Raw genomic sequence first — 94,978 nt, 5'->3', positions numbered from 1 at the left:
CAGTTCACCACCCACGATGCACGCATCAAACTGCGTCACCTTTATCCCAAATATTAGCCGCGACAGTCTACTAGTGCCCCGGCAGGCAACGTTTGTCCGTCAAGGAGCGGCGTCCGGTGCGTGCTCTCGGCGTGCCGGCCGGAAGCCCTCGTACTGGACGTACTTGGGCTTTCGGCCGGTGCGGCGAGAGGGCGTGCCGGGCGTCGCGACGGGGCGAACGTTGCCTGCCGGGGCACTAGCCGAGCCTCGCAGGTCGGAGCGGTCCCCGCGCGGAGCCGATTCCTGCCGGGGGTGATCCCCGCCGGGATACAGTGCACCCCGTGTGGTCGGACAACCAACAGCGGGAGCCGCAGGACGGCGCGCCCGACGGCCCCCGGCGCAGGGCCACGATTCACGATGTCGCCCGGCTGGCCGGGGTGTCACGGCAGACGGTTTCGCGGGCGGTCAACGACAAGGGGGAGATCGACCCCGCGACGAAGGAACGGGTGCTGGAGGCGGCGCGGCTGCTGGACTACCGGCCGAGCCGGTTCGCGCGCGGGCTCGTCCGCAAGGGCACGGTGACGGTGGGCCTGGTGATCCCGGACCTGAAGAATCCGTTCTTCCCCGAGGTGGCCGCTGGTGTGCTGGAGGCGGCCGAGCAGCGCGGCTGGCAGGTGGTCGTGTGGGACTCACGGATAGACGAGGCCCGGGAGCGTGAGGCGCTCGACGTGCTCTCCCACCAGGCGGACGCGGTCGTGGGCTACTTCAAGGACCCGGACGACGTGCTCACCCAGCACCTCGGGGGCATGCCGCTGGTGCTGCTGGAGCGCGGCCCGCAGCAGACCGGGTTCGCCGCCGTGGGCATCGACGCCGCCGCCGGAGTCGCGCAGGGCATCGCCCATCTCCTCGACGCCGGGCACCGTCGGATCGGCATGCTGGACGGCGTGCACGGGCCCGGACCTCGCAGGCTGGCCTTCCTGGAGCAGGTCCGGCGGCACGGACTGCCCGTCGACGAGAGCTGGATCGCGATGTGCGCCGAGCACAGCGTGGCGGGCGGCGAGGCGGGCATGGATCAACTCCTCGACGCACAGCCCGAGATCACTGCGGTCTTCGCCTTCAACGACCTGATCGCGATCGGGGCGGTACGGGCCGCCCGCCGCCGGGGCAGACGCGTACCGGAGGACCTGGCCGTCCTGGGCTTCGACGGACTCGCGCTGGGCGAGCTGGTGGAGCCCGCACTGACCACCCTGCACATCGACAAACGGCAGCTCGGGCGGCTGGCCGTCGAGCAGGTGGCCCGGCTGCGGGCGGGGGAGGAGCCGATGAACGGCACCGAGGCGTCGGTGGTGCCCGAGCTGGTGGTGCGGGCCTCCGCCTGAGTCCGCCCGCGGAGCCGCAGCGCCTCAACACATCGGCTGTGCAGGTCCCTTGGCACTGGTTTTCGGACCCCCCGATACTCAACGCCAACGCCAACGCCAACGCCAACGCTCACGTGAACGCTCACGCCCCCCCAACTTCCCCCAGGAACGGGCGCCCGGCAAACCGTACCTGGTGAGCAACATCGGCAACGTCTTCCAACTGGCCATGCTGCAGAGCCCCAAACAGTTGGGCAAGCAACCCCCTGACCGCCCCAGGTCCAAGCCGGGAGACCCGCCCCGGCTTGGGCCGCTCCACGGACGGCGGCCGCTTGGCGTAGACCAAGGGCATTGGAAAGGGCGGCCGAAGACCGCCCTTCACCTCTATGGCCTGCCGTTCTCTACAACGCCTGGGCCGCCGGCTTCACCATGCCGCGGACCGTGCGGGACTTGACGAAGTCGCCCATCGCTGTCATGTCCCACTCGCCGGAGAACTGGCGGATCAGCTTGGCCATCATCACGCCCGTCTGCGCCTCGGCGTTGGTGAGGTCGAAGCGGACCAGTTCCTCGCCGGTCGTGGCGTCCAGGAGGCGGCAGTAGGCCTTGGCGACCTCGGTGAACTTCTGGCCGGAGAAGGAGTTGACCGTGAAGACCAGGCCCGTGACCTCCTGCGGGAGGCGGCCCAGGTCTACGGTGATCACCTCGTCGTCGCCGCCGCCCTCGCCGGTGAGGTTGTCGCCGGAGTGCCGGATCGCCCCGCCGACGATCTGGAGCTTGCCGAAGTAGCAGCTGTCGATGTGGTTGCGCTGCGGGCCGTAGGCGATGACCGAGGCGTCCAGGTCGATGTCCTTGCCGCGGTACGCCGGCTCCCAGCCGAGGCCCATCTTGACCGACGCGAGCAGCGGGCGGCCGCCCTTGACGAGGGAGACCGTCTGGTTCTTCTGGAGGCTGACCCGGCCCTTGTCGAGGTTGATCTTCCCGGTGCCCGGAGCGGCGGCGGGCGGCGCCGGGGGCGCGGCGGGGGCTGGGGGAGCCTGCGGGGTGGACAGGGGCGGGGCCGGCGGGGCGACCGGCGGCTGCATCGTGGCCGGCGGCGGGGTGGCAGCCGGCTGGGCCGGGGTCGCCGGTTCCTCCACCGTCACGCCGAAGTCGGTGGCGATGCCCGCCAGGCCGTTGGCGTACCCCTGGCCGACCGCGCGGGCCTTCCACTGGCCGCCCCGCAGGTAGATCTCGACGATCACCAGTGCCGTCTCGGCGCCGAGCTGCGGGGGCGTGAACGTGGCCAGGACGCTGCTGTCGTCGGCGTTGCGGATCGTGGCCGTCGGTTCGACGCCCTGGAAGGTCTGGCCCGCGGCGTCCGGGCTCGCGGTGACGATGATCTTCTCGATGCCCGGCGGGACGGCGGCCGTGTCGACCGTGATCGCGTCGGGGGCGGTGCCGCCGCCCGAGCGGTACGTCACGCCCGGGCCCGTCGGCTGGTTGTAGAAGATGAAGTCGTCGTCGGAGCGCACCTTGCCGTCGGCGGTGAGCAGCAGGCCCGATACGTCGAGCCGCACCGGGGCGGCGACGTCCACCGTCACGCGGGCGGCGGAGAGAGGGATGTTCGAGCCGGGGGTCATAGCTGTCATGCCGGGTGAACGATCGAGCCCGCTTTACCGTTCCCTTACTGAGGCCAATCGGCTCAGCGCCGGCTGCGTGGATGGGTGCGGGCCGTTCGTTCGTTGCCGCGCTTGTGGTTTCCGGTCCAGCGGGCCATGACGAGTTGGGGGTCGGAGGTCTCGACCTCTGTGAGGAACTGTGCCGCGCGGGGGCCGTGGAGAGTGGTTGCGGGTCGGCCGTGGTGGGTGATGCGGACGGTGCCGTTCCCGTGTTCCTCGTAGCTGAATCCTTGGGGCCGGGGCATGCGGGGATCGTATGGGTGCGGGGTGGCGCACCCAAGGGGTTTTCGCCCGCCGCCAAGGCACTGCAGGGGTGCCAGGAGCTACGTCTGCTGCTGGTGCGCCGACCGTCGACGTGCGCGTAGGACGAGCATGACTACGGTCGCCATGCCCAGGACGACGAATCCGAGCGCCCCGGCCACTCCGGCTTCGAACGGCGGGCCGGAGATCGGCACGACGAGGGTCTCACCGGAAGTCGTTGTCACTTCACAACCCCGCCCGGTGATCGTGGCGCCGTTGAAGTCCGGATGCAACTGTCCCTCCAGGCACTGTTTTGCCTTGAGGCCGGCCGCCACCCCCCAGACGAACAGACCGCCGCAGAGCAGCATCCCGACAGGCAGGACTCTGCCGATCGCCAGTTTCATGGCAAGAACCTTCCCGTCCGCAGGCACGACCGCAGCATACGGTTGCGGGGCTGCCGGCAGGCCAGGCCGATCTCGTCGAACCGGCCTGACCGGCCCTGACAGGCCGGCGAAAACCCCCTACGGCACCACCACGATCTTGCGGCCCACCCCCGCCGCGAACTGGTCCAGTGCCTGGGGGTAGCGGTCCAGTGGAATGCGGTCGCTGATGAAGATGTCGGGGTTCAGGACGCCGTTCGCGAAGAGCTCCGCCGCCCGTTCGAAGCTGTGCAGGACCGCCATCGAACCCGTGATGGTGATCTCCTGGTTGTAGATGCGGTACGGGTCGATCGTCACGCGCGTCGCGTAGTCGGCGACGCCGAACTGGAGGAACGTGCCCGCCTTCGCCACCCTCTCCAGGCCGTCCTGGATCGCCGCCGCGTTGCCCGTCGCGTCGATCACTAGGTCCCAGCCCTGGGGGCGGTCCAGTTCGTCCGGGTTGGCCGCCGATGCCGAGACGCCCAGGCGGCGGGCGGTTTCCAGGCGGGAGGGGTTGATGTCCACCACGTCCACGCTCGCGGCGCCCGTGCGCTTGGCCAGCTCCAGCATCATCAGGCCCATCGTCCCGGAGCCGTAGATCAGGACGTGGGCGCCGAGGCGGGACTGGAGGACGTCGTAGCCGCGTACCGCGCAGGACAGGGGTTCCACCAGGGCGGCGTCCTCGGTGCGGACGTGGTCCGGGAGCTTCACGCAGTTCGCCACGGGGGCCACCGCGTAGCGGGCGGCGCCGCCCGCCGTCGTCACGCCGATCGCCGCCCAGCGTTCGCAGAGGTTGTTGTGGCCGGTTCGGCAGTAGCGGCACTCGTAGCAGTACAGGGACGGGTCGACCGCCACCCGGTCACCGGCCGACAGCTCCATGACCCGGGTGCCGACGCCGACCACCTCGCCCGCGAACTCGTGCCCGGGGACGATCGGGAGCTTCGGCGCGAACTCGCCCTGGAGGATGTGCAGATCCGTGCCGCACAGGCCGCACGCTGCCACCTCGACGACGACCTCGCGGGGGCCCGGGGCCGGGTCCGGGACCTCGGACACGACAGCCTTGCCCACGGACTCGATGACGGCGGCCTTCATTTCACGGCTCCCAGCGACAGGCCCTGGACGAGTTTGTCCTGGGCGGCGAACCCCGCGGCGAGCACCGGCAGGGAGATGACGAGCGACGCGGCGCACACCTTCGCCAGGAACAGGCCCTGGCTGGTGATGAAGCCGGTCAGGAAGACGGGGGCGGTCTCCGCGACCACACCGGTGAGTACTCGGGCGAAGAGAAGTTCGTTCCAGCTGAAGATGAAGCAGATCAGGGCCGTTGCCGCGATGCCCGGGAGGGCCATGGGGGCCACGATGCGCGCGAGGACCGTGGGCAGCCTGGCCCCGTCCACGCGTGCCGCCTCGATCACCGCGACCGGGATCTCGGCCAGGAAGGACTGCATCATCCACACCGCGATCGGCAGGTTCATGGAGGTGTAGAGGATGACCAGCAGCCAGATGTTGTCCAGCATCCCGGTGTTCCTGGCGAAGAGGTAGATCGGCAGCAGGCCGGCCACCACCGGCAGCATCTTCGTCGACAGGAAGAAGAACAGGACGTCCGTCCATTTGCGGACCCGGTTGATCGACAGTGCGTACGCCGCCGGGAGGGCCAACAGCAGCACGAGCAGCGTCGACGCCACCGAGGCCACCATCGAGTTGATCAGGGACGGCCAGGGGCTCGCGCCGCCGCCCGCGCCGAAGAACTCGCGGTAGCCGTCCAGTGTCAGGGCGGCCCCGAAGGAGGGCGGGTTGGTCGCCGCGTCCGCCTCCGAGTGGAAGGAGGTCAGCGCCATCCATGCGATGGGCAGGAAGAACAGGATCCCGAGCAGCCAGGCCACCAGGCCCAGGCCCGCACCCTTGCGACGACCGCGGACTCGTACGGCGATGGTGCTCATGCGCGGGACACCTCCTCGCGGAACAGGGACGACACCACGCGCAGGGCGAAGATCGCGATGATGATCGAGCCGATGACGACCAGGACGCCCGCGGCCGAGGCGAGGCCGTTCTCGTGGGCCTGGTAGAAGCTCTGGTAGACGGTGTAGGGGAGGTTGGCGGTGCCGAGGCCGCCGGACGTGATCGTGAAGACCGCGTCGAAGTTCTGGACGATGTAGATCGAGCCGAGCAGGGCGCCGAGTTCGAGGTAGCGGCGCAGGTGCGGGAGCGTCAGGTAGCGGAAGACCTGCCAGTCGCCGGCGCCGTCGACGCGGGCCGCCTCGATCTGCTCGTGGTCCCGGCTCTGCAGGCCGGCGAGCAGGATCAGCATCATGAACGGCGTCCACTGCCAGACCAGTGCGGCCTCGACCGCGAGCAGCGGGGCGCCCGAGATCCAGTCCGGCTGCGGTCCGCCGATGTAGTGCAACAGGCCGTTGAACAGGCCGTATTCGGGGTTGTAGAGGACGTGCTTCCACAGCAGTGCCGCCGCCACCGGGACCACGAGGAAGGGGGCGATCAGCAGAGTGCGGACCAGGCCCCGGCCACGGAACTTGCGGTCCAGGAGCAGGGCCAGGAGCAGGCCGATGACCAGGCTGGCCAGGACCACCCCGACCGTCAGCAGGACGGTCGTCCACACCGACTGGCGCAGGTCCGCGTCGGTCAGCACCTCGCGGTAGTTGTCGATGCCCGTGAAGTGGCGGGCGTCGGGGTAGAGGGAGTTCCAGTCGAAGAAGGAGATCACCAGCGTGGCCACGAAGGGCAGCTGAGTGACGACGATCATGAAGATCAGGGCGGGGAGGAGCGGGGCCCGGGTGGCCCAGGCGCGCAGCCGGGCCGAGGGCTGGTGGGTCCTCCGCACGGGAGGTGCGGCCACGGGGGCCGTCGTTGTCGCGGTCATCGTCCCTCGTACTCCTCGGAGATCTTCTCGGCCAGCGCTTGCGACTTCCTCAGGGCCGAGTCGACGGACTGGCGTCCGGCGATGGCCGCGCTGATCTCCTGCGAGACCTTGGTGCCGAGGTCGGTGAACTCGGGGATGCCGACGAACTGGATGCCGGGCGCGGGGCGCGGCTGCACCCCCGGGTCGTTCGGCCGGGCGCCCTCGATGGCCTCCTTGGTCATCTCCTGGAAGGCGGCGGCCTCCTTGCGGTAGGCGGGGTTCGTGTACGTCGACGCGCGCTTGCCGGCCGGGACGTTGGACCAGCCGATCTGGTCGCCGACCAGTTGCTCGTACTGCTTGCTGGACGCCCAGGAGACGAACTTCCAGGCCTTGTCGGGGTTGCGGGAGGCGTCCTGGATGCCCCAGGCCCAGGTGTAGAGCCAGCCGGAGGACTTGGTCTTCTCGACAGGGGCGGGGGCGTAGCCGAGCTTGCCCCTGACCGGGGAGTCGGCCGCCTCCAGGGAGCCGGCCGCCGATGTGGCGTCGTACCACATGGCGACCTTGCCCTGGGTCATGTTGTTCAGGCACTCGGCGAAGCCGGACTGGGCGGCGCCGGACTCGCCGTGCTCGCGGACCAGGTCGACATAGAACTTCGTCGCCTTCTCGAACTCGGGGGAGTTGAGCCGTGCCTTCCAGTCCTTGTCGAACCAGGTGCCGCCGAAGGTGTTCACGACCGTGGTCAGCGGTGCCATCAGCTCCCCCCAGCCGGGCAGGCCGCGCAGGCAGATGCCCTTCATGCCGGGCTCGGCCCCGTCGACCTTGGCGGCCAGGTCGGCGACCTGCTGCCAGGTGGGGTGGGCGGGCATCGTCAGGCCTTCCTTGGCGAACACGTCCTTGCGGTACATGAGGAAGGACGACTCGCCGTAGAAGGGCTGGCCGTAGAGCTTGCCGTCCTCGGCGGTCAGCGACTCGCGCATCGGCTTGAGGATGTCCTGTTCGTCGTACGCCGGGTCCTTGGCGACGTAGGAGTTCATCTCGTGCAGCCAGCCGTTGCGGGCGTAGATCGGTATCTCGTAGTTGGACAGCGTGGCCACGTCGTACTGGCCGGCCTGGTTGGCGAAGTCCTGGCTGATCTTGTCGCGGACGTCGTTCTCGGGCAGGACGGTGAAGTTGACCTTGATGCCGGTCTCTTCGGTGAAGCGAGGGGCGAGCTTCTGCAGTTCGACCATCTGGGGGTTGTTGACCATGAGGACATTGATGGCGTTGCCGCCGGATCCTGCCCCGCCCGCCCCGACCCAGCAGCCGGAGAGCAGCGGGGCGAGCAGCGTCCCTGCGGCGGCCGCGGCGAGCGTGGCTCGCGGCGGTCGTCGTCGGCTCTGGGTTCGCATGGATCGCTCCTGGACGTGATGGGGGACGTATGAGGAAATACGGGGCGTCAAAGGGTGTGGGTGGGGCCTGGGGGTGAGTTTGTTTTTCAGACCGGGAGTTTGATCTTCAGACCCGGATGACCTGCGGCCCCAGCAATGAATAGCGGTGGGCTTCGGCCGCCGGGAGCAGGGTGCTCGTGACGATCGTCTCCAGCGCGCCGACCTCGGCGAACCGGCAGAAGCTGACCGCCCCGAACTTGTTGTGGGCGCCCGTGAACACCGCACGGCGCGCGGCCCGGACGGCCTGCGTCTTGACCTCGCTGACTGCCGGGTCGGGCGTGGTCAGGCCGTGTTCGCGGGAGATGCCGTTGGCACCGACGTAGGCCAGGTCGATGACGAAGCCGGCCAGCATCTTCGTCGTCCAGTGGTCGACGGTGGCGAGCGTGCCGGGGCGGACCCGGCCGCCGAGCAGCAGCACGGTGGTGTGCTCGGCCTCGGCGAGCGCGCCGGCCACCGGCAGGGACGCGGTGACCACGGTCAGCGTCCGGTCGCGGGGGAGTGCCTCGGCGATGAGCTGCGGGGTGAAGCCCTCGTCGACGAAGACCGTCTCGGCGTCCCCGAGCAACTCGGCCGCCGCTGCGGCGATCCGGCGCTTCTCGGGCACGTGGCTGGTGGCGCGGAAGGCGAGCGTGGTCTCGAAGGCGGCGCTCTCCACGGGGTAGGCGCCGCCGTGGGTGCGGCGGACCAGGCCGTGGTCCTCCAGGGCGCGCAGATCCCGCCGTACGGTCTCCTTGGCCACGCCCAGCCGGGCGGCGAGCGCGGTGACGTCGACCGCGCCGGTGGCGCGGGCGAGCTGCACGATCTCGCGCTGGCGTTCTTCCGCCGTCCTCGCGGTGTCCGACGCCATCGCCGACGCCTCCTTCCCGGCCTCGTTGCCCGTTCGGGCCCGGTGGGGCCCATGGAGGAAGTTCTACAGCGGGGGCGCGGCACTGACCAGGTCTGTTGCGGGATCGATGGTGCCCGCTTGTGCCCGTTCGACGGGGCGCGCGCCCGCTGCGGACCTGGGCGGTCGCAGGCCGGAGGCGTGCACCGGGCAGTGGCCGTGCCCGAATACGGGAGCGGGCGGGCCCGTTCGGTGCCCGCCCGCCCCCGCGGGAGTCGGTTTTCCGCCGCATCGGTGCGGCTGTTGTGGCGCCGTCGCGGTACGGCGACGGCCGTTTTCCTCCGTCGCGGTACGTCAGGGCGAGGTCAGTACGGCCAGATCGGCGGGTCGGTGACGAAGTGGCCGCCCACGTAGGCGTGCGCCTCGTTCTCCGGATCCAGCTCGCCCTGCTCGGCGATCAGCTTCTCGGCGTACGGCTCGGAGTCGTCCTGCGGCTCGTAGCCGAGGGATCGCGCGGTCGTGAGGTCCCACCACAGCCGGGTGTTGGCGGAGGAGCCGTAGACGACGGTGTGGCCGACGTGCTCGGCGGTCAGGGCAGCGTGGAAGAGGCGGGCGCCGTCGGCGGGGCTCATCCACACCGAGAGCATGCGCACGCTGGTGGGCTCGGGGAAGCAGGAGCCGATGCGCACGGAGACGGTCTCCAGACCGTACTTGTCCCAGTAGAGCTGGGCGAGGTCCTCACCGAAGGACTTGGACAGGCCGTAGAAGGTGTCCGGGCGGCGCGGGGTGTCGATGGGGATGAGCGGTTCGTCGCCCTGTGGGCGCGGGGTGTAGCCGACGGCGTGGTTGGAGGAGGCGAAGACGATGCGCTCGATGCCCTCCTCGCGGGCGGCCTCGTACAGGTTGTAGGTGCCCTCGATGTTCGCCTTGAGGATCTTCTCGAACGGGGCTTCCAGGGAGATGCCCGCGAGGTGGATGATCGCGTCGACGCCCCGCACGGCCTCGCGCACGGCGTCCTTGTCGGTGAGGTCCGCGGCGATCGCGTCCGGCTCTCCCTCGACCGGGCGCAGGTCGAGCAGCCGCAGCTCGTAGCCGTGGTCGGGGAGCAGGTCCCGCATCAGGGTGCCGAGCCCGCCGGCGGCGCCGGTGAGCAGAACGGTGCGGGGAGCGGGCATCCTCGGGTCTCCTTGAATCCAGCAACCGTGCAGGTGGGCGCACGGCATTCATATTCGTGGACACGCTATGGAGCCGGAGTGTGGTGCGTCAAGTGTGCCGCGGAAGCGGGAATCCGCTGGCGAGATGCGCCCCGGTGCGCTTGACCCGCCTTAATGCAGGCCTTTAGCGTGAGGGCGTTCAGAAATGTAGACGCAGATCATGAATATGGAACCGGGAGCGCCCGTGACGTCAGCCCCTCTCGCCGCTCGGCTCAGCATCCCCAGCGGGCCGCTGTTCTTCCCCGTCACGGCGTACGGCCCGGACGGCGCGGTCGACCTGGACGTGTACCGCACCCATGTGCGCCGCGGGGTCGAGGCGGGGGCCGCCGCCGTGTTCGCCTGCTGCGGCACCGGCGAGTTCCACGCGCTCGCGCCCGAGGAGTTCCAGGACTGCGTCCGGGTGGCCGTCGAGGAGACCGCCGGACGGGTGCCGGTGATCGCGGGCGCCGGATACGGCACCGCGCTCGCCGTGCGCTACGCGCGCCTCGCCGACGAGGCAGGCGCCGACGGGTTGCTCGCCATGCCGCCGTACCTCGTCGTCGCCGGGCAGGAGGGGCTGGTACGGCACTACCGGGAGGTGGCCGCCGCGACCGGCCTGCCCGTGATCGTCTACCAGCGCGACAACGCCGTGTTCACCCCCGAGACCGTGGCCGAGCTGGCCCGCACGGACGGGATCATCGGCCTCAAGGACGGGCTCGGCGACCTCGACCTCATGCAGCGCATCATCAGCGCCGTACGCACCGGGACCGACGGCGACTTCCTGTACTTCAACGGCCTGCCCACCGCCGAGCAGACCCAGCTCGCCTACCACGCCCTCGGCGTCACCCTCTACTCCTCCGCCGTGTTCTGCTTCGCCCCCGAGATCGCCCTCGCCTTCTACGAGGCCCTCAAGACCGGCGACGACACCACCACGCACCGCCTGCTGGACGGCTTCTACCGGCCGTTCGTCGAGCTGCGCGCGCAGGGCCGCGGCTACGCCGTCGCCCTCGTCAAGGCCGGCGTACGGCTGCGCGGGCTCGATGTGGGGGAGGTGCGCGCACCGCTGCACGAGCCGAGCGAGGATCATGTCAAGCAGCTCGCTCAGGTGATCGAGCGTGGGTATGCGCTGTTGGAGGAGGACAAGTGAAGGCGTCGACGTTCGTCTATCCCTGGGACGTCATCGGTGACCCGGAGGCACCCGCACGGATCGCCGCACTGGGCGTGGCACAGGTGACGCTGGCCGCCGCCTACCACTCCACGCGCGCGCTCACCCCCCGCCACCCGCGCCACCGCATCGTCACCGCCGAGCACGCCGCCGTGCTGTACCCCATGGACGACCGCTGGGCGGGCCGGGAACTGCGCCCCTACCCGGCCGGCGACTGGGCACCCGGCGACGCCTTCGGCGAGGCCGCCGCGGCCCTCGCGGACGCGGGCCTGGAGGTGCACACCTGGGTGGTGCTCGCGCACAACTCCCGCCTGGGCGGCGAGCACCCGGACACCTCGGTCGTCAACGCCTACGGCGACCGCTACCCGTGGGCGCCGTGCATCGCGCAGCCCGCCACGCGCGCGTACCTGACCGGCCTGGCGGCGGAGGCGGCCGTACGGCCCGGAGCGCGCGGCACCGAGCTGGAGTCCCTGGGTTGGTACGGCCTGACGCATCTGCACGCCCACGACAAGACCGGCGGGGTCGGTCTCGGGGACGCCGGGCAGTACCTGATGGCGCTGTGCTTCTGCCCCGCCTGCCGGGAGGGGTACGGCGCGCAGGGTCTCGACGCCGACGAGCTGGCCGCCGCCGTACGGGCCGCGCTGGAGCCGGTGTGGCAGGGGGCGCCCTCCGACGGGGGCTGGGCGGGCGTCGAGAAGCTCCTCGGGGAGCCGACGGCGGCCGCCACGCGCGCGTGGCGCGACGAAACGGCCCGTACGCTCCAGGAGGCGGCGGTCACGGCCGTGCGTGCCGCGGCACCCGACGGCTTCCAGGTGCTGCTGCACGCGGACCCGGTGTCGTACCACGTCGGCGCCAACCCCGGCGTCGACCCCGCGCACATCCTTTCCGTCGCGGACGGCGTGGTCGTGCCCTGCGCCGGTGGCCCGGGACTGCTGAAGCCCTTTGCGCAGGCACGGGAGGACGCCGTGATCGCCGCCAACTTCCCCGTCGTCTCCGGTATGGGCGGCAGCCCCGGAACGCTCGCCGCGGACGCCGTACGTGCGCGCGACCTCGGCGCCACGCAGCTGCGGCTGTACCACGCCGGGCTGGCGTCGGACGGCGATCTGGAAGCGGTGACGGAGGCTTTGCGCCGGGTGGGGTGAGCCCGGGGCCGCCGCCGTCGCCGGCAGTGCGATGAGTTTCGTTACGGCCGACGGTCCACCCCTTGACGCGAAAGGAGCCGAGCATGACTGACACGACACGTCCGACCGTCGACCTCGGACCGCAGACCAGGATCGTCGCGCGCCTCGCGGCGGGCGTGACCGACGAGCAGCTGGGCGGCGTGACGCCGTGCCCGGAGTACGCCGTGCATCATGTGCTCGGCCATCTGCTCGGGCTGGCCGTCGCCTTCCGGGACGCCGGGCGCAAGGAGCTGGGCGCGACCACCGACACCAGCCCGGACAGCGCCCTGCCGGACCTCGGCCCCGGCTGGCGCGAGGAACTGCCCAAGGTGCTCGACGAGCTCGCCGACGCGTGGCGCGACCCGAAGGCGTGGACCGGCATGACCCGCGCGGGCGGCGTGGACCTGCCCGGCGACGTCGCCGGTGCCGTCGCCGCCGACGAGCTGGTGATCCACGGCTGGGACCTGGCCCGCGCGACCGGCCAGGAGTACACGCCCGACCCGGCAGCGCTCCAGGCGTCGTACGGCCTGCTGTCGGCCGCCGCCGAGGAGGCCGAGCGCGACGCAGGCATGTTCGGCGCCGTCGTCCCGGTCCCGCCCGGCGCCCCGCTCCTGGAGCGCGCGGTCGGCCTCAGCGGTCGCGACCCCGGCTGGACGCCGTCCGCGTAATCGCAGGCAGAGGGCCGGCCCCGGACACCTTCGCCGCACGGCGGAGGCGTCCGGGGCCGGCCCGTGTCTGCGGGGCAACCACAAGTTCCTTTGTCAGAAGCATTGACGAAACACAGGGGCGCTCCTACCTTCAACGAGTCGTACTTCGTACGTCATATATGAGACGCGATACGCGAGATCCCATATCCGAGAGGCGCGCATGACCTCTGTGCCCACGCCGATCCCCTCCCGCACGCAGTTCGTGCTGGAGGAGATCAAACGACGCATCCTCACCGGGCAGTTGACTCCGGGTCAGGCCCTGGTCGAGACCGAGCTCGCCGCACAGTTCGGGGTGTCCAAGACCCCGGTGCGGGAGGCGCTCAAGACCCTGGCCGGCACCGGGCTGGTCATGATGAGCCAGTACAGGGGCGTCACGGTGCGCATGGTGGACGCGGACATGGCGCGCGAGGTCTACGACGTACGGCTGCTGATGGAGCCCGAGGCACTCAAGCGCGCCGTGCGCCGCGGAGCCTCCCTCGACGCCGCACGTGACGCGCTGACCCGCGCCGACGCCGCCACCGACACCGCCGAACGGTCGCTCGCCAACCGGGAGTTCCACCGCGCCCTGTACCTGCCGTGCGGCAACCCGCTGCTCGGCCGGATGCTCGACGAGGTCCGGGACCAGGCGGCCCTCGTCTCCGCCGTCGCCTGGGCCGCCAACCCCTCCTGGGAGCGGGAGGCCAGCGAGCACCGGGACATCCTGCGGCTCGCCCTGGAGGGCGATGCGGACGGCGCGGCGCGCGCCCTGCACGCCCACATCGCGTCGTTCGTCGAGCGGGCCTTCCCGGAAGCGGAGACCGAGGCCCAGGGAGAGGACGGTCAGGCATGACTACGACGTTCGAGACCCAGCGGGCGGCCCTGGCCGACGTGGTGGCGATCCCGGTGACCCCGTTCGCCGCGGGCGGCTCCGTCGACCAGGACACCTACCGGGCCCTGCTGCGTCGTCTGCTCGACGGTGGGATCACGACCCTGACCCCCAACGGCAACACCGGCGAGTTCTACGCCCTGACCCCCGAGGAGCGCCGGCTCGTCACCGAGCTGACCGTCGACGAGGTGGGGGAGCGGGCCGCGATCCTCGTCGGGGTCGGACACGACGTGCTCACCGCCGTCGCCTCCGCGCGGCACGCCCGCGCGCTGGGCGCGCAGATGGTGATGGTCCACCAGCCCGTCCACCCGTACGTCTCCCAGGGCGGCTGGGTCGACTACCACCGCGCCATCGCCGAGGCCGTGCCCGAACTGGGCGTCGTGCCGTACATCCGCAACCCGCGCCTGACCGGCGTCCGCCTCGCCGAACTCGCCGACTCCTGCCCGAACGTCATCGGCGTGAAGTACGCCGTCCCGGACGCCGCCCGGTTCGCCGCGTTCGCGCGGGACGCGGGCCTTGAGCGGTTCGTGTGGGTGGCCGGGCTCGCCGAGCCGTACGCCCCCTCCTACTTCTCCGCGGGCGCCACCGGCTTCACCTCGGGGCTCGTGAACGTCGCCCCGGCCGTCTCACTGAACATGATCGAAGCGCTCCGGTCGGGCGACTACCCGGCCGCCATGAAGGTCTGGGAGCAGATCCGCCGCTTCGAGGAGCTGCGTGCCGCGGACGGTTCCGCCAACAACGTCACCGTCGTCAAGGAGGCCCTCGCCTCGCTCGGGCTGTGCCTCCGCGAGGTGCGCCCGCCGAGCAAGCCGCTGCCCGAGAGCGAGCGCGCCGAGGTCGCCGCCATCGCCTCCGGGTGGTCCATATGAACGCGCCGGAAAAGCGCCCCGAAGAGCTCAGAAGCCACCAGTGGTACGGGACCGACGGGCTGCGCTCCTTCAGCCACCGCGCCCGCACCCGCCAGCTCGGCTATCTGCCCGAGGAACACCTGGGCAAGCCGGTCATCGCGATCCTCAACACCTGGTCCGACATCAACCCCTGCCACGTCCACCTGCGCGAGCGCGCGCAGGCCGTGAAGCGCGGAGTGTGGCAGGCCGGGGGCTTCCCGCTCGAGTTCCCGGTCTCCACGCTCAGCGAGACCTTCCAGAAGCCCACCCCGATGCTCTACCGCAACATGCTCGCGATGGAGACCGAGGAGCTGCTGCGCTCGTACCCGGTCGACGGGGCGGTGCTGATGGGCGGCTGCGACAAGTCCACGCCCGCCCTGCTCATGGGGGCCGCGTCCGTGAACCTGCCGGCCGTGTTCGTCCCGGCCGGGCCCATGCTGCCGGGCCACTGGCGGGGCGAGGTCCTCGGCTCCGGCACCGACATGTGGAAGTACTGGGACGACAAGCGGGCCGGCGCCATCGGCGACTGCGAGATGCAGGAACTGGAGAGCGGCCTGGCCCGTTCGCCCGGCCACTGCATGACGATGGGGACGGCCTCCACACTGACCGCCGCCGCCGAAGCCCTCGGCGTGACCGTGCCGGGCGCCTCCAGCATCCCGGCCGTCGACTCCGGGCACGACCGGATGGCCGCCAAGGCGGGCAGGACGAGCGTCGACCTGGTCCACCGGGACCGGAAGCTGAACGACATCCTCACCGCCGACGCCTTCGACGACGCGGTGACGACCGTCCTCGGCCTCGGCGGCTCCACCAACGCCGTCATCCACCTGATCGCCATGGCGGGCCGCGCGGGCGTCCGGCTCAGCCTGGACGACTTCGACCGCATCGCCCGCACGGTCCCGGTGCTGGCCAACGTCCGGCCCGGCGGCCAGACGTACCTGATGGAGGACTTCCACTTCGCGGGCGGCCTGCCCGGGTTCCTGTCCCGGATCTCGGACCTGCTGCACCTGGACCGGCCCACCGTCTCGTACGACACGCTGCGCGAGCAGATCGCCGGCGCGCAGGTGCACAACGACGACGTCATCCGGCCCCGGGACACCCCGGTCGCGAGCGAGGGCGGGGTCGCCGTCCTGCGCGGCAACCTCTGCCCGGACGGCGCCGTCATCAAGCACATCGCCGCCGAGCAGCGCCTGCTCAAGCACACCGGTCCCGCGGTCGTCTTCGACGACTACAGGACCATGCAGCGCACCATCAACGACCCGGAGCTGGGCATCACCCCCGACCACGTGCTCGTGCTGCGGGGCGCCGGTCCCAAGGGCGGTCCGGGCATGCCCGAGTACGGGATGCTGCCCCTGCCGGACTACCTGCTCAAGCAGGGCGTGCGGGACATGGTGCGGATCTCCGACGCCCGGATGAGCGGCACCAGTTACGGCGCGTGCGTCCTGCACGTGGCGCCCGAGTCGTACGTCGGCGGACCGCTCGCGCTGGTGCGCACGGGCGACTCGATCACCCTGGACGTCGGGTCGCGCACCCTTCGACTCAACGTGGACGACGAGGAGTTGGAGCGGCGCAGGGCGCAGTGGGCCCCGCCGCCCACGCAGTACGAGCGTGGCTACGGCGCGCTCTACAACGAGCAGATCACCCAGGCCGACACCGGCTGCGACTTCGAGTTCCTTGCCCGGCCGGGCAAGGTGCAGGACCCGTACGCGGGCTGACCCCCACGGCCGTAACTCTCCCTGGCCGTCGCACGACCGCACGGAAAGCGCTTCACCCCAGAGGGAGCACCGAGAGATCACCGAGAGAGCACCAAGCAAGCACGACGCACGCACGACGCACGAGAACGGAGAACAGGTCATGGCCCAAGCCGCAGCCGTGGCGAAACCGCCCGCGCCACCCCGGCGGCGCCGTGCCTCCGCCACACCGCGCAGGCTCCCGTACCTGCTGATCGCTCCGGCGGCCCTGCTGATGCTGGGCTTCATCGCGTACCCGGTCATCAGCGTCTTCTACTACAGCCTGCAGAACTACAACCCCACCAAACCGTGGCGCAACGGCTACGCGGGCTTCGACAACTTCGTCCAGATCTTCACCAAGGACGACCTCTTCTACGACACCCTCGTCTTCAGCGCCAAGTGGGTCGTCGTCGAGGTCGGACTCCAGTTGCTGTTCGGTCTCGCGCTGGCCCTCATCGTCAACCAGACCTTCGTGGGCCGCGGTCTGGGCCGCGCCATGGTCTTCTCGCCGTGGGCCGTCTCCGGCGTGCTGACCTCCGCGATCTGGGTGCTGCTGTACAACTCCCAGACGGGCATCACGCGTTACCTCGCCGACATGGGCATCGGCTCCTACGGCACCAGCTTGCTGTCGGACACCTCCACCGTGTTCTCGGCGGCGGTCGTCGCCGACCTGTGGCGCGGTGTGCCGTTCTTCGCGATCCTCATCCTCGCCGACCTCCAGTCCGTCTCGAAGGACCTGTACGAGGCCGCTGAGGTGGACGGGGCGAGCCGGATCAAGCAGTTCTGGCACATCACGCTGCCGCACCTGAAGGACGCGATCATCCTGTCCACGCTGCTGCGCGCGGTGTGGGAGTTCAACAACGTCGACCTGCTCTACACGCTGACCGGCGGCGGACCGGCGGGCGTGACCACGACCCTGCCGCTGTACATCGCCAACACCTCCGTCGACGCGCACGACTTCGGCTACGCGTCGGCCCTGACCACGGTCGCGTTCGTGATCCTGCTCTTCTGCTCGATGGTCTATCTGCGGCTGAGCAAGTTCGGAGGCGAGAAGTGAGCGTCAAGGAAGCCACACAGGTGGCGCCCGCCCCCGCGCGCGTCACTCCCGAACCGCCGCGGCCGGCGAAGCGGCGCCGCGCCTGGGACGAGGCCCCCCGCTGGCAGATCTACCTGCCGCTGTCCCTCTACCTCGTCTTCACCCTGATCCCGTTCTACTGGATCCTGCTGTTCTCGCTGCGCCCCTCCGGTTCGACCTCGCTCGTGCCCTGGCCGATCACCTTCGAGCACTTCGAGAAGGTGTGGACGGAGCGGAGCTTCGGCACCTACTTCCAGAACAGTGTGCTCGTCGGCGTCGCCACCCTGGTCATGACGACGCTGGTCGCGCTGGCCGGCGGCTACGCCCTCGCCCGGTTCAACTTCAAGGTCAAGAACGCGTTCATGCTGGCCCTGCTGTGCTCGCAGTTCGTGCCGGGCGCGCTGTTGCTGGTCCCGCTGTTCGAGATCTTCGCCGAGCTCCAGATGATCAACTCGCTGGGCAGCGTCATCATCGCCGAGACGGTCTTCCAGCTGCCGCTGTCGATGATCCTGATCAGCAACTTCATCAAGAACGTGCCGTACTCCCTGGAGGAGGCGGCCTGGGTGGACGGCTGCAACCGGATGAAGGCCTTCCGGGTCGTCGTCCTGCCGCTGCTGCGGCCGGGTCTGATCGCCGTCGGCTCCTTCGCCTTCGTGCACTCCTGGAACCACTTCCTGTTCGCCCTGATGTTCCTCAACAACCAGGACAAGCAGACGATCCCGGTCGGCCTCAACACCCTGATGGGCGCGGACAGCGTGGACCTGGGCGCGCTCGCCGCGGGCGGCATCATCGCGGCCGTCCCCGTGGTGATCGTGTTCGCCTTCATCCAGAAGTGGCTGATCACCGGCTTCAGCGCTGGGGCGGTGAAGGGGTGAGAGCGGGAATTCAACTCGCGGTTGTCGCAGGGCTGTTGGGGCTCGCGCTCAGCACTCCGGCCGGCGCCGAGGCACGCGACATCGGCCGGGAGACCCTGGCGCCGGACGACGGCTGGGCCGCGGCCGACGGTGGTACCACGGGGGGTTCCGCCGCCGACGACGCCCACGTGTTCACGGTGACCGACCGGGCCGGGCTGGTCCGCGCCCTCGACGGCGGCAGCGACACCCCGAAGATCATCAAGATCGCCGGGACGATCGACGCCAACACCGACGACGACGGCGACCGCCTGGACTGCGCCGACTACGCCACCGACGGCTACAGCCTGCAGAAGTACCTGGCCGCCTACGACCCCCGCACCTGGGGCTCTGCCAAGCCCAGCGGCCCGCAGGAGGAAGCCCGCCGGGCGTCGGCGGCCAGGCAGGCGGAGCGAGTCGTGCTGCCCGTCGGCTCCAACACCACGATCGTCGGCCTGGGTGACTCCACAAACACAGCCGTCCTCAAGGGCGCCAGCCTCCGGGTCAAGGACGCGGACAATGTCATCATCCGCAACCTCGACATCCGGGACGCCTACGACTGCTTCCCGGTCTGGCAGCCCAACTCCGGCGGCCTCGGCGACTTCAAGACGGCCTACGACAACATCTGGCTGAGCGGCGCCACCCACGTGTGGGTCGACCACGTCACGCTCTCCGACAAGGGCCACCCGGACGAGAAGGAGCCCACCTACTTCGGCCGCAACTACCTGCGCCACGACGGGCTGCTGGACATCACAAACGCCTCCGACCTGGTCACCGTCTCCTGGAGCCGGCTCTCCGGCCATGACAAGGCGATGCTGATCGGCAGCAGCGACTCGGCCACCGGCGATCGCGGCAAGCTCCGGGTCACCCTGCACCACAACGCGTTCGAGTCCCTCGTCCAGCGCGCCCCGCGGGTCCGCTTCGGCCAGGTGCACCTCTACAACAACCGGTACGTCGTCCCGGACGACGCCCACGACTACCGCTACTCGATCGGCGTCGGCACCGAGTCGGCGATCCACGCCGAGAACAACGCCTTCACCACACCCGGCCACGTCGAGGTCGCCGACCTGGTCAAGAGCTGGAACGGCAGCGCCCTGCACCAGTCCGGCAGCCTCTTCAACGGCTATCCGGTCGACCTGCTCGCCATCTACAACGCCTACAACTCGGGCAGCGAGCGCGACCTGACGGCCGACGTGGGCTGGACACCCACCCTCCACGGAACGATCGACAGCGCCGCACGGGCCGACAAAGAGGTCGCACGCGGCGCGGGCTCGGGGAGGATCCCATGAGCACACCACTGCCCGTCGTCCTCGCCGGCGCGCGGGGCCACGGCCGCTGGCATCTCGCCAACATCCGCCGCCTCCAGGACAGGGGCCTGGTCCGCCTGGTCGGCATCTGCGAGCTGACACCGCTGACAGAGGAGGAGCTGAAGGGCCTGGGCAGGCCCGAGCAGTCCGCCGACTTCGGCGCCCTGCTGGAGTCCACCGGCGCCCGGATCGCCGTCATCTGCACGCCGATCCCGACCCACACCGACCTGGCGCTCACCGCCGCGGCCAAAGGCGTCCACATCCTGCTGGAGAAGCCCCCGGCGCCGTCGTACGCCGAGTTCCGGCGGATGGCCGACGGGGTCGCCGCGGCCGGGGTCGCCTGCCAGATCGGGTTCCAGTCGCTGGGCTCGCACGCCCTGCCCGCGATCCGGGAGCTGGTCGCGCAGGGGGCGATCGGCGAGCTGGTCGGGCTCGGCGGAGCCGGGGCCTGGGTGCGCGACGAGGACTACTTCCGGCGCGCGCCCTGGGCGGGCAAGCGCCGCCTGAACGGCGTCGACGTGATCGACGGGGCGCTGACCAACCCGCTCGCCCACGCCGTCGCCACCGCCCTCGCCCTGGGCGGCACCAGCCGCGCCGAGGACGTCGCCGCCATCGAGACCGAGCTGCTGCGCGCCAACGCCATCGAGTCCGACGACACCTCCTGCGTCCGCATCACCACCGTGCCGGGCCACCCGGTCACCGTCGCCGCGACGCTGTGCGCGGAGCGGGCGGACGAGCCGTACGTCCTCCTGCACGGCAGCAGCGGCCGGATCACCCTCTGGTACAAGCAGGACCGGGTGCTGCTCCAGCGCGCCGGGCACGGCCCGGAGGAGTACGAGTACGGCCGCACAGACCTGCTGGAGAACCTCGTCGCGCACCTCACCACCGGGGCCGGCCTGCTGGTCACCCCGGACGCGACCGGCGCCTTCATGAAGGTCGTGGAGGCGATCCGGCGGGCCCCCGACCCGGCCCCGCTGCCGGCGGGCACCTGGCACCGGATCCCCGCCGAGAACCGCAGGGTCGTCCACGGCATCGACGGACTTGTGGCGGCCGCCGCCGACACCCTCTCCCTCTACGCCGAGCTGGGCGCCCCCTGGGCACTGCCCGCCGAGCACCGTCAGAAAGCGGTGAGCGCCCGATGACCAGCAACGACACCGCAGTGCTGCGCGTCGCGGGCCGCCCGGTCGGCCGGTACGTCAGCCGGCCCGAGCTGCCCGTGCGGCTGTCTCCGCGCCCGTATCTGCACCCCGTCACCACCCTGGCCGGCACGGCCGTCACCGAGCTGAGCCCGGCCGACCACCTGCACCACCTCGGCGTCGGTGTCGCCGTTCCCGACGTCGAGGGGTTCAACTTCTGGGGCGGGCGCACCTACGTCCGCGACCAGGGCCCGACCGAGCTGGACAACCACGGCTCCCAGCGGCACGTCGCCTTCCAGCTGCGCGACCCCGACGGCTTCGTCGAGGAGCTGCGCTGGGTGGTCGCGGGAGCCGAGCTGCTGCGCGAGCGCCGCACGGTCGGGGCCACCGAACTCACCGAAACCGCCTGGGCGCTGGACCTCACCTTCTCCCTCACCAACGTCACCTCCGGACCACTGTCGATCGGCAGCCCGGCAACCAACGGCCGCCCCGGCGCGGCCTACGGCGGCTTCTTCTGGCGCGCCCGCAAGGAGGCGGCTGCCCCGGACGTGGTCACCGCCGGCACCGAAGGTGAGGCAGAGATCCACGGCAGGACCGCCGACTGGCTCGCCCTCACCGGCGCGACCTGGACCCTGGTCTTCGCCGGGGCCACGGACGCCACCCGAAGGGACCCGTGGTTCGTGCGCACCGCCGAATACCCCGGCGTCGGCTCGTCGCTCGCGTACGACGCACGGCTGCCGATCCCGCCCGGCGAGACCGTCGTGCGCCGCGTCGTCACCGTCGTCGCCGACGGCCGCCTCGACCGGGACGCGGCAGCCTCCCTGGTCCGCAAGGCGGTGAGCCCGTGACCGTCCCCGTCACCGCGCGGACCTACCGCAACCCGATCCTCGACGCCGACTGGTCCGACCCGGACGTCGTCCGCGTGGGCGACGACTTCTACCTCACCGCCTCCAGCTTCGGCCGCGCCCCCGGCCTGCCGCTGCTGCACTCCCGCGACCTGGTCAACTGGACCCTGGTCGGCCACGCCCTGGACCGCCTGGAACCGGCCGCCGCGTTCGCCAGGCCCCGCCACGACTGCGGCGTGTGGGCACCGTCCCTGCGCCATCACGACGACCGGTTCTGGATCTTCTGGGGCGACCCCGACCAGGGCATCTTCCAGATCAACGCCCCCTCCGTCCGCGGCCCCTGGACCCGCCCGCACCTGCTGAAGGAGGGCCGGGGCCTGATCGACCCCTGCCCCCTGTGGGACGACGAGACCGGCGAGGCCTACCTGGTGCACGCCTGGGCCAAGTCCCGCTCCGGCGTCAAGAACCGCCTGACCGGCCACCGCATGCACCCCGACGGCACGGGACTGCTCGACGAGGGCAAGGTGATCGTCGACGGCGACCGGATCCCCGGCTGGTTCACCCTGGAGGGCCCGAAGCTCTACCGGCACGACGGCTGGTTCTGGATCCTCGCCCCTGCCGGGAGCGTGGAGACCGGCTGGCAGGGCGCGTTCCGCTCCCGTGGCTTCTTCGGGCCGTACGAGGAGCGCATCGTCCTGGAGCAGAAGGACACCGACGTCAACGGACCGCACCAGGGTGGCTGGGTGCGCACCGCGTCCGGAGAGGACTGGTTCGTGCACTTCCAGCAGCGCGGCGCCTACGGCAGGGTCGTCCACCTCCAGCCGATGCGCTGGGGTGCGGACGGCTGGCCCGTGCTGGGCGCAGACGGCGCCCCCGTCGCCGTACACCAGCGGCCCGACCTGCCGCCGCAGCCGCCCGCCGCGCCCGCCACCGACGACAACTTCCCGGGCGGACGCTTCGGCCGCCAGTGGCAGTGGACGGCCAACCCTCCCGCACTCTCGGCTTCTCCCCCACTCTCGGCTTCGCTCGAGCGGGGGGACCCCCATGAGCGGGGGGACCCCCATGACGGCTGGGCCACCCAACACTCCGGCGACGGGCTGCGGCTGACCTGCGTCCGCTCGGCCGACGCGCACGACCTGCGCAAGCTGCCGAACGTGCTCACCCAGCGACTGCCCGGCACCCCGTGCGTGGTCGAGGTCGAGCTGCGGCTGGACAGCGAGGAGCCGGAGGCCCGCGCCGGACTCGCGGTGCTCGGGGACGCGTTCAGCTGGATCGGGCTCCAGCGGGGCGCGGACGGGGCGGTGCACCTCGTGCACCGGTTCGCCGAGGCAGTAGCCGAGCGGGAGCGGGCCGCCGACCATCCCGGGCTCGCGCCCGAGGGGCGGGCCCGGCTGCGGATCGAGATCGGCACCGGGGCGCGCTGCCACTTCAGTTACGACGTGGGGGAGGGGCTGCGCTCCTCGGGCCCGGTGTTCGCCGCCACCCCCTGGCGCTGGGTCGGCGCCCTGCTCGGCCTGTTCGCCCTCGCACCGGACGGGACGGGGCACGCGGGCACGGCCAGCTTCACGCAGTTCCGGATCGGACCGCTCTAACTCACTCCACCTGTAAGCCTGTTGGGAGTCGCAATGACGCACCTCCATGACAAGTGCCTGCCGAGGCCGGGCCGCGGCAAGGTCGCTGCCGCCGTGCTCGGCCTCGTGGCCGCACTGGGTCTCGGAACGATCGGCGAGGTCCACGCCGCGCCCGCCGAACCGGCCGCCGCACCGCCGGCGGACCGCTGGACCGACCGGCCGCACGGCTTCGCCTCGCTCGCCGGCGGCACCACCGGCGGGGCCGGCGGCAAGGTCGTCACCGTCACCGACCGGGCCGCGCTGGCCAGATACGCGGCGGCCGAGGAGCCGTACGTGATCCGGGTCAAGGGCTCGATCGCCGTCGAACCCTTCGGCTCGGACATCGTCGTGGGGTCGAACAAGACCCTCATCGGTGTGGGCGACACCGGCGAGATCGTGCACGGGGAGCTGCACCTCAACCCGGGCACCAGCAACGTCATCATCCGCAACCTGACGATCCGCGACAGCTACGTCGAGGGCGACTGGGACGGCAAGACCACCGACTTCGACGCCATCCAGATGGACACCGTCGACCACGTCTGGATCGACCACAACCGCTTCACGCACATGGGCGACGGGCTGCTCGACATCCGCAAGGACAGCCAGTACATCACCGTCTCCAACAACCAGTTCAGCAACCACAACAAGGCGCTCGGGATCGGCTGGACGACCAACGTCCAGACGCAGATCACCATCGACCACAACTGGTTCACGGGGACGAAGCAGCGCAATCCGTCGGCCGACAACTGTGCCTACGCGCACCTCTACAACAACTACTTCTCGGACCAGGTCGACGACGGCGATCCGCAGTGGACGTACGCCAGCTGGTCGCGCGGCCGGACCAGGATGGTCATCGAGAACAGCTACTACGACGGCGTCCAGCACCCCTACCAGGCCGATGCCACGGCCGAGTTGGTGCAGCGCGGATCGATCCTGAAGAACACCAGCGGGCGGCACGACGAGTGGGGCGACGCCTTCGACCCGCGGGAGTTCTACGACTACCGCCTCGACCCGGCCAGTGCTGTTCCCGCGCTGGTCAAGGGCTTCTCCGGCCCGCAGAAGCGGATCGGTACGACGCTGCACGTCCCGGCCGACTACCCGACGGTGCAGGCCGCCGTGGACGCCGTACCGAGCGGGAACGCGAGCCCCGTGACCATCGCGGTCGCGCCGGGCACCTACCGGGCGAAGGTCCACATCCCCTCGAACAAGCCGAACATCGTGCTGCAGGGGACTGGACAAGATCGGTCCGACACCGTCATCGTCTACGACACGCCCGCCGAGTACGGCGGCTCCACCGGAAGCGCCACCGTGCGGATCGACGCGCACGATGTCACCGCGCGCAACCTCACCTTCAGCAACGACTTCGACGAGGCCGCGCACGAGCTGAACGGCGAGCAGGCGCTGGCGATGAAGACGAACGGCGACCGGATCGTCTTCGAGAACACCGCCTTCCTGGGCAACCAGGACACCCTGATGACCAACAGCCCCTCCCTGACCACCGTCAGCCGGGTCTACATCCGCGACTCCTACATCGAGGGCGACGTCGACTTCGTCTACGGACGCGCGACCACCGTCATCGAGCGCTCCGTGATCCGCGCCCTCAGCCGCGGCTCCGCCACCAACAACGGCTACATCACCGCCGCGTCGACCTGGAAGGACAACCCCTACGGATTCCTGATCACCGACTCCAGGATCGTGAGTGACGCACCGGCCGGGTCCTTCCACCTGGGGCGGCCGTGGCACCCGGGCGGCGAACCCGACGCGATCGCCCAGGTGCTGATCCGGAACACCGAGCTGCCCGCCGCGATCAAGGCCTCGCCCTGGACCGACATGAGCGGCTTCTCGTGGCGGGACGCGCGGTTCGCCGAGTACGGGAACCACGGGCTGGGCGCGGCCGTCACCGCGGACCGGCCGCAGATGAGCGACGAGGAGGCACGGACCCACACCGTCGCCGACTACCTCCAGGGCTCCGACGGCTGGAAGCCGTACGCCCGCCACTGAGCCCGAGGGCTCCCTTCCGCCCCCCACAACTTCATATCTCTGTTTGCGCCAGAAGAAGAGAGCCGACCAATGAAGATCAGCAGTCGCAGAAGCAGCACCGGCGGGCGCCGCACGTCGGCCGCCGTCGCCCTGGGTGCCGTGCTCGCCCTGACCGCCACCGCCTGCGGTGACGACGGCAGCAGCAGCGGGACCGGCGAGGAGGGCAGCGGCACGGGAAAGATCGTCTTCTGGGACAACAACGGCGGTGTCCGCACCGACATCTGGAAGGAGATCATCGCCGACTTCGAGAAGGCGAACCCCGACATCGACGTCCAGTACGTCCCGGTGGCCGCCACCGAGGTCCAGTCCAAGTACGACACCGCCATCCAGGGCGGCGGCCTGCCGGACGTCGGCGGCGTCGGCGCGGCGATGCTCGCCGGGATCGCCGCTCAGGACGCGCTGGAGCCGCTGGAGGACCGCCTCGCCAAGTCCTTTCTCAACGGCAAGCTCAACGAGGGCATGGTCGAGTCGGTGAAGGTCGCCGGCGGCTCCGACGAGCACATGTACACGGTCCCGACCTCCGCGAACAACGGCACGCTCTACTACCGCACGGACCTGTTCCAGAAGGCGGGCCTGGAGGAGCCGTCGACCTGGGACAGGTTCTACGAGGCCGCGGAGAAGCTCACCAACGTCAAGAAGAACGAGTTCGGTTACACCATCCGCGGCGGCGCCGGCTCCATCGCCCAGGCGCTGGACGCGATGTACGGGCAGTCCGGCATCACGTCCTTCTGGGACTCCAGCGGTGAGAAGACCACCCTCAACGACCCGAAGAACGTCCAGGCGCTGGAGAAGTACGCCGCCCTCTACAAGAGGGTCACTCCGGCGGCCGATCTGAACAACGACTTCACCAAGATGGTCGCCCAGTGGGACTCCGGCACGATCGGGATGCTGAACCACAACCTCGGGTCGTACCAGGACCACGTGAAGGCCCTGGGCACCGAGAAGTTCCGGGGCATCCCGCAGCCCACGGGGCCGGGCGGCAAGCGGGTCCAGGTCTCCAACCCGGTCGACGGACTGGGGCTGTTCAAGAGCTCCAAGAACAAGGAGGCCGGCTGGAAGTTCATCGAGTTCGCCGCCTCCCACGAGTCGAACTCCAAGTGGAACGAGTCGGCCGGCGCGATCCCGTCCCACACGGAGGCCGCGAAGGACGCGTGGATCTCCGAGGCCGAGCCGACCAAGCTCGCGGCCACGGCGCTGAACGACGGTTCCACCACCATCGTCCAGCTGCCGTACTACCTGCCCGACTGGAACACCATCTCCAAGGCCGACAACGAGCCCAACTTCCAGAAGGTCCTGCTCGGGGACATGAGCGCGAAGGACTTCCTGGACACGATGGCCGAGCAGCTCAACGAGGCTCAGGCCGAGTGGAATCAGCAGAAGGGCTGAGAGCTCGGTCGTTGTCCGGCGGCGGCCGGCCGCGGGATTCGTTTGGGACCGGCCGCGCAGTTCCCCGCGCCCCTTCGGGGGCGCGGGTACCCCCCACGTCGGAAGGCACCGCTATTCAGCAACACCCTTGAGAAAGGCTCCTTCTCGTGTCCCTCACCCGCAGACAGGCCACCTCCCTGGCGGCCCTCTCCGCCGTTCCCCTCGCCCTCGCGGCCACCGGTACCGCTCAGGCCACGAGTGACCGCCGCACCCGCACCCTCTACATCGCCGGTGACTCGACCGCCGCGCAGAAGTACGCCGACGCGGCTCCCGAGACCGGCTGGGGGATGGCTCTCCCCTTCTTCCTGCACAAGGACCGGTCCGTCGCCAACCACGCCGTGAACGGACGCAGTTCGAAGAGCTTCGTCGACGAAGGCCGGCTCGACGCGATCCTGGACGAGATCTGCTCCGGCGACTTCCTGATCATCCAGTTCGGCCACAACGACCAGAAGGAAAACGACCCCGCCCGGTACACCGAGCCGTGGTCGACGTACCAGGACTATCTGCGCCGGTACATCGAGGGCGCCCGCTCCCGCGGCGCGCGGCCGGTGCTGGCGACGTCCGTCGAGCGCCGCAGGTTCGACGCGGACGGCAACGCCCGGACGAGCCACGGCGACTATCCGGCGGCGATGCGCGCGCTCGCCCGGCAGGAGCGCGTGGCGCTGCTCGACATCCAGGCCCTGTCCCTCGCGCTGTGGCAGGAGCTCGGTGTCGAGGAGACGAAGAAGTACTTCAACTGGACCGAGACCGAGCAGGACAACACGCACTTCAACCCGCCGGGCGCGATCGCCGTGGCGCGCCTGGTGGCGCGCGAGCTGCTGCGGACGCGCGTGCTGGCCCCGCAGGACCTGCACCGGCTGGACGAGACGATCCCGGAGTCCTGGATCACCTGGCCGCAAGCCACCGCGTAACCACACCTCCGAACGCAGAGAAGAGAGCCGCACCATGGAACAAATGTGGCATGCGCATGCCATGAAGAGGATGGCAGTACTGGCCGGCTGCACCGCCCTCGTCCTGACCGTCACCGGCACCGGCGCCCAGGCGGGCTCCCGCGACCTCGGCCGAGAGGTCCTCGCCGCGCACGACGGCTGGGCCTCCGAGGGCGCGGGCACGACCGGCGGGTCGGCCGCCCACGCCGAGCACGTCTACACGGTCACCACCTGGGCCGAGTTCAGACAGGCGCTCGCCGATGGCGGTGACGCTCCGAAGATCATCAAGGTCAAGGGGATGATCGACGCCGTGTCAGAGGGCTGCGACGCCTTCGCCGCCGACGGCTACGACTTCCAGCAGTACCTCGCCGACTACGACCCGCAGGTGTGGGGGAACGACACCCCGCTCAGCGGTGAGCAGGAGGACCTGCGCGACGCGTCCGCGGACAACCAGGGCAAGGCCATCAAGGTGAGCGTCCCCGCCAACACCACCATCGTCGGCGTCGGGAAGAACTCCGGGATCCTCGGCGGCAGCCTCCAGATCAAGGGCGTGGACAACGTCATCCTCCGCAACCTCACCGTCGAGGCCCCGATCGACTGCTTCCCGCAGTGGGACCCGACCGACGACAACAAGACCGGCGCCTGGAACTCCGAGTACGACGGCGTCGTCGTCTACGGCTCCACCCATGTGTGGATCGACCACAACACGTTCACCGACGGCCGCTACCCCGACAGCTCTTTGCCGTCGTATCTCGGCAAGACCTACCAGCAGCACGACGGCCTGGTCGACATCGTGCGCGGCTCCAACTACGTGACCGTGTCCTGGAACTCGTTCGAGGACCACGACAAGACCATGCTGATCGGCAACAGCGACAGCGCCGCCGCCACCGATACCGGCAAGCTGAAGGTCACCCTCCACCACAACCGCTTCGAGGACATCGTCGAGCGCGCGCCGCGCGTGCGGTTCGGGCAGGTCGACTCGTACAACAACCACTTCGTGGTCACCGAGGACCAGTCGTACGGCTACACCTTCGGCATCGGCATCGAGTCGCGGCTGTACGCCACGCACAACGCGTTCTCGCTGCCGAAGGGCGTCAGCGCGGCCAGGACGCTGAAGAAGTGGAAGGAGGCCCCGCTGACCGCGGAGAACAACTACGTCAACGGGAAGCTCACCGACCTGATCGCCGTGCACAACGCGGAGATCCCCGAGGAGAGCCTCCAGTCGGGCGCGGGCTGGAAGCCGACCCTGCGCACCAGGGTCGACTCCCCGCGGGCGGTCCCGTGGCTCGTCGACCACCGCGCGGGCGCCGGCCGCGTGTGCTGACCGCAGCCGGCTGAACCGACGGGGCCGGGGCACGGCGCCCCGGCCCCACCCCCCGAACAGCACCATCGCGAAGGAGCTCCCGCATGGCCTCGCCCCGCCTCCGCCTTCCCCTGTCCAGAAGGGGTTTCCTGCTGGCGACCGCCGGTGCCGGCGCCGCACTCGGCGTCGCTTCGGCGCCCGCGCAAGCCGCCGCGCCAACCCGCCCGTTCGGCCGCTACGGCTCCCCGGCCGCCCGCCTGAACGCACAGACCCTGTACGTCGACCCGCACGGCCGGGGCGACTTCACCTCCGTCCAGGCCGCAGTGACCGCCGCGACCGGCAGCGGCTGGACCCTCGTCATCGCGCCGGGAACGTATCGCGAGACGGTCTCCGCCGACCGCTCCCGCACGGAGATGACCTGGCTCGGCGCCGGCGACGGCCCGCGTGACGTCGTCATCGTCTACGACAACGCGGCCGGCACCCCGAAGCCCGACGGCTCCGGCACCTACGGCACCACCGGCTCGGCCACCACCACCGTGCGGGGAGACGGCTTCACCGCCCACCGGATCACTTTCGCCAACGACTTCCTGCGCGCCGAGCACCCCGAGATCAGCGGCACCCAGGCCGTCGCCATCAAGGTGCAGGGCGACCGCTCGGCCTTCCACCACTGCCGCTTCCTCGGCCACCAGGACACCCTGTACGCCGACTCCAACTCCTCCGCCCTCTTCGCCCGCCAGTACTTCGCCCACTGCTACGTCGAGGGCGACGTCGACTTCGTCTTCGGCCGGGCCACGGCTGTCTACGAGCACTGCCACTTCCGCACCCTCAACCGCACCGACCTCTCCTCGGCCCCCTACGGCTTCGTCTTCGCCCCCTCCACGGAGGGCGCCAACCCGCACGGCTACCTGGTCCTGCGCGGCCGGGTGACGAGCGAGGCCCCCGACGCCCACTACAAGGTGGCCCGCCCCTGGGTGCCCAGCTCCAGCACCACCGCCCACCCGATGCTCACGGTCCGGGAGACCTGGCTGGGCCCCGGCATCGACGCGGTCGCGCCCTACGCCAACATGCGCGACGCCCACCCCTGGCAGGACCAGCGCTTCGCCGAGTACCGCAACACCGGGCCCGGCGCCGAGATCAGCGTTCCCCAGAACCGGCCTCAACTGACCTCTGCCGAGGCCGCGCTGCACACGAGAGAGGTGTACCTCGGCGACTGGCGGCCCCATGCGTAGGGTGGCCGTACTCCTCGCCTGCATGTGTCTGTGCTGGCCGGTTTCTGCCGCCTCTGCCGACTCCGCCGCCGAGCGGGAACCCGTCGGCTGGGCCTCCACCGGGCCCGGCACCACCGGCGGGGCGGGTGGCCGGACCTGGACGGTGGACACGCGCGCGGAGCTGAAGGAGGCCCTCGCGAACGGCGGTGACCCCAGCGCGCCCAAGTTGATCCGGGTCGTCGGCGACATCAACGGCTGGAGTCCGCGATCTTCTCCGAGCGCAATGTCTTCCGCTATCCAGGGGGCGAGCCGTCCGTCGTGCTCGCGGCCTGCGGAGGCGAGCACGTCCGTGACACCGGGTCCTGGTTCAACGGGCGGCCCGCCCGCCTGGGCGCGGTGGCGAGCGGCCTCGGCCTGACCGACGCGGTCGGCTGGCACCCGGCCGACGTGTACGGCTACCGCGCCTTCACGTCCCCGTCGGCCGTCGAGCGGTACGTGCTGCGGCACGCCGGTGCCGGGAGGCCGTAGGGGCATGGGTGAGGAGGTTCCCGGTCTCCCCGGCTTCCACCGGGCGCTCAACGACGAGCTCACCTTTCCGCTCGCCTGGGGCACCTCACCCGTGCGCGACTTCGCCGCCTGGCGCCGCGCCGCCCGCGCCAAGGTCGAGGAACTGCTGCTCGTCGAGCGGCAGGACGAAACGCCGTACGACCCGGAGTTCGGCGAGGTCTCCGAAGCCGACGGATACACACGGCAGTTGGTGACCGTCTCGCTCACCCGGTACGAACGCGTCCGCGGCGCCCTGCTCACCCCGCACGGCACCGGCCCCTTCCCGGCCGTCCTCCTCCTGCACGACCACGGGAGCAGGTTCGACATCGGCAAGGAGAAACTCGTCCGGCCCTGGTACGACGACGGCCGCCTCGGCTCCGCCCGGGAGTGGGCCGGGCAGCACTTCGGCGGGCGGTTCCCCGGCGACGAACTCGCCCGGCGCGGACACGTCGTGCTGTGCCTGGACGCCCTCGGCTGGGGCGACCGCGGGCCCCTCGTCCACGAGCAGCAGCAGGCCCTGGCCAGCACCCTCTACCACCTGGGCTCCTCGCTCGCCGGGCTCATGGCCCGCGAGGACCAGCGGGCCGCCGCGTTCCTCGCGGGCCTCGACCGGGTGGACGCCCGCCGGGTCGCAGCCCTCGGTTTCTCCATGGGTGCGTACCGGGCCTGGCAGACCGCCGCCCTGAGCGACGACATCGCGGCGGCGGCCTGCGTGTGCTGGATGACCGGGCTGAAAGACGTCCTCGTGCCCGGCAACAACATCCTGCGCGGCCAGTCCGCCTACTACATGCTCCACCCCGGACTGCCCCGCCACCTCGACTTCCCCGACGTGGCGAGCATCGCGGCACCCCGGCCGATGCTGTTCTTCGACGGCGGCCTCGACCGGCTGTTCCCGGCCGACGGCGTGCGGGCGGCGTACGACAGAATGCGGGCCGTGTGGCGCTCGCGCGGCGCGGAGGAGTGGTTACGCGTGAAGACGTGGCCCGAGGCGGGCCACGTCTTCAACGACCGTATGCAGGACGAGGTGTTCGCCTGGCTCGGCGAGATCCTGTGATCAGCGCCGGACCGGCTTGATCCCCTCCAGCGTCGGCACCACCGGCTTGATCGTGCCGTCCGCCGCGAACTCCATCCGGTCGATGGTGGTCTCGCGGTGCATGCCGTCACCGCCCGGCCTACCGGGGCCGTTCAGGGCGAACCGGTGGTAGACGATGTACCAGTCGTCGGTGCCGGGGGCGTTCACCACCGAGTGGTGGCCCGTGCCGAGGATGCCGTACTCGGGGCGCTTCTGCAGGATCGTCCCCTTCTTGGTCCACGGGCCCAGCGGGGACGGTCCCGTGGCGTACGCCACGTGGTAGTTCTCGCTGCGGGTGTCGTCCTCGGACCACATGTAGTAGTAGGTGCCCTGCCGCTTGATCACGAAGGCGCCCTCGCGGAAGTTCGCCGGGGTGATGTCCTTCACCTTCGATGCGTCGAACGACACCATGTCGTCGTTCAGCGGGACGACATAGCCGCGGCCGTTGCCCCAGTACAGATACGCCTGCCCGTCGTCGTCCGTGAACACGGACGGGTCGATCATCTGGCCCTGGAACGAACCGCCCTTGGCCACCAGCGGCTTGCCCAGCGCGTCCTTGAAGGGGCCCGCGGGGGAGTCGGCCACCGCCACGCCGATCTGCTGCTCGGCGCAGAAGTAGAAGTAGTACTTGCCGTTCCGTTCGGCGATCGCCGGTGCCCAGGCGTTCTTGTCGGCCCAGCTCACGTCCGGACCGAGGTCGACGATGACGCCGTGGTCCTTCCAGTGGACCAGGTCCTTCGACGAGTACGCCTTGAACTTCGTGCCGCTCCAGCCCTGGAAGCCGTCCGTCGTCGGGTAGATCCAGTACTCGCCGTTGAGGTAGTGCACGTCGGGGTCGGCGTTCAGGCCGGGCAGCATCGGACTGCGGGTGCGCACCGCCTCCACGGTCCAGGTGCGCTTGGCGCCGTCGGCCCCCGTCACCGTGTATGTCTGCGGCTTGCGGAAGTCGCGCCGGGTGCCGGAGCGCGGGCTGACCGTGGCGCCCTCACCGACCCACAGCTTCGGGGCGAGACCGCGCAGGTCGGCGCCCGGCTCCATCGGCAGGACGACCTTCGAGGCGCTCTCCGTGACGATCGAGTACCCCTTCTGGTCCCGCGCGGTGGCGTCCACGACCGACGTGGGGCTCTGCGGGTACGCGGCCAGCAGCCGGTCGTACTCCTCCTGCGTCACCGGCATGACGGTGCCGTGCCGGGGGCTCGCCGGCAGCTGGTAGTCGGTGGACGGGGTCCACTTGCCGGAGGACAGGTCGGTCGTCTCGAACGGGATGTAGCCGCGGCCGCCGTACTCGTCGATGAACAGGTACCACTTCTTCTCGGTGTTGGACTTGAAGATCGTGGGACCCTCACCCTGGTTCATCGCGCCCTTGCCGATGCAGTCCGCGACGAAGTCGTACTTCGTCGAGGTCAGCGACGTGGACTTCTCGGCGGTGATGAACTTCGAACAGGGGGAGCTGGACGACGGGTTGCGCTCGTCCTTGGTGTAGCGGTAGTAGGTGCCCTTGTCCTTCACCACCGTGGAGTCGATGACCGAGTAGCCGGGGTCGTTCCAGACCTTGGGCTCGCTGAAGGTGCGGAAGTCCTTCGTGGTCGCGTACAGCATCTTGTTGTACGTGTTGCCCTTGTGGTCCGGGTCGTCGGCCGCGTACAGCTTCGACGCCCAGAAGACCACGAACTCACCGAGCGAGTCGTCCCAGTAGGCCTCCGGCGCCCAGGTGTTGCCCGCGTTGTCCGGGGCGACCTTCACCAGGCGCTGGTCGGTCCAGTGGACCAGGTCCGTGGACTCCCACACCATGATCGACTTGCTGCCGTGCCGCTGGACCTCGTCCCAGCTGCCGCTGCTGCCCCGGTACATCCGCAGGTCGGTGGCGATCATGTAGAACTTGTCGCCCTCGGGGGCGCGGATCACGAACGGGTCGCGCAGCCCCTTCTCGCCGATGGTGGAGGACAGCACCGGCTTGCCGGCGTTCAGCTCACGCCAGTGCAGCGGGTCGTTGCCCCGGCTGAGGGCGTAGCGGATCTGCTCGCCGTCGGCGGTCCCCTCGCCGGTGAAGTAGGCGAAGAGATAGCCGGCGTACTTGGGCTGCTTCACGGGTGGTGCTCCGGAGTCTGCGGTACTGGGTGGCGCGGTCAGCAGGGACAGCAGGAGGGCGGGAAGGGCCAGGAGCGGGAGAAGAAGCGTGCGAACGGTGCGGGAGCGCATGACACTTCCTGTGGGAGTCTGGGGGATTCTGTTGAAGGGGCCTTGGGAGTCTCACCGGCCAGGGGCGGTGCGTCAATTGGTGTGCAGGTGAGCGAGAGGGATCGAAAGTTTCGGTGGCTTTCGGGGCTGTGCGGCAACCCTTTCCGGCCACGGCGGCGACCGGAGGGCAGACACGGGCCGGTGTGGCCCCGCCGGCCCGTGTCCTCCCCGGCTTTTGGAATGGTCTTCCGGAGCCGTGCGCCAGGACTGCCCCCTAGGAAAGGAACGCTCCGTGCGGCTCAGCTCCGGACGCCATCGCAGGACGCGCACCCTCTCCCTCGCCGCCGCGGTGGCCTGTGCCGCGGGGGCGGGCGGCTTCTACCTCGGACTGACCGACGGCGGCGCCCGGGCCGCGTCGGCCACGGTCACCGTGTCCACCACCGCGCAGCTGGAGTCGGCCGTGCGGGACGTGGCCGCGGGCGCCGTCATCGAGGTGCACGGCGGCACCTACCACCCGACGGCCACCCTGCGGTCGACGGCCAGCGGCACCGCGGCGCACCGGATCACGCTGCGCGCGTACGACGGGGAGCAGGTGCGCATCGACGGCTCCCGGCTGCCCGACGGCTCCTGGCTGGCCGCCATTCACGGCAGCCACTGGACGGTCGAGGACCTCACCTTCCGCAACTCCCCGGCCCAGGGCCTGGTCGTCACCTCCTCCACCGGCGGCCTCTTCCGGAACCTCGTCACGGCGGACAACGGCGACACCGGGTTCACGCTGCGCGGCGACAACACGGTGAACAACCTCGTGCAGAACCTGGACAGCCACGGCAACTACGACCCGGCGGGCCATGGCCGCAACGCCGACGGTATCGCCGTCAAGTTCGGCTCCGGCACCGGCAACCGGGTCACCGGGGCCCGGCTCTACGACAACTCCGACGACGGCCTCGACCTGTGGCAGTTCTCCTCGCCGGTCACCGTCGAGGACTCCCGCGCCTACGGCAACGGCCACAACCGCTGGCGGGACCCCGCCTTCGAGGGCAACGGCAACGGCTTCAAGCTGGGCGGCGGGGGCGCCTCCGTCGCGCACACCGTCACCGGCAACGCGGCCTGGGACAACACCGGCAACGGCTTCACCGAGAACACCAACACCGGCGCCGGCGCCGTCCGCCGCAACACCGCCCACGCCAACAGGGGGGCCGGTTTCTACTTCGCCACGGGTAAGGCGCGGCTCGAAGGGAACCGCGCCGTGGACAACAAGGGGGGCCCGGCGAAGCTGGGCTCGTCGACCGTGTCCGCCGGCAACTCCTGGGACTAGGGGACCACGCAATTGAGCATTCGCTCCCGCAAGAGCTTGAGACATCAATATCCTTTCAGCGCTGCCCCACTGCGGAGCGGTGGAAGGACGGTTCCCCCCACATGTTCCGAGCCCGTCGCACAGCCGCCGCAGCGTGTCTCGCGACCCCGCTTGCCGTGCTCACGCCTGCCTCCGTCTCCGCTGCCCCGCGGACCGGGTTGGACGAACCCCCGGTGATCCGGACCACCGCCGGTCCGGTCCGGGGCCAGACCACCGGGGAGTCCTCGGGCGGCCGTGCCGTGTGCACCCAGCTGGCCTCGCCGCCCGCACGCGGCCTGTTCCGGGCCGCGATCAGTCAGTCCGCCTCCTATCGCGACTGCGCGGCCATCCCCGTCAAGGACGCCGAGACCACCGGCCGTTCCTTCGCCGAGGCCCTGGGCTGCACGGACTCCGACTCCGGCGCCGTGCTGGACTGCCTGCGCACCTGGTCGTCGTTCGTCGCCCACGGAGTGCCCCGCGCCCCCGGCCTGCCCGACATGGCCGACCAGCGCGTCCGGCCGGGCGAGGTGACGGTGCTGCAGGCCGCGTCGGCCGGCGGGCCGCGCCCGGGCGGTGACTTCACCACCGCCCACCACTGCGCACTGTGGGACGCGGTCGCCGCCACCGGCTGACCGGGCTCCCGATGGAGGAACGCCCCCGCCGCTGGTGATCGGCGGGGGCGTTCTGCCGACCGGCCGAGGGGGGCGTCTTCAGGGATTCTTCACGAGTCGCCCTCGCCGTCGCCCCGGGCCGCGAAATCGCCGCCCACGGCGAGCTGTCCGGAGCCCGCGGTGCCCGTCGCGGTGTAGCGGTCGCCGCCGGCGTCCCGGCCGCCGCGCGCATGGTCGTACTGCCCGGCGAACACCCAGTCGCCCGGCGCGACCGTACGGCCCGCCTTGAGGGTCCAGGTGTAGACGAGGAAGCCGTCCTGCTCGCCGACGGTGAGGGTGAAGTCCTGCTCGGGCAGCGAACGCCAGGCACCCGCGTCGGAGACCCCGCCGGTCTGCGCGACCTTCAACTGCACGGTCAGCGCGGTCAGCCGCTCGCTGGTGCGGAGGGTGATGTTGCTCTGCGCCCAGAAGTCGTTGCTGTGCGGATCGACCGAGCCGTCCGACCACAGCGGTCCGTCCGCGGCGCCGGTGGCGGCGGGCGGCTGTGCGGGCGGGCGCGCGGTCGTGCGGGGCGCGGCGGGCGTGGACGGCTCGCGGGTCTCCTCGGGCGGTGCCGGGTCCACCGGCGGCTCGGCTGCGCGGTGGCTCCCCTCCGGCGTCGGCGTGAGTGTCGGCGAGACCGCAACCTGCTGCTGCGGGGGAGCGTCGTCCCGTACGGCGGACGCGACCGCGTACCCGCCGACCGCCAGCACGCCCGCGACCGCGGCCGTGGCGCTCACCACCCGCGCCCAGCCCCACACGGGCGGACGTGCCGCCCGGTGGCCGTCGCGCTCGGGGCCGGCCATGCCGCGCTCCACGCGGGCCAGGATGCGGGCCCGGTCCGGCTCGTGCGTCCCGGCCGCCTGGTGCAGCCGGGCGCGCAGCTCCTCGTGCACGTCCCGCCGCATGGTCATCGGTCCCATCCTCGGGCCTCGCCGGTACGATCCCCCGAGCTCATCGCCTCGTTCGAGCGGGGAGGTGCCCCCACCGCCGCATGAACCTTCTGCGGGACTTCTTGTGTGCCCAGCAACCGTTGCAGTTCGGCCATTCCCTTCGAGGTCTGGCTCTTCACCGTACCCACCGACACGCCGAGGGCGAGCGCGGTGTCCTTCTCCGAGAGGTCGAAGGCGTGCCGCAGCACCACGCAGGCCCGTTTCCGGAACGGCAGTCTGCGCAGCGCCCCCTGCACATCGACCACGCCCGCCACGTCCGGGTTCTCGGTGTTCTCCTCGCGCTGGGACCAGAACAGCGCGATGCGCCGCCGCTCCCGCACCGCACTGCGGATGCGGGTGCGGGCCAGGTTGGCGACCACTCCGCGCGCGTACGCCGCCGGGTGGTCGGCCGCGCGCACCCGGTCCCAGCGGTGCCACAGCGCCAGCAACGCGTCCGCCGCCAGGTCGTCGGCGGTGTCCCGCTCACCCGTCAACAGACAGGCGAGCCTGGACAGTTCCGCGTAGTGACGCTCGAAGAAGGCATGGAACTCCACGGAGGCTGCGTCGTCGACGACTGTGCCCACGGGCGTCTCTCCTCGAAGCGGCTTCCCCGGCGGCATCTCGGAAGTCGAGCAGTCGAACAGCCGTCCGCCAGGATGAGATCCGGAACTGTAGCAGCGTCCGTACGGGGATTCGAACAATGTATGGCCTGCCGAACCCGATTCCGTAACACGCAGAAAACCTGAAGCAGGTTCAACGCGGGAACAATCCAGCCAGCATCCGCAGACCGATCAACTCAGGCACCGAGGAGTACCGCCATGTCCGACCCGCAGAAGGTGGCCGACCGGCCCGGCGCCGCGCCGCCCGGCGTGAACAGCGTCGACCGGTTCTTCAAGATCTCCGCCCGGGGATCCACCTTCGCCCGTGAGATACGCGGCGGCTTCGCCACGTTCTTCACCATGGCCTACATACTTGTCCTGAATCCCATCATCCTCGGCAGCGCGAAGGACAAGTTCGGCGACCAGCTGGACGCCGTCCAACTCACCACCGCCACCGCCCTGGTGGCCGCGATCATGACGATCATCATGGGCGTCGGCGGCAACCTGCCGATCGCGCTCGCCGCCGGACTCGGCCTGAACGCCGTGGTGGCCTTCCAGATCGCCCCGCTGATGAGCTGGGACGACGCGATGGGCCTGGTCGTCCTCGAAGGACTGCTGATCTGCGTCCTCGTGGTCACCGGCCTGCGCGAGGCCGTGATGCACGCCATCCCGCAGCCGCTCAAGCAGGCGATCAGCGTGGGCATCGGCCTGTTCATCGCCCTGATCGGCTTTGTCGACGCCGGCTTCGTCACCCGCGTCCCGGACGCCGCGAACACCACCGTGCCGGTCCAGCTCGGCGGCACCGGCACGCTCACCGGCTGGCCGATTCTGGTCTTCTGCCTCGGCGTGCTGCTGACGATCGGTCTGCTCGCCCGCAGGGTCAAGGGCGCGATCCTGATCAGCATCGTCACCATGACGGCTGTCGCGATGATCATCAACTCGGTCGCCGACATCAAGACCTGGGGCCTGACCACGCCCGCCTGGCCGGACAAGGTGGTCGACACCCCCGACTTCGGACTGATCGGTCACTTCAGCCTGTTCGGCGCGTTCGGCGAGACCACGGCCATCACCGTCGTCCTGCTGATCTTCACACTGATCCTGTCCGACTTCTTCGACACCATGGGCACGGTCGTCGGCATCACCGCCGAGGCGGGACTGCTCGACGAGCAGGGCAGGGTGCCGGGCCTCGGCCGCGTGCTGCTCATCGACGGCGCCGCGGCGGTCGCGGGCGGCGCGGCCTCGGCCTCCTCCGCCACCTCCTACATCGAGTCGGCGGCGGGCGTCGGCGAGGGCTCCCGTACCGGCTTCTCCAACCTGGTCACCGGCGGCCTGTTCGCGCTGGCGCTGTTCCTGACACCGCTGCTCACCATCGTCCCGCTCCAGGCGGCGGCCCCTGCCCTCGTCGCCGTCGGCTTCCTGATGATGACCCAGGTCAAGCACATCGACTGGGACAAGTACGAGATCGCCATCCCGGCGTTCCTGACCATCGCCGTCATGCCGTTCACGTACTCCATCACCAACGGCATCGGCGCGGGCTTCCTCGCCTACGTCGTGATCAAGACGGTCCTCGGCAAGGCGAAGGAGATCCACTGGCTGCTGTGGGGCACTTCGGCCCTGTTCCTGGTGTACTTCGCGATCGACCCGATCGAGCAGATCCTGGGCGTCAAGTGAGAAGTGGGGGCAGCCCCCGAGTGGCTGCCCCCACACCCCCTCAGTTCTGCAGCGCTGCCTTCATCATCGCCTTGGCCACCGGCGCCGCCAGCCCGTTACCACTGACCTCCGACCGCGCGGCGTCGGACTGCTCCACGACCACCGCGACCGCGACCTCCTTGCCGTCGGCCTTCCCGTACGACGTGAACCAGGCATACGGCGTCTGGCTGTTGTTCTCACCATGCTGAGCGGTACCGGTCTTACCACCCACCGTCACGCCAGGGATCTGCGCATTCGTACCGGTGCCCTTGTCCACGACCGTCCGCATCGCCGACTGCAGCTGCTCCGCGGTCGAGGAGCTGACGATCTTCTTCGTGCCCGCGTCGTCGTCGTAGTTCCGCAGTACGTCACCGCCACTGTCGGTGATCTGCGACACCATGTGCGGCGAAACGAGCTCGCCGCCGTTGGCGATGGCCGCCGACACCATGGCCATCTGCAGCGGCGTCGCCGTGACGTCGAACTGGCCGATGCCCGTCAGCGCGGTCTGCGAAGGCACCATGTCCGAGGGATACACGCTCGGGTACGCCCGCACCGGCACGTCCTGCTCCTGGTCGTTGAACCCGAACTTGTCCGCCATCGCCCGCACCTTGTCCTGCCCCAGGTCGACGGCCATCTTCGCGAACACGTTGTTGCAGGAGTACTGCAACGCGACCCGGATCGTGGCGTTCTCACAGGGCGCGGACCGGTTCTCGTTCGTCAGCACGGTCCTGGTGCCCGGCAGCGTGTACGGGTTGGGGCTGTCGGTCCGCTCGTCCACCGACGAGTACAGCCCGTCCTCCAGCGCGGCCGACGCCACGACCAGCTTGAACGTCGAACCCGGCGGCAGCGGCTGCCGCAGCGCACGGTTGGTCAGCGGCTTGTCCGGGTCGGCGTTGAGTTCCTGCCACGCCTTGCCCGCGGTGTTGGCGTCGGTCAGCGACGTCGGGTCGTACGACGGCGTCGACACGACCCCGAGGATCCGGCCGGTCTTCGGGTCGATCGCGACGGCCGCGCCCTGCTTGTCGCCGAGCGTGTCGTACCCCGCCTTCTGCACGTCCGGGTCGATCGTCGTGACCACGTTGCCCGGATCGGCACGCTGGTTCGTGACCATGTCCATCACGGTCTTCAGCCGGGGGTCGGTGCCGTTGAGCAGGTCCTGGTAGATGCCCTCGAGCTGGGTGGGCGCGTAGGCCTGCGAGGCGTAGCCCGTCACCGCCGCGTACAGCGGACCGTCCGTGTACGTGCGCTTGTACCTGAGGTCGCTGCCCTTCGTCGGGGCCGAGCCGGTGACCGACTTGCCTGCCACGATGATGTTCCCCAGCGGCTGCGAGTACGTCTCGATCGCGTTGCGCCGGTTGTCCTTGTCGTCCGCGAGCGCCTGACCGTCGTAGAACTGCACCCAGGTCGCTCTCAACAGCAGAGCGAACACCAGCAGCAGGGTGAAGACGGACGCGTGTCTGATCGTCTTGTTCATTCCGTCCAGAAGGACGTCCGGGCGGGAGTGAATCGTTCCCTTCCGCCGGTTTTCTCATCCGACGTTCATGTGAGCTCGGGGCCGGCCAGCTGCCGCGGCAGCGCCCCGAAGATGCTGCCGCCGCCGTCCCGTGAGCCGCGGGTCAGAGTCTCCGGGTGGCCAGCGTCAGCCGGTCGCGGGCGTCGAACAGGGCGTCCTTGACCAGCTGCTCGTGCGCGGGGGTCAGCCGGGCCACCGGGACCGAGCAGCTGATGGCGTCCCGCGCCGGAGTGCGGTAGGGGATCGCCACGCCGAAGCAGCGCAGCCCCAGCGTGTTCTCCTCGCGGTCCACGGCGAAGCCCTGCTCGCGCACCTGGTGCAGCTCCTCGATGAGCTTCTCGCGGTCGGTGATGGTGTTCTCGGTGAGGGCGGGCAGGGTCTCCGGGAGCATCTTGCGGACCTGCTCGTCGGTGTACGTGCTGAGCAGTGCCTTGCCCAGGGACGTGGAGTGCGCGGGCAGCCGGCGGCCGACCCGGGTGAAGGGGCGCAGGTAGTGCTGGGACTGGCGGGTGGCGAGGTAGACGACGTTCGTGCCGTCCAGGCGCGCCAGGTGGATGGTCTCCGTGGTGTCGTCCGAGAGGCGGTCCAGTGTCGGGCGGGCCGCCGCGACCACCTCGTCGCCGTCGATGTACGACGTGCCCACCAGCAGCGCCCGTACGCCGATGCCGTACCGTGTGCCCGTCGCGTCCGTCTCCACCCAGCCCAGCTCCACGAGCGTGCGCAGCAGCATGTACAGGCTGGACTTGGGGTACCCGACGGCCTCCTGGACCGCCGCAAGAGAGTGCATTCCGGGCCGACCCGCGAAGTACTCCAGCAGTTCAACCGTCCGCACTGCGGACTTGACCTGCGCTCCGCCGCCTGTCTCGCCTGCCGACATCGCCCTTGACCCCTTCGTTCGACGAGAAGCTGGAGATATAGTCTCCGACAGCATATTCATCATCACAGACAGCGTTCAGTATATCGAACACTGCTGGTGGAGATGACGTACATACTGCGGCATAGCATGCGGCAATCAATGTGGAGGGATCCGCGGTGGCAGCACCAGTCTGGAGTGTCGACCCCCGAACCGGGAAGCAGCGCGAGCAGGTTGCGGTGGAGGCCACAGCCCAGGAAGTGGACGCCGCCGTCCGTGCCGCCCAGGCCGCGCGTGGCGCGCTGACCGACCGCACCGTCCGTGCGGCCTTCCTGCGCTCGGCCGCCGACGAGCTCGAAGCGGCCAAGGACGCGCTCGTCGAGACCGCCGACGCGGAGACCGCGCTCGGCCCGGTCCGGCTGACCGGCGAGCTCGCCCGCACCTGCTTCCAGCTGCGGGCCTTCGCCGACATCGTCGACGAGGGCGCGTTCCTGGACGTCGTCATCAACCACCCCGACAACACCGCGACGCCGCCGATCCCGGACCTGCGCCGCTACAAGGTGCCGCTGGGTGTCGTCGCCGTCTACTCGGCGTCGAACTTCCCGTTCGCCTTCTCCGTCGCCGGCGGCGACACCGCGAGCGCCCTCGCGGCCGGCTGCCCGGTCGTCGTCAAGGCGCACCCCGACCACCCGGCGCTGTCCGAGCTGGTCGCCAAGGTGCTGCGCCGGGCCGCCGCGGCGCACTCCGTTCCCGAGGGCGTGCTGGGGCTGGTGCACGGCTTCGAGGCCGGCATCGAGCTGATCAAGCACCCGCTGGTCGCTGCGGCCGGCTTCACCGGGTCGGTGCGCGGTGGCCGTGCCCTGTTCGACGCGGCGGCCGCGCGTGACGTCCCGATCCCGTTCCACGGTGAGCTGGGCTCGCTGAACCCCGTGCTGATCACCGAGGCCGCCGCGGCGGAGCGCGCCGAGCAGCTCGGCAGCGGGCTCGCGGGCTCGATGACGATGGGTGTCGGCCAGTTCTGTGTGAAGCCGGGTCTGGTGCTCGCGCCGTCGGGTGCCTCGGGTGACCGTCTGCTCAAGTCGCTCACGGAGGCCGTCAGCAACGTCGACGCCGGGGTTCTGCTGGACCACCGCATGCGGGACAACTTCCTCGCGGGTGTCGCGGAGCGCACGCAGCTCGCCGGCGTCGAGTCCCCGGTGACCGCGGGTGCGGGCGGGGAGCACACGGTGAGCCCGGGCTTCCTGACCGTCCCGGCGGACAAGCTGGCGGCGCAGGGCGCCCACGATCTGCTCCTGGAGGAGTGCTTCGGGCCGCTCACTGTCGTGGTGCGCTACGAGGACGAGGACGAGGCGAAGGCCGTACTGTCGCGGCTGCCGGGGAATCTCACCGCGACCGTGCATCTGTCCGACGGGGAGGCCGCGGGAGAGGGCCGGGGGCCCGAGCTGCTGGCCGAGCTGACGCCGCTGGCGGGGCGTGTGCTGGTGAACGGCTGGCCGACGGGTGTGGCCGTGGCTCCCGCCCAGCATCACGGTGGTCCGTACCCGGCGACGACCTCCACGTCCACGTCGGTGGGCGGTACGGCGATCGAGCGGTGGCTGCGGCCGGTTGCGTATCAGAACGCGCCGGAGGCCTTGCTGCCGCCGGAGCTGAAGGATGACAACCCGCTGGGGCTGCCGCGGCGGTTCAACGGGCGGCTTGAGCGGTAGCGCTCCGCGGGTAGCGCCGTAGGGGGTGCGGTGAGTTGCGGGCTGCGGCTTCGTTGTGATTGCTCGCGCCCACCGCGGCGGAGCCGCAAATGGACACAGCCCCGGGCCCCTCATTGGTGGGCTGAGAGACTCGGTGCCATGGATGTGAAGTTTCCCGAACTCCCCTTCCTTCTGCGCACCTATGGGCCGGACGGACATTGGTCCCATGAGGACGGGGTTCTGACCGGGTGGGCCGGTCCTCGGCAGGATCGGTTTGTGCCGCCCACGGATGAGGGATTGGACCCTGCCGCTGATGCGCCCCGGCTGCTCGGTGCCCCCGAGGGGGACTTTCAGCTGATCGCGCGGGTCACCGTGGGGTTCAACGCCTCGTTCGATGCCGGGGTGCTGTATGTCCATGTGGGGGAGCGGGCCTGGGCCAAGTTGTGTCTGGAGTACTCGCCGGATGTGCCGACCGTGTGCACGGTGGTCACGCGGGGGCACTCCGATGACGCCAACTCCTTCAGCGTGGAGGGGAGTTCGGTCTGGCTGCGGGTGAGCCGCACCGGTCGGGCCTTCGCCTTCCACGCCTCCCGGGACGGGGAACGCTGGACCTTCGTCCGGCTGTTCACGCTGGGCGGCGAGGAGGAGACGGGTGCGGCCCTGGTGGGCTTCATGACGCAGTCGCCGATGGGGGAGGGCTGCGTGGTGACGTACGACCACATCGAGTACAGGCCGAGCTGGCCGAGCGATCTGCGGGACGGCAGCTGAGGCGGATCGAGGAGGGAGCGTGCGAGGACGTACCGCTGTGGTGCTGGTGCACGGCCCGCTCGTGGGTGCTTCGGTGTGGCAGCCGGTCGCGCGGGTGCTCGGCGCCCGGGGGTATGTGACGGTCATGCCCTCCCTGGCCGAGGCCATGGGCGGGGCTGGGCCGTACTGTCCCGGGCTGGCCGCCGCGGTCGCCGAGGAGATCGCCCGGCGCGGTGACGAGCGGGTCGTGCTGGTGGGGCACAGCGGTGCCGGTGCCCTGCTGCCCGCCGTCGCGCATGCCGCGGCGGGTTGCGCTCGCCGGTGCGGTGTTCGCCGACGCGCTGCTGCCGCACCCTGGCCGGCCCTGGTTCGACACCGCTCCGCCGGACATGCGGGAGCAGCTGCGCGGAGTGGCCGCGGGCGGGACGCTGCCGCCCTGGAACACATGGTTCCCGCCGGGCACGATCGAGGCTCTGCTGCCCGACCCCGGCCTGCGCGCCCGCTTCTGCCGGGACCTGCCTCGCGTCCCGCTGGCCCACTTCGAGGAACCCGCTCCCCACGTGCCCGCCCTCCCGGGCGCCTACCCGACCGGGCCGGGGCGGCGGGATGGCGTGTCGTGCGTCGCGCGAGCCATCACCTGGCCCTCCTCACCGAACCGGAGGACATCGGTGCTGTGCTGGCGGACCTGGTCCGGGACCGCCCGGGCTGACGCCCGGGCGGGACTGCCCGACGGACGCCGGGCCACGACGTACTGGGAGCACGCCCACCTGGTCCGCCGCACAGGGCTGACGCCGAGGGCGTGCCGGGCGCAGTTCAGCCGCCTGGGAACCGGGTCCGGAGCGGACGCGTCATCTGTTGCATGATCAGAGCGCATCGGACCGTCCGGTCCCTGGTGATCAGAACCGCCCTGCCCGCCGAGGCCGCCTCCGTCGCCGAGCTGCACCTGCGGGCCCGGGCCACCTACTACCCGGACGGGCTGCCGGACGCCGACGCCGACTGGCCGGGCCGGTGGCGGGAGGTCATCGAGCGGCCCGAGGGCCAGGTGCTGTGCGCGGTGCGCGACGGCAGGCTGGTCGGCATCGCCTCGTTCCGCCCCGCGGAGGGCGCCCCCGCGGACACGGTCAAGCTGGTCCAGTTCCACGTCGACCCCGGCCACTGGCGCACCGGCGTCGGTACGGCCCTGCACACGGCCTGCGTCGAGCAGTGGCGGGCCGACGGCCGGTGCACGGCCGTCCTGGACGTGCACCGGGACAACGAACGGGCGCAGGCCTTCTACGCCCGCCAGGGCTGGGTCCCGGACCCGGAGCAGCAGCCGCCCGCCGAGGACAAGGACCACCATCTGTGCCTGCGCTTCGCCGTGCCCGGGGAATGAGCCGATCTCCTTGAACGTTCACCTATTCTGGCGGAGGGAGTCTCCGTACCCGTACGACCTGGAGAGAGCCGACACATGCGCGTCGAGATCTGGAGCGACATCGCCTGCCCCTGGTGTTACGTGGGCAAGGCCCGCTTCGAGAAGGCGCTGCGGGCCTTCCCGCACCGCGACGGGGTCGAGGTGGTGCACCGGTCGTTCGAGCTGGACCCGGGCCGCGCCAAGGACGACATCCAGCCCGTGATCACGATGCTCACCCGGAAGTACGGGATGAGCGCGGCGCAGGCCGAGGCCGGTGAGGACAACCTGGGCGCCCAGGCCGCCGCCGAGGGGCTCGACTACCGCACCCGGGGCCGCGACCACGGCAGCACCTTCGACATGCACCGGCTGCTGCACCTCGCCAAGGAGCAGGGCAGGCAGGACGAGCTGCTCGGCCTGCTGTACCGGGCGAACTTCGCCGAAGAGCGTTCCGTCTTCAACGACGACGAGCGGCTCGTCGAGCTGGCCGTCGCCGCCGGTCTCGACGCGGACGCCGTCCGCACGGTCCTCGCCGATCCGGACGCGTACGCCGACGCCGTCCGCGCCGACGAGCGCGAGGTTGCCGAGCTGGGCGCGAACGGCGTGCCCTTCTTCGTCCTCGACCGGAAGTACGGCGTCTCCGGCGCCCAGCCCGCCGAGGTGTTCACGCAGGCCCTCACGCAGGCGTGGGGCGAGCGCGGGCCGCTGACCCTCGTCCAGGACGAGGCCGCGGACGCCTGCGGTCCGGACGGCTGCGCGGTGCCGCAGCAGCAGTGAGGCCGGGAAGGCGGGGGGCGAATAAAACAGCAGGTCGGCGCGGATCTATAAGCGCCGCTTAGCGGAACCACGTAAAAATGCGCAATGGACGGGGCGTTCTCCGAGGCCCAGAGTGGAGGCATGGAGACCTTCGAGAGCCTCGTCCGTACCGAGTTCGCCCCGAAGCACACCTTCCTGAACACCGCCGGCAACGGGCTGCTCCCGGCCCGTACCGTCGCCGCCCTCGACGAGGCGGCGCGGATGCGGGCCGAGGGCCGGCCGTTGAACGCGCTGTGGGACGACGTGGAGGCCGCCCGGGCCGCCTTCGCCCGGATCGCCGGCGTCCCCGTCGGCCGGGTGGCCACGGGATCCTCGGTGGCCACCTACACCGGGCTGGTCGCCGCCTCCCTCCCGGAGGGCGCCGAAGTCCTCACCGCCGACGACGACTTCACCTCCGTCGTGAACCCCTTCCACGTCCGCGGCGACCTCAAGGTGCGCAGTGTCCCGCTGGAGCGGATCGCCGAGTCCGTCCGCCCCGGCACCGCGCTCGTCGCGGTCAGCGCCGCCCAGTCCGCCGACGGCCGCGTCGCCGACCTGCCCGCGCTGCGCGAGGCGGCCCGCGCCCACGGCGCCCGCACCTACGTCGACTTCTCCCAGTCCGCCGGATGGCTGCCGATGGACGCCGGCGCGTACGACTACAGCGTCTGCGTCAGCTACAAGTGGCTGGTCGGCCCGCACGGCGCGGCCTTCCTCGTCGTCCCCGAGGACTTCGGCTCGCTCACGCCGATCCTGGCCGGCTGGGTCGCGGGCGAGCAGCCCTGGGACAGCTGCTACGGCCCGGTCACCGAACTCGCCCACTCCGCCCGCCGTTTCGACCTGCCGCCCGCCCTGTTCACCTACGCCGGAGCGCGCCGCTCCCTCGCCCTGATCGAGGAACTCGGTGTGGCGGCCATCCAGGTCCACGACCTGGCCCTCGCCGACCGCTTCCGCGCGGGGCTCGCCGGCCTCGGGCACGAAGCCCTGCCGTCCCCCGGCTCGGCGATCGTCTCCGTCCCCGGACTCGGCCACCGCCAGCCCGAACTGAGCCGCGCCGGCGTCCAGGTCTCCAACCGGGCCGGCAATCTGCGGGCGTCCTTCCACCTGTACAACACGCCCGCGGACGTCGACCGCCTGCTGGACGTCCTGTCCGGCTGAACCGCTGGCGCCGTCCCGGTGCGGGGCGCTGGGAAGGGCACCGGGGGTGAAGGTGCCGGTGGAGCCGGCGGACAGGACGCCCGCGCGACCAGCCGCCGACGCGGAGCTGCACCGGCGGCTGGTGTACGGCGACGAGTCCGCGCCGGCCGAGGCGTACACCGCGTACGGCGGGCTGGTGCGGCGGGTCCGTGCGCGTCACCCGCAGCGCGGCCGCCGCCGAGGACGTGGTGCAGGAGGTCTTCGCCCACCTGCGGAGCAGGCCGTACGCCTTCGGTACGCGCCGCGGGAGCCTGCGCACCTGGCTGTCGCTGCTCGCCACCGGCGGGCCGTGGACCGGGTGCGCGGCGAGGCCCGGCATCTACTTCGCCGGCCGCACCTACCGCCGGGCCGTCGCCGAACTCGGCATCCCTGAGGGCACTGCCAAGTCCCGGCTGCGCAGGGCGTTGCACACTTTGGCGGAGTCTTTGGCCGATCCGCCCCGGCCCGGCGCCGCGAAGGGGCGCATGATGGCGGAAGGGGAAACGGCCGGGGAAGGAGGCACACGGTGAGCACGGATCACGACACGCTCCGGCACCTGCTCGCCGCCTGGGCCTTCGACGCCCTGCCCCCGGACGAGCGCGACACGGTCACTCACCACCTGGCCGACTGCCCCGACTGCACCGCCGAGGCGGAACGCCTGCGCGGGATCGTACGGCTGCTCGAGGGCCCGCCCGGGCACAACGGCGCGGGCGCCGCTTCCGTCACCGACCTGCTGGCCGGCGTGCTGAATGGGCGGGGTGCGCCGACGCGGGTCGCCGGGCATGCCGCGCCGTACGCCGCCGCCGTCGCCGGGCTCAAGGCGCTGCTGCCGGAGGTGGAGGGGCGATGGAGCACGCCGGTCGTGTACGACTGGGACGTGCAGGCCACCGTCGCTCATCTGCTCGCCGCGGATGAGCCGCTCGCGGAGCAGCTGGGGATCGCCGCGCGGGTGCCGGTCTCGTCGGTCTCGCCGGTCGAGGAGGGCGGCGGGTGGGAGGACGCCTGGAACCGGCGTACCGCCGACGTGATCGCCCACGAGCACGCGCGGACGCCCGAGGAGACCGTCGCCGCGTGGGCGGACCAGGCGGCGGACCTGCTCGCCACGCCCGAGGCCCGGGACCTCGAGCGCGCCGCCCGGGCCGTGACGCTGATGGGCCTCCGGCTGCCCGTCGCCGACCACTTCCTGGTGCGCGCCTTCGAGGCGTGGATCCACACCGACGACATCGGGCGCGCCGTCGGCCTCGCCGTCCCGCCGCCGCCCGACGAGCACCTGGGGCGCCTCGTCCGCCTCGCCGTCCGCATCCTCGGTCTGGCCCTCGGGCCCACCGCGCCGCCGGTGCTGTTCGCGGTCAGCGGCGGCGCCGAGGAGTGGGTGCTGGGCTCCGGGGACGATCCCGTACGCGGTGAACTCGTCCTGGACCCGGTCGACTTCTGCCTGCTGGTCGGCGGCCGGTACGCGCCGGACACGGTGCCGCGCGGGGCGGCGGGTGACGAGGGCGCCGTACGGAACGTACTGGAGAGGGCGGCGTCACTGTCCTGGCTGTGACGCCGCCCTCTCCGGCCAGCACTCCTACTTGACCGGCGTGAAGTCCCTCGCCCCGATGTACTCCGGCCGCCGCACCGGCGCCGCGAACGGCTCCACCGCCTGGTTCTCCACGCTGTTGAACACGATGAACACGTTGCTGCGCGGGAACGGCGTCATGTTGGCGCCATACCGCGCAAAGGTCGTGCCGGAGGCCTCAGGTGCTAAGTCGCTGGTCAGACGGCCTTAGCCGCAGCTGTCACTACCTGTCTGCCGGGCGCACGTCATCCGTCAGCCCGTGTATTGCCCGCGCCCGCGTCCGGGCCGTGCCCGAGCTCAGCCGGCTCCCTCTCGACGAGCAACGTGAGTCCCTGCGTGCGGTGCTGTCGCCAGCACGGCTGGCCGTGCCCTTCCCTAGTCTCGGGTGTGAATCCCGAAGCGGCTCCATCTGGGCCGGGTCGGACACTTTCCGGCCCTTCGCCGTCACCAGTCCGCGCCCGGCCACGCGTCCACATCGGTCGGTACGCCGTCCACCTCGGCCGTCGCAAGGGCGTGCCGACGGCCCGGGGCGGCGACGTGGAGTCGGAGGCCGCGGCCCTCGGTGCGGAGGGTCAGGTGGTCGTCGTGGGGCCGGTGCGCGGTGATGACGGTTCGGGTGCCGTCCTCGTCGTACAGGACGCTTCGGGCCGTGCGGGAGGGCGTAGCCCGAGGCCGGACCCAGACGGCGGTCACCTCCCCGAAGGGGGCGCTGCCCGCGCGGTCGGCGGGGGCGGTGGTGAGCAGGAGGCTGCCCGCACGCAGCCAGAGCGGGGCCGTGGGCAGGAGGAGGTCGACCGAGTGCCAGCAGGGGCCGGTGACCGGGGCACCGCCCTGATACGGCAGCCACTCGCCGGGCGGGAACCAGACCTGCCGCCGGCCTCCCGGCGCGTACAGCGGGGCGACCAGCAGGCCGGGGCCCAGCAGGTACTGGAGGTCCGCGGCATGGGAGTCCGGGCGGTCCGGATGGTCCAGGGGCATCGGGCGGGCGAGGGGTTCGCCGGTGCGGACCGCCTCTACGGCGGCCGCGTACAGGTACGGCAGCAAACTCATCCGCAGGCGGGCCGCGTGCAACACGGCCGCGTACGCCTCCTCGCCGAAGTCCCAGGGCAGCCGGGAGGTCGTGCCGTGGAACCGGCTGAGTGGCGACAGCAGGCCGAACTGGGCCCAGCGTACAAAGAGTTCGGCGTCCGGAGTGCCGTGGAAGCCGCCGATGTCGTGGCTCCAGAAGGGGTGGCCGGAGAGGGAGAGGGAGAGGCCGGCGCGGAGCGTGGAGGCCAGGTCCTGCCAGCTGGCTCTGGGGTCGCCGGTCCATTTGGCGCCGTGTCGCTGACCGCCGGTCCAGGTGGAGCGCCCCCAGGTCAGGCCGTGGCTCGCGGTGACCTCCCGGGTCACCTCGGCGACCAGGTCGTTGTAGAGGAGGGGGTAGAGGTTGTGAAGGCGGTCGCCGGTCATGCCGTTGTGGGCGACGGCATCCGCGGGGACCGCCTCGCCGAAGTCGGTCTTCAGCACGGACGCGCCACTGGCGAGCGCCTCGCGGATGCGCCCGCGGAACCAGTCGACGGCGCCCGGGTGGGTGAGATCCAGGAGCGCCGTCTCCGGATGCGCGTCGCCCCAGAGCCGGCCGACCCACGTGTCGCCGGAGGCGGAGTCGGTGTCGGTGCCCGTGCGGGTGCGCAGGAACCAGCCGTTGCGCTTCACCTCGGTGAAGTACGGGCTGTCGACACCGATGTACGGGTTCATCCAGAGCGAGACGTGGAGTCCCTCCGCGGCCAGGTCCTCCACCAGCCCCCGCGGGTCGGGGAACGCCTCGGTGTCCCAGCGCATGTCGGACCAGGAGCCGTGCGGCTGCCAGTAGGTGTCGATGTGCAGGACATCGCAGGGGAAGCGGTGTTCGCGGATGCGGCGAGCGCGGTCGCGCACCTCTTCGGCGCTGTCCCGGCGGAAGCCGCCGGAGATCCAGGGGCCGAAGGCCCACTTGGGCGGCAGCAGGGCGGGGCCTGTGAGGTCGCGGTAGGCGGCGAGGCACTCGCCGGGGGTGCCGGTGATCAGGTAGTAGTCGAGTTCCTCGTCGGGGACGATCACCGTCCACGCGCCGGTGTTGTGGTGGGCGAGGTCGAAGGACGCCGGCGTGGTGGTGTCCACCAGCACGGCGTATCCCCGGCTGGAGAGCAGGAAGGGCACGGCCTTGTAGGAGCGGGTGCCGGTGGAGCCGAGGGCGTCCTGGACCCAGCACTGGACTCGCTGCCCGCGCAGGTCGAGGCCGGTGAAGCGTTCACCGAGGCCGTAAAAGTGCTCGTCGGGTTCGGCGATCCAGCTGTCGTGGTGGGCGAGGCGGCCGTCCGCGAGTTCGGTCACGCCGAACGGGAGCACGGTCAGGTGGTCGTCCGGGTCGCGCACGTCGGTGGCCTGACGCACTGTCCGGCCGTGGCGGTCGGTCAGCGACATGGTGAAGGGGGAGAGGCGGATCTCGACCCGCAGGGCTTCGAGGCGCAGGGTGACCGTGCCGGGGGACCGCTCCACGGTGCAGCCGTGTACTGACTCGTTGACGACGGAGATCCGTGGCGAGGTCAGTACGTCGGACATCCGCAGGGTGATCCGTGCGGCACTGCCCGTCGCGGGGCACAGCCGGAGCGTGCCCGTGCGTCCGCGGGCTGTGCGGACGTTCAGGCTCACGCCGTGTGCGCCGGCCTCCGCGACGTACGCGGTGACCACCGGATCGACGGGACCGGCGGGAGTCAGGGGCGGGGGCGGTGCGACGTAGGCCGCCCGGTCACGGGGATGCAGTGACATGTTCAACCCCTCATGCTGCCGGCGGTCAGCCCGCCGACGATGAACCGTTGGAAGAGAGCGAAGACGCACACCACCGGAAGGCTGATGAGGGTGGCGGTGGCCATCAGGGCTCCCCACGAGGTGCCGTGCTGGCCGATGAAGGCGTTGAGCAGGACGGTGACGGGCTGCACGTCGGGTCCCTCGGCGAGGGTGAGACCGAAGAGGAACTCACCCCATCCGATCAGGAAGGACAGCCCGGCCGCGGCGACGATGCCCGGCACCATGAGCGGCAGGACGACGCGCAGCAGCACGCCGGGCAGTCCGCAGCCGTCGACCAGGGCGGCCTCCTCCAGTTCGCGTGGGACGCCGCGCAGCACGGGACGCAGGACGATCACCATGAAAGGCAGAGTGAGCGTCGTGTCGGCCGCGATCAGGCCCAGGTAGGTGTCGTCGAGACCGGCCCGGCGTTCGAGGATGAACAGCGGCGCCGCCAGCGTGATGGCGGGCGGCAGCTGGGCGAGGAGCAGGGCGAGCACCATCGTGCCCGAGCCGCGCATCCAAACCCGGGCGAGGGCGTAGGCGAGCGGGACGCCCAGCAGCAGGGTGAGCGCCACCACACCGCAGGAGATCACCGCGCTGTTGAGCAGGGCCCGGGACAGTCCTCCGTAGCCCAGCGCCGTACGGTAGTTCTCCCCGGTGAGCGGTGCGGGCACCCACTGCGGGGACGCGGTCAGAATGCGGTCCGGCGACGTGAGGCTGGTCTTGGCCATCCAGTACACCGGCAGCAGGAAGGCCGCGGTGAGGACCGCGGCGGTCGCGGTCAGCAGCCAGGGATGGCGCGGCGGTTTCACACGGCACCCCCGGTCGCTTCCTCGCGGCGCAGGCGCCAGACGTAGGAGCCGCCGACGAGGAGCGGTACGGCGAGCAGCAGCAGGCCCGCGGCCGCCCCCTGCCCGAACCGGAAGAACCTGAAGAAGACCTCGTAGACGTAGAGGGACAGCACGCGGGTGGCGTCGACGGGGCCGCCGCCCGTCATGACGAAGACGATGTCGAAGACCTTGAAGGTGTAGACGAGGCCGAGGAGCAGCACGGTCACCGAGACGGGACGCATCAGCGGAAGGGTGATCCGGCGGAAGCGCCGCCAGGCGTCGGCGCCGTCGATGGCGGCCGCCTCGTGGAGTTCCGGGTCGATGGTGTGCAGCCCCACGAGGAGCAGCAGCATGTTGAAGGGCACGCCGACCCAGACGTTGGCGAAGACCACTCCCGCCATGGACGTGGACGGGTCGGTGAGCCAGTCGTGGGACAGGGCGCCCAGGCCCACCGCACTCAGCAGGGCGTTGTAGGCGCCGGACTCCGCGTTCAGCAGCCAGCGGAAGAGCGTGCCGCTGATCACGGGGGGAAGCAGCCAGGCCACCAGCAGCAGGGACCGCAGCAGGCCGTTCAGCGGGAACGGCCGGGCGAAGAGCAGCGCCAGGGCGAAGCCGATGGTGAACTGCAGCACCAGTGACCCCAGGGTGAAGACCACCGAGAGGCGCACGGAGTGCCAGAAGGAGGGGTCGGCGACCGTGACGCGGTAGTTGTGGAGGCCGTTGAACGGCTGGTCCCCGCCGAGCAGGGCGCTCAGTCTCACGTCGTGGAGGGACGTCCAGACGTTGTAGAACAGCGGGTAGGCCAGGAAGAGGGCGAGGAAGGTCATCCCCGGGAGGCAGAACAGGTAGGCCGCGCGCCGCAGTCGCGCGGACGGGGAGGGCCGGCCCCACCGGCGCCGTGGGCCCCACGGGTCTTTCGGCGCGGTGCGATCGCGCGCCGTCATCGCCCGCCCAGCGCCTTGTCGATCTTTCCGGCGGCGGTCCTCGCCGCCGTGGAGGGCGACGCTGAACCGGTGAACACGGCCTGTTCCGCCTCGACGACGGCCTGCGAGGCGTCGGCGTAGCGCGGTCCGTACCGGCGAGGGCGGGCGAGGGGCAGTTGGCTGAGGAAGAGCCGCAGGGCCGGATCGGACGCCCACGTGCCCTTGTCGCCCATGTCCTTGCGCGCGGGGAGGTTGCCGAAGGACACCAGGTACGGCACCAGGGCCGACGGACGCTGGGTGTACTCCAGGACCTCCCACGCCTTGTCGAGATGCTCGCTGTCGGCCATCAGGACCCAGTTCTCCCCGCCCAGGCAGGTGGCGGCCGCCTTGCCGCGGGGCAGGGCCACCACGTTCCACTCGAAGTCCGCCTGCTTGAGCGTGGGGATCTGCCAGGGGCCGTTGATCTGCAGGGCCGCGCGCTGGTCGAGGAACCGCGTGTTGACGTCCTGCTGGGTCCAGCCCACGCACTGCTCGGACAGGGAGCCCTTGGCGATCAGGTCGTCGAGGAAGGACAGCGCCGTCGCGCCGTCGGTGGCGAAGGTGTCGAGGTCGCCGCCCGCCTGCCACAGGAACGGCAGGAACTGGAACATCCCCTCCTCGGTCTTGATCGCGCTCAGCGCCAGGCTGAACCGGTCCCCGGTGGTCAGCCGCTCGGCGGCGGAGGCCAGCTCGTCCCAGGTGGTGGGGGGTGCCACGCCGGCGGACTCGAGCACTCGGGTGTTGTAGTAGAGGGCGAGGCAGTTGCTGTTGTTGGGGATGCCCAGGGTCTTCCCGCCGACCTGGCAGCCGTCCCAGGGGCCTTTGTAGTACTGGTCGGCCTGGCCCCACTCCTTGACGCGGTCGGTGAGGTCGGCCAGCAGGTCGCTGCCGCCCAGGGTGTTCATGGCGACGTTGTCGACGATGGCGATGTCCGGCAGGTCGCCTGAGATCGCGCCCAGGGTGATCTGCCGGTCGAGGTCCGCGAACGGGAAGGTCCGCCGCTCGATCCTGACGTTCGGGACGTCGGCCTCGATGTCCTTGATGAGGCGGTTCATCCCAGGCTGGAAGTTGTCCAGGGTGAAGTAGTCCCACCAGGTGAGGGTGACCGTCTCGGACGTGCCGCCCGTCGAGCCGGAGCCGCAGGAGGCCACGGCACCGCCGAGGGTGAGGGCGGCCGCTCCCGCGCCCGCGGTACGCAGGAAGCCACGGCGGTCGACGGGATACGACATGCTCAGCTCCCGGGGGTCGGTGATCGAAGACGCGGAATGTGACGTATCCACAAGGCGTAGAATCTGACTTATCAGAAATCTATGCCGAAATCTGGGAATTGGGTTTCCGATTCGGAGCCGGGCACCGCGGGGCGGGGACCGGTGCTGGCACGCAGCGTGATCAGAGGCTTCAGCAGGACGTGCCGGGGAGCCGAGCCGGGGGGACGCAGTCGCTCCATCATCAGCTCGACGGCGAGCCGGCTCATCTCCTTGGCGGGGATCTCGGCGGCGGTGAGCGGCGGGTTCACCTGCTCGGCCCAGGGGCTGGCCGCCACGCCGACGACCGAGAAGTCGCGCGGCACGCTGCGGCCGTGCCGCGTCAGCCCGCGGTAGACGCCTTCCAGGGCCGCCTCGTTCATGGTGACCAGGGAGGTGGTGGCCGGGTCGTCGCGCAGAATGTGTTCCACGACCGTCTCACCCGATGCGAGGTCGTCGCCGCACAGGTACGCGCGCGGTGGAAGGCCCAGCTCCGCCATCGTCTCGGTGTAGCCCTCGTGTCCGAGCCGGGCGAAGCCGTATCCGCTGTTGAACAGCTGCTCCGACCGGTTGACGAAGGCGATCCTGCGGTGCCCGAGGTCGGCGAGGTGCCGGACGCAGCCGCTCGCCAGACCGGCGAAGTCCAGATCGACCCAGCCGGCGTCGCAGGTCCCGTGGTTACGGCCGATGGCGACGAACGGGAAACCCGCCTCGGCGAGATGCTCGATGCGGTCGTCCTCGCGCCGGATCTCCATGACGATCACGCCGTCCACCCGCCGCTCGCCGACCATGCGCCGAAACGAGGGGTCGTCGCGCGTGCCGGCGGGAGAGAGCAGCACGTCGTAGCCGTACCGGGCGGCGAACTCGGCCACCGAGCCGACGAAGGCGAGCTGCATCGAGGTGTAGTCCCGGTCGCGGCCGGCCGGCGGATAGAGCAGCCCGAGCGTGTGCGTTCCCGTCTCGGTGGGTGCGGTCGCGGCGTCGCCCGTTCGCTCGGTCATGGTCAGCCGACCGGGAGGGATTGCTCGGCCCAGATGGTCTTGCCGGTCGGGGTCTGGCGGGTGCCCCAGCCCTGGGTGAGCTGGGCGACCATGTGCAGCCCTCGTCCGCCCTCGTCGTAGGTGCGGGCGCGGCGCAGGTGGGGGGCGGTGCTGCTGGCGTCGGACACCTCGCAGATCAGGGTCCGGTCCCGGATCAGCCGCAGCCCTATCGGTACGGCGCCGTAGCGGATGGCGTTGGTGACCAGCTCGCTCACCACCAGTTCGGTGACGAACCCCGCCTCCTGCAGTCCCCAGGCCGCCAGCTGGCGGGCGGTCTGGGCGCGGGCGTCGGCCACGATCGCGGGGTCGGCCGGCAGGGTCCAGGCGGCCACCTGGTCGGTGTGCAGGGCCCGGGAGCGGGCGAGGAGCAGGGCCACGTCGTCGGCGGGGCTGTCGGGCAGCAGGGCCTTGAGGACGGCGTCGCAGGTGACCTCCAGCGAGGGAACGGGGGAGGCCAGGGCTTCGCAGAGCCGTTCGAGGCCGAGGTTGACGTCGTGGTCGCGGGCCTCGACCAGGCCGTCGGTGTAGAAGGCCAGCAGGCTTCCCTCGGGCAGCTCCAGCTCGGTGGGCTCGAAGGGCAGGCCGCCGACGCCCAGCAACGGGCCGGGGGTGAGCCGGACCACGCTGACCGTGCCGTCGGGCAGCAGGAGGGCGGGCGGGACGTGGCCGGCGCTGGCGAGGGTGCAGACGCGGGACACCGGGTCGTAGACGGCGTACAGGCAGGTCGCGCCGATCTCGCCGGCGTACGGCTCGTCGCGGACCGCGGCGTCGTCGTCGGAGGTGAGGTGGATGACCAGGTCGTCGAGGTGGGTGAGGAGTTCGTCCGGCGGCAGGTCGACGTCGGCGAGGGTGCGCACCGCGGTGCGCAGCCGTCCCATGGTGGCCGAGGCGTGGATGCCGTGTCCGACCACGTCACCGACGACCAGGGCCACGCGGGTGCCCGACAAGGGGATGACGTCGAACCAGTCGCCGCCCACCCCTGCGCCCGTCCCGGCCGGCAGATAGCGGTACGCCACCTCGACGGCCGCCTGCTTGGGCAGATCGCGCGGCAGCAGACTGCGCTGGAGGGTGAGGGCGTTGGTCCGCTCGCGGGTGTAGCGGCGGGCGTTGTCGATGCCGACGGCCGCCCGGCCGGCGAGTTCCTCGGCGAGGATCAGGTCGTCCCGCTGGAAGGGAGCGGAGCCGGCGGTGCGGGCGAAGACGGCCACTCCGAGCGTGACGCCCCGGGCCCGCAGGGGGGCGGCCATGACCGAGTGGAAGCCGTACTGCCGGACGCGGGCGCTTCGCGTCTCGCTCTCGGCGATCCACCGCGCGAAGTCGGGATCGTCCGTGCCGCTGAGCACGGGGTGTCCACCGGCCAGGGAGCGGGCGGGGGGTGAGAACGGGGGGTAGGTGTCGATCGCGCCCAGGTCGACGGCGGCCTCGGGCACCCCGTCGGCGGAGGACTGGTGCGCGACCCGGCGCAGTACCACGGCCGCGTCGACCGGCCCGGAGACCGGTTCCTCCCCGCGCGTCACGGAGTCGAGCAGGTCCACGCTGACGAAGTCGGCGAGCCGCGGAACGGCCAGATCGGCGAGTTCCCGGGCGGTGCGCGTCACGTTCAGCGTGGTGCCGATGCGGGTGCCCGCCTCGTTCAGCAGGGCCAGTCGCCGACGCGCCGAGTGCTGCTCGCTGCTGTCGAACGTCGCGGTGCCGACGCCGACCACCTCGCGGGTGGCGGGATCCCGCACGGGCCACAGTTCGGTGATCCAGGCGCGCTGCCCGGCGGAGGCGGCGGGCGGAGCCGGGCCGACGCGTTCGTAGCGCATCGGCCCGGCCTCTTCGGCGACCCGGCGAACGCACCGCAGGAACCCTTCGTCGGCGCCGGCCTCCCCCAGGGGGGCCGGGGACGGCACCGAGGGAGCCCCGTCCGGCCGCGCTGCCCCGCCCGGGCCCGTGCGCTCCTGTACGTCCGCTTCCGCCGCCGCGTTCAGCAGCCATGAGCGTGACGCGGCGGTGTAGGTGGACTGCGGAATCGAGGACTGGGCGAATGCCCATTCCACCATCCTGCGGTCGTACTCCGACTCGGCGGGAGCCGTCGTGGCGGTCACGACGAACCCCTGGGCCGCACCGTCGCCGCCCAGCGACGGATGGGCATGCAGGGTCAGCTCGACGCGTCGGCCGTCCCGGTGCCGGAGCAGTGCGGTGCCGCTCCACTCCCGTGAGGCGACCAGCGCGAGCCCGGCCGCTTCGGGGGGCTCCTGAGCGAAGAGAAGGTCGGCCGCGGCGCGTCCCACGACCTCCGGGGCGCGGTAACCCAGCAGGAGCTGGGCACCCTCGCTCCACCCCGTGACGATGCCCCCCAGGCTGATGGTGGCTGTCGCGGCATTGACTGACCACCCGTTGTGACCACGGGTCTGATCGTAAGTGGCCATCCTTGCTCAATTCGGACTCGTGAGGTGACTCACAGTCCAAGCGTGCGCGCCGCAAAAGAGTCGGACAAGTCGGATGGGATCGGCGTGCCTGTCGTCATCGGCGGGACGCTGGTGACGTGGGCGACTCGGGCAGGACGGGCGGCGGGTACGCCGGTGCGCTGCTCGCGAGGAAGATCGGGGTCAGGGCGGGGCACCGGGTGCGGCTCCGTCACGCTCCGCCGCGGTGGAACATCCCGGGGCTGCCCGACGACTGCGACGTCGCCCCCGGTGGCCCGCGCCGGGCGGACGTCACCGTCGCCTTCTACCGGGAGTGCGCCGAACCGGTCGCCCAGGCGCCCGGGCTCGTCGGTGACCTCGCCCACGCCATGCGGAAGGACGGGATCGGGGTGAGGACATGGCGCCACCGAGGATCGCCGTCGCGTGGTGACCATGGGCAACCGGCCCGCCGAGGCCGACGCGCTGCTGGAGTCCGTGGCCAAGCACGACGTGCCGCCCGAGCGGATCGTGATCGTCGGCAACGGCTGCCCGAGTTCGCCCGGCGGCTGTCACTGCCCGGCGAGGTCACCCCGATCGAGCTCGACGAGAACCTCGGCCGCCCCGGCGGGCGGAACGCGGCCCTCGCCCGGCTGCGGGAGTTCGGGGACATCGACGTCGTCGTCGAGCTCGATGACGACGGTCTGCTGGTCGACGCCGATGTGCTGCGCCGCGTCCAGGACCTGTTCGCGGCCGACGACCGGCTCGGCATCGCCGGCTTCCGCATCGCCGACGAGTTCGGCGAGACGTAGCAGCGGCACGTGCCGCGGATAGGCAAGTCGGACCCGCTGCGGGGCGGGTACGTCACCGGGTTCCTCGGCGGCGGCACGCACTGCGGATGGCCCGTGGACAGCCGCAGAACGCCGGTGACAGCCGTAAGCAGTCGGACCCGCACGCCCTCGGGCGGAGGCGGGTCCGACTGCTTTACGGGCGTTGCAGAGCCGGGCCGCGTGCCGGAGGAAGCGTGCTCCTCCGGCACGTCGCGGACCCGACCCGCGGCTGTCTTTTGCCTGGTCAGCCGGGGTGCAACGTCACCGCACCGGGGTGAAGTCCCGCGCCCCGATGAACTCCGGCCGCCGCACCGGCGCCGCGAACGGCTCCACCGCCTGGTTCTCCACGCTGTTGAACACGATGAACACGTTGCTGCGCGGGAACGGCGTGATGTTGTCCCCGGAGCCGTGCATGCAGTTGCAGTCGAACCAGGTCGCCGACCCGGCCTTGCCGGTGAACAGCTTGATGCCGTACTCGGAGGCCAGCGCGGTCAGCGCCTCGTCGGAGGGCGTGCCCGCGTCCTGCATCTGCAAGGACATCTTGTAGTTGTCCTTCGGCGTGGCCCCCGCGCACCCGAGGAACGTCTTGTGCGACCCCGGCATGATCATGAGCCCGCCGTTGGTGTCGTAGTTCTCGGTCAGCGCGATCGAGACGGACACCGTACGCATCCGGGGCAGCCCGTCCTCGGCGTGCCAGGTCTCGAAGTCCGAGTGCCAGTAGAAGCCACTGGCCCCGAAGCCCGGCTTGACGTTGATCCGCGACTGGTGGACGTACACGTCCGAGCCGAGGATCTGCCGTGCCCGCCCCACCACGCGCTCGTCGCGCACGAGGTTCGCGAACACCCCGCTGATCTTGTGGACCTCGAAGACGGACCGGATCTCCTTGGACTTCGGCTCGATGATCGAGCGTTCGTCGGCGCGGATGTCCGGGTCCGTGACGAGCCGCTCCAGCTCCTGCCGGTAGACGGTCACCTCGTCGTCGGTGATGAGCTGGTCGATGGCCAGGAAGCCGTCGCGCTCAAACGCCTGGAGGCCGTCCGGCGTGATCGGTCCGGGCGCGTCGGGGGCGCCCCAGACGACCGGGTCCTGCCGGGGGGTGGACACCTCGGTGGCGCCGCGGCTGGGGTAGAGATCGGTGACGGTCGTGGTCATGAATCACACCTCCTCGGGTTCGGTGAGCAGCGGGTAGACCCCGTTCTCGTCGTGGTCCTCACGGCCGGTCACGGGGGGGTTGAACACGCAGAGGCAGCGGAAGTCCTCCTTCACCCGCAGCGTGTGCCGCTCGTGCCCGTCCAGGAGGTACATGGTGCCGGGAGTGATCGTGTGGATCTTCCCGGTCTCATGGTCGGTGAGCTCCGCCTCGCCCTCGACGCACACGACGGCCTCGACATGGTTGGCATACCACATCGATGTCTCGGTACCCGCGTACAGGGTCGTCTCGTGCAGGGAGAAGCCGACCCTCTCCTTGGCGAGGATGATGCGTTTGCTCTCCCACGTGCCGGACGCCGATTTGACGTGCCGGTCGGTTCCTTCGATCTCCTTGAACGAACGGACAATCACGGTGCTGCGATGCCTCCTAGATGGGTGGTCCCGACCCTGCGGGTCAGGCGGTCTCGCGGACGGCCCGGGCGAGGGTCTTCAGTCCCTCGTCCAGTTCGTCGGGGGTGATGGTCAGCGCCGGGAGCAGCTTGACGACCTCGCTCTCGGGGCCGGACGTCTCGATCAGCAGCCCGAGCTCGAAGGCCCGCTGCGCGACCCGGCCGGCGCGGGGCTTGTCGTGGAACTCCATGCCCCACACCAGGCCCCGGCCCCGGTACTCCTTCACGTCGGCGGGGTTCTCCTCGCAGATCGCGATGAGCCCCTGATCGACCTGCTCGCCGCGCTTGCGGGTCTGCTTCTCCATCGCCGGCCCGTCGGCCCAGTAGGCCTCCAGGGCGGCGGTGGCGGTGACGAAGGCGGGGTTGTTGCCGCGGAAGGTGCCGTTGTGCTCGCCCGGCTCCCAGATGTCCAGCTCGGGCTTGAACAGGCACAGCGACATCGGCAGGCCGTAGCCGCTGATCGACTTGGACACGGTGACGATGTCCGGGGCGATCCCGGCCTCCTCGAAGGAGAAGAAGGCGCCGGTACGGCCGCAGCCCATCTGGATGTCGTCGACGATCAGCAGCATGTCCTGCCGCTCGCACAGCTCGGCCAGGGCACGCAGCCAATCGGGCCGGGCGACGTTGATGCCGCCCTCGCCCTGCACGGTCTCCACGATCACGGCGGCCGGCTTGTTCAGGCCGGAGCCCTGGTCCTCCAGGATCCGCTCGAACCACAGGAAGTCCGGGACTTGGCCGTCGAAGTAGTTGTCGAACGGCATCGGCGTGCCGTGCACGAGCGGGATGCCCGCCCCGGCCCGCTTGAAGGCGTTGCCGGTCACGGCGAGCGAGCCCAGCGACATGCCGTGGAAGGCGTTGGTGAACGACACGATCGCCTCGCGCCCCTTCACCTTCCGCGCCAGCTTCAGCGCGGACTCCACGGCGTTGGTGCCGGTCGGACCCGGGAACATGACCTTGTAGGGCAGGTCGCGCGGCCTGAGGACGATGTCCTGGAAGGCCTGCAGGAAACCGCGTTTGGCGGTGGTCGACATGTCGAGCCCGTGCGTGACGCCGTCCCGCTCCAGGTAGTCGATCAGCGCCCGTTTCAGCACGGCGTTGTTGTGGCCGTAGTTGAGCGAGCCCGCTCCGGCGAAGAAGTCGAGGTACTCGTGGCCGTCCTCGTCGTACATGCGGCTGCCGACCGCGCGGTCGAAGACGGTGGGCCAGCCGCGGCAGTAGCTGCGCACTTCGGACTCGAGGGTCTCGAAGACGCTGAGGTCGGGCTGGGTGATGGTCACGACGAATCGCTCCTCGGTGGCATGGGGGGTCGGTCAGTGGGACTGCGAGGCCGACGGGCTCAGGGGCCCGATGCGGTAGAGGACCTCGGGGTCGTGCGGCCCGTCCGGGAACTGCTCCGTGCCGAACAGCACCTCGCGTTCCAGCCGGGCGCCGTGCCGCTCGGCGAACGAGGTGAACAGCCGCTCGGAGGCGGTGTTGCCCGGGGTGATGGTGGTCTCGACACCGGTGACGCCGTGCTCGGCGACGGCCCGCGCGACCAGCCCGTCGACCAGCGCGGCGGCGATCCCACGACCGCGGTGGGCGGTGTCCACCGCCACCTGCCAGACGAGCAGGGTGCGCGGACGGTCGGGCCGCAGGTACCCGGTGACGAATCCGACCGGCTCGCCGCGCTCGTCCCGCGCGACGGCCGACGTGCCGGCGAAGTCGCGGCACCACAGCAGATAGCTGTACGACGAGTTGAGGTCGAGGGCCTGTGAGTCTCTGGCGATCCGCCACAGTGCGGCTCCGTCGGCCACCGCCGGACGATCGATTTGCAGTTCTGCTTGTGCGGCAGTCATGCGAATTGAACTTACCGAGGGAAATTCAAAAATGCATGGCGGTGAGGGGTTACGTATGGGCGCTGCCTGTGTTATCGCGCGGGCTGGGTGAAGGGCCGTGGGGCCCGCGAAAGCTCCCGTTTTGTACGGTAATTACCCGGCAAACCGGACGCGGTGTGGAACGCGTCACAGATGCGTAACTCTCGCGAGACCTGACCGAATTACTCCGTTTGGTGTCGCGGAATCTTTGTGTTTAGGTCCAGGGAAAGCGGGCAGAAGAATACGGGAAGCTACCCTGGAAAAGGATTCCTGAATTTCGCCGAATTCAGGCTCCGGTAACTCCGTCGATGCGCTCCCGCAAGATGTCCGCGTGCCCGTTGTGCCGGGCGTACTCCTCGATCATGTGAATGAGCACCCACCGCACACTGACCTCCACCCCCGCGAACGGCCCGCGGGCGATCCGCCCCACGTCATCGAGCGACTGACCGGCGAGAATCTCCCGCCCGCGCGCGATCTCCCCCCGCCAGACGGCAAGCACCTCGTCGAGCCCCCGCGCGGGATCGAGCGCATACCCGGTCTCCTCGTCAAAGACCGGCGGCACATCGAGCCCCCCGACGACCCGCTGCACCCAGTTCCGCTCGATCTCGGCCAGGTGCTGCGCCAGCCCGAGCAACGTCAACGCCGACGGCTCCGCCGAGGCGAGCCGCACCTGCGCATCGTCCAGCCCCTGGCACTTCAACTCCAGCGTGCCCCGGTGATACGCCAGCCAGCTCTCGAGCATGGCCCGCTCGTCCCCCGTCATCTGGGGGATGGGGCGCCCGTCCGGGAGGGCCTGGGGAGCGGTGTCGGTGGGGGTCATGTGGGGAGCATGACACGGTGGCGGCGCAAGCGCAGCGGGTTCATCCAGCCGAGCGTGTCGGTCCCATGGGGTCCGGGGCCCCGGATCTGCCCGGCGGTCACCGCCGTGTGGAACGGCACGGCGAGGTCGTACACCGTGGCACCACAGTCCCGCAGCCAGTCCCCGAACGTCTGCCCGTAGGGACCCGGGCGCTCGCCCTGTACGCGTGGGGCGCGTTCGTCACCACGCTCGTGCTCCTGGACGCGGAGGACGGCGGCACGGGCTCCGCACCGTTGCGCTCCTGCCACGCGGACCGCCCGGCCGTCGGCCACTCGGTCGACTACGTCCCCCTCCGTATCGTCTGCGAGACCCGCGACGGCGCCACCTACACGTCCGACGAGACCCAGGGCTACGTCAACGCGGGCGTCGCGGTCCTCGCGCTGACCGCCGTCGCGAGCGCCGTCACGTCCCGCTACGCGAACGAGGTCCGCGCCCGCGCCGAGGCCTGCCGGTAACCGGGCCTGGACCACCCCCGCACACCCCCCCTGGCCCACCGTCTAAGGTGCAGATCATGAGTGGTCAGCCGGTGCTGCACGTGAAGGGGCGGATCCTCGTCGGACCGGCCGAGGTCCGCGACGAGCTGTGGGTGGTCGACGGCCGGATCTCGTACGACCGTCCCGTCGGCGCCCGCGACATCCGTACCGTCCAGGGCTGGACCCTGCCCGGCCTCGTCGACGCGCACTGCCACGTGGGCCTCGACACGCAGGGCCCGGTGCCCCGCGAAGTCGCCGAGAAGCAGGCGCTGACCGACCGGGACGCGGGCACGCTGCTGATCCGCGACGCGGGCTCGCCCTCCGACACCCGCTGGATCGACGACCGCGACGACCTGCCGAAGATCATCCGCGCGGGCCGGCACATCGCCCGCACCCGCCGCTACATCCGCAACTACGCCTGGGAGATCGAACCGGACGACCTGGTCGCCTACGTCGCCCAGGAGGCCCGGCGCGGCGACGGCTGGGTGAAGCTGGTCGGCGACTGGATAGACCGCGACCTGGGCGACCTGTCGGCCTGCTGGCCGCGCGGCGCGGTCGAGGCGGCCATCGCCGAGGCGCACCGCCTGGGCGCCCGCGTCACCGCGCACTGCTTCGCCGAGGACTCCCTGCGGGACCTGGTCGAGGCGGGCATCGACTGCGTCGAGCACGCGACCGGCCTGACCGACGACACGATCCCGCTGTTCGCCGAGCGGGGCGTCGCCATCGTCCCGACCCTGGTCAACATCGCCACCTTCCCCCGGCTCGCCGACGGCGGCGAGGCCAGGTTCCCGCGCTGGTCGGCCCACATGCGCCGGCTCCACGAGCGCCGCTACGACACCGTCCGGGGCGCCTACGACGCCGGAATCCCGGTCTACGTCGGCACGGACGCCGGCGGCTCCCTCGCCCACGGCCTGGCCGCGGCCGAGGTCGCGGAACTCGTCACCGCCGGGATCCCGCCCGTCGAGGCCATCGCGGCGGGCACCTGGGCGGCCCGGACCTGGCTCGGCCGGCCCGGCCTGGACGAGGGCGCACCGGCGGACCTCCTGGTGTACGACACGGACCCGCGGGCGGACGTACGCGTGCTGACGGCACCGCGGCGCGTGGTGCTGAACGGGCGCGTGGTTGGGTAGTTGACGGGGTGACGGAGAGGAACACCTGTGCCCGGGGGTTCGAAAAGGTTCACGTAAACACCATGTTGGAGTGAAGACCCGTCAGATCGCTGACGGCGTGTTCGGGGTGCGCGATTCTTTGCGGGTCCCAAGTGGTCCAAGCATGTCTCCCCTGAAGGGTCCCACCCTTGAACGGCATCAACTTCCATATGCCCGCACGCCGTTGGGCCGTCGTCGCGACGGCCACGGCACTCGCCGCCGGTCCCGCGGCCGTGGCCGGCGCGGGCTCCGCGCACGCGAGCGAGGACGACGGCCGCGCGAGCGCCGTCGTCCTGCGCACCGGCCTCGACGTGGGCCTGCTCAACAAGACCGTCAACGTTCCGCTCGCCGTCTCCCTCAACGAGGTCCAGGCGCCGCAGAGCGCGCACAAGACCGCGCTGACCGCCAAGCTGGACGGCGTGGACGGCGGGCAGCCGTTCAGCGTGCTGCGCGCCGACGTGGCGGAGTCGAAGGCGACGGTGACCGACGGAAAGGCCGAGGGCACCACCCGCCTCGCCCACGCCCGCCTGCACGTCCCCGGCCTGCCCCTGCTGCCCCTCGTCGAGGTCGAGAAGGTCACCTCCAAGGCGGTCTGCGAGGCCGGGAAGAAGCCGGTCGCCACGTCCGACGTGCCGGGCTCGGTGACCGTGCTCGGCAAGAAGGTCGCGGTGACCGCCGGCGGCCGGGCCGACGTCAAGGTCCCCGGCGTCGGCGACGTACGGTTCGACCTGGCCAAGCGCGAGACCACCTCGCGCACGGCGGCCGCCACCGCCCTCGAACTCAGCGTCTCTGTCAACCCGTCGAAGCTCAACGTGGCCCAGGTCGACGGCACGGTCACGCTGGCGAAGGCCACCTGCGAGGCACCGGCGGCGGCAACCGGACAGCCACCGGCCGACCCGTCGGACCCGTCCGAGCCCGGATCCGGCTCCGCCCCGCAGGGCGGTTCCGGCGGGGGCGACCTGGCCGAGACGGGCGCCAACGCGATGACGCCGTACCTCGCGGGCGGTGCCGTCGCCCTGCTCGTGGCGGGCGGGGGAGCGGTCGCCCTGGCCCGCCGCAAGCGAGGCCAGGCCCAGTAGGCAAGCATTTTCACCCGTTGACCCGCGTCCGGCCCCCCAGCGCCGACGCGGGTCAACTCCTTTTCTGTGCCAGAACTGTTGACCCTCCAATGAAAGCGTTTTAACTTCCTCTCACTCCGACTCCGAGACGCGAGGGGGACCCGTGTCGGCAGTACTACGGGAACGGGCAAGTACAGAGGAGGTGAATCCGCCGCACCACCGGCCAGATCAGGCGCGGCGTGGGCGAAAACGCTTCCAGGGCTGGACTCTCCTGCTGTTGATGCTGCCCGGGCTCGCCTACTTCCTGGTGTTCCACTACGGCGCGTTGGCCGGCAACGTCATCGCCTTCAAGGAGTACGTGCCCTTCGACGGCCTGTGGGGCAGCCCCTGGGCCGGCCTCGGCAACTTCCAGCGGATGTTCGAGGACGGCGCGTTCTGGGACGCGGTCCTCAACACCGTCTGGATCGCCGTCCTGCAGCTGGTCTTCTACTTCCCGGTCCCGCTCGCCCTCGCCCTGCTGCTGCACAGCCTCACCTGGTCCACCGTGCGCCGCTTCGTGCAGTCGGTGGCCTATCTGCCGCACTTCATCTCGTGGGTGATCGTCGTCGCCCTCTTCCAGCAGGTGCTCGGCGACACCGGACTGCTCAACTCCTCGCTGAGCGGCCTGGGTTTGCACACCGTCGACATCATCGGCAACCCCGACGCCTTCCGCCCGCTCGTCGTCGCGCAGGTCATCTGGAAGGACGCCGGCTGGGGCACGATCATCTTCCTCGCCGCGCTCTCCCAGGTCGACGAGCAGCAGTACGAGGCCGCCGCGATCGACGGAGCCGGGCCCTGGCGGCGCTTCTGGCACGTCACCCTGCCCGCCATCCGCCCGGTGATCGTGCTGCTGCTCATCATGCGGCTCGGCGACATCCTCTCCGTCGGCTTCGAGCAGATGCTGCTCCAGCGCGACGCGGTCGGCCCGGGGGCCGCCGAGATCATCGACACCTTCGTCTACTACCAGGGCGTCGTCGGCGGCGACTACGGATTCGCGGCCGCCGCGGGCCTGTTCAAGGGCGTCATCGGCGCCCTCCTCGTCTACGCCGCCAACAAGGTCGCGCACCGCCTCGGCGAACAGGGGGTCTACAAGTGAGCACCGGCGTCCGCCCGGGCTGGATGGAGAAGCCGAAGCCCCTCACCCAGGCGGCCAAGGTCCTCGCGCTGGCCGCCGTCGTCCTGCTCGTCTGCGTACCGTTCCTCGTCATCGTGTCGACCTCGCTGGCCTCCACCGAGGAGGTCGTCGCGGGCGGCGGCTGGGTGCTGTGGCCGACCGAACCGAGCCTCGACTCCTACCGCGACATCCTCGACGGCGGCATCGTCACCCACGCGCTGGGCGTCAGCGCCGGCGTCACGATCGCCGGCACCCTGCTCAGCCTCGCCTGCACCGTCACCCTCGCCTACGCGCTGTCCCGCCCCGGCGTCTTCGGCGGCAGGCCCGTCCTGCTGCTCATCCTGTTCACCTTCCTCTTCCCGCCCGGCATGATCCCGAGCTTCCTGCTGGTCAAGGAGCTGGGCCTGCTGGACAGTTACGCCTCCCTGGTGCTCCCGGTCGTCGTGAACGTCTTCAACCTCGTCGTCCTGCGCGGCTTCTTCCAGGGCATCCCCGAGGAGCTGTACGAGGCGGCACGCCTGGACGGCGCCGGGGACTGGCGGGTGCTGTGGTCGGTCGTCCTGCCGCTGTCCAAGGCCGCGCTCGCCGTCGTGGGCCTGTTCTACGCGGTGGCGTACTGGAACTCCTGGTTCTACGCCTCGCTGTACCTGGAGAGCGATCACTGGCCCCTCCAGCAGGTGCTGCGCACCTATGTGATCGCCGGTTCCGGGCTCACCGACGCCACCACCGGCGAGGGCACCGTCACCGCCCCGCAGACCGTGCAGATGGCGGTGCTCGTCCTCGCCACCGTGCCGATCCTGCTCGTCTACCCGTTCCTGCAGAAGTACTTCACCAAGGGCGTGCTCACCGGCGCCATCAAGAGCTGACGCACCATCAAACCGCAGTCCACGAAAGGTCGGTCACCCATGCCCCGCATGTCCCGACGCACCCTGCTGCGCTCCATGGCCGCGGGTGGCGCCGCCGTCTCCGTCCCCGGTCTGCTGGCCGCCTGCTCCACCGGCGGCGGCGACAGCGACGTCTCCAACGCGGGCAAGAAGCTCGCCCCCTGGCCCGCCTATCGCCCGGCGAAGGGCCCGCAGCCCGACCTCGCCCCCACCCAGGCCGGCGTCCAGCCCGGCTACACCTCCTACCCCTTTGACCTGGTCAAGTCCGTCGCCCGCACCCCCGGCGACGGCTCCACCGTCAAGGTCATGTCGGTGTCGTTCGGCACCCCGCCCAAGCCCGCCTCCGCCAACCGGTTCTGGGCGGCCGTGGAGAAGGCCCTCGGCGTGAAGATCGAGTACACGATCATCTCCCAGGCCGACTACCAGAAGAAGATGGCCACGGTCATGGCCGGCGACGCCGACACCCTGCCCGACATCATCAACATCTTCACCGGCTTCGTACTGCCCCGCGAGCCCGAGTTCGTGCAGCGCCGCGCCGAGGACCTCACCCCCTTCCTCTCCGGCGACGCGATCGCCGACTACCCCAACCTCGCGAACATCCCCACCCACGCCTGGCGCGACATGGGCCGCATCGGCGGCCGCATCTACGGCATCCCCCTGGAGCGCCCGCTGCCCGGCTCCACCCTCTGGCTCAACCAGGGCATGTTCACCGACGCCGGGATGAAGGAGGGCTGGACCTCCGACGACTTCGCGGCCGTCGCCAAGCGGGCCACCAGCGGCCGTACGTACGCCCTCGGGGCCGCCGCCAACTCGCTCTTCGGCAACGCCGTGCACGGCGCCGCGCACAACGCGCCGCAGGGCTGGGCCGTCACCAAGGACGGCACGTTCGAGCCGGGCTGGGCCGACGCGCGCGCCAAGGCGGCGATCGCCTTCCAGGCGCGGCTGCGCAAGGACGGCTGCTACCACCCCGACGCCACGTCCATCTCCCAGATCGACCTGACCACCCTCTACTACAACGGCACCGTCGGCTCCATGCAGGACGGCTTCGGCGCCTACCTGCCCAAGCACCTGGAGGCCCCGGAGGGGATGACCCCGGCCGCGGCGCTCCCGTACAGCGTCGGCGGTGAACCGGGCGGCATCGTCGCGGCCCGCCGCTCCTTCGGCTACACGGTGCTGAAGAAGGCGAAGAAGGAACGCATCGAGCTGCTGCTGAGGATCCTCGACTACCTCGCCGCCCCCTTCGGCAGCCAGGAGTGGGAACTCGTCCACTACGGCGTCGAGGGCACCCACTTCACCCGCGCCAAGGACGGCTCCCCGGAGCCCACCAAACTGGGCGAGGTGGAGAACAACACCAACCTGCCGCTGAAGTACCTCGCCGAAGGCCCCCAGGTGCTGTTCGTGCCGGGCAAGCCGGATGCCGTACGGGCCCTGCACGCCTGGCAGCAGAAGGTCGTCCCGCACGCCATCCGTGACGCCTCCTTCGGCCTGCAGTCCCGTACGAAGAACGCCCAGGGCACCACCCTCAAGGCGCTCCTCGACGACACCGCGACCGGGATCATCGCCGGGCGTCTGCCGCTGTCCGAATGGGACGCGACGGTGAAGAAGTGGCGGTCCCGCGGCGGCGACAGAATGGCCGAGGAGTTCGCGAAGGACCACGCGGCCAACACGTGACGCGCCGCTGGTGGAACAGGAGACGCGGGGGATGGGGAACGACATGACGGACACGGGGTCCAAGCGGCGGGTCACGATCCGCGAGGTCGCCGAGCGGGCGGGCGTGTCGATGGCCACGGCGTCGCGTGCGCTCAGCGGCAACCATCCGGTGCCCGCCGCCACCCGGACTCGCGTCCTGCGTGCCGCGCGTGAGCTCGACTACGTCGCCAACGCGCATGCGCGGGCGCTTGTGGGGGGTGGCCGCAAGATGGCCGCTGTCGTCGTGCGGCAGGTCACCAGTCCCTTCTACGCCCAGGTCGCCGAGGGCGTCGAGGCGGAGGCCGCCGACCGGGGCTGGCTGTGCGTGGTCGGTGCGACCGGCGGGGATCCGCAGCGGGAGATGGAGTTCGTGCAGTTGATGCGGGAGGAGGGGGCGCGGCTGGTGATCCTGGTCGGCGGGGTCGTCGAGGACGATGCGTATCGCTCGCGCGTGGCGCACTATGCGCAGGCGCTGGATGCGTCCGGGGCGCGGCTGGTGCTGTGCGGACGGCCTGCGCCGGATCCGGATATTCCGGCGCTGGTGGTCGAGTTCGACAACGAGGCGGGGGCTCGGGCGATCACCGCGCATCTGTTGTCTGCGGGGCACCGCAGGATCGTGTTTCTCGGGGCGCTGCCGGGTAACACCGCGCTCGATGCGCGGGTTGCGGGGTATCGGGCCGCGCTTGCCGAGCATGGGTTGCCGGCGGCGGCTGCGCGGGTTGTCGACTGTGGGCTGGGGCGGGCGGCCGGGGTGCGGGCGATGGCTGAAATTCTGAAGGAGACACGGGAGTTCACTGCGGTTTTTGCCGGAGACGACATGGTGGCCGCGGGGGCGTTGCGCGCTATTGCCGACGCTGGGCTGCGGGTGCCTGAGGACGTTTCCGTTGTCGGGTACAACGACATTCCGCTGGCTGAGGACTTCAATCCGCCGTTGACCACTGTGCGGACTCCTGCGGAGGAGCTTGGGCGGGCGGCTGTGCGGATCGCCTTGCGGCATCCCGAGCATGCGGGCGGTAGTCATCATCTGCTCGGGACGCACATTGTTGTGCGCCGTAGTGTGGCGCCGCCGTCGTGAGAGTGCGGGTGCGTTGTGGCTGGTCGCGCCCACGCGGCGGAGCCGCATATCGATACAGCCCCGCGCTCCTATCAGAGGCGCTTCTCGCATCGCCGACTTCAAAGGAGGACCTAGTCCCGCATGGCCGCGCCGTATGTGTCGCTTCCCGACGACCCGACGCACCTTCCCGGTCTCGACAACCTCCTCTCGCCGATCACCGGGTGGACCCGCACCCACTGGGAAGCGATGGCCGACCGGCTTCTCGACGGGCTGTTGCCGTATGCCTCCCCGGGCTTCGCGCAGTACCGGCTGCCCGGGCCGCCCAGCCACTCAGGGCCCTGGTCCGATGGGCTGGAGGGGTTTGCGCGGTCCTTTCTGCTGGCCGCCTTTCGTATCGCGGGGGCGGGCGGTCGTGTCGGCCCCGCGTTGATCGAGCGGTACGCGGCGGGGCTCGATGCCGGTACCGATCCGTACGGGGACGAGCGGTGGCCGCCCATTGCCGACCGGGCCCAGCCGATGGTGGAGGCGGCGTCCCTGGCGATTGCGTTGCACGAGTCCCGGGCGTGGTTGTGGGACCGGCTCGATGACCGGGTGCGCGGGCAGGTCGTCGACTATCTCGGTGGGTTTGTCGGTGCGGGCGTCAATGACTCCAACTGGCGGTTGTTCCAGGTCATCACGGAGGAGTTCCTCGCCTCCGTGGGCGCCGCGTACAGCCGGGCCGAGATCGATGGCGGGCTCGCGCGCCTGGACGACTGGTACCGGGGCGGGGGCTGGTACACCGACGGTGACGGGCGGAAGTTCGACTACTACAACGCCTGGGCGCTGCACCTGTACCCGGCCCTGTGGGCGCGTGTCGCGGGGGAGCGCGCGCGGCCGGAGACCGTGGCGCGGCACCGCGCCCGGCTGCGGGAGTTCCTCGGCCAGTACCAGCACTTCTTCGGTGCCGACGGTGCGCCTGTGCATCAGGGCCGGTCCCTCACCTACCGGTTCGCGACCACCGCGCCGCTGTGGGCGGGTGCCCTCGCCGACGCCACCCCGCTGCCGCCGGGCCGCACCCGGCGCCTGGCCTCCGGCGCCCTGAAGCACTTCGCCGAGCGGGGCGCGCCCGACGAGCGGGGGCTGCTCAGCCTCGGCTGGTACCGGCCCTTTCTCCCGGTCACCCAGCGCTATTCGGGACCCGCGTCGCCGTACTGGGCGAGCAAGGCGTTCCTGGGGCTGCTGCTGCCCACCGATCATCCGGTGTGGACGGCGCCCGAGGAGCCCGGTCCCGTCGACACGGCCGATGTGTGCCTGCCGTTGCCCGCGCCGGGGTGGCTGCTGCACTCCACGGCCGCCGACGGGATCGTACGGCTCGTCAATCACGGCAGTGACCGGCTTCCGCCGCCGCCCGCGACCGCCGAAGACAGTCCGCACTACGCGCGGCTCGCGTACTCCAGCGCCACGGCACCCGAGACGCCCGGTCCCGACAACCACATCGCGCTGCTCGGCCCCGACGGCACGCCGACTCCGCGCGGCCGTATCCACCCCCTGGGCGTCGAGGGGCGCTCTGCGGCCTCCTGGCAGGAGGGGGCGCGGATCGCGACGGTGAGTGTGGTGCGCGGCCCGTGGGAGGTGCGGGTGCACCGCCTCGACGCGGCCGGCGGTGCGTCCGTGCGGGAGGGCGGCTGGGCCGTGGCCGACGACGGCGCGTCCCCCGCTGCCCGGACCGGCCCCGGGCGGGCCGTGGTCCGCCGTGCCGACGGTCTCACCAGTGCCGTCGTCGGCCTGTACGGCTGGAGCGATGCCGGGGGTGCGGTCGCGCACGCCGTCGGGGTAAACGCCGTCGGCCACCACTCGGCCACGCCGTACCTCGAACTCGGCCAAGCCGCTGGGCTGTTGGTCACACTGGTGGTGCTCAGCGCCGACCCGGGCGTGTGCGGGGACCCGGGTGCGGGGGCGAGCGCGACGGTCGCGGGCGACGGCACCGTGGAGATCCGCTTCCCGGACGGCACCCTGGAGCGGGTGCCGCCGTTCAGCGGTGGGCCAGAGCCAGCGCCCGGTCCAGTGCCTGGAGGAAGGAGTTGACCGTGGGCCGGTCCCGTACCGCGAGACGCAGCCACTCCTCGTCCAGGCCGGGGAACGTGTCGCCGCGCCGGACCGCGAACCCGAGTCCGCGCAGGTGCTGTCGTACGGCGGCGGCGTGCGGCACGCGGAGGAGGACGAAGGGGCCCTCGGCGGGCTCCATGACCCGCAGGCCGTGCGGGCCGAACTCCTTGAGCCCGGCGACGAGATGGGACCGGTCGGCGGCGATGCGGTGCGCCGCGTGGGCCGCCTCCGCCAGGGCCCGCGGCGCCATGCACGCCTCGGCGGCGGCGAGCGCGGGCGTGGACACCGGCCACAGCGGCTGGGCCCGCTCCAGGGCCGCGATCGTCTCCGGGGCCGCCAGCACATAGCCGACGCGCAGCCCGGCCAGGCCCCACGTCTTGGTCAGGCTGCGCAGCACCACCAGGCCCGGCACGTCCGTGCGCCCGGCCAGCGCCTCGCGCTCGCCCGGTACCGCGTCCATGAACGCCTCGTCCACGACCAGCGTCCGTCCGGGGCGGGCGAGTCGTGCGACGGCGGCGGCCGGGTGCAGGACCGACGTGGGGTTCGTCGGATTGCCGATCACCACCAGGTCGGCATCCTCGGGGACGGCCGCCGGGTCCAGCCGGAAGCCGTCCGCCGCGCGCAGCAGCCCCCGGTCCACGGTGTGCCCCGCGTCCCGCAGCGCCGCCTCCGGCTCCGTGAACTGCGGGTGCACGATGACCGGCCGGCGCACCTCCAGGGCGCGGGCCAGCAGCACGAACGCCTCCGCCGCGCCCGCCGTCAGCAGCACCCGCTCCACGGGCAGCCCGTGCCGCGCCGCCACCGCCGCCCGCGCGGCGCGCCCGTCCGGGTAGGCGGCGAGCCCGGCCAGCGACCCGGCGACGACCTCGCGCAGCCAGGCCGGAGGGGTGCCGGCGCGGACGTTCACGGCCAGGTCGACCAGCGCCGACCCGTCGTCCCGGACCTCCGCGTCCCCGTGGTGCCGCAGGTCGTGCCCGCCCTTGGAGTCAGTGCACATGGGAGTGTGCGTGCCCTCCGTGGTGGTGGCTCCCGTGGTGATGGTGCTGGCCGTCGTCGTCGGGGTGGAAGTGCGGCTGCTGCGGCAGCCCCACCTTGTCCTCGAAGCCCGGCAGCGCGATCCGGTACACGCACGAGTCGCAGTTCATCCGCAGATCGCCCTCGACGGCCTCCGCGTACCGCTCCATCACCAGGTCCAGCAGCTCCGGCTCCGGACCGATCACGTCCGCCGACCGCACCTCGACCTCCGGGTGCGCCTCGGCCCAGCCCTCCGTCTGCAGCCGCACCCGGTCCGGCAGGATCCCGGTGAACAGGAAGTACGGCAGCACGACGATCCGCCGCGCCCCCAGCCGCGCGCACCGGTCGAGGCCGCTGGGCACGTCCGGCGCCGCCAGCGACACGAACGCCGTCTCCACGCCCGCGTAACCGCGTCCCTCCCACAGCAGCCGCGCCGCCTTGAACACCTCGGCGTTGGCGTCCGGGTCCGTCGACCCGCGCCCCACCAGCAGCACGGTCACGTCGGAGCGGTCACCCGGCGTGCGCCCGGCGGAGCCCAGCGCCTCGTCCAGGCGCCGCTCCAGCACGCGCAGCAGCGCCGGATGCGGGCCCAGCGGACGGCCGTAGCTGTACGAGATGCCGGGGTGCCGTTCCTTCTCGCGGGCCAGGGCCGCCGGGATGTCCCCCTTGGCGTGGCCGGCGGACACCAGCATCAGCGGAACGGCGGCGAACCGGCGCACCCCCTGCTCCACCAGCTCGGTGACCGCATCACCCAGCGGCGGCGGGGACAGCTCGATGAAACCGCCCGCGACGGGCAGGTCGGGGCGGCGGCGCCCCAGCTCCCGCACGAAGTCACGGAACGCCTCGGCTCCGGCGTCGTCGCGGGTGCCGTGTCCGGCGATGAGCAGGGCGGGCGGGGTGGTCACAGATTCTCCTCGGTCGACGTGTTCTTCTCGGTCGAAGCGTTCTGCTCGGTCCAAGTGTCCTTCTCGGTTGAAGCCGGGTGGTACAGCAGGGCGTTGAGCGCTGCGGCGGCGACCGCGGAACCGCCCTTCTCGGACACGTTGCTCACGGCGGGCAGCCCGCTCTCGCGCAGCGCGGCCTTGGACTCGGCCGCCCCGACGAAACCGACGGGCAGACCGATGACGAGCGCCGGCGCCGCGTCCAGGGTCAGCAGCTCCTCCAGGGCGGTCGGCGCACAGCCGATCACCCACAGCGCGCCGGGCCCGGCCTCCGCGTACGCCAGCCGCATCGCGTGCGCCGACCGCGTCAGACCGGGACCGGACTCGGCGTCCTTCAGACGGCAGACGGTCTCGCGCCGGGTGATCCCGGCGGCCACCATCTCCACGTCCACGACCACGGGCGCCCCGGCGTGCAGCGCGGCGTGCGCCTTCGCCAGCTCGCCCTCGTCCATGACGAGGTCGTCGGCGTACGACAGATCCGCGGACGAGTGGATGACCCGCTCCACGACCGCCCTGGTCAGCGGCGGGAAGCGCGAGGTGTCGAGGCGGGCGCGCAGCCTGCGGAAGGACTCCTGCTCGATCGGGTGGACGACACGGTTCACTGGGCCTCCTCCTGCGGGTCCTGCTGCCAGCGGTAGCCGCGCGGCGTCACCATGCGCCCCGCGATCTCGCGGGTGGCCGTGTTGCCCACGGTCACGACCGTCATCATGTCGACGGTCGCCGGGTCGAGCGCGGCCAGGGTCGTCAGCCGGCTCGCCTCGTCCGGCCGCGAGGCGTTGCGTACGACACCGACCGGCGTGGTCGGTTCGCGGTGCCCGGCGAGGATCGCGAGCGCCTTGGGCAGCTGCCAGTCGCGGCCCCGGCTGCGCGGGTTGTAGAACGTCACGACGAGGTCGGCCTCGGCCGCCGCCCGCACCCGCCGCTCGATGACCTCCCACGGCGTGTGCAGGTCGGACAGGCTGACCGACACGTGGTCATGGCCCAGCGGCGCCCCCAGGATCGCCCCGGCCGCGAGCGCCGCCGTCACGCCCGGCACGCCGACCACGTCGATGTCGTCGGAGGCCCCGGCGAGCGCGGGGGAGGCCATGGCGTACACGCCCGCGTCCCCGCTGCCGATCAGCGCCACCGCCTGCCCGCGCCGGGCCTCCTCGACCGCCGTCCGCGCCCGCTCCTCCTCCGCCCCCAGCCCTGACTCCAGGATCCGGGTGCCGGGCCGCAGCAGGTCGCGGATCTGGTCGACGTACTGATCGAGGCCGACGAGCACGGAGGCCCGCCGCAGCTCCGCCTTCGCGCGCGGCGTGAGGAGGTCCCGGGCGCCGGGACCGAGCCCGACCACGGCGAGCCGCCCGCGTCTCGGACGCCGTACGACCGCGCAGGTGGCCATGGCGGGGGAAGCGTCTGACTTCCGCTTGGGGACGAGAAGTTCACCGCCGCGTACGAGCGCGGAGGCCTCGGCGACGGAGGGGGTGCCGACGGCGGCGAGCGGGGCTTCGGAGGGGTTGGGCACGTCCACGCCGGAGAGCTGTTCGGCGGGGTGGGTCCGCAGGGGCACGCCGAGCCGCCGGGCCGCCTCCACGATGCCGGGTTCCCCGGCCTTGGCGTCGACGGTGGCGAGTTCGGCGACCGACTTCACGGACAGTCCGGCATCCCGCAGAGCGTCCCCGACCAACCCGAGCACTTCGTCGACGGGCGCGCCCTTGGCGGCGCCGACCCCCACGACCAGGGTCGGTGGCCGCAGCACGACCTCCCGCTGGGCGGGCTCGACGAGCCGGTCCGTCACACGGATGGTGTACGACCCCTCCGCTCCGGCTCGCAGCGGCGGCAGCGGCCAGGACACCTCGGCGCGCAGCGCCACCGGCTCCCCGTCGAGCAGCGCCCGCGAGACCCCGGCGACATCGCCCTCCACGGGAAGGCCGAGCGTGTCCAGACCGGGCAGGCCAACGGAGTCGGTCGCCGTCGTCACCACCGGCTCGGCGCCCAGCACATCCCCGACCTCACGGGCGAGTTCGTTCGCCCCGCCGCCGTGCCCGCCGACCAGCGACACGGCGTACCGCCCGCCCTCGTCGACGCACACCACACCCGGGTCGGCCGCCTTGTCGCCCAGCAGCGGCGCCACCAGCCGCACCACGGCCCCTGTCGCCAGGAAGCACACGAGCTGCTCGCACTCGGCGAACGCGGCCCGTACGGCGTCCGCGACGGGGCCGTCGTACACGCGCGCGCGGTCCGGCCACACCGCGGCCAGCCGGTCCCGCGCCGCCGCTCCCGCCGCGGTGGCGGAAATGAGGCCGATCACTGGGCAACTCCTTCACGACAGGCTTGAGGCCTCGTGCCCCACAGCAGGAAAACGGGATTGGCCGCCGCGAGCCGGGTCACGTCCCCCGGCAGCGGCGCGAGCCGCGACGACTGCACCAGCACGCCGTCGCAGTCGAACCCGGCGCCCATGAGCGCCTCGCGCGCGGCCGGCACCCGGTCCAGCGCGGCCATGGCCACGACCACGGTCCGCCGAGCCCGGCGCGCACACGCGGTCACGATGGCGGGCAGCTCACGCCCCCCGCCCCCCACGAACACCGCGTCCGGATCGTCGAGTCCGGACAGGGCGTCGGGCGCCGCCCCCTGCACCACATGCACGTCGACACCGTGCGCGGCGGCGTTGGCGCGGATCCGCTCGACCCCGTCCGGCGCCTTCTCCACGGCGCTCACGGCGGCGCCGAGCCGCGCGCACTCCACGGCCACCGAACCGGAGCCCGCCCCGACATCCCACACCAGGTCGCCGGGGTGCGGACCGAGCCGGGCCAGGGCCAGCGCCCGCACCTCGAACTTGGTGATCATCGAGTCGCGGTGGGCGAACTCGCCCTCGTCCAGGGCCCATCCGACGGGCCTGTCCGGCAGTCCCGCGATCGCCCGTACGAGGCCGACCGCGCGCGACTCGTCCAGGCACAGGACGACACTGACCGCCGTACCCCAGTCCCGCGCCGCCGCCTCGCCGGGCGTGACCCGCTCGACGCGCTCCGCCCCGGAGCCGAGCGCCGACGCGACGACGAGGACCCGGCCGGGACAGTGGCGCTCCAGCGCGGCACCCAGCTCCGCCGCACCGGCCCCCGGCCCGGTCAGCACGGCCACCTTGGGATGGGCGCGGCAGACGTTGACGGCCGTCCGCAGGTCCCGCCCGTGCGCGCTGACCACCACGGCGTCGTCCCAGGGCACCCCGATCCGCGCGCAGGCGGCGGCGACCGACGACACCCCGGGCCGCACGTCCAGCCGCTCCGGCCCGAACCGCTCGGCCAGCACTCGCACGATCCCGAAGAACCCCGGGTCCCCGGACGCCAGCACGACGACCGGCCGGTCCTTGGCGACGTACTCCTCGACGGTGTCGAGCGCGGGCGCCAGCGATCCCAGCACGACCCGCTCCGCCCCGTCGGACAGCCGTACGGCATCCAGATGCCGCCGCCCGCCGACGACGAGCTCCGCGCCGGCGAGAACGTCCAGGTCTTCCGGCGACCGACCGGTCCCCATCCCGATGACGGTGATCACGTGCTGGCACCCCGTTCGCGCAGGGCCCTGCGGGCCTCCCGGTCGGCCTTGCGGTAGCCGTGGAAGTGACCGGGGTGATACAGGTGCGAGCGCGTGCCGTGCGCGTCGAGGGCCGGGCCGACCAGGAACAGGGTGTGCTTCCAGAGCTTGTGCTCCTTGACCGTCTCCTCCAGCGTGCCGATCGTGCACTTCACGACCAGCTCCTCGGGCCAGGTCGCCTGGTAGGCCACCACGACCGGCGTGGTCGTCGGATAGCCGCCCTCCAGCAACTCCCGCACCAGCTGCCCGCTGCGGGCCGCCGACAGGAAGATCGCCATGGTCGTGCCGTGCCTGGCGAACTCGCGGACTTCCTCGCCGGGCGGCATCGGCGTCTTGCCGCCGCCCAGCCGGGTGAGCACGACGGACTGCGCGACCTCGGGAACGGTCAGCTCGCGCTGCGCGAGCGCGGCGACGGCGGAGAAGGACGAGACACCGGGCACGATCTCGGTTGCGATGCCGATCGCCCGGCACCGGTCCACCTGCTCCTGCGTGCCGCCCCACAGGGCGGGATCACCGGAGTGGATACGGGCGACCCTCAGGCCCTCCCGGTGCGCCCGCTCGTACCCGGCGACGACGTCCTCCAGCGACATCGTCGCCGAGTCGAGGATCTCCGCGTCCTCGCGCGCATGCTGGAGGACCTCCGCCTGCACCAGGCTCGCGGCCCAGATCACCACGTCGGCCTCGGCGATGGCGCGCGCGGCACGGAACGTCAGCAGATCGGCGGCGCCGGGGCCGGCACCGACGAACGTCACCTTGCCGGTGGTGGCATCGGCCATGGAAATCGGTCCTCTCCTACAAGTCAGTCGTGCAAGTCAGTACGTGCGGGTCAGTCGTGCAAGTCAGTACGTGCGCGTCAGCCGTGAATATCAGAGGTGCGAGTCAGTGAGTGACGGGCTGTCGCACGTGCGCGTCCGGGGCCCGATCCGATAGCAAGGGCGCATGGCGGTCTTCGTCGCGCTGGGCGCGTTCCTGATGACTCTGGCCGGCGGCTGGACGGCACAGCGCGTGACCGACCGCCGCCATCTGGTCCTGGGCCTGGCCGGCGGCCTCATGCTGGGCGTGGTCGGCCTGGACCTGCTGCCGGAGGCGCTGGAAGCGGCCGGCACGCAGGTGTACGGCGTACCGGTCGCGCTGCTGCTCTTCGTCGCCGGATTCCTGCTGGCCCACCTGGTGGAACGCCTGCTGGCCGCCCGCCAGGCCGCGCACGGCGCGGAGGAGCACGACGGCCGCACCCCCGAGGTCGGCCTCACGGCCGCCGCGGCGATGGTCGGCCACAGCGCGATGGACGGTGTGGCGATCGGCGCGGCCTTCCAGGTCGGCGGCGGTATGGGAGTCGCGGTCGCGCTGGCAGTGATCGCCCACGACTTCGCGGACGGCTTCAACACGTACACGATCACGAGCCTGTACGGGAATGCGCGCCGCAGGGCGCTCGCCATGCTGTTCGCGGATGCCGTGGCCCCGGTGGCGGGCGCGGCCTCGACGCTCCTCGTGACGATCCCGGAACAGGCCCTCGGCGGCTACCTCGGCCTCTTCGGCGGCGCGCTGCTCTACCTGGCCGCGGCGGAGATCCTCCCCGAGGCCCACCACGAGCACCGCGCCCACTCGACGCTGCTGTGCACGGTCGCCGGGGCGGCGTTCATCTGGCTGGTGGTGGGCACGGCCGAGTGACCCGGGTGCGCGGCCGAGTGTGCCGGGTGCGCGTCCTGGTGACCTTGGCGCATGGGCGAGTGTGCCGGGTACGTGTCCCGGTGAGCCGGGCGCGCGGCCCGGTGATCCGTGGGCGGTCACAGTTTCCCACCGCGCCCGCCGTCACGCCGCGCAGGCGCGATGAGCGTCGACAGATACGGCAGCGGCGCCCCGTCCAGCTCATCGGCCGCCCGAATGGACTCCTCCGGCAGCCCGAGCGCCGACCCCCACACGGCGTCGCCGATCCGCCCGGTCTCCCGCAGCGCCGCGGCGACCTCGCCCGCCTGCCGCCCGAACTTGTAGGCGACGACGGTCCCCGGGCCGTTCAGCGCCTCCTTGAGCACGGTCGCTCCCGCGGTGACGGGCACGAGCGTCAACGGCTCGGTGCCCTCGGTCAGGACGGCCCCGGAGCGTGCCGCCAGATCCTGCATGGCGGTGACACCGGGCACGGTCTCCACGACGACGCCCGGCACCAGCGCCGTGATGGTCTGCGCGAGATAGGTGAAGGTGGAGTACACATTGGGATCCCCGATGGTCGCGAAGGCAACCGTGCGGTGACTCCGCAGCAGCTCGGCGACCCGTTCCCCGGCCGCGTCCCAGGCGGCCTCGCGCCGCGCCCGGTCGGTCCGCTCGTTCAGCGCGAACACGACCCGGACGACCTTCTCCCCGGGCACGTAGTGCAACACGGTGGCCTCCGCCCGCCCCCGTTCCCCGGTGTCCATGACGGGCACGACGACGACATCCGCGGCACGCAGGGCGTTGACCCCCTTCACGGTCACCAGCTCCGGATCACCGGGCCCGACCCCCACTCCGACCAGCCTGCTGCTCATGACGTCCGGCACCTCTCCACGAACCGACGGGCGACACCGGGCTCGGACGCCCAGTGCGTGTGCAGATAGCTCGCGTGCACACCGCGCTGTACGAAACCTTCGACACGCCGCTCCGGCGCCCGCATCCCCCACGCCGCCTCGGCTCCCGCGCCCGGCGCGACGACGGTCCGATGAAACTCGTGCCCCCGCATCCGGGTCCCGGCGCCGGCGAGAGCGCTGTCACTCACCGCCACGGCGTCCCGATACCCGAGCGTCAGGCGCTCGCCCATCCGGCCGGACGCATCGAGCACCCCGCACATCGGCTGCCCGTCCAGCTCCCGGCAGAGATAAAGCAGCCCAGCACATTCAGCGGCAACCGGCCCCCCACCGAGCGCGAACTCGGCAACGGCCTTGCGGAGCGGTTCGTTGGCGGACAGCTCGGACGCATAGACCTCGGGAAACCCACCGCCGATCACCAACCCGCCTGTGTCATCCGGTAGTTGCTCATCACGAAGCGGATCGAAGGGCACGACTTCCGCGCCGGCGGCGGCGAGGAGTTCGGTGTGCTCGGCATAGGAGAAGGTGAACGCAGCCCCTCCGGCAACGGCAACCCTCGGCGTCCGCGCCACAGCTGACCGAGTCGGGTCGTGGCCGTGCCGCTGCTCAGCCGTCCGAGTCGGGCCGTAGCTGGGCCACTTCTCGTCCGACCGAGTCGGGTGGTGGGTGGGCGAGGCCGGGGTCCGGGGCGGAGCCCCGGCGGGGGTCCAGGGGGCAGAGCCCCCTGGCGGGGCCGAAGGGGCGGAGCCCCTGGAGGAAGGGACGGGTAGGGGCGGCGGGGGCGAAGAAGCCAAGACCTCAGCCCCATCCCAAGCCGCACATGACAACACCCCCGCCCCCCGCGCCAGCCCGACCAACCCCTCCAGATCACACCCGTCGGAGACCTGCGCAGCCATCGCCGCAACCGCCTCAACAGCCGCCGCCCGCCGCTCGGCAACCGGCACCAGCCCCAGATGCCGAGACGGCGTATCCACCTGCCGAGCCCGCCGCAACACCCCCAAGACCGGAACCCCGGCCGACTCCAACGCCTCCCGCAACAACTCCTCATGCCGATCGGACGCAACCTTGTTCAGAATCACGCCCCCAACCCGAACCTCCGGGTCCCAGGACGCAAACCCGTGCACCAGCGCAGCCACCGACCGCGACTGCGCCGAGGCGTCCACGACCAGCACGACCGGCGCCCGCAGCAGCTTCGCCACGTGGGCGGTGGACGCCAGCTCACCCTCCCCGGCGGCCCCGTCGTACAGCCCCATCACGCCCTCGACCACGGCGATGTCACACCCCCGCGCCCCATGCAGGAACAACGGCCCGATCAACTCGGCCCCGCACAGATACGCATCGAGATTGCGCCCCACCCGCCCGGTCGCCAGCGCGTGATACCCGGGATCGATGTAGTCCGGCCCCACCTTGTGCGGGGACACGGCCAGCCCACGCCCCGCGAGCGCGGCCATCAGCCCGGTGGCGACGGTGGTCTTCCCGCTGCCGGACGACGGCGCGGCGATGACCAGCCGAGGGACGGAAGAGCTCACCACTCGATACCCCTCTGCCCCTTCTGCCCGACATCCATCGGATGCTTGACCTTGGACATGTCGGTGACGAGATCGGCGAAGTCCACCAGCTTCTCCGGCGCGTTCCGCCCGGTGATCACCACATGCTGGGCCCCCGGCCGATTCCGCAGCACGTCGATCACCTCATCGGTGTCGACCCACCCCCAGTGCATCGGATAGGCGAACTCGTCCAGCACATACAGCCCGTACGTCTCCGCAGCCAGGTCCCGCTTGACCTGCTCCCAGCCCTCCCGAGCCTTCTCCTCGTTGGTCGAGTTGTCACCCTGGAGATCGCGCTGCACCCACGACCAGCCCTCACCCATCTTGTGCCAGGCGACGCTCCCACCCTCCCCGGAGTCCCCGAGCACCCGCAGCGCCCGCTCCTCACCGACCTTCCACTTGGCCGACTTGACGAACTGGAACACACCGATGGGCCACCCCTGGTTCCAGGCCCGCAGCGCAAGCCCGAACGCAGCGGTGGACTTTCCCTTGCCAACCCCGGTATGCACGACGACAAGCGGCCGGTTCCGACGCTGACGTGTCGTCAGTCCGTCGTCCGGTACGACACTCGGCTGACCCTTCGGCATTACGCGGCCCTCCTGGAAGTCCCCTGTACGTCCCTCACCAACCCGGCGATCGAGTCGGCCCGCAGCTCGTCCAACGTCACCGCGGCCCCGCCCAGCTCACCCGCGAGCCGCCCCGCGAGCCCCAGCCGCACGGGCCCCGACTCGCAGTCCACGACCACGGACGCGACACCGTCGGCCGCGAACATCCGCGCGGCACGCCCCGCCAGCTCCACCGGCTCCGGGCCACCAGTGGCCCGCCCGTCCGTCACCACGACGACAAGCGCCCGCCGCGCCGGATCCCGCAGCCGCTCCACCCGCAGTACCTCATGGGCCTTCAGCAGCCCGGCCGCGAGCGGCGTCCGCCCACCCGTCGGCAACGACTCCAGCCGAGCCGCCGCCGCGTCCACAGACGAGGTCGGCGGCAGCGCCACATCCGCCGCCGCCCCCCGAAACGTCACCAGCCCCACCTTGTCCCGCCGCTGATAGGCGTCCAGCAGCAGCGACAGCACGGCACCCTTCACCGCACTCATCCGCTGCCGCGCCGCCATCGACCCCGAGGCGTCGACCACGAACAGCACGAGGTTCCCCTCACGCCCCTCGCGCACCGCCTGCCGCAGATCGTCCCGCCGCACGACCAGCCCCGGCCCGGACCGCCCCCGCGCCCGCTGATGCGGCGCGGCCGCCTGCACGGTCGCCGCCAGGTGCAGCTTGGTCAGCGCACCCTGCGGACGCCGCGCCCCGGTCGTCCGCCCGTGCTCGGTCCGCGCCCGCGACCGCCGCCCGGCGGCCCCCTCGCCGACCCCCGGCACGCTCAGCATCTTGGCCCGGAAGGGCTCCGTGGCCCGTACGGCGGACTGTCCCCCCGCACCGGAGGCCGGCGGCTCACCGCCCTCACCGGCCTCGGTCCGGGCGCCGTCGCCCGAGTCGCCGCCCTGCGGCCCCTCGTCGGGCGAAGGCTGTCCGCCGCCGCCGTCGCCCGGCCCGTCGGGGTCGGGATCGTCCTCACCGTCGCCGGAGTACTCCTCCAACGTCTCGTCGAGCTTGTCCTCGTCCAGCCCCGGCGCGTCGAAGGGATTCCGCCGGCGCCGATGCGGCAACGCGAGCAGCGCCGCCTGCCGCACATCCTCGGCGAGCACATCGGTCCGCCCGGCCCACGCCGCCAGCGCGGTCGCCGTACGCGCCATCACGATGTCGGCCCGCATACCGTCCACCTCGAAAGCGGCACAGGTCGCCGCGATCTGCCGCAGCGCCCCGTCGCCCAGCCGGACGGAGGGCAACAACTCACGCGCGGCCACGATCCGCGCCCGTACGGCGGCCTCCTCCTCGGCCCACCGCGCGGCGAAACCCGCCGGATCGTCGTCGTACGCCAGCCGCCGCCGCACCACCTCCACGCGCTGCTCCGGCTCCCGCGAGGCCGCGACCTCCACGGTCAGCCCGAACCGGTCGAGCAACTGCGGCCGCAGCTCGCCCTCTTCGGGGTTCATGGTGCCAACGAGCAGGAACCGCGCCGCGTGCCGCACGGACACGCCCTCGCGCTCGACGTACGAGGCCCCCATCGCCGCCGCGTCCAGCAGCAGGTCGACCAGATGGTCGTGGAGCAGGTTGACCTCGTCGACGTACAGGATCCCGCGGTGCGCGTCGGCGAGCAGCCCCGGCTCGAACGCCTTCACGCCCTCGGACAGCGCCCGCTCGATGTCCAGCGCACCCACGAGCCGGTCCTCGGACGCCCCGACGGGCAGCTCGACCATCCGGGCGGGCCGCTCGGCACCCGCCCCCGCCTCGTGCGGGCCGTCCGGGCAGCCCGCGTCCGGCACGGCGGGGTCACAGGAGAAACGGCACCCGGGGACGACCGGCACGTGCGGCAGCAGCGCCGACAGTGCGCGCACGGCCGTCGACTTGGCGGTGCCCTTCTCACCGCGCACCAGCACACCGCCGACCGCCGGGGACACGGCGTTCAGCAGCAGCGCGAGCCGCAGGTCGTCCTGGCCGACTACGGCCGTGAACGGAAAGGGGGTACTCACTTGTCGCCCTCCAGGTCGCCTTCGAGCTCCAGATAGGTGGCGCGCAGCCGCTCCAGCGTGTCCGCGTCCGGCTCCGCCCACAGCCCGCGGCCCGCGGCCTCCAGCAGCCGCTCGGTGATGCCGCGCAGCGCCCAGGGGTTGGACTTCTTCATGAAGTCCCGGTTCTCCGGGGCGAAGACGTACTCCGCGCTGAGCTTCTCGTACATCCAGTCGTCCACGACCCCGGCCGTGGCGTCGTACCCGAAGAGGTAGTCGACGGTCGCCGCCATCTCGAACGCGCCCTTGTAGCCGTGCCGCCGCATCGCCGCCATCCAGCGCGGGTTGACCACCCGGGCCCGGAACACGCGATGCGTCTCCTCGCCGAGCGTGCGCGTCTTCACCTGGTCCGGCGTCGCCGAGTCACCCACGTACGCCTCGGGGCTCGCGCCCGTCAGATGGCGCACCATGGCGACCATGCCGCCGTGGTACTGGAAGTAGTCGTCGGCGTCGACGAGGTCGTGCTCGCGCGTGTCCACGTTCTTCGCGGCGACCGCGATCCGCCGGAACGCCGTCTCCATGTCCCCGCGCGCCGCCCGCCCGTCGAGCCCGCGCCCGTAGGCGTAGCCGCCCCAGACGGCGTACACCTCGGCGAGATCGGCGTCGCTCCTCCAGTTCCGCGCGTCGATCAGCGGCAGTAGCCCCGCACCATAAGCCCCCGGCTTGGACCCGAAAATCCGGGCCGTCGCCCGCCGCCGATCGCCGTGTTCAGCCGCGTCCTCCTCCACGTGCGCCCGCACGTAATTGGACTCGGCGGGCTCCGCCAGCTCGGCCACCGCCCGCACCGCATCGTCGATCAGGCCCACGACGTGCGGGAACGCGTCCCGGAAGAAGCCCGAGATACGAACCGTGACGTCGATGCGCGGCCGGCCCAGCTCCGCCGGCGGGACCACCTCGAACCCGGTCACCCGGCGCGACGCGTCGTCCCACACGGGACGGCAGCCCAGCAGCGCCAGGATCTCGGCGATGTCGTCACCCTGGGTGCGCATCGCGGACGTACCCCAGACCGTCAGGCCGACGGACCTCGGGTACTCGCCGGTGTCCTGCAGGTACCTCTGCACCAGCGAATCCGCCAGCGACTGCCCGACCTCCCAGCTCAGCCGGGACGGAATGGCCTTGGGGTCGACCGAGTAGAAGTTCCGGCCGGTCGGCAGGACGTTGACCAGGCCACGCGTCGGCGACCCCGACGGGCCCGCCGGGACGTAACCGCCGTCCAGCGCCTTGAGGATGTGGCCGATCTCGTCCGTCGTACGGGCCAGCCGCGGCACGACCTCCTCGCACGCGAACTCCAGCACCGCCACGGCCTCGGGGAGTTCGGCACCCAGCACCTCGCGGACGAGAGCGGTGCTCTCCGGCGAGGCCCAGCCGCGCTCCTCCATCCCCTCAGCGATCCGCCGGCACAGCTGCTCCAGCAGATCGATCGCGTCGGCGGCCGTACGCGACGGCCCGTCGACGAGGTCCGTCAGCTCGACCGGCACCTTCACCGGCGCCCCCGGCTCGGCCAGCAACTCCTTCTCCACCAGCCCGAAGTGTTCGGCCAGGGACGCCCTGAGCCCCGGCAGCGCGTCGGCCTGCCCGCCCCACACCTGGGAGGCGCGCAGCACGGCGAGCACCAGGTTCACGCGCGGTTCACCGACCGGCCCGCCGCCCAGGATGTGCAGTCCGTCGCGGATCTGCACGTCCTTGATCTCGCACAGATAGCCGTCGATGTGCATCACGAACTCGTCGAACTCGTCGTCGTCCGGCTGGTCGTCGACGTGCAGGTCGTGGTGCAGCTCGGCCGCCTTGACCAGCGTCCAGATCTGCGCCCGCACCGCGGGGGCCTTGGCCGGGTCCAGGTCGGAGACGAGCGCGTACTCGTCGAGGAGTTGCTCCAGCTTGGCCAGGTCGCCGTAGGTGTCGGCGCGTGCCATCGGCGGGACGAGGTGGTCGACCACCGTCGCGTGCCCGCGCCGCTTGGCCTGGGTGCCCTCGCCGGGGTCGTTGACGATGAACGGGTAGATCAGCGGCAGGTCGCCGAGCACGGCGTCCGGCGCGCAGCCGGCGCTCAGCCCGAGGCCCTTGCCCGGCAGCCACTCCATCGTGCCGTGCTTGCCCATGTGCACGATCGCGTCGGCGCCGAAGCTGTGTTCAAGCCAGCGGTAGGCCGCCATGTAGTGGTGCGACGGCGGCATGTCCGGATCGTGGTAGATCGCGATCGGGTTCTCGCCGAAGCCGCGCGGCGGCTGGATCATCACGACGACGTTCCCGAACTGGAGGGAAGCCAGCACGATGTCGTCGCCGTCGACGTACAGGCTGCCCGGCGGCTCGCCCCACGCCTCCAGCATGGCGCTTCTGAGTTCCGGGTCGAGCTTGTCGAACCACGCCCGGTAGTCGGCCAGCGGCACCCGCGCGGGCGCGGCGGCCAGCTGCTCCTCGGTCAGCCACTCGACGTCGTGACCGCCGGCCGCGATGAGCCGGTGGATCAGCTCGTCGCCGCCGGACGGGTACCCCGTGACCCCGTACCCCGCTTGCTCGAGTGCGTCCAGGACCCGTACCGCCGACGCGGGCGTGTCGAGGCCGACCGCGTTGCCGACGCGCGAGTGCTTGGTCGGGTAGGCGGTGAAGACCAGGGCGAGCTTCTTGTCCTCGTTACGCTTGTGCTTCAGCCGCGCGTGCCGTACGGCGATCCCGGCGACCCGTGCGGCCCGCTCCGGATCGGCGACGTACACGGGGACGTCGGTTCCGTTTTCGCAGACCTGCTCCTTGAAGGAGAAGGGCACGGTGACGAGCCGCCCGTCGAACTCGGGGATCGCGACCTGCATCGCCGCGTCCATGGGGGACAGCGCGGCGTCGGACTCCTCCCAGGCGGCCCGCGAGGAGGTCAGGCAGAGCCCCTGCAGCACCGGGATGTTCAGCTCGGCGAGTGCTCCGACGTCCCAGGACTCCTCGTCGCCGCCCGCCGAGGCCTGCGAGGCGTGCGTGCCGCCGGCCGCGAGCACGGTGGCGACCAGGGCGTCGGCCTGCGCCAGCAGCTCGTAGAGCCCGGCGTCCGCGCCGCGCAGCGAACCGCAGTACACGGGAAGGGCGTTGGCGCCGTGCGCCTCGATCGCGTCGCACAGGGTGTCCACGAAGGCGGCGTTGCCGCTGAGTTCATGGGCGCGGTAGAAGAGCACGCCGACGGTCGGACGGTCGTCCGTCCGCGGACGCTCCCCGTGCACCCCGTACTCGGGCATCTTCTGCGGCTCGACGAACCCCTCGCCCGTCAGCAGCACGGTGTCCGACAGGAACCGGGCCAGCTCGGTGAGGTTGGCGGGCCCGCCCTCGACGAGGTACTTCAAAGCCTCCGCCACGACCCCGGCCGGCACGGACGACTCGGCCATCAGCTCCGCGTCCGGCAGGGCCTCCCCGCCGAGCAGCACGGTCGGGATACCGGCCCCCTCCAGCGCGGCCAGCCCGTCCTCCCAGGCCCGCTTGCCGCCGAGCAGCCGTACGACGGCGATGTCGGCGCCCTCGACGAGCCCCGGCAGCTCCTCGGCGACGTCCACGCGGGTGGGGTTGCCGATGCGGTACGCGGCGCCGGAGGCACGCGCCGCCAGCAGATCGGTATCGGCGGTCGACAACAACAACACTGTGCTCATGCGGGCGCTCCCGGTGGAATGAAAGGCAGTCCTTGCGGCGCGCCCGACTCGATGAGCCGCCACAGCGCGTCCGTGTCAGCGTGCTGTTCGATCAGGTCGCCCAGCCGGTCGAGCTGCTCCTCGCGCAGCGCGGCGAACGATGTGCCGGGCGCCGGCACGAAGCGGCGGCCCGCGGCGGCGGCCACCTCGCGCAGGAAGGCGCGCCGGAAGCCGTCCGACTCCAGCGAGCCGTGCCAGTGCGTGCCCCAGGTCTGGCCGACGCGGCAGCCGTCCAGGCTGTGTCCTTTGTCATCAGAGATGAACGCTTCGCCGCCATCTGTGCGGGCGACCCCGTGGTGGATCTCGTATCCCTCGACCCGCTCGCCAAGGGCTTCACCGACGGGTCGCGTGAGGGTCTTCTCCCGCGCGAACCGCACCCGCACGGGCAGGATTCCGAGCCCGTCGACATGCCCCTTGCGGCTCTCGACGTCGTCCTCGATGTGCTCGCCGAGCACCTGGAAGCCCCCGCAGATGCCGAGCACCGGACGCTCTTCGCAGGCCCTGCGCACGATGGCCTCGGCCAGCCCCCGCTCCCGCAGCCACTCCAGCGCGCGTACGGTCCCGCGCGTACCGGGGATCACCACCAGGTCCGCGTCGGCCAGCTCCTCGGGCCGGTCCACGAACCGCACGACGACGCCCGGTTCGGCGGCCAGTGCGTCCACATCGGTGAAGTTGGACATGAGGGGTACGGCACAGACGGCGACCCGCAGCACGTCCTCGCCGACGGGCGGGGCCACGGCGGACTCGCGCACGGCCCCGCGCAGCGAGACCCCCATCCCGTCCTCCTCGTCGATCCCGAGCCCGTTCCGGAACGGCAGCACGCCGTACGTACGCCGCCCGGTGACGTCGCGCAGCATGCCGAGGCCGGGCTCGAGCAGGGAGACATCCCCGCGGAACTTGTTCACGAGGAACCCGGCGACCAGCTCCTGGTCCTCCCGAGACAGCAGCGCGAGGGTCCCGAAGAAGGAGGCGAAGACGCCGCCCCGGTCGATGTCGCCGACGACGAGCACGGGCAGCCGGGCGCCCCGGGCGATCCCCATGTTCACGATGTCGGTCCGCCGCAGATTGATCTCGGCGGGCGAACCGGCCCCCTCGCAGATCACCGCGTCGTACGCGCCCCGCAACTGCTCCAGACAGTCCAGCACGGTCCCGAGCAGCTTCTGCTGCCGCCCGCCGTGATATCCACGCGCACTGAGCTCACCGACGGGCTTACCCAGCAGCACGACCTGACTGCTCTGCTCGCCACCCGGCTTGAGCAGCACCGGATTCATCAGCGCGGTCGGCTCGACACGGCAGGCCTGCGCCTGCATGGCCTGCGCCCGCCCGATCTCGGCGCCCTCGCGCGTGACGAACGAGTTCAGCGACATGTTCTGTGCCTTGAACGGCGCGACCTTCACCCCCTGCCGCACCAGCCACCGGCAGATCCCGGCGGTCACGACACTCTTACCGGCGTCGGAGGTGGTACCGGCGACAAGAACCCCACCGCCGCTCATGCCGCACACCCCGACCGCCGTGCGGCCCCCGACGGCGATGGCGCGCCTCCCGGCCGCAGCGGCACACTCCTCAACTGCCGTGGGCAGTCGTTCCGCAGGGCGATGGGGGTTCCCCCTGTTCGAGCGACGTCGGGAACTCGGGGGAGGGTCGGCACGGCCGACAACGCCGAGCGCCGAGCGCCCCACCCCCGCAGCAACGCCCCACCCGCACTGACCCCGAACGCCAGCCAGCTCACCCGTCGCGACAACCGAACAGCCCGCTCGATGTCCTCAGCACGCACCGCACGCCCCTCCCCGTTCAGCACCGGCCGACGCTCCACCCGTCCCCCGTACGACAACGTCCCGCCCAGCCGCACCCCGAGCGCCCCCGCGAACGACGCCTCCACGGGCCCGGCGTTGGGGCTCGGATGCCGGTGGGCGTCGGCCCGCCATGCGCGCAGCGCACCGCGCGGGTCGGGGCCGGCGGACGCGGCGAGTATGGCGGTGAGCCGGGCGCCCGGCCACCCGGTCAGGTCGTCCAGGCGGGCCGAGGCCCACCCGTAGCGCCGGTACCTGGGCGACCTGTGCCCGACCATGGCGTCGAGGGTGTTCACGGCCCGGAACCCGAGCAGCCCCGGCACGCCCCCGGCGGCGCCCCACACGAGCGCCCCCACGACTGCGTCGGAGGTGTTCTCGGCGACGGACTCGACGACGGCCCGCGCGATCCCGTCGGCGTCGAGGGCCTGCGGATCCCGCCCGCACAGATGCGGCAGCCGTGCCCGCGCCCCCTCGACGTCCCCCGCCGCGAGCGCCCGCCCGATGCGACGGGCCTCGCGGGCGAGCGAGGTCCCCCCGACGACGGCCCAGGTGGCTGCGCCGGTCAGGGCGACGGAGGCGGCGGGGGAGCGGCGTACGGCGCGCGCGGCGAGGGCTCCGGCCGCCACGGCGCCGCCCGCGCACACGGCGGCGTGCAGCGCGCCCCACCCGCGGTGGTCCCGCCACAACACCCGTTCCACGGCACCGGCGGCACGGCCGAACGCGGCGACCGGATGCCCGCGGCGCGGATCGCCGAGGAGCAGGTCGCCGAGGAGGCCGGCGGCGGCGCCGTACGCGAAGACGCGCTCGGCACCCATCGGCTCAGCCGGCCACTGAGCCGGACAGGGCGTCGCTGAAGAAGCTGAGGTCGTTGAAGAGACTGAACCGCGATCGGTAGCCGCGCATGGCGATATGTCCTCACTCAGGGTGTCCACGCCCTGGTTCGACGAGACCGACGGCGAGAGTTCCTGGCTTCCGGAGCTGTCTGCCCCGGTGACAGTGGCGGGACCGCGCCGGACTCGCACCGGCTTCCTCTCCTGCCGCCGTACTGGCTCCGGAAGTCCACCACGCCCCCGGAAGGGCCGTCAACTTGCCGTTGACCTGCGAGGGGGGAGTGTGCGAAGCCCCACACAGGCGCGGGGCGCGAGGCGTGATCCGCCCCGCACCCCGGACGTGTGTGTGCCGCCGCTCAGGCGACGATCAGATAGATCCCGTACCCCACCGCCGCCGCGCACGCCGCGAAGCAGGCATACGCGCCGGTGACCGCGAGGGCCGCGGAGCCGCCCTGGGCTGCCGCCCGCTCGCGGCGGGACAGGCCTGTGATGCCGAGGGTGAACAGGCCCACCAAGGCCACGGTGACCACGAGGCTCACTCCGAAGACGGAACCGAGAGCCGCCCAGTCGATCTTCATGCTGCTGCTTCCTTTCGTAACCGGGTGAGCGGGGCTCAGGTCCTGGTGGCGGGCGACGAGGTCGCCGGTTCGCCGGCCTGGTGGGGGATGCTGGCCGTCAGCTCGTCGGCCTCGGACTCGGCTTCGGGCTCGGGCTCGGCCTCGGACTCGGCCGACGCGCCCGCCGGGGGCGGGGTCACCGCGGCGACGGCGGTGGTCACCACGCCGGGCGGCTCCTCGGAGTCGTTGACGTTGGTGTGGTCCACGACCTCGCGGCGGGAGAGCTTCCAGATGGTCGCGCTGGAGGCGACCAGGAACACCGCCACCAGGGCCGTACCCCAGTGGCCGAATCCGGTGACGTACTCGGCGAGCGCGCCGACCAGGGCCGCCGCCGGCAGGGTCAGGCCCCAGGCGACGAACATCCGGGTGGCCGTGGACCAGCGGACCACGCCGCCCTTGCGGCCCAGACCCGCGCCCATCACCGAGCCGGAGACGGAGTGCGTGGTGGAGAGGGAGAAGCCGAGGTGGGAGGAGGCCAGAATGACCGTGGCCGCGCTGGTCTGGGCGGCGAAGCCCTGCTGCGGCTGGAGGTCGGTCAGGCCCTTGCCCATGGTACGGATGATGCGCCAGCCGCCGAGGTAGGTGCCGAGCGCGATGGCGAGACCCGCGGAGAGGATGACCCAGGTGGGCGGGTCGGAGTCGGGGGCGACGGTGCCGCCGGCGACCAGGGCGAGGGTGATGACGCCCATCGTCTTCTGCGCGTCGTTCGTGCCGTGCGCCAGCGAGACCAGGCCCGCGGAGGCGACCTGGCCGGCGCGGTAGCCCTTCTCGGCGGCCTTGCCGTCGGCCTTCTTTCCGAGCGAGTACGTCAGCCGGGAGGCGAACATCGCCGCGAGGCCCGCGACCAGCGGGGCGGCGATCGCCGGGATCAGCACCTTGGTGACGAGCACGTCGCCGTGCACCGCGCCGAAGCCCGCCGAGGCGATGGTGGCGCCGATCAGACCGCCCATGAGGGCGTGCGACGAGCTGGACGGGAGGCCGACGAGCCAGGTCAGCAGGTTCCAGAGGATCGCGCCTACCAGGGCGGCGAATATGACCTCGGGACGGATGCCGGACTCGTCGACGAGACCCTTGGAGATCGTGTTGGCGACCTCGACCGACAGGAAGGCGCCGACAAGATTGAGGACGGCGGACATGGCCACCGCGACCTTGGGCCTCATGGCGCCCGTGGAAATGGTCGTGGCCATCGCGTTCGCGGTGTCGTGGAAACCGTTCGTGAAATCAAACGCGAGTGCGGTTACCACCACAATCGCGAGGATCAGCGAGAAGCTTTCCATTTACCCAGGCAATCGTTCGAGGTCATTGGCCGGTCGACCGTAGGTAACCTGGGTGAACGGAAGATGAACTGAGGGGGGCGTGGGGGTGTCTGCAACGGGGGAGCGCCGCGCCTGTTCGGCACCGCTGTCGCGGCGGCCCCCGGTGTCGCACGGCTAGTCCCGTACTTCGCGGGTCGTTGATTCGTATGGTGTGACCGGTCCGGGGGTGTCTCGGGCCGGGGGTGTGGCGTTGGGCCGGGTGTGTCGATGACTTCCCGGTCCCCGCGGCCACGTTCTCAGCGTCAGCGNCCGGGGGTGTCTCGGGCCGGGGGTGTGGCGTTGGGCCGGGTGTGTCGATGACTTCCCGGTCCCCGCGGCCACGTTCTCAGCGTCAGCGCCTTGAAGTGGCGGTGACGTCCGTGGTGGAGAAGCGTCTGGGCGCTCTGCCTGTCGCTGCCGAGTTTCTGCGCCGGCTGGACGTGGCCGGGATCGTCGACGAGCTGTGCCCGGGCGGCGCGAGCGCACATCTGACCCACGGGCAGGTGATCGAGGCGCTGGTGGCCAACCGGCTGACCTCGCCCGCACCGCTGGTGCGGGTCGGGGACTGGGCGCGGACCTGGGCGGTGGAGGAGGTCTTCGGCATCGAGCCGGGCCTGCTCAACGACGACCGCCTGGCCCGGGCCCTGGACGCGATCGCCCCGCACCTGGAGCAGATCGCGGGCACCGTCGGCGCACGGGCGATCACCGAGTTCGGTATCGACGTGTCCCGGCTGCACTGGGACATGACCAGCATGTCCGTCCACGGCGCCTTCCCGGGCGGGGACCAGGACGAGCAGTACCCGGTCATCGGCTACGGGCATCCCAAGGACCGGCGGGTGGATCTGAAGCAGGTCCAGGCCGGGCTGGCGGTGTCCGCCGACGGCGGCATCCCCGTCCACGCCCGCGTCTTCGGCGGCGGCGCGGCCGAGGTCAGCCAGGTCGTCGGGGCGATGAAGGACCTGCAGGGCATGGCCGGTGAGCAGGATTTCCTGATGGTCGCCGACTCCAAGCTGGTGTCCTACGCGAACGTCACCGCACTGCTGGCAGCCGGGGTGGATTTCATCGCGCCCGTCCCGGCCGCGCAGGTCAAGGACGAGGTGTATGCCGCTTTGGACCTCGCCCAGGCGCCGGTGGTGGACTGGGTGCCCGAGCGGGACGCCGGCAAGGAACCGGACCAGCGGGAGGTATACCGGGTGCTGGAGGACGTCCACACCCTCGCCGGGCCCCGCAAGCGCGACCCGGTCCTGACGGTGCGGCGGATCCTGGTCCACTCCACCGGCAACGCGGCCGGTCAGCAGGCCGCCCGGGCCAAGCGCCTCGCCCGGGCCGGGGAGGATATGGACAAACTCGCCCGCGTGGCGGGCGGACGGCACTACAAGACCCGCGAGAAGGTCGCCGCCCGCGCCGGGGTGATCGCCGCGAAGCGCCGCGTCGCCTCCTGCCTGCGCTGGGACATCACCGAGGACGAGACCGGTGCCCCCTCGCTCCGCTGGCACTTCGACCAGGAGGTCCTCGACGCTGAGGCCCAGGTCGACGGCTGGTACGCGCTGATCACACCACTGACCGTCGAACAGGCCGCCCCGCAGGACGTCCTCATCCAGTACAAGGGTCAGGGTGCGGTCGAGCGCCGGTACCACGATTTCAAGGG

General features: G+C 71.4%; 79 protein-coding genes, 4 pseudogenes and 1 riboswitch. Of the genes and pseudogenes, 41 read left to right on the top strand and 42 right to left on the bottom strand.

Features of this window, described 5'->3' with window-relative positions; genetic code table 11:
* Positions 1-320 precede the first annotated feature (320 nt).
* Positions 321-1,358 carry a LacI family DNA-binding transcriptional regulator gene (locus H8R17_RS19205; RefSeq protein ID WP_187824433.1) on the top strand — a complete coding sequence of 346 codons (1,038 nt, stop codon included), beginning with the start codon at positions 321-323 and terminating at the stop codon, positions 1,356-1,358.
* Between the two features lie 377 nt (positions 1,359-1,735).
* On the opposite strand, the gene H8R17_RS19200 is transcribed toward H8R17_RS19205, so the two are convergent.
* The 9 genes from H8R17_RS19200 to H8R17_RS19160 form a co-directional block, all read right to left on the bottom strand.
* Complete coding sequence (locus H8R17_RS19200; RefSeq protein ID WP_187824434.1) at positions 1,736-2,953, bottom strand: TerD family protein; 1,218 nt, start codon at positions 2,951-2,953, stop codon at positions 1,736-1,738.
* A 62-nt stretch (positions 2,954-3,015) separates the two neighbouring features.
* On the bottom strand, positions 3,016-3,237 hold the full coding sequence (locus H8R17_RS19195; protein WP_187824432.1) for a hypothetical protein: 222 nt from the start codon (positions 3,235-3,237) through the stop codon (positions 3,016-3,018).
* 78 nt (positions 3,238-3,315) lie between these two features.
* Complete coding sequence (locus H8R17_RS19190) at positions 3,316-3,636, bottom strand: hypothetical protein (protein ID WP_187824431.1); 321 nt, start codon at positions 3,634-3,636, stop codon at positions 3,316-3,318.
* 117 nt (positions 3,637-3,753) lie between these two features.
* Complete coding sequence (locus H8R17_RS19185) at positions 3,754-4,743, bottom strand: zinc-dependent alcohol dehydrogenase family protein (protein WP_187824430.1); 990 nt, start codon at positions 4,741-4,743, stop codon at positions 3,754-3,756.
* Entirely contained in the window at positions 4,740-5,588 is an 849-nt protein-coding gene (locus H8R17_RS19180; RefSeq protein WP_187824429.1) for a carbohydrate ABC transporter permease, read from the bottom strand. The genes H8R17_RS19185 and H8R17_RS19180 overlap by 4 nt, the downstream gene beginning before the upstream one ends.
* On the bottom strand, positions 5,585-6,523 hold the full coding sequence (locus H8R17_RS19175) for a carbohydrate ABC transporter permease (RefSeq protein ID WP_187824428.1): 939 nt from the start codon (positions 6,521-6,523) through the stop codon (positions 5,585-5,587). The genes H8R17_RS19180 and H8R17_RS19175 overlap by 4 nt, the downstream gene beginning before the upstream one ends.
* Positions 6,520-7,890 (bottom strand): sugar ABC transporter substrate-binding protein, encoded by a 1,371-nt coding sequence (locus H8R17_RS19170; RefSeq protein ID WP_187824427.1) that lies wholly within the window; start codon positions 7,888-7,890, stop codon positions 6,520-6,522. The genes H8R17_RS19175 and H8R17_RS19170 overlap by 4 nt, the downstream gene beginning before the upstream one ends.
* Positions 7,891-7,996: 106 nt before the next feature.
* On the bottom strand, positions 7,997-8,776 hold the full coding sequence (locus tag H8R17_RS19165) for a DeoR/GlpR family DNA-binding transcription regulator (RefSeq protein WP_187824426.1): 780 nt from the start codon (positions 8,774-8,776) through the stop codon (positions 7,997-7,999).
* 341 nt (positions 8,777-9,117) lie between these two features.
* Positions 9,118-9,927 (bottom strand): NAD(P)-dependent oxidoreductase, encoded by an 810-nt coding sequence (locus tag H8R17_RS19160; protein WP_187824425.1) that lies wholly within the window; start codon positions 9,925-9,927, stop codon positions 9,118-9,120.
* A gap of 223 nt (positions 9,928-10,150) precedes the next feature.
* On the opposite strand from H8R17_RS19160, the gene H8R17_RS19155 reads away from it, so the two are divergent.
* From H8R17_RS19155 to H8R17_RS19065, 19 genes are all read left to right on the top strand, one after another.
* A complete protein-coding gene (locus tag H8R17_RS19155) occupies positions 10,151-11,092 on the top strand; it encodes a 5-dehydro-4-deoxyglucarate dehydratase (protein WP_187824424.1) in 942 nt (313 codons plus the stop codon).
* Positions 11,089-12,252, top strand: coding sequence for a hypothetical protein (locus H8R17_RS19150; protein WP_187824423.1), 1,164 nt, complete (start codon positions 11,089-11,091; stop codon positions 12,250-12,252). The genes H8R17_RS19155 and H8R17_RS19150 overlap by 4 nt, the downstream gene beginning before the upstream one ends.
* 83 nt (positions 12,253-12,335) lie before the next feature.
* A complete protein-coding gene (locus tag H8R17_RS19145) occupies positions 12,336-12,938 on the top strand; it encodes a TIGR03086 family metal-binding protein (RefSeq protein ID WP_187824422.1) in 603 nt (200 codons plus the stop codon).
* A 199-nt stretch (positions 12,939-13,137) separates the two neighbouring features.
* Positions 13,138-13,806, top strand: coding sequence for a GntR family transcriptional regulator (locus H8R17_RS19140; RefSeq protein ID WP_187824421.1), 669 nt, complete (start codon positions 13,138-13,140; stop codon positions 13,804-13,806).
* Positions 13,803-14,711 (top strand): dihydrodipicolinate synthase family protein, encoded by a 909-nt coding sequence (locus H8R17_RS19135; RefSeq protein WP_187824420.1) that lies wholly within the window; start codon positions 13,803-13,805, stop codon positions 14,709-14,711. Before H8R17_RS19140 ends, H8R17_RS19135 begins: the two co-directional genes overlap by 4 nt.
* Positions 14,708-16,441: an L-arabinonate dehydratase gene (araD, locus tag H8R17_RS19130; protein ID WP_187824419.1), complete on the top strand. Its 1,734-nt coding sequence runs from the start codon at positions 14,708-14,710 to the stop codon at positions 16,439-16,441. Before H8R17_RS19135 ends, araD begins: the two co-directional genes overlap by 4 nt.
* Before the next feature lie 139 nt (positions 16,442-16,580).
* Positions 16,581-17,513: a carbohydrate ABC transporter permease gene (locus H8R17_RS19125; RefSeq protein ID WP_187824418.1), complete on the top strand. Its 933-nt coding sequence runs from the start codon at positions 16,581-16,583 to the stop codon at positions 17,511-17,513.
* Positions 17,510-18,406, top strand: a complete 897-nt coding sequence (locus tag H8R17_RS19120) for a carbohydrate ABC transporter permease (RefSeq protein ID WP_187824417.1) — start codon at positions 17,510-17,512, stop codon at positions 18,404-18,406. The genes H8R17_RS19125 and H8R17_RS19120 overlap by 4 nt, the downstream gene beginning before the upstream one ends.
* Positions 18,403-19,710, top strand: coding sequence for a polysaccharide lyase family 1 protein (locus H8R17_RS19115; RefSeq protein WP_187824416.1), 1,308 nt, complete (start codon positions 18,403-18,405; stop codon positions 19,708-19,710). The genes H8R17_RS19120 and H8R17_RS19115 overlap by 4 nt, the downstream gene beginning before the upstream one ends.
* The gene (locus tag H8R17_RS19110; protein WP_187824415.1) at positions 19,707-20,870 is read left to right on the top strand and encodes a Gfo/Idh/MocA family protein; all 1,164 of its coding nucleotides are present in this window, start codon (positions 19,707-19,709) and stop codon (positions 20,868-20,870) included. The genes H8R17_RS19115 and H8R17_RS19110 overlap by 4 nt, the downstream gene beginning before the upstream one ends.
* On the top strand, positions 20,867-21,712 hold the full coding sequence (locus H8R17_RS19105; protein WP_187824414.1) for a PmoA family protein: 846 nt from the start codon (positions 20,867-20,869) through the stop codon (positions 21,710-21,712). Before H8R17_RS19110 ends, H8R17_RS19105 begins: the two co-directional genes overlap by 4 nt.
* The gene (locus tag H8R17_RS19100; protein ID WP_187824413.1) at positions 21,709-23,301 is read left to right on the top strand and encodes a glycoside hydrolase 43 family protein; all 1,593 of its coding nucleotides are present in this window, start codon (positions 21,709-21,711) and stop codon (positions 23,299-23,301) included. The genes H8R17_RS19105 and H8R17_RS19100 overlap by 4 nt, the downstream gene beginning before the upstream one ends.
* A 33-nt stretch (positions 23,302-23,334) precedes the next feature.
* Positions 23,335-25,320 carry a pectinesterase family protein gene (locus H8R17_RS19095; protein ID WP_187824412.1) on the top strand — a complete coding sequence of 662 codons (1,986 nt, stop codon included), beginning with the start codon at positions 23,335-23,337 and terminating at the stop codon, positions 25,318-25,320.
* A 69-nt stretch (positions 25,321-25,389) separates the two neighbouring features.
* Positions 25,390-26,745: a sugar ABC transporter substrate-binding protein gene (locus H8R17_RS19090; RefSeq protein ID WP_187824411.1), complete on the top strand. Its 1,356-nt coding sequence runs from the start codon at positions 25,390-25,392 to the stop codon at positions 26,743-26,745.
* 146 nt (positions 26,746-26,891) lie between these two features.
* Positions 26,892-27,695, top strand: a complete 804-nt coding sequence (locus H8R17_RS19085; RefSeq protein WP_187824410.1) for a rhamnogalacturonan acetylesterase — start codon at positions 26,892-26,894, stop codon at positions 27,693-27,695.
* A gap of 70 nt (positions 27,696-27,765) precedes the next feature.
* Positions 27,766-29,037 carry a polysaccharide lyase family 1 protein gene (locus H8R17_RS19080; RefSeq protein WP_262505349.1) on the top strand — a complete coding sequence of 424 codons (1,272 nt, stop codon included), beginning with the start codon at positions 27,766-27,768 and terminating at the stop codon, positions 29,035-29,037.
* An 83-nt stretch (positions 29,038-29,120) separates the two neighbouring features.
* Positions 29,121-30,245, top strand: coding sequence for a pectinesterase family protein (locus H8R17_RS19075; protein ID WP_187824408.1), 1,125 nt, complete (start codon positions 29,121-29,123; stop codon positions 30,243-30,245).
* Positions 30,246-30,542: 297 nt separating this feature from the next.
* The gene (locus H8R17_RS46950) at positions 30,543-30,752 is read left to right on the top strand and encodes a hypothetical protein (RefSeq protein ID WP_262505348.1); all 210 of its coding nucleotides are present in this window, start codon (positions 30,543-30,545) and stop codon (positions 30,750-30,752) included.
* 4 nt (positions 30,753-30,756) lie between these two features.
* Positions 30,757-31,824, top strand: coding sequence for a dienelactone hydrolase family protein (locus H8R17_RS19065; protein ID WP_187824407.1), 1,068 nt, complete (start codon positions 30,757-30,759; stop codon positions 31,822-31,824).
* Here the strand turns inward: H8R17_RS19065 and H8R17_RS19060 are convergent, their stop codons facing one another.
* Positions 31,825-34,041: a family 43 glycosylhydrolase gene (locus H8R17_RS19060; protein WP_187824406.1), complete on the bottom strand. Its 2,217-nt coding sequence runs from the start codon at positions 34,039-34,041 to the stop codon at positions 31,825-31,827. It lies immediately after the preceding gene.
* A gap of 271 nt (positions 34,042-34,312) precedes the next feature.
* Between H8R17_RS19060 and H8R17_RS19055 the strand changes: the two genes are divergently transcribed.
* Both H8R17_RS19055 and H8R17_RS46945 read left to right on the top strand, forming a co-directional pair.
* On the top strand, positions 34,313-35,335 hold the full coding sequence (locus H8R17_RS19055) for a right-handed parallel beta-helix repeat-containing protein (protein WP_187824405.1): 1,023 nt from the start codon (positions 34,313-34,315) through the stop codon (positions 35,333-35,335).
* Between the two features lie 212 nt (positions 35,336-35,547).
* On the top strand, positions 35,548-35,985 hold the full coding sequence (locus H8R17_RS46945) for a carboxylesterase family protein (protein WP_316959450.1): 438 nt from the start codon (positions 35,548-35,550) through the stop codon (positions 35,983-35,985).
* Between the two features lie 89 nt (positions 35,986-36,074).
* Here the strand turns inward: H8R17_RS46945 and H8R17_RS19045 are convergent, their stop codons facing one another.
* Together H8R17_RS19045 and H8R17_RS19040 are read right to left on the bottom strand one after the other, a co-directional pair.
* Positions 36,075-36,917, bottom strand: coding sequence for a hypothetical protein (locus H8R17_RS19045; protein ID WP_187824404.1), 843 nt, complete (start codon positions 36,915-36,917; stop codon positions 36,075-36,077).
* Entirely contained in the window at positions 36,914-37,519 is a 606-nt protein-coding gene (locus H8R17_RS19040; protein WP_187824403.1) for a SigE family RNA polymerase sigma factor, read from the bottom strand. The genes H8R17_RS19045 and H8R17_RS19040 overlap by 4 nt, the downstream gene beginning before the upstream one ends.
* Positions 37,520-37,753: 234 nt before the next feature.
* On the opposite strand from H8R17_RS19040, the gene H8R17_RS19035 reads away from it, so the two are divergent.
* Complete coding sequence (locus H8R17_RS19035) at positions 37,754-39,205, top strand: NCS2 family permease (protein ID WP_187824402.1); 1,452 nt, start codon at positions 37,754-37,756, stop codon at positions 39,203-39,205.
* 40 nt (positions 39,206-39,245) lie between these two features.
* Here H8R17_RS19035 and H8R17_RS19030 read toward each other — a convergent pair whose 3' ends face one another.
* Complete coding sequence (locus H8R17_RS19030; protein WP_187824401.1) at positions 39,246-40,697, bottom strand: penicillin-binding protein 2; 1,452 nt, start codon at positions 40,695-40,697, stop codon at positions 39,246-39,248.
* A gap of 142 nt (positions 40,698-40,839) precedes the next feature.
* Positions 40,840-41,613, bottom strand: coding sequence for an IclR family transcriptional regulator (locus tag H8R17_RS19025; RefSeq protein ID WP_187824400.1), 774 nt, complete (start codon positions 41,611-41,613; stop codon positions 40,840-40,842).
* A 155-nt stretch (positions 41,614-41,768) separates the two neighbouring features.
* Here H8R17_RS19025 and H8R17_RS19020 point away from each other — a divergent pair, with 155 nt between their 5' ends.
* From H8R17_RS19020 to H8R17_RS18980, 8 genes and pseudogenes are all read left to right on the top strand, one after another.
* On the top strand, positions 41,769-43,295 hold the full coding sequence (locus H8R17_RS19020) for an aldehyde dehydrogenase (NADP(+)) (protein WP_187824399.1): 1,527 nt from the start codon (positions 41,769-41,771) through the stop codon (positions 43,293-43,295).
* Between the two features lie 138 nt (positions 43,296-43,433).
* Positions 43,434-44,042 carry a DUF1349 domain-containing protein gene (locus H8R17_RS19015; protein ID WP_187824398.1) on the top strand — a complete coding sequence of 203 codons (609 nt, stop codon included), beginning with the start codon at positions 43,434-43,436 and terminating at the stop codon, positions 44,040-44,042.
* 275 nt (positions 44,043-44,317) lie between these two features.
* On the top strand, positions 44,318-44,884 hold the full coding sequence (locus H8R17_RS46940) for a hypothetical protein (RefSeq protein WP_262505347.1): 567 nt from the start codon (positions 44,318-44,320) through the stop codon (positions 44,882-44,884).
* Complete coding sequence (locus H8R17_RS19000; RefSeq protein WP_187824397.1) at positions 44,881-45,393, top strand: GNAT family N-acetyltransferase; 513 nt, start codon at positions 44,881-44,883, stop codon at positions 45,391-45,393. Before H8R17_RS46940 ends, H8R17_RS19000 begins: the two co-directional genes overlap by 4 nt.
* A gap of 75 nt (positions 45,394-45,468) precedes the next feature.
* A complete protein-coding gene (locus tag H8R17_RS18995) occupies positions 45,469-46,185 on the top strand; it encodes a DsbA family oxidoreductase (RefSeq protein WP_187824396.1) in 717 nt (238 codons plus the stop codon).
* A 120-nt stretch (positions 46,186-46,305) separates the two neighbouring features.
* Positions 46,306-47,358 carry an aminotransferase class V-fold PLP-dependent enzyme gene (locus H8R17_RS18990; protein ID WP_187824395.1) on the top strand — a complete coding sequence of 351 codons (1,053 nt, stop codon included), beginning with the start codon at positions 46,306-46,308 and terminating at the stop codon, positions 47,356-47,358.
* A gap of 46 nt (positions 47,359-47,404) precedes the next feature.
* Positions 47,405-47,906, top strand: a pseudogene (locus tag H8R17_RS18985) (sigma factor).
* Entirely contained in the window at positions 47,903-48,922 is a 1,020-nt protein-coding gene (locus tag H8R17_RS18980; RefSeq protein ID WP_187824394.1) for a maleylpyruvate isomerase family mycothiol-dependent enzyme, read from the top strand. The pseudogene H8R17_RS18985 and the gene H8R17_RS18980 overlap by 4 nt, the downstream one beginning before the upstream one ends.
* A gap of 24 nt (positions 48,923-48,946) precedes the next feature.
* On the opposite strand, the pseudogene H8R17_RS18975 reads toward H8R17_RS18980, so the two are convergent.
* The 7 genes and pseudogenes from H8R17_RS18975 to H8R17_RS18945 all read right to left on the bottom strand — a co-directional run.
* Positions 48,947-49,087, bottom strand: a pseudogene (locus H8R17_RS18975) (ectoine hydroxylase); the annotation flags it as partial.
* Positions 49,088-49,381: 294 nt separating this feature from the next.
* A complete protein-coding gene (locus H8R17_RS18970; RefSeq protein ID WP_187824393.1) occupies positions 49,382-51,727 on the bottom strand; it encodes an alpha-xylosidase in 2,346 nt (781 codons plus the stop codon).
* 2 nt (positions 51,728-51,729) lie between these two features.
* A complete protein-coding gene (locus H8R17_RS18965; RefSeq protein ID WP_187824392.1) occupies positions 51,730-52,557 on the bottom strand; it encodes a carbohydrate ABC transporter permease in 828 nt (275 codons plus the stop codon).
* Positions 52,554-53,519 (bottom strand): carbohydrate ABC transporter permease, encoded by a 966-nt coding sequence (locus H8R17_RS18960; protein ID WP_187824391.1) that lies wholly within the window; start codon positions 53,517-53,519, stop codon positions 52,554-52,556. Before H8R17_RS18960 ends, H8R17_RS18965 begins: the two co-directional genes overlap by 4 nt.
* Positions 53,516-54,766 carry a sugar ABC transporter substrate-binding protein gene (locus H8R17_RS18955; RefSeq protein WP_187824390.1) on the bottom strand — a complete coding sequence of 417 codons (1,251 nt, stop codon included), beginning with the start codon at positions 54,764-54,766 and terminating at the stop codon, positions 53,516-53,518. The genes H8R17_RS18960 and H8R17_RS18955 overlap by 4 nt, the downstream gene beginning before the upstream one ends.
* A gap of 71 nt (positions 54,767-54,837) precedes the next feature.
* On the bottom strand, positions 54,838-55,782 hold the full coding sequence (locus tag H8R17_RS18950; protein WP_187824389.1) for a LacI family DNA-binding transcriptional regulator: 945 nt from the start codon (positions 55,780-55,782) through the stop codon (positions 54,838-54,840).
* 2 nt (positions 55,783-55,784) lie between these two features.
* Positions 55,785-58,235, bottom strand: coding sequence for a SpoIIE family protein phosphatase (locus H8R17_RS18945; protein WP_187824388.1), 2,451 nt, complete (start codon positions 58,233-58,235; stop codon positions 55,785-55,787).
* Positions 58,236-58,629: 394 nt separating this feature from the next.
* Here H8R17_RS18945 and H8R17_RS18935 point away from each other — a divergent pair.
* Positions 58,630-59,095: pseudogene (locus tag H8R17_RS18935) on the top strand (glycosyltransferase family 2 protein); the annotation flags it as partial.
* A gap of 204 nt (positions 59,096-59,299) precedes the next feature.
* Here H8R17_RS18935 and thpD read toward each other — a convergent pair.
* The 6 genes and pseudogenes from thpD to H8R17_RS49285 all read right to left on the bottom strand — a co-directional run.
* On the bottom strand, positions 59,300-60,190 hold the full coding sequence (thpD, locus tag H8R17_RS18930) for an ectoine hydroxylase (protein ID WP_187824387.1): 891 nt from the start codon (positions 60,188-60,190) through the stop codon (positions 59,300-59,302).
* A gap of 3 nt (positions 60,191-60,193) precedes the next feature.
* Positions 60,194-60,598: an ectoine synthase gene (locus H8R17_RS18925; RefSeq protein WP_187824386.1), complete on the bottom strand. Its 405-nt coding sequence runs from the start codon at positions 60,596-60,598 to the stop codon at positions 60,194-60,196.
* Between the two features lie 43 nt (positions 60,599-60,641).
* Complete coding sequence (gene ectB, locus H8R17_RS18920; RefSeq protein ID WP_187824385.1) at positions 60,642-61,913, bottom strand: diaminobutyrate--2-oxoglutarate transaminase; 1,272 nt, start codon at positions 61,911-61,913, stop codon at positions 60,642-60,644.
* Between the two features lie 33 nt (positions 61,914-61,946).
* Positions 61,947-62,471 (bottom strand): diaminobutyrate acetyltransferase, encoded by a 525-nt coding sequence (gene ectA, locus H8R17_RS18915; RefSeq protein ID WP_187824384.1) that lies wholly within the window; start codon positions 62,469-62,471, stop codon positions 61,947-61,949.
* A 304-nt stretch (positions 62,472-62,775) separates the two neighbouring features.
* Positions 62,776-63,309, bottom strand: coding sequence for a DinB family protein (locus H8R17_RS18910; RefSeq protein WP_187824383.1), 534 nt, complete (start codon positions 63,307-63,309; stop codon positions 62,776-62,778).
* An 80-nt stretch (positions 63,310-63,389) separates the two neighbouring features.
* Positions 63,390-63,695, bottom strand: a pseudogene (locus H8R17_RS49285) (hypothetical protein); the annotation flags it as partial.
* A 164-nt stretch (positions 63,696-63,859) separates the two neighbouring features.
* Here H8R17_RS49285 and H8R17_RS18900 point away from each other — a divergent pair.
* The 7 genes from H8R17_RS18900 to H8R17_RS18870 all read left to right on the top strand — a co-directional run bounded on the left by H8R17_RS18900 (position 63,860) and on the right by H8R17_RS18870 (position 72,871).
* Positions 63,860-64,951: an amidohydrolase family protein gene (locus H8R17_RS18900; protein WP_187824381.1), complete on the top strand. Its 1,092-nt coding sequence runs from the start codon at positions 63,860-63,862 to the stop codon at positions 64,949-64,951.
* 167 nt (positions 64,952-65,118) lie between these two features.
* A complete protein-coding gene (locus H8R17_RS18895) occupies positions 65,119-66,048 on the top strand; it encodes an SCO1860 family LAETG-anchored protein (RefSeq protein ID WP_187824380.1) in 930 nt (309 codons plus the stop codon).
* Positions 66,049-66,307: 259 nt separating this feature from the next.
* Positions 66,308-67,162: a sugar ABC transporter permease gene (locus tag H8R17_RS18890; protein ID WP_187824379.1), complete on the top strand. Its 855-nt coding sequence runs from the start codon at positions 66,308-66,310 to the stop codon at positions 67,160-67,162.
* Positions 67,159-68,046 (top strand): carbohydrate ABC transporter permease, encoded by an 888-nt coding sequence (locus H8R17_RS18885; RefSeq protein WP_187824378.1) that lies wholly within the window; start codon positions 67,159-67,161, stop codon positions 68,044-68,046. The genes H8R17_RS18890 and H8R17_RS18885 overlap by 4 nt, the downstream gene beginning before the upstream one ends.
* 39 nt (positions 68,047-68,085) lie before the next feature.
* A complete protein-coding gene (locus H8R17_RS18880; RefSeq protein ID WP_187824377.1) occupies positions 68,086-69,735 on the top strand; it encodes an extracellular solute-binding protein in 1,650 nt (549 codons plus the stop codon).
* 31 nt (positions 69,736-69,766) lie between these two features.
* A complete protein-coding gene (locus H8R17_RS18875) occupies positions 69,767-70,828 on the top strand; it encodes a LacI family DNA-binding transcriptional regulator (protein ID WP_187824376.1) in 1,062 nt (353 codons plus the stop codon).
* A gap of 120 nt (positions 70,829-70,948) precedes the next feature.
* Entirely contained in the window at positions 70,949-72,871 is a 1,923-nt protein-coding gene (locus H8R17_RS18870; protein WP_187824375.1) for a DUF2264 domain-containing protein, read from the top strand.
* Here H8R17_RS18870 and cobC read toward each other — a convergent pair.
* Genes cobC through cobM form a run of 6 tightly spaced genes read right to left on the bottom strand, consistent with a single transcriptional unit; the run spans position 72,819 to position 79,193 of the window.
* Complete coding sequence (gene cobC / locus H8R17_RS18865; protein ID WP_187824374.1) at positions 72,819-73,889, bottom strand: Rv2231c family pyridoxal phosphate-dependent protein CobC; 1,071 nt, start codon at positions 73,887-73,889, stop codon at positions 72,819-72,821. The genes H8R17_RS18870 and cobC overlap by 53 nt on opposite strands.
* Entirely contained in the window at positions 73,879-74,811 is a 933-nt protein-coding gene (locus tag H8R17_RS18860) for a sirohydrochlorin chelatase (RefSeq protein ID WP_187824373.1), read from the bottom strand. The genes cobC and H8R17_RS18860 overlap by 11 nt, the downstream gene beginning before the upstream one ends.
* Entirely contained in the window at positions 74,808-75,449 is a 642-nt protein-coding gene (locus tag H8R17_RS18855; RefSeq protein WP_316959449.1) for a precorrin-8X methylmutase, read from the bottom strand. Before H8R17_RS18855 ends, H8R17_RS18860 begins: the two co-directional genes overlap by 4 nt.
* On the bottom strand, positions 75,446-77,140 hold the full coding sequence (gene cobJ / locus H8R17_RS18850) for a precorrin-3B C(17)-methyltransferase (RefSeq protein ID WP_187824372.1): 1,695 nt from the start codon (positions 77,138-77,140) through the stop codon (positions 75,446-75,448). The genes H8R17_RS18855 and cobJ overlap by 4 nt, the downstream gene beginning before the upstream one ends.
* On the bottom strand, positions 77,137-78,378 hold the full coding sequence (cbiE, locus tag H8R17_RS18845; protein WP_187824371.1) for a precorrin-6y C5,15-methyltransferase (decarboxylating) subunit CbiE: 1,242 nt from the start codon (positions 78,376-78,378) through the stop codon (positions 77,137-77,139). The genes cobJ and cbiE overlap by 4 nt, the downstream gene beginning before the upstream one ends.
* Positions 78,375-79,193: a precorrin-4 C(11)-methyltransferase gene (gene cobM / locus H8R17_RS18840; protein WP_187824370.1), complete on the bottom strand. Its 819-nt coding sequence runs from the start codon at positions 79,191-79,193 to the stop codon at positions 78,375-78,377. Before cobM ends, cbiE begins: the two co-directional genes overlap by 4 nt.
* A 163-nt stretch (positions 79,194-79,356) precedes the next feature.
* Between cobM and H8R17_RS18835 the strand changes: the two genes are divergently transcribed.
* Entirely contained in the window at positions 79,357-80,085 is a 729-nt protein-coding gene (locus H8R17_RS18835; protein ID WP_187824369.1) for a ZIP family metal transporter, read from the top strand.
* Between the two features lie 116 nt (positions 80,086-80,201).
* On the opposite strand, the gene cobI is transcribed toward H8R17_RS18835, so the two are convergent.
* The 9 genes from cobI to H8R17_RS18790 all read right to left on the bottom strand — a co-directional run bounded on the left by cobI (position 80,202) and on the right by H8R17_RS18790 (position 93,312).
* Positions 80,202-80,933, bottom strand: a complete 732-nt coding sequence (gene cobI / locus H8R17_RS18830; protein WP_187824368.1) for a precorrin-2 C(20)-methyltransferase — start codon at positions 80,931-80,933, stop codon at positions 80,202-80,204.
* Positions 80,930-82,498, bottom strand: coding sequence for a cobyrinate a,c-diamide synthase (locus H8R17_RS18825; protein ID WP_187824367.1), 1,569 nt, complete (start codon positions 82,496-82,498; stop codon positions 80,930-80,932). The genes cobI and H8R17_RS18825 overlap by 4 nt, the downstream gene beginning before the upstream one ends.
* The gene (gene cobO / locus H8R17_RS18820) at positions 82,495-83,103 is read right to left on the bottom strand and encodes a cob(I)yrinic acid a,c-diamide adenosyltransferase (protein ID WP_187824366.1); all 609 of its coding nucleotides are present in this window, start codon (positions 83,101-83,103) and stop codon (positions 82,495-82,497) included. Before cobO ends, H8R17_RS18825 begins: the two co-directional genes overlap by 4 nt.
* The gene (locus H8R17_RS18815) at positions 83,103-85,103 is read right to left on the bottom strand and encodes a putative cobaltochelatase (protein ID WP_187824365.1); all 2,001 of its coding nucleotides are present in this window, start codon (positions 85,101-85,103) and stop codon (positions 83,103-83,105) included. The genes cobO and H8R17_RS18815 overlap by 1 nt, the downstream gene beginning before the upstream one ends.
* Positions 85,100-88,759 carry a cobaltochelatase subunit CobN gene (gene cobN, locus H8R17_RS18810; protein WP_187824364.1) on the bottom strand — a complete coding sequence of 1,220 codons (3,660 nt, stop codon included), beginning with the start codon at positions 88,757-88,759 and terminating at the stop codon, positions 85,100-85,102. The genes H8R17_RS18815 and cobN overlap by 4 nt, the downstream gene beginning before the upstream one ends.
* Positions 88,756-90,291, bottom strand: coding sequence for a cobyric acid synthase (locus H8R17_RS18805; protein WP_187824363.1), 1,536 nt, complete (start codon positions 90,289-90,291; stop codon positions 88,756-88,758). The genes cobN and H8R17_RS18805 overlap by 4 nt, the downstream gene beginning before the upstream one ends.
* Positions 90,288-91,403, bottom strand: a complete 1,116-nt coding sequence (locus H8R17_RS18800; RefSeq protein WP_187824362.1) for a cobalamin biosynthesis protein — start codon at positions 91,401-91,403, stop codon at positions 90,288-90,290. Before H8R17_RS18800 ends, H8R17_RS18805 begins: the two co-directional genes overlap by 4 nt.
* 122 nt (positions 91,404-91,525) lie before the next feature.
* Positions 91,526-91,647, bottom strand: a riboswitch (cobalamin riboswitch).
* Between the two features lie 127 nt (positions 91,648-91,774).
* Entirely contained in the window at positions 91,775-91,996 is a 222-nt protein-coding gene (locus tag H8R17_RS18795) for a hypothetical protein (protein ID WP_187824361.1), read from the bottom strand.
* Between the two features lie 35 nt (positions 91,997-92,031).
* Positions 92,032-93,312 carry an inorganic phosphate transporter gene (locus H8R17_RS18790; protein WP_187824360.1) on the bottom strand — a complete coding sequence of 427 codons (1,281 nt, stop codon included), beginning with the start codon at positions 93,310-93,312 and terminating at the stop codon, positions 92,032-92,034.
* Positions 93,313-93,710: 398 nt separating this feature from the next.
* Here H8R17_RS18790 and H8R17_RS46935 point away from each other — a divergent pair.
* Positions 93,711-94,978: IS1634 family transposase (locus H8R17_RS46935; RefSeq protein WP_316959448.1), on the top strand; the 1,268-nt coding region annotated here is incomplete at its 3' end.

The sequence above is a fragment of the Streptomyces sp. TRM68367 genome (assembly GCF_014495685.1).
In the GTDB taxonomy this organism is placed as follows: domain Bacteria; phylum Actinomycetota; class Actinomycetes; order Streptomycetales; family Streptomycetaceae; genus Streptomyces.
This window is presented reverse-complemented; position numbering and strand designations above follow the sequence as displayed.

Bases quoted from the DNA above. Each gene is read 5' to 3' on its own strand.
- H8R17_RS19200 (WP_187824434.1), bottom strand. From the start codon at position 2,953: ATGACCCCCGGCTCGAACATCCCTCTCTCCGCCGCCCGCGTGACGGTG.
- H8R17_RS19195 (WP_187824432.1), bottom strand. From the start codon at position 3,237: ATGCCCCGGCCCCAAGGATTCAGCTACGAGGAACACGGGAACGGCACC.
- H8R17_RS19190 (WP_187824431.1), bottom strand. From the start codon at position 3,636: ATGAAACTGGCGATCGGCAGAGTCCTGCCTGTCGGGATGCTGCTCTGC.
- H8R17_RS19185 (WP_187824430.1), bottom strand. From the start codon at position 4,743: ATGAAGGCCGCCGTCATCGAGTCCGTGGGCAAGGCTGTCGTGTCCGAG.
- H8R17_RS19180 (WP_187824429.1), bottom strand. From the start codon at position 5,588: ATGAGCACCATCGCCGTACGAGTCCGCGGTCGTCGCAAGGGTGCGGGC.
- H8R17_RS19175 (WP_187824428.1), bottom strand. From the start codon at position 6,523: ATGACCGCGACAACGACGGCCCCCGTGGCCGCACCTCCCGTGCGGAGG.
- H8R17_RS19170 (WP_187824427.1), bottom strand. From the start codon at position 7,890: ATGCGAACCCAGAGCCGACGACGACCGCCGCGAGCCACGCTCGCCGCG.
- H8R17_RS19165 (WP_187824426.1), bottom strand. From the start codon at position 8,776: ATGGCGTCGGACACCGCGAGGACGGCGGAAGAACGCCAGCGCGAGATC.
- H8R17_RS19160 (WP_187824425.1), bottom strand. From the start codon at position 9,927: ATGCCCGCTCCCCGCACCGTTCTGCTCACCGGCGCCGCCGGCGGGCTC.
- H8R17_RS19145 (WP_187824422.1), top strand. From the start codon at position 12,336: ATGACTGACACGACACGTCCGACCGTCGACCTCGGACCGCAGACCAGG.
- H8R17_RS19140 (WP_187824421.1), top strand. From the start codon at position 13,138: ATGACCTCTGTGCCCACGCCGATCCCCTCCCGCACGCAGTTCGTGCTG.
- H8R17_RS19135 (WP_187824420.1), top strand. From the start codon at position 13,803: ATGACTACGACGTTCGAGACCCAGCGGGCGGCCCTGGCCGACGTGGTG.
- araD (WP_187824419.1), top strand. From the start codon at position 14,708: ATGAACGCGCCGGAAAAGCGCCCCGAAGAGCTCAGAAGCCACCAGTGG.
- H8R17_RS19125 (WP_187824418.1), top strand. From the start codon at position 16,581: ATGGCCCAAGCCGCAGCCGTGGCGAAACCGCCCGCGCCACCCCGGCGG.
- H8R17_RS19110 (WP_187824415.1), top strand. From the start codon at position 19,707: ATGAGCACACCACTGCCCGTCGTCCTCGCCGGCGCGCGGGGCCACGGC.
- H8R17_RS19105 (WP_187824414.1), top strand. From the start codon at position 20,867: ATGACCAGCAACGACACCGCAGTGCTGCGCGTCGCGGGCCGCCCGGTC.
- H8R17_RS19095 (WP_187824412.1), top strand. From the start codon at position 23,335: ATGACGCACCTCCATGACAAGTGCCTGCCGAGGCCGGGCCGCGGCAAG.
- H8R17_RS19090 (WP_187824411.1), top strand. From the start codon at position 25,390: ATGAAGATCAGCAGTCGCAGAAGCAGCACCGGCGGGCGCCGCACGTCG.
- H8R17_RS19080 (WP_262505349.1), top strand. From the start codon at position 27,766: ATGGCAGTACTGGCCGGCTGCACCGCCCTCGTCCTGACCGTCACCGGC.
- H8R17_RS19075 (WP_187824408.1), top strand. From the start codon at position 29,121: ATGGCCTCGCCCCGCCTCCGCCTTCCCCTGTCCAGAAGGGGTTTCCTG.
- H8R17_RS19065 (WP_187824407.1), top strand. From the start codon at position 30,757: ATGGGTGAGGAGGTTCCCGGTCTCCCCGGCTTCCACCGGGCGCTCAAC.
- H8R17_RS19060 (WP_187824406.1), bottom strand. From the start codon at position 34,041: ATGCGCTCCCGCACCGTTCGCACGCTTCTTCTCCCGCTCCTGGCCCTT.
- H8R17_RS19045 (WP_187824404.1), bottom strand. From the start codon at position 36,917: ATGACCATGCGGCGGGACGTGCACGAGGAGCTGCGCGCCCGGCTGCAC.
- H8R17_RS19035 (WP_187824402.1), top strand. From the start codon at position 37,754: ATGTCCGACCCGCAGAAGGTGGCCGACCGGCCCGGCGCCGCGCCGCCC.
- H8R17_RS19030 (WP_187824401.1), bottom strand. From the start codon at position 40,697: ATGAACAAGACGATCAGACACGCGTCCGTCTTCACCCTGCTGCTGGTG.
- H8R17_RS19025 (WP_187824400.1), bottom strand. From the start codon at position 41,613: ATGTCGGCAGGCGAGACAGGCGGCGGAGCGCAGGTCAAGTCCGCAGTG.
- H8R17_RS19015 (WP_187824398.1), top strand. From the start codon at position 43,434: ATGGATGTGAAGTTTCCCGAACTCCCCTTCCTTCTGCGCACCTATGGG.
- H8R17_RS46940 (WP_262505347.1), top strand. From the start codon at position 44,318: ATGCCGCGGCGGGTTGCGCTCGCCGGTGCGGTGTTCGCCGACGCGCTG.
- H8R17_RS19000 (WP_187824397.1), top strand. From the start codon at position 44,881: ATGATCAGAGCGCATCGGACCGTCCGGTCCCTGGTGATCAGAACCGCC.
- H8R17_RS18995 (WP_187824396.1), top strand. From the start codon at position 45,469: ATGCGCGTCGAGATCTGGAGCGACATCGCCTGCCCCTGGTGTTACGTG.
- H8R17_RS18990 (WP_187824395.1), top strand. From the start codon at position 46,306: ATGGAGACCTTCGAGAGCCTCGTCCGTACCGAGTTCGCCCCGAAGCAC.
- H8R17_RS18970 (WP_187824393.1), bottom strand. From the start codon at position 51,727: ATGTCACTGCATCCCCGTGACCGGGCGGCCTACGTCGCACCGCCCCCG.
- H8R17_RS18960 (WP_187824391.1), bottom strand. From the start codon at position 53,519: ATGACGGCGCGCGATCGCACCGCGCCGAAAGACCCGTGGGGCCCACGG.
- H8R17_RS18955 (WP_187824390.1), bottom strand. From the start codon at position 54,766: ATGTCGTATCCCGTCGACCGCCGTGGCTTCCTGCGTACCGCGGGCGCG.
- H8R17_RS18950 (WP_187824389.1), bottom strand. From the start codon at position 55,782: ATGACCGAGCGAACGGGCGACGCCGCGACCGCACCCACCGAGACGGGA.
- H8R17_RS18945 (WP_187824388.1), bottom strand. From the start codon at position 58,235: ATGGCCACTTACGATCAGACCCGTGGTCACAACGGGTGGTCAGTCAAT.
- thpD (WP_187824387.1), bottom strand. From the start codon at position 60,190: ATGACCACGACCGTCACCGATCTCTACCCCAGCCGCGGCGCCACCGAG.
- ectA (WP_187824384.1), bottom strand. From the start codon at position 62,471: ATGACTGCCGCACAAGCAGAACTGCAAATCGATCGTCCGGCGGTGGCC.
- H8R17_RS18910 (WP_187824383.1), bottom strand. From the start codon at position 63,309: ATGACCCCCACCGACACCGCTCCCCAGGCCCTCCCGGACGGGCGCCCC.
- H8R17_RS18900 (WP_187824381.1), top strand. From the start codon at position 63,860: ATGAGTGGTCAGCCGGTGCTGCACGTGAAGGGGCGGATCCTCGTCGGA.
- H8R17_RS18890 (WP_187824379.1), top strand. From the start codon at position 66,308: ATGCTGCCCGGGCTCGCCTACTTCCTGGTGTTCCACTACGGCGCGTTG.
- H8R17_RS18880 (WP_187824377.1), top strand. From the start codon at position 68,086: ATGCCCCGCATGTCCCGACGCACCCTGCTGCGCTCCATGGCCGCGGGT.
- H8R17_RS18875 (WP_187824376.1), top strand. From the start codon at position 69,767: ATGGGGAACGACATGACGGACACGGGGTCCAAGCGGCGGGTCACGATC.
- H8R17_RS18870 (WP_187824375.1), top strand. From the start codon at position 70,949: ATGGCCGCGCCGTATGTGTCGCTTCCCGACGACCCGACGCACCTTCCC.
- cobC (WP_187824374.1), bottom strand. From the start codon at position 73,889: ATGTGCACTGACTCCAAGGGCGGGCACGACCTGCGGCACCACGGGGAC.
- cobM (WP_187824370.1), bottom strand. From the start codon at position 79,193: ATGGCCGATGCCACCACCGGCAAGGTGACGTTCGTCGGTGCCGGCCCC.
- H8R17_RS18835 (WP_187824369.1), top strand. From the start codon at position 79,357: ATGGCGGTCTTCGTCGCGCTGGGCGCGTTCCTGATGACTCTGGCCGGC.
- cobI (WP_187824368.1), bottom strand. From the start codon at position 80,933: ATGAGCAGCAGGCTGGTCGGAGTGGGGGTCGGGCCCGGTGATCCGGAG.
- cobO (WP_187824366.1), bottom strand. From the start codon at position 83,103: ATGCCGAAGGGTCAGCCGAGTGTCGTACCGGACGACGGACTGACGACA.
- cobN (WP_187824364.1), bottom strand. From the start codon at position 88,759: ATGAGCACAGTGTTGTTGTTGTCGACCGCCGATACCGATCTGCTGGCG.
- H8R17_RS18805 (WP_187824363.1), bottom strand. From the start codon at position 90,291: ATGAGCGGCGGTGGGGTTCTTGTCGCCGGTACCACCTCCGACGCCGGT.
- H8R17_RS18800 (WP_187824362.1), bottom strand. From the start codon at position 91,403: ATGGGTGCCGAGCGCGTCTTCGCGTACGGCGCCGCCGCCGGCCTCCTC.
- H8R17_RS18795 (WP_187824361.1), bottom strand. From the start codon at position 91,996: ATGAAGATCGACTGGGCGGCTCTCGGTTCCGTCTTCGGAGTGAGCCTC.
- H8R17_RS18790 (WP_187824360.1), bottom strand. From the start codon at position 93,312: ATGGAAAGCTTCTCGCTGATCCTCGCGATTGTGGTGGTAACCGCACTC.